Annotated in this window: 126 protein-coding genes (1 of these 126 running past the window's edge); 95 read left to right on the top strand and 31 right to left on the bottom strand. The window is 48.5% G+C overall.

Annotation, left to right across the window (positions count from 1 at the left end; all coding sequences use genetic code 11):
- Together LGV68_RS12480 and LGV68_RS12475 are read right to left on the bottom strand one after the other, a co-directional pair.
- On the bottom strand, window positions 1-665 hold the 5' portion of the coding sequence (locus LGV68_RS12480; RefSeq protein WP_222738517.1) for an FTR1 family protein. Its footprint begins 163 nt before the window's first position; the window shows 665 of its 828 coding nt (coding positions 1-665); the start codon lies at window positions 663-665; the stop codon falls past the left edge of the window.
- Window positions 666-678: 13 nt separating this feature from the next.
- Complete coding sequence (locus tag LGV68_RS12475; protein WP_020328377.1) at window positions 679-1,002, bottom strand: cupredoxin domain-containing protein; 324 nt, start codon at window positions 1,000-1,002, stop codon at window positions 679-681.
- A 228-nt stretch (window positions 1,003-1,230) separates the two neighbouring features.
- Between LGV68_RS12475 and LGV68_RS12470 the strand changes: the two genes are divergently transcribed.
- The 13 genes from LGV68_RS12470 to LGV68_RS12410 all read left to right on the top strand — a co-directional run bounded on the left by LGV68_RS12470 (window position 1,231) and on the right by LGV68_RS12410 (window position 7,771).
- On the top strand, window positions 1,231-1,797 hold the full coding sequence (locus LGV68_RS12470) for a pyridoxamine 5'-phosphate oxidase family protein (protein WP_252535316.1): 567 nt from the start codon (window positions 1,231-1,233) through the stop codon (window positions 1,795-1,797).
- A gap of 200 nt (window positions 1,798-1,997) precedes the next feature.
- Window positions 1,998-2,234, top strand: coding sequence for a hypothetical protein (locus LGV68_RS12465; protein WP_024374536.1), 237 nt, complete (start codon window positions 1,998-2,000; stop codon window positions 2,232-2,234).
- Window positions 2,235-2,407: 173 nt separating this feature from the next.
- Window positions 2,408-2,626, top strand: a complete 219-nt coding sequence (locus LGV68_RS12460; protein ID WP_081094705.1) for a VF530 family protein — start codon at window positions 2,408-2,410, stop codon at window positions 2,624-2,626.
- Window positions 2,627-2,777: 151 nt separating this feature from the next.
- Window positions 2,778-3,170 (top strand): DUF4260 domain-containing protein, encoded by a 393-nt coding sequence (locus LGV68_RS12455; protein ID WP_222795353.1) that lies wholly within the window; start codon window positions 2,778-2,780, stop codon window positions 3,168-3,170.
- Between the two features lie 38 nt (window positions 3,171-3,208).
- Window positions 3,209-3,946: an SDR family oxidoreductase gene (locus LGV68_RS12450; RefSeq protein ID WP_024374538.1), complete on the top strand. Its 738-nt coding sequence runs from the start codon at window positions 3,209-3,211 to the stop codon at window positions 3,944-3,946.
- A gap of 58 nt (window positions 3,947-4,004) precedes the next feature.
- Entirely contained in the window at window positions 4,005-4,715 is a 711-nt protein-coding gene (locus LGV68_RS12445) for a hypothetical protein (RefSeq protein WP_252535314.1), read from the top strand.
- A 234-nt stretch (window positions 4,716-4,949) separates the two neighbouring features.
- Window positions 4,950-5,276 carry a hypothetical protein gene (locus LGV68_RS12440; protein WP_354668670.1) on the top strand — a complete coding sequence of 109 codons (327 nt, stop codon included), beginning with the start codon at window positions 4,950-4,952 and terminating at the stop codon, window positions 5,274-5,276.
- A gap of 87 nt (window positions 5,277-5,363) precedes the next feature.
- Complete coding sequence (locus LGV68_RS12435) at window positions 5,364-5,834, top strand: ASCH domain-containing protein (protein ID WP_024374541.1); 471 nt, start codon at window positions 5,364-5,366, stop codon at window positions 5,832-5,834.
- Between the two features lie 40 nt (window positions 5,835-5,874).
- Window positions 5,875-6,411 (top strand): DNA topology modulation protein, encoded by a 537-nt coding sequence (locus LGV68_RS12430; RefSeq protein WP_020328386.1) that lies wholly within the window; start codon window positions 5,875-5,877, stop codon window positions 6,409-6,411.
- 76 nt (window positions 6,412-6,487) lie between these two features.
- On the top strand, window positions 6,488-6,661 hold the full coding sequence (locus LGV68_RS12425) for a hypothetical protein (protein ID WP_233921026.1): 174 nt from the start codon (window positions 6,488-6,490) through the stop codon (window positions 6,659-6,661).
- A 114-nt stretch (window positions 6,662-6,775) separates the two neighbouring features.
- Window positions 6,776-7,192 carry a GNAT family N-acetyltransferase gene (locus LGV68_RS12420; RefSeq protein WP_222747392.1) on the top strand — a complete coding sequence of 139 codons (417 nt, stop codon included), beginning with the start codon at window positions 6,776-6,778 and terminating at the stop codon, window positions 7,190-7,192.
- 5 nt (window positions 7,193-7,197) lie between these two features.
- Window positions 7,198-7,395 carry a DUF1289 domain-containing protein gene (locus tag LGV68_RS12415; RefSeq protein WP_020328389.1) on the top strand — a complete coding sequence of 66 codons (198 nt, stop codon included), beginning with the start codon at window positions 7,198-7,200 and terminating at the stop codon, window positions 7,393-7,395.
- A 100-nt stretch (window positions 7,396-7,495) separates the two neighbouring features.
- Window positions 7,496-7,771, top strand: coding sequence for a DUF4242 domain-containing protein (locus tag LGV68_RS12410; protein WP_202642734.1), 276 nt, complete (start codon window positions 7,496-7,498; stop codon window positions 7,769-7,771).
- Between the two features lie 198 nt (window positions 7,772-7,969).
- On the opposite strand, the gene LGV68_RS12405 is transcribed toward LGV68_RS12410, so the two are convergent.
- A complete protein-coding gene (locus LGV68_RS12405) occupies window positions 7,970-8,152 on the bottom strand; it encodes a hypothetical protein (RefSeq protein ID WP_020328392.1) in 183 nt (60 codons plus the stop codon).
- A gap of 75 nt (window positions 8,153-8,227) precedes the next feature.
- Between LGV68_RS12405 and LGV68_RS21460 the strand changes: the two genes are divergently transcribed.
- Genes LGV68_RS21460 through LGV68_RS12375 form a run of 7 tightly spaced genes read left to right on the top strand, consistent with a single transcriptional unit; the run spans window position 8,228 to window position 11,582 of the window.
- Window positions 8,228-8,359 (top strand): hypothetical protein, encoded by a 132-nt coding sequence (locus tag LGV68_RS21460; RefSeq protein ID WP_257937916.1) that lies wholly within the window; start codon window positions 8,228-8,230, stop codon window positions 8,357-8,359.
- Window positions 8,360-8,368: 9 nt separating this feature from the next.
- Window positions 8,369-8,782: a GFA family protein gene (locus tag LGV68_RS12400; RefSeq protein ID WP_032080380.1), complete on the top strand. Its 414-nt coding sequence runs from the start codon at window positions 8,369-8,371 to the stop codon at window positions 8,780-8,782.
- 3 nt (window positions 8,783-8,785) lie between these two features.
- On the top strand, window positions 8,786-9,373 hold the full coding sequence (locus LGV68_RS12395; protein WP_252535311.1) for a GNAT family N-acetyltransferase: 588 nt from the start codon (window positions 8,786-8,788) through the stop codon (window positions 9,371-9,373).
- A gap of 20 nt (window positions 9,374-9,393) precedes the next feature.
- A complete protein-coding gene (locus LGV68_RS12390; RefSeq protein WP_020328396.1) occupies window positions 9,394-9,750 on the top strand; it encodes a MerR family transcriptional regulator in 357 nt (118 codons plus the stop codon).
- A gap of 56 nt (window positions 9,751-9,806) precedes the next feature.
- Window positions 9,807-10,178 (top strand): carboxymuconolactone decarboxylase family protein, encoded by a 372-nt coding sequence (locus LGV68_RS12385; RefSeq protein WP_252535309.1) that lies wholly within the window; start codon window positions 9,807-9,809, stop codon window positions 10,176-10,178.
- A 46-nt stretch (window positions 10,179-10,224) separates the two neighbouring features.
- Entirely contained in the window at window positions 10,225-10,620 is a 396-nt protein-coding gene (locus LGV68_RS12380) for a GFA family protein (RefSeq protein ID WP_172571362.1), read from the top strand.
- A gap of 56 nt (window positions 10,621-10,676) precedes the next feature.
- Complete coding sequence (locus LGV68_RS12375) at window positions 10,677-11,582, top strand: EamA family transporter (protein WP_252535307.1); 906 nt, start codon at window positions 10,677-10,679, stop codon at window positions 11,580-11,582.
- A 52-nt stretch (window positions 11,583-11,634) separates the two neighbouring features.
- Here the strand turns inward: LGV68_RS12375 and LGV68_RS12370 are convergent, their stop codons facing one another.
- Window positions 11,635-12,108 (bottom strand): peroxiredoxin, encoded by a 474-nt coding sequence (locus tag LGV68_RS12370; protein ID WP_020328400.1) that lies wholly within the window; start codon window positions 12,106-12,108, stop codon window positions 11,635-11,637.
- Between the two features lie 192 nt (window positions 12,109-12,300).
- Between LGV68_RS12370 and LGV68_RS12365 the strand changes: the two genes are divergently transcribed.
- The 11 genes from LGV68_RS12365 (at window position 12,301) to LGV68_RS12315 (ending at window position 18,646) form a co-directional block, all read left to right on the top strand.
- The gene (locus tag LGV68_RS12365) at window positions 12,301-12,714 is read left to right on the top strand and encodes a GNAT family N-acetyltransferase (protein ID WP_252535305.1); all 414 of its coding nucleotides are present in this window, start codon (window positions 12,301-12,303) and stop codon (window positions 12,712-12,714) included.
- A 12-nt stretch (window positions 12,715-12,726) separates the two neighbouring features.
- Window positions 12,727-13,341, top strand: a complete 615-nt coding sequence (locus tag LGV68_RS12360; protein WP_222734153.1) for a class I SAM-dependent methyltransferase — start codon at window positions 12,727-12,729, stop codon at window positions 13,339-13,341.
- Between the two features lie 158 nt (window positions 13,342-13,499).
- A complete protein-coding gene (locus LGV68_RS12355; RefSeq protein ID WP_020328403.1) occupies window positions 13,500-13,874 on the top strand; it encodes a hypothetical protein in 375 nt (124 codons plus the stop codon).
- A 108-nt stretch (window positions 13,875-13,982) separates the two neighbouring features.
- Window positions 13,983-14,453 (top strand): GNAT family N-acetyltransferase, encoded by a 471-nt coding sequence (locus LGV68_RS12350; RefSeq protein WP_252535303.1) that lies wholly within the window; start codon window positions 13,983-13,985, stop codon window positions 14,451-14,453.
- Between the two features lie 80 nt (window positions 14,454-14,533).
- Window positions 14,534-15,070: a DUF924 family protein gene (locus tag LGV68_RS12345; protein WP_252535301.1), complete on the top strand. Its 537-nt coding sequence runs from the start codon at window positions 14,534-14,536 to the stop codon at window positions 15,068-15,070.
- 49 nt (window positions 15,071-15,119) lie between these two features.
- On the top strand, window positions 15,120-15,569 hold the full coding sequence (locus LGV68_RS12340; protein ID WP_230857661.1) for a hypothetical protein: 450 nt from the start codon (window positions 15,120-15,122) through the stop codon (window positions 15,567-15,569).
- A 42-nt stretch (window positions 15,570-15,611) separates the two neighbouring features.
- Window positions 15,612-16,088 (top strand): HAD family hydrolase, encoded by a 477-nt coding sequence (locus LGV68_RS12335; RefSeq protein WP_020328407.1) that lies wholly within the window; start codon window positions 15,612-15,614, stop codon window positions 16,086-16,088.
- A gap of 9 nt (window positions 16,089-16,097) precedes the next feature.
- Window positions 16,098-16,640, top strand: coding sequence for an isochorismatase family protein (locus tag LGV68_RS12330; RefSeq protein ID WP_047462337.1), 543 nt, complete (start codon window positions 16,098-16,100; stop codon window positions 16,638-16,640).
- Window positions 16,641-16,720: 80 nt separating this feature from the next.
- Entirely contained in the window at window positions 16,721-17,185 is a 465-nt protein-coding gene (locus tag LGV68_RS12325) for a GNAT family N-acetyltransferase (RefSeq protein ID WP_047462340.1), read from the top strand.
- A 132-nt stretch (window positions 17,186-17,317) separates the two neighbouring features.
- Entirely contained in the window at window positions 17,318-17,881 is a 564-nt protein-coding gene (cyaB, locus tag LGV68_RS12320; protein ID WP_252535298.1) for a class IV adenylate cyclase, read from the top strand.
- A 33-nt stretch (window positions 17,882-17,914) separates the two neighbouring features.
- Window positions 17,915-18,646: a glucose 1-dehydrogenase gene (locus LGV68_RS12315; protein WP_172571357.1), complete on the top strand. Its 732-nt coding sequence runs from the start codon at window positions 17,915-17,917 to the stop codon at window positions 18,644-18,646.
- Here the strand turns inward: LGV68_RS12315 and LGV68_RS12310 are convergent.
- Window positions 18,643-19,329: a tRNA (adenine(22)-N(1))-methyltransferase TrmK gene (locus LGV68_RS12310; RefSeq protein WP_158146283.1), complete on the bottom strand. Its 687-nt coding sequence runs from the start codon at window positions 19,327-19,329 to the stop codon at window positions 18,643-18,645. The genes LGV68_RS12315 and LGV68_RS12310 overlap by 4 nt on opposite strands.
- Before the next feature lie 126 nt (window positions 19,330-19,455).
- Between LGV68_RS12310 and LGV68_RS12305 the strand changes: the two genes are divergently transcribed.
- The 22 genes from LGV68_RS12305 (at window position 19,456) to LGV68_RS12200 (ending at window position 32,003) form a co-directional block, all read left to right on the top strand.
- Entirely contained in the window at window positions 19,456-19,935 is a 480-nt protein-coding gene (locus LGV68_RS12305; RefSeq protein WP_143683310.1) for a GNAT family N-acetyltransferase, read from the top strand.
- Window positions 19,936-19,964: 29 nt separating this feature from the next.
- On the top strand, window positions 19,965-20,369 hold the full coding sequence (locus tag LGV68_RS12300; RefSeq protein WP_020328415.1) for a VOC family protein: 405 nt from the start codon (window positions 19,965-19,967) through the stop codon (window positions 20,367-20,369).
- A 23-nt stretch (window positions 20,370-20,392) separates the two neighbouring features.
- The gene (locus LGV68_RS12295; RefSeq protein WP_252535296.1) at window positions 20,393-21,046 is read left to right on the top strand and encodes an HAD family phosphatase; all 654 of its coding nucleotides are present in this window, start codon (window positions 20,393-20,395) and stop codon (window positions 21,044-21,046) included.
- Between the two features lie 83 nt (window positions 21,047-21,129).
- Window positions 21,130-21,612 carry a YbaK/EbsC family protein gene (locus tag LGV68_RS12290; RefSeq protein WP_032080393.1) on the top strand — a complete coding sequence of 161 codons (483 nt, stop codon included), beginning with the start codon at window positions 21,130-21,132 and terminating at the stop codon, window positions 21,610-21,612.
- A gap of 26 nt (window positions 21,613-21,638) precedes the next feature.
- Window positions 21,639-22,016 carry an STAS/SEC14 domain-containing protein gene (locus tag LGV68_RS12285; RefSeq protein WP_020328418.1) on the top strand — a complete coding sequence of 126 codons (378 nt, stop codon included), beginning with the start codon at window positions 21,639-21,641 and terminating at the stop codon, window positions 22,014-22,016.
- A 3-nt stretch (window positions 22,017-22,019) separates the two neighbouring features.
- Window positions 22,020-22,415: a VOC family protein gene (locus tag LGV68_RS12280; RefSeq protein ID WP_202642719.1), complete on the top strand. Its 396-nt coding sequence runs from the start codon at window positions 22,020-22,022 to the stop codon at window positions 22,413-22,415.
- Window positions 22,416-22,422: 7 nt separating this feature from the next.
- Window positions 22,423-22,779, top strand: a complete 357-nt coding sequence (locus LGV68_RS12275; protein WP_038127503.1) for a hypothetical protein — start codon at window positions 22,423-22,425, stop codon at window positions 22,777-22,779.
- A complete protein-coding gene (locus LGV68_RS12270) occupies window positions 22,767-23,195 on the top strand; it encodes a MazG nucleotide pyrophosphohydrolase domain-containing protein (protein WP_047462363.1) in 429 nt (142 codons plus the stop codon). Before LGV68_RS12275 ends, LGV68_RS12270 begins: the two co-directional genes overlap by 13 nt.
- Before the next feature lie 36 nt (window positions 23,196-23,231).
- Complete coding sequence (locus LGV68_RS12265) at window positions 23,232-23,870, top strand: alanyl-tRNA editing protein (protein ID WP_047462366.1); 639 nt, start codon at window positions 23,232-23,234, stop codon at window positions 23,868-23,870.
- 175 nt (window positions 23,871-24,045) lie between these two features.
- A complete protein-coding gene (locus tag LGV68_RS12260; protein WP_020432717.1) occupies window positions 24,046-24,396 on the top strand; it encodes a GlpM family protein in 351 nt (116 codons plus the stop codon).
- Between the two features lie 35 nt (window positions 24,397-24,431).
- Window positions 24,432-24,833, top strand: a complete 402-nt coding sequence (locus LGV68_RS12255) for an NUDIX domain-containing protein (protein WP_020432716.1) — start codon at window positions 24,432-24,434, stop codon at window positions 24,831-24,833.
- Window positions 24,834-24,995: 162 nt separating this feature from the next.
- Window positions 24,996-25,625 (top strand): LysE family translocator, encoded by a 630-nt coding sequence (locus tag LGV68_RS12250; protein WP_143683317.1) that lies wholly within the window; start codon window positions 24,996-24,998, stop codon window positions 25,623-25,625.
- Window positions 25,626-25,641: 16 nt separating this feature from the next.
- Window positions 25,642-26,109, top strand: coding sequence for an OsmC family protein (locus LGV68_RS12245; RefSeq protein WP_024375194.1), 468 nt, complete (start codon window positions 25,642-25,644; stop codon window positions 26,107-26,109).
- 16 nt (window positions 26,110-26,125) lie between these two features.
- Window positions 26,126-26,569, top strand: coding sequence for a GNAT family N-acetyltransferase (locus tag LGV68_RS12240; protein ID WP_024375193.1), 444 nt, complete (start codon window positions 26,126-26,128; stop codon window positions 26,567-26,569).
- Between the two features lie 21 nt (window positions 26,570-26,590).
- Entirely contained in the window at window positions 26,591-27,172 is a 582-nt protein-coding gene (locus tag LGV68_RS12235; protein WP_020328429.1) for a DJ-1/PfpI family protein, read from the top strand.
- Window positions 27,173-27,267: 95 nt separating this feature from the next.
- Complete coding sequence (locus LGV68_RS12230) at window positions 27,268-27,816, top strand: cysteine hydrolase family protein (protein WP_020328431.1); 549 nt, start codon at window positions 27,268-27,270, stop codon at window positions 27,814-27,816.
- Between the two features lie 155 nt (window positions 27,817-27,971).
- Window positions 27,972-28,406, top strand: a complete 435-nt coding sequence (locus LGV68_RS12225) for a hypothetical protein (protein ID WP_024375191.1) — start codon at window positions 27,972-27,974, stop codon at window positions 28,404-28,406.
- Window positions 28,407-28,467: 61 nt separating this feature from the next.
- Window positions 28,468-28,998, top strand: a complete 531-nt coding sequence (locus LGV68_RS12220; RefSeq protein ID WP_252535294.1) for a GNAT family N-acetyltransferase — start codon at window positions 28,468-28,470, stop codon at window positions 28,996-28,998.
- A gap of 25 nt (window positions 28,999-29,023) precedes the next feature.
- Window positions 29,024-29,638 carry a LysE family translocator gene (locus tag LGV68_RS12215; RefSeq protein WP_222724248.1) on the top strand — a complete coding sequence of 205 codons (615 nt, stop codon included), beginning with the start codon at window positions 29,024-29,026 and terminating at the stop codon, window positions 29,636-29,638.
- Between the two features lie 22 nt (window positions 29,639-29,660).
- Complete coding sequence (locus LGV68_RS12210; RefSeq protein ID WP_208564436.1) at window positions 29,661-30,347, top strand: DUF4336 domain-containing protein; 687 nt, start codon at window positions 29,661-29,663, stop codon at window positions 30,345-30,347.
- A gap of 33 nt (window positions 30,348-30,380) precedes the next feature.
- On the top strand, window positions 30,381-30,974 hold the full coding sequence (locus tag LGV68_RS12205; RefSeq protein WP_222724243.1) for an O-methyltransferase: 594 nt from the start codon (window positions 30,381-30,383) through the stop codon (window positions 30,972-30,974).
- Window positions 30,975-31,034: 60 nt separating this feature from the next.
- Window positions 31,035-32,003: a D-2-hydroxyacid dehydrogenase family protein gene (locus LGV68_RS12200; protein WP_222724241.1), complete on the top strand. Its 969-nt coding sequence runs from the start codon at window positions 31,035-31,037 to the stop codon at window positions 32,001-32,003.
- Here the strand turns inward: LGV68_RS12200 and LGV68_RS12195 are convergent, their stop codons facing one another.
- Window positions 32,004-32,561 (bottom strand): TetR/AcrR family transcriptional regulator, encoded by a 558-nt coding sequence (locus LGV68_RS12195; protein WP_158129170.1) that lies wholly within the window; start codon window positions 32,559-32,561, stop codon window positions 32,004-32,006.
- 100 nt (window positions 32,562-32,661) lie between these two features.
- On the opposite strand from LGV68_RS12195, the gene LGV68_RS12190 reads away from it, so the two are divergent.
- Window positions 32,662-33,129 (top strand): HPP family protein, encoded by a 468-nt coding sequence (locus tag LGV68_RS12190; protein ID WP_199465977.1) that lies wholly within the window; start codon window positions 32,662-32,664, stop codon window positions 33,127-33,129.
- 47 nt (window positions 33,130-33,176) lie between these two features.
- Here the strand turns inward: LGV68_RS12190 and LGV68_RS12185 are convergent, their stop codons facing one another.
- Window positions 33,177-33,680 (bottom strand): lactoylglutathione lyase family protein, encoded by a 504-nt coding sequence (locus LGV68_RS12185; protein ID WP_020328440.1) that lies wholly within the window; start codon window positions 33,678-33,680, stop codon window positions 33,177-33,179.
- A 116-nt stretch (window positions 33,681-33,796) separates the two neighbouring features.
- On the opposite strand from LGV68_RS12185, the gene LGV68_RS12180 reads away from it, so the two are divergent.
- Both LGV68_RS12180 and LGV68_RS12175 read left to right on the top strand, forming a co-directional pair.
- A complete protein-coding gene (locus LGV68_RS12180) occupies window positions 33,797-34,705 on the top strand; it encodes a LysR family transcriptional regulator (protein WP_252535292.1) in 909 nt (302 codons plus the stop codon).
- A gap of 225 nt (window positions 34,706-34,930) precedes the next feature.
- Window positions 34,931-35,977 (top strand): AbrB family transcriptional regulator, encoded by a 1,047-nt coding sequence (locus LGV68_RS12175; RefSeq protein WP_024375183.1) that lies wholly within the window; start codon window positions 34,931-34,933, stop codon window positions 35,975-35,977.
- Between the two features lie 60 nt (window positions 35,978-36,037).
- On the opposite strand, the gene glpD is transcribed toward LGV68_RS12175, so the two are convergent.
- Window positions 36,038-37,588, bottom strand: coding sequence for a glycerol-3-phosphate dehydrogenase (gene glpD, locus LGV68_RS12170; protein WP_252535290.1), 1,551 nt, complete (start codon window positions 37,586-37,588; stop codon window positions 36,038-36,040).
- Window positions 37,589-37,891: 303 nt separating this feature from the next.
- The gene (locus tag LGV68_RS12165; RefSeq protein WP_020328445.1) at window positions 37,892-38,329 is read right to left on the bottom strand and encodes a DUF3069 domain-containing protein; all 438 of its coding nucleotides are present in this window, start codon (window positions 38,327-38,329) and stop codon (window positions 37,892-37,894) included.
- 138 nt (window positions 38,330-38,467) lie between these two features.
- On the opposite strand from LGV68_RS12165, the gene LGV68_RS12160 reads away from it, so the two are divergent.
- Window positions 38,468-39,436 (top strand): diguanylate cyclase, encoded by a 969-nt coding sequence (locus LGV68_RS12160; protein WP_020328447.1) that lies wholly within the window; start codon window positions 38,468-38,470, stop codon window positions 39,434-39,436.
- Window positions 39,437-39,440: 4 nt separating this feature from the next.
- Here the strand turns inward: LGV68_RS12160 and LGV68_RS12155 are convergent, their stop codons facing one another.
- Complete coding sequence (locus LGV68_RS12155) at window positions 39,441-40,052, bottom strand: LysE family translocator (protein WP_252535288.1); 612 nt, start codon at window positions 40,050-40,052, stop codon at window positions 39,441-39,443.
- A 101-nt stretch (window positions 40,053-40,153) separates the two neighbouring features.
- On the opposite strand from LGV68_RS12155, the gene LGV68_RS12150 reads away from it, so the two are divergent.
- Window positions 40,154-41,026 (top strand): LysR family transcriptional regulator, encoded by an 873-nt coding sequence (locus tag LGV68_RS12150; RefSeq protein WP_252535286.1) that lies wholly within the window; start codon window positions 40,154-40,156, stop codon window positions 41,024-41,026.
- Between the two features lie 55 nt (window positions 41,027-41,081).
- On the opposite strand, the gene LGV68_RS12145 is transcribed toward LGV68_RS12150, so the two are convergent.
- The 3 genes from LGV68_RS12145 to LGV68_RS12135 form a co-directional block, all read right to left on the bottom strand.
- Window positions 41,082-41,435, bottom strand: a complete 354-nt coding sequence (locus LGV68_RS12145) for a terminase (protein ID WP_252535284.1) — start codon at window positions 41,433-41,435, stop codon at window positions 41,082-41,084.
- Between the two features lie 577 nt (window positions 41,436-42,012).
- Entirely contained in the window at window positions 42,013-43,716 is a 1,704-nt protein-coding gene (locus LGV68_RS12140) for an FAD-dependent oxidoreductase (protein WP_252535282.1), read from the bottom strand.
- A gap of 56 nt (window positions 43,717-43,772) precedes the next feature.
- Window positions 43,773-43,958 carry a DUF2892 domain-containing protein gene (locus tag LGV68_RS12135; RefSeq protein WP_020328450.1) on the bottom strand — a complete coding sequence of 62 codons (186 nt, stop codon included), beginning with the start codon at window positions 43,956-43,958 and terminating at the stop codon, window positions 43,773-43,775.
- A gap of 154 nt (window positions 43,959-44,112) precedes the next feature.
- Here LGV68_RS12135 and LGV68_RS12130 point away from each other — a divergent pair, with 154 nt between their 5' ends.
- The 5 genes from LGV68_RS12130 (at window position 44,113) to LGV68_RS12110 (ending at window position 49,566) form a co-directional block, all read left to right on the top strand.
- Window positions 44,113-44,415, top strand: a complete 303-nt coding sequence (locus LGV68_RS12130) for a metalloregulator ArsR/SmtB family transcription factor (protein ID WP_020328451.1) — start codon at window positions 44,113-44,115, stop codon at window positions 44,413-44,415.
- 35 nt (window positions 44,416-44,450) lie between these two features.
- A complete protein-coding gene (locus tag LGV68_RS12125) occupies window positions 44,451-44,870 on the top strand; it encodes a YeeE/YedE family protein (protein ID WP_020432696.1) in 420 nt (139 codons plus the stop codon).
- Window positions 44,871-44,894: 24 nt separating this feature from the next.
- Window positions 44,895-45,353 carry a YeeE/YedE family protein gene (locus tag LGV68_RS12120; protein ID WP_047457010.1) on the top strand — a complete coding sequence of 153 codons (459 nt, stop codon included), beginning with the start codon at window positions 44,895-44,897 and terminating at the stop codon, window positions 45,351-45,353.
- 69 nt (window positions 45,354-45,422) lie between these two features.
- Window positions 45,423-46,403, top strand: coding sequence for an efflux RND transporter periplasmic adaptor subunit (locus LGV68_RS12115; protein WP_229601567.1), 981 nt, complete (start codon window positions 45,423-45,425; stop codon window positions 46,401-46,403).
- Window position 46,404: 1 nt separating this feature from the next.
- Complete coding sequence (locus LGV68_RS12110) at window positions 46,405-49,566, top strand: efflux RND transporter permease subunit (protein WP_252535281.1); 3,162 nt, start codon at window positions 46,405-46,407, stop codon at window positions 49,564-49,566.
- Between the two features lie 72 nt (window positions 49,567-49,638).
- On the opposite strand, the gene LGV68_RS12105 is transcribed toward LGV68_RS12110, so the two are convergent.
- The gene (locus LGV68_RS12105) at window positions 49,639-50,541 is read right to left on the bottom strand and encodes an endonuclease/exonuclease/phosphatase family protein (RefSeq protein ID WP_202660337.1); all 903 of its coding nucleotides are present in this window, start codon (window positions 50,539-50,541) and stop codon (window positions 49,639-49,641) included.
- A gap of 293 nt (window positions 50,542-50,834) precedes the next feature.
- On the opposite strand from LGV68_RS12105, the gene nrdD reads away from it, so the two are divergent.
- From nrdD to LGV68_RS12085, 4 genes are all read left to right on the top strand, one after another.
- Window positions 50,835-52,955, top strand: coding sequence for an anaerobic ribonucleoside-triphosphate reductase (gene nrdD / locus LGV68_RS12100; protein ID WP_252535279.1), 2,121 nt, complete (start codon window positions 50,835-50,837; stop codon window positions 52,953-52,955).
- A 4-nt stretch (window positions 52,956-52,959) separates the two neighbouring features.
- On the top strand, window positions 52,960-53,427 hold the full coding sequence (gene nrdG / locus LGV68_RS12095; RefSeq protein WP_024375454.1) for an anaerobic ribonucleoside-triphosphate reductase-activating protein: 468 nt from the start codon (window positions 52,960-52,962) through the stop codon (window positions 53,425-53,427).
- Window positions 53,428-53,500: 73 nt separating this feature from the next.
- Entirely contained in the window at window positions 53,501-54,682 is a 1,182-nt protein-coding gene (locus tag LGV68_RS12090) for an amino acid aminotransferase (protein ID WP_158126218.1), read from the top strand.
- Window positions 54,683-54,708: 26 nt separating this feature from the next.
- Entirely contained in the window at window positions 54,709-55,380 is a 672-nt protein-coding gene (locus LGV68_RS12085) for an ATP-dependent zinc protease (protein ID WP_020328460.1), read from the top strand.
- Window positions 55,381-55,533: 153 nt separating this feature from the next.
- On the opposite strand, the gene fruA is transcribed toward LGV68_RS12085, so the two are convergent.
- The 3 genes from fruA to fruB are packed head-to-tail and all read right to left on the bottom strand — an operon-like array spanning window position 55,534 to window position 59,392.
- Window positions 55,534-57,276, bottom strand: a complete 1,743-nt coding sequence (gene fruA, locus LGV68_RS12080) for a PTS fructose transporter subunit IIBC (protein ID WP_222737962.1) — start codon at window positions 57,274-57,276, stop codon at window positions 55,534-55,536.
- 18 nt (window positions 57,277-57,294) lie between these two features.
- A complete protein-coding gene (gene pfkB / locus LGV68_RS12075; RefSeq protein ID WP_024375458.1) occupies window positions 57,295-58,248 on the bottom strand; it encodes a 1-phosphofructokinase in 954 nt (317 codons plus the stop codon).
- Between the two features lie 10 nt (window positions 58,249-58,258).
- Entirely contained in the window at window positions 58,259-59,392 is a 1,134-nt protein-coding gene (fruB, locus tag LGV68_RS12070) for a fused PTS fructose transporter subunit IIA/HPr protein (RefSeq protein WP_020432690.1), read from the bottom strand.
- Between the two features lie 330 nt (window positions 59,393-59,722).
- Here fruB and cra point away from each other — a divergent pair, with 330 nt between their 5' ends.
- From cra to LGV68_RS12050, 4 genes are all read left to right on the top strand, one after another.
- Window positions 59,723-60,706, top strand: coding sequence for a catabolite repressor/activator (cra, locus tag LGV68_RS12065; RefSeq protein WP_024375459.1), 984 nt, complete (start codon window positions 59,723-59,725; stop codon window positions 60,704-60,706).
- A 181-nt stretch (window positions 60,707-60,887) separates the two neighbouring features.
- Window positions 60,888-62,030 (top strand): exonuclease SbcCD subunit D, encoded by a 1,143-nt coding sequence (locus LGV68_RS12060; protein WP_252535277.1) that lies wholly within the window; start codon window positions 60,888-60,890, stop codon window positions 62,028-62,030.
- A gap of 3 nt (window positions 62,031-62,033) precedes the next feature.
- Complete coding sequence (locus LGV68_RS12055) at window positions 62,034-65,075, top strand: SMC family ATPase (RefSeq protein ID WP_252535275.1); 3,042 nt, start codon at window positions 62,034-62,036, stop codon at window positions 65,073-65,075.
- A gap of 157 nt (window positions 65,076-65,232) precedes the next feature.
- Window positions 65,233-67,281 (top strand): hybrid sensor histidine kinase/response regulator, encoded by a 2,049-nt coding sequence (locus tag LGV68_RS12050; protein ID WP_252535273.1) that lies wholly within the window; start codon window positions 65,233-65,235, stop codon window positions 67,279-67,281.
- Window positions 67,282-67,316: 35 nt separating this feature from the next.
- Here the strand turns inward: LGV68_RS12050 and cqsA are convergent, their stop codons facing one another.
- The 3 genes from cqsA to clcA form a co-directional block, all read right to left on the bottom strand.
- Complete coding sequence (gene cqsA, locus LGV68_RS12045; RefSeq protein WP_233976640.1) at window positions 67,317-68,498, bottom strand: alpha-hydroxyketone-type quorum-sensing autoinducer synthase; 1,182 nt, start codon at window positions 68,496-68,498, stop codon at window positions 67,317-67,319.
- Between the two features lie 218 nt (window positions 68,499-68,716).
- Window positions 68,717-69,673: a TDT family transporter gene (locus LGV68_RS12040; RefSeq protein ID WP_038157684.1), complete on the bottom strand. Its 957-nt coding sequence runs from the start codon at window positions 69,671-69,673 to the stop codon at window positions 68,717-68,719.
- Between the two features lie 164 nt (window positions 69,674-69,837).
- Window positions 69,838-71,235 (bottom strand): H(+)/Cl(-) exchange transporter ClcA, encoded by a 1,398-nt coding sequence (gene clcA, locus LGV68_RS12035; RefSeq protein ID WP_020328471.1) that lies wholly within the window; start codon window positions 71,233-71,235, stop codon window positions 69,838-69,840.
- Between the two features lie 460 nt (window positions 71,236-71,695).
- Here clcA and LGV68_RS12030 point away from each other — a divergent pair, with 460 nt between their 5' ends.
- Entirely contained in the window at window positions 71,696-72,685 is a 990-nt protein-coding gene (locus tag LGV68_RS12030) for a GTP-binding protein (protein WP_172571334.1), read from the top strand.
- Window positions 72,686-72,742: 57 nt separating this feature from the next.
- Here the strand turns inward: LGV68_RS12030 and ylqF are convergent, their stop codons facing one another.
- Entirely contained in the window at window positions 72,743-73,687 is a 945-nt protein-coding gene (gene ylqF, locus LGV68_RS12025; protein WP_032081916.1) for a ribosome biogenesis GTPase YlqF, read from the bottom strand.
- 188 nt (window positions 73,688-73,875) lie between these two features.
- Window positions 73,876-74,679 carry a helix-turn-helix transcriptional regulator gene (locus tag LGV68_RS12020; protein WP_158129184.1) on the bottom strand — a complete coding sequence of 268 codons (804 nt, stop codon included), beginning with the start codon at window positions 74,677-74,679 and terminating at the stop codon, window positions 73,876-73,878.
- Between the two features lie 91 nt (window positions 74,680-74,770).
- On the opposite strand from LGV68_RS12020, the gene LGV68_RS12015 reads away from it, so the two are divergent.
- The 9 genes from LGV68_RS12015 to LGV68_RS11975 all read left to right on the top strand — a co-directional run bounded on the left by LGV68_RS12015 (window position 74,771) and on the right by LGV68_RS11975 (window position 86,568).
- Complete coding sequence (locus tag LGV68_RS12015) at window positions 74,771-76,168, top strand: SLC13 family permease (RefSeq protein ID WP_222782073.1); 1,398 nt, start codon at window positions 74,771-74,773, stop codon at window positions 76,166-76,168.
- Window positions 76,169-76,448: 280 nt separating this feature from the next.
- On the top strand, window positions 76,449-77,561 hold the full coding sequence (locus tag LGV68_RS12010) for a two-component system response regulator (RefSeq protein WP_252535270.1): 1,113 nt from the start codon (window positions 76,449-76,451) through the stop codon (window positions 77,559-77,561).
- 36 nt (window positions 77,562-77,597) lie between these two features.
- Window positions 77,598-80,018 carry a hybrid sensor histidine kinase/response regulator gene (locus LGV68_RS12005; RefSeq protein WP_252535268.1) on the top strand — a complete coding sequence of 807 codons (2,421 nt, stop codon included), beginning with the start codon at window positions 77,598-77,600 and terminating at the stop codon, window positions 80,016-80,018.
- Window positions 80,015-80,179 (top strand): hypothetical protein, encoded by a 165-nt coding sequence (locus LGV68_RS12000; RefSeq protein ID WP_238828547.1) that lies wholly within the window; start codon window positions 80,015-80,017, stop codon window positions 80,177-80,179. The genes LGV68_RS12005 and LGV68_RS12000 overlap by 4 nt, the downstream gene beginning before the upstream one ends.
- Window positions 80,137-80,451, top strand: coding sequence for a 2Fe-2S iron-sulfur cluster binding domain-containing protein (locus tag LGV68_RS11995; protein ID WP_289781523.1), 315 nt, complete (start codon window positions 80,137-80,139; stop codon window positions 80,449-80,451). The genes LGV68_RS12000 and LGV68_RS11995 overlap by 43 nt, the downstream gene beginning before the upstream one ends.
- 316 nt (window positions 80,452-80,767) lie before the next feature.
- The gene (locus LGV68_RS11990) at window positions 80,768-81,658 is read left to right on the top strand and encodes a formate dehydrogenase accessory sulfurtransferase FdhD (protein WP_252535266.1); all 891 of its coding nucleotides are present in this window, start codon (window positions 80,768-80,770) and stop codon (window positions 81,656-81,658) included.
- Between the two features lie 10 nt (window positions 81,659-81,668).
- A complete protein-coding gene (locus LGV68_RS11985; RefSeq protein ID WP_252535264.1) occupies window positions 81,669-83,978 on the top strand; it encodes an FdhF/YdeP family oxidoreductase in 2,310 nt (769 codons plus the stop codon).
- Window positions 83,979-84,068: 90 nt separating this feature from the next.
- The gene (locus LGV68_RS11980) at window positions 84,069-84,383 is read left to right on the top strand and encodes a cupin domain-containing protein (protein ID WP_252535262.1); all 315 of its coding nucleotides are present in this window, start codon (window positions 84,069-84,071) and stop codon (window positions 84,381-84,383) included.
- Window positions 84,384-84,759: 376 nt separating this feature from the next.
- Window positions 84,760-86,568, top strand: coding sequence for a GGDEF domain-containing protein (locus LGV68_RS11975; RefSeq protein WP_252535260.1), 1,809 nt, complete (start codon window positions 84,760-84,762; stop codon window positions 86,566-86,568).
- 39 nt (window positions 86,569-86,607) lie between these two features.
- Here the strand turns inward: LGV68_RS11975 and LGV68_RS11970 are convergent, their stop codons facing one another.
- From LGV68_RS11970 to LGV68_RS11960, 3 genes are all read right to left on the bottom strand, one after another.
- Window positions 86,608-87,417 (bottom strand): EAL domain-containing protein, encoded by an 810-nt coding sequence (locus tag LGV68_RS11970; protein WP_020328531.1) that lies wholly within the window; start codon window positions 87,415-87,417, stop codon window positions 86,608-86,610.
- 355 nt (window positions 87,418-87,772) lie between these two features.
- Window positions 87,773-88,561: a DUF2974 domain-containing protein gene (locus LGV68_RS11965; RefSeq protein ID WP_143682843.1), complete on the bottom strand. Its 789-nt coding sequence runs from the start codon at window positions 88,559-88,561 to the stop codon at window positions 87,773-87,775.
- Window positions 88,562-88,673: 112 nt separating this feature from the next.
- Window positions 88,674-89,309 carry a hypothetical protein gene (locus LGV68_RS11960; protein WP_222764269.1) on the bottom strand — a complete coding sequence of 212 codons (636 nt, stop codon included), beginning with the start codon at window positions 89,307-89,309 and terminating at the stop codon, window positions 88,674-88,676.
- A gap of 164 nt (window positions 89,310-89,473) precedes the next feature.
- On the opposite strand from LGV68_RS11960, the gene LGV68_RS11955 reads away from it, so the two are divergent.
- From LGV68_RS11955 to LGV68_RS11945, 3 genes are all read left to right on the top strand, one after another.
- The gene (locus tag LGV68_RS11955; RefSeq protein ID WP_020328534.1) at window positions 89,474-89,722 is read left to right on the top strand and encodes a DUF2164 domain-containing protein; all 249 of its coding nucleotides are present in this window, start codon (window positions 89,474-89,476) and stop codon (window positions 89,720-89,722) included.
- 162 nt (window positions 89,723-89,884) lie between these two features.
- Window positions 89,885-90,424: a cytochrome b gene (locus LGV68_RS11950; RefSeq protein WP_252535258.1), complete on the top strand. Its 540-nt coding sequence runs from the start codon at window positions 89,885-89,887 to the stop codon at window positions 90,422-90,424.
- A complete protein-coding gene (locus tag LGV68_RS11945; protein WP_020328536.1) occupies window positions 90,421-90,990 on the top strand; it encodes a YceI family protein in 570 nt (189 codons plus the stop codon). The genes LGV68_RS11950 and LGV68_RS11945 overlap by 4 nt, the downstream gene beginning before the upstream one ends.
- Window positions 90,991-91,082: 92 nt before the next feature.
- Here LGV68_RS11945 and focA read toward each other — a convergent pair whose 3' ends face one another.
- Entirely contained in the window at window positions 91,083-92,534 is a 1,452-nt protein-coding gene (focA, locus tag LGV68_RS11940; protein WP_020328537.1) for a formate transporter FocA, read from the bottom strand.
- A gap of 216 nt (window positions 92,535-92,750) precedes the next feature.
- On the opposite strand from focA, the gene LGV68_RS11935 reads away from it, so the two are divergent.
- Both LGV68_RS11935 and LGV68_RS11930 read left to right on the top strand, forming a co-directional pair.
- Window positions 92,751-93,656, top strand: a complete 906-nt coding sequence (locus LGV68_RS11935) for a LysR substrate-binding domain-containing protein (protein WP_222751345.1) — start codon at window positions 92,751-92,753, stop codon at window positions 93,654-93,656.
- Window positions 93,657-93,840: 184 nt separating this feature from the next.
- Window positions 93,841-94,335 (top strand): DUF1097 domain-containing protein, encoded by a 495-nt coding sequence (locus LGV68_RS11930; protein WP_032081888.1) that lies wholly within the window; start codon window positions 93,841-93,843, stop codon window positions 94,333-94,335.
- A 165-nt stretch (window positions 94,336-94,500) separates the two neighbouring features.
- Here the strand turns inward: LGV68_RS11930 and LGV68_RS11925 are convergent, their stop codons facing one another.
- On the bottom strand, window positions 94,501-96,132 hold the full coding sequence (locus LGV68_RS11925) for an ATP-dependent endonuclease (protein ID WP_020328540.1): 1,632 nt from the start codon (window positions 96,130-96,132) through the stop codon (window positions 94,501-94,503).
- A 267-nt stretch (window positions 96,133-96,399) separates the two neighbouring features.
- Between LGV68_RS11925 and LGV68_RS11920 the strand changes: the two genes are divergently transcribed.
- From LGV68_RS11920 to LGV68_RS11910, 3 genes are all read left to right on the top strand, one after another.
- Window positions 96,400-98,133, top strand: coding sequence for a bifunctional UDP-sugar hydrolase/5'-nucleotidase (locus tag LGV68_RS11920; protein ID WP_252535256.1), 1,734 nt, complete (start codon window positions 96,400-96,402; stop codon window positions 98,131-98,133).
- Between the two features lie 446 nt (window positions 98,134-98,579).
- Window positions 98,580-99,539 carry a TerC/Alx family metal homeostasis membrane protein gene (locus LGV68_RS11915; protein WP_252535254.1) on the top strand — a complete coding sequence of 320 codons (960 nt, stop codon included), beginning with the start codon at window positions 98,580-98,582 and terminating at the stop codon, window positions 99,537-99,539.
- Window positions 99,540-99,864: 325 nt separating this feature from the next.
- The gene (locus LGV68_RS11910; protein WP_202660653.1) at window positions 99,865-100,056 is read left to right on the top strand and encodes a hypothetical protein; all 192 of its coding nucleotides are present in this window, start codon (window positions 99,865-99,867) and stop codon (window positions 100,054-100,056) included.
- Between the two features lie 94 nt (window positions 100,057-100,150).
- On the opposite strand, the gene LGV68_RS11905 is transcribed toward LGV68_RS11910, so the two are convergent.
- A complete protein-coding gene (locus tag LGV68_RS11905; protein WP_020328544.1) occupies window positions 100,151-100,717 on the bottom strand; it encodes a PhnA domain-containing protein in 567 nt (188 codons plus the stop codon).
- A gap of 141 nt (window positions 100,718-100,858) precedes the next feature.
- Window positions 100,859-101,647 carry a M48 family metallopeptidase gene (locus LGV68_RS11900; RefSeq protein ID WP_252535252.1) on the bottom strand — a complete coding sequence of 263 codons (789 nt, stop codon included), beginning with the start codon at window positions 101,645-101,647 and terminating at the stop codon, window positions 100,859-100,861.
- Between the two features lie 171 nt (window positions 101,648-101,818).
- On the opposite strand from LGV68_RS11900, the gene LGV68_RS11895 reads away from it, so the two are divergent.
- The 4 genes from LGV68_RS11895 to LGV68_RS11880 all read left to right on the top strand — a co-directional run bounded on the left by LGV68_RS11895 (window position 101,819) and on the right by LGV68_RS11880 (window position 104,530).
- Window positions 101,819-102,271, top strand: a complete 453-nt coding sequence (locus LGV68_RS11895; RefSeq protein ID WP_252535251.1) for a hotdog fold thioesterase — start codon at window positions 101,819-101,821, stop codon at window positions 102,269-102,271.
- On the top strand, window positions 102,272-102,505 hold the full coding sequence (locus LGV68_RS11890; protein WP_020328547.1) for a DUF3389 domain-containing protein: 234 nt from the start codon (window positions 102,272-102,274) through the stop codon (window positions 102,503-102,505). It abuts the gene before it with no gap.
- A gap of 80 nt (window positions 102,506-102,585) precedes the next feature.
- Window positions 102,586-104,277, top strand: coding sequence for an SgrR family transcriptional regulator (locus LGV68_RS11885; protein WP_203344391.1), 1,692 nt, complete (start codon window positions 102,586-102,588; stop codon window positions 104,275-104,277).
- Between the two features lies 1 nt (window position 104,278).
- Window positions 104,279-104,530, top strand: a complete 252-nt coding sequence (locus LGV68_RS11880) for a hypothetical protein (RefSeq protein ID WP_024375092.1) — start codon at window positions 104,279-104,281, stop codon at window positions 104,528-104,530.
- Window positions 104,531-104,903: 373 nt separating this feature from the next.
- On the opposite strand, the gene LGV68_RS11875 is transcribed toward LGV68_RS11880, so the two are convergent.
- On the bottom strand, window positions 104,904-107,006 hold the full coding sequence (locus LGV68_RS11875; RefSeq protein WP_172571324.1) for a TonB-dependent hemoglobin/transferrin/lactoferrin family receptor: 2,103 nt from the start codon (window positions 107,004-107,006) through the stop codon (window positions 104,904-104,906).
- Window positions 107,007-107,261: 255 nt separating this feature from the next.
- On the opposite strand from LGV68_RS11875, the gene LGV68_RS11870 reads away from it, so the two are divergent.
- The gene (locus LGV68_RS11870) at window positions 107,262-108,149 is read left to right on the top strand and encodes a LysR family transcriptional regulator (RefSeq protein WP_020328550.1); all 888 of its coding nucleotides are present in this window, start codon (window positions 107,262-107,264) and stop codon (window positions 108,147-108,149) included.
- A 52-nt stretch (window positions 108,150-108,201) separates the two neighbouring features.
- On the opposite strand, the gene LGV68_RS11865 is transcribed toward LGV68_RS11870, so the two are convergent.
- Window positions 108,202-110,895, bottom strand: a complete 2,694-nt coding sequence (locus LGV68_RS11865; RefSeq protein ID WP_252535249.1) for a bifunctional acetate--CoA ligase family protein/GNAT family N-acetyltransferase — start codon at window positions 110,893-110,895, stop codon at window positions 108,202-108,204.
- A 216-nt stretch (window positions 110,896-111,111) separates the two neighbouring features.
- Here LGV68_RS11865 and LGV68_RS11860 point away from each other — a divergent pair, with 216 nt between their 5' ends.
- Window positions 111,112-111,696 carry an SPOR domain-containing protein gene (locus tag LGV68_RS11860; protein WP_032081879.1) on the top strand — a complete coding sequence of 195 codons (585 nt, stop codon included), beginning with the start codon at window positions 111,112-111,114 and terminating at the stop codon, window positions 111,694-111,696.
- Window positions 111,697-111,779: the final 83 nt, after the last annotated feature.

The raw sequence follows: 111,779 nt of genomic DNA, 5'->3' as shown, positions 1-111,779 counted from the left end.
TCAGACAAGATAGAACTGGAGTTCCATAATGGTGCCTGAGCGGTCAGAATGCCCGCTTGCATCAGATAACCAGCCGCTGACGCCGCGAGGCCTGCAGCTAAGAACAGAATCATCCAGCCCGTCACTTTGAACAGCAGATGAGTCGGAATGCGTAATAGGCCGAAGTAGAGCAGAGCACCTGCAATGATGCCCGAAACGACGCCAAAGATTCCGCCTGTCAGCAGCGATATACCCGAATCACCGCCAGCCGCGACACCATACAGGAACAGAACCACTTCCGAACCTTCGCGCAGTACCGCAAGGCCAGTGGCGACAGATAGGAAGTAAAGTGGCAATGAGCCTTCGTTCACTTTGGAGCTGACCTGCTTTAAGTGAGCGACTAGTTCGCGGGCATGCTTTGACATCCAGATGTTGTGCCATGCAAGCATCAATACTGCCGTCAACAAGATACCAGCATTAAGCAGTTCTTGCCCCATACCTTCAAAAGTTGACGCAATGGCACCGGCGGAGAAGGCGACGGCTAAAGCGCCAAAGAGACCAGCGGTGACACCTCCGAAAATCCAGCGAGTTCGGCCAGGTAAGCCTTTAGTGGCGGCCATCAGAATCGTGACAATCAGCGCGGCTTCCAGCACCTCTCGAAAGACAATAATTGCGGAACTCAGCATGAGTCTTCCTCACTTACTTAACGATCAAAGCACCTTTAGCGGTGTCTTCATGGAATTCACCGATAAACTCAAATTCGCCCGGGCCGAAAGGACCAACCAAAATGGTTGCTTCACCGTGGCCTGCGATCACTTTTTCAGCATGGAAATCTTCACCTTCAAATTCTTCAGCCGTGTCATCAAGGTTTTTCACAATCAGTTTTACCTGTTGATGTGCCGGAATCTCGAGTTGTGCTGGGTGGAATTGGTGATCCTTAATTTCAATCTCGAAAGTAGGAGTGTCAGCCAGTGCCGGCAGGCTCGCGCTCAGAAGGAGTGGCAGCAGAAGGAATTTTTTCATCTATGAATATCTCAGTTAAACCAAATAAGAATGGTTATTATATTTATTGTTAGTAAATGTAACAAACTATTTAATTTAATGAGTGGACCGACAAGTCGGGTTCTGACCCAACCGATACCGAAAAAATGACTCAATAATGCTATCCAATGCATAACAAGAGCCGTTAGTATGGCTTGGTCGTCAACTTCTTCTTCATGGAAATCAATATCACGTCAGGGAGGCATCCGCATGGGTAAGCAATTTTCTTCATTATCGGATCAACATATCGAGTTTATCGCACAGCAGAAGATCTACTTTGTGGGAACGGCGGCAGAGAGTGGGCGGGTCAATATCTCTCCTAAAGGCGGTGATTCACTAAGAGTGATCAGTCCAACGCAAATTGCTTGGTTGAATTTGACCGGGAGTGGAAACGAGTCCGCGGCACACGTGCTTAGAAATACGCGAATGACGGTGATGTTCTGTGCATTCGATGGTGCTCCTTTGATTCTGCGTGCTTACGGTGAAGCTAAAGTACTGCACACCAAGGATAGTGAATGGCCTCAGTATGTCGGGCTCTTTCCGGCCAGTGTCGCATCGCGCCAAATCTTTCTTTTGGATATTGATATGGTGCAGTCATTGTGCGGAATGTCAGTACCTTATTTCAATTATGAGGGCGACCGCGATGACTTGGCTAAATGGTCAGATCGCCAAGGCGTGGAAGGTATTGAGCAATACTGGCTGAAGAAAAACCAAAACAGTATTGATGGTTTTGATACGGAGATCGCGCATCGCGCGGACATTAAACTAACTTCTTGATTGTCGTTTAATTTATAGAAAACTCGTTATGCAGGAGAATAACTGTAGCTGATCGCTTGTTTCAGTGTTCACTCTCTCCACTCCTGATGTCGTCTATGTTAGCGTATGTCTACATCGATAATGTGTATGAATCCATAGCTCTCAACGTGGCGTGAACAGTCTGAATGCGTCGTTTTATGTGTCACGGAAAAGGAGCCTTGATGGTCACCGTACAATTTTTGCAAAAAGAAACCACACTCACCTATATTGATGTTCATGCTGCGACATATCGTGAAGAGCTGGTACAACTTACCGAGCAAGGATTCGTTGTCAGCGGTAAACCAGTGACGGCAGAAACGATCAAAGAGTGCTTGGCTGAGTATAAAAACAGAGATGAGGTAACAGTTAAAGAGTATGCAATACTGTCAGTAGTCTGCGCGCTTTTCAGTGTTGCTTAACGTCAATCGTTCAATCTAATACCCAATGAATGGTTCGTTGCCTTTACAGGCAAATGATTAAGGCTCGCCAACCTTGAACAAAGGAATAGGGTGGAATGCTTCGAATCTGTTAGACTGCCCGCTTGCGCCGCTGGTATTCAGCGGCGAATTACTTCGATATTGGAATAGAATTGATGAGCCAACCACAACCTAATAATCCGTTGCATGGATTAACCCTTGAGAAAATCCTGACTCGTTTAGTTGAATACTATGGTTGGAATGGTTTGTATCGCGAAGTCCGAGTGAACTGTTTTGAGAATGATCCGTCGATCAAATCGTCACTCAAGTTTTTAAGAAAGACACAGTGGGCAAGAGATAAGGTTGAAGCGCTGTATATCAATACGTTTACCTGATAATCCTTTCTTTGGCCTGCAATATTGAGCAGGCCAAGCCCCTTCAAATCTCTCACTATCGCCGTTTTCTATGGCGTTTCACGGGTATCGTGGTACTAATTAAAAGTCGTTCCGGTGCTCTTTCAGGCATCGAGGGTTGCAAGGAATCAACATGTCATTTGTTACTGGTCAGCCTAAAATTTTACTGCGTTCGGAAGGGCTTTGTATCCTTCTGATTTCTTTGCTTTTCTACTCTACCTCCGGATTTAGCTGGAGCTTGTTTGGCTGGCTGTTTCTTGTGCCTGATATCGCGCTGCTAGGTTATCTGTTCAACCCTAGAGTAGGCGCAGTCGCTTATAACATCACGCATTCTCTACTTATCCCACTTGGATTGGCCGCTGTTGGCTTGATTCTTGGGGTATCTCTAGCTTTGTCGTTAGCCACAATCTGGATCGCGCATATCGGGTTTGATAGAGCACTGGGCTATGGGTTGAAATACGGCAGTGGTTTTACCCACACGCATCTTGGCCGAATCGGCAGGGATCGCTACAGCGAAGAGATGTAATTCGCTCAGACATGAAAAGGAATATATAGGAGAAGTCGATGAAAGCTGCGCTAGTGACTGGAGGCTCGAAAGGCATCGGCCTTGAAATGGTTTTGCGTTTGTTGGCCCTTGGCTATCAGGTTATCACTTGCTCGCGAAACCCAACGACCTGGCAACAGGCTGTGGCGCATTATCCCCAATTGGAATCCGTCGATTACCACGCCTTGGATATTGCTGATGAACAGGCGGTCATTTGCTTCTTCGGCACTATCGACGCGCGGTATGGGAAACTGGATGTCGCGGTGAATAATGCTTCACCAGCATTGGCATCGCGCGGTGCGTATGAGACTGTCGCCGACTACCTGCTCAAAGATACGCTCAATCAGGATTTTTGGGCACAAGCGTTATGCCTGAAGTATGAACTTGGCTTGATGTCGTCTGGTGCCTCGATTGTGAATATCAGCTCAGTCAATGGCCTGAGGCCAACGCCAAATGCAGCAATGTACAGTGCCGCCAAGCATGCTCTGGAAGGGCTTACTCGTTCGTTGGCTCTGGAAAATATTGCCCAAGGCATCCGTATCAACGCCGTTGCACCAGGTGTTACCTGGACGCCAAGATGGGATGAACGCCAGTTAGAAGTCCCCTCAATACGTGACGATGTATCTGCCGTGGTACCGATGGAACGTTTTGCCCGACCTGATGAAATCGTCGACGCCGTTGAGTTTTTAATTTCAGCAAAAGCGAGTTATATCGTCGGGCATACGTTGGTGGTCGATGGTGGTTTGTCGCTCGCTTAACAAAGGCCATCGTGTTGCTGGGTATCATAGTGGCCTATAGATCAGCCAATTGCTTGCAATGATAGAATCCATTTACCAAAACATGTGGGATAACTTCAGTGAAGCCGTTCGTGATGAGCGGTATGTGCAGGATCCTTATCTCAAAGATAAAGCCGATACACGTCGGGGTATTACTGCGCTCGCCTATTTGCAACCCAACAGCCCGTTAGTGACGGCAAATATCGACGAGTTTTTGCATCAGGTCCGAAAGCTGGAACCAGAGCAATATTTCTATCCGCAAAACGAACTTCATTTAACCCTGTTGTCGGTTATCTCTTGTGAAGCGGGTTTTCAGTTGTCGGATATCGACATTGACCACTATGCGGATGTGTTTCTGCAAGCTTTAAGTCACGTTGAGCCGATAGAAATTGAATTTCGCGGAGTCAGTGCTTCGCCGGAATGTATCGTGATTCAGGGGTACCCCATCGGAAATGGGTTGAGTCAATTGCGCGATCAATTGAGGAGTGGTTTTAAAAAATCAGGACTAAGAACGAGCGTCGATAGCCGCTATAAGTTGGTCACCGCACATGCCAGCGCAGTACGCCTCCGTTCGCCTATGAATGATGCTAAAGCGCTGCGTAAACTGTGTCAGCAGTTTCGCCAACATTCATTTGGCAGATTGAACGTATCGGCCTGTGAGCTGGTGTTTAATAATTGGTATCAACAGCGGGCCGTCACCCAATTATTGGCGCAATGTTCGCTGTCTTATCCAGTTAGTGTCGAAAAATAGCTCAATCAACCTATTTGATCGATCCTGCGCGCCACTTTTGCGTAAGAAGAAGGTTTATGGAAATCGCAGCGTGGGAGTTGGGGCGTGAATATTTTTATTCTGGATGACGATATTAAGTTATGTGCGCAATATCATTGCGATCAACACGTCGTCAAAATGATTCTGGAGAGCGTACAATTGCTATGTACAGCTTTGAATAAAAAGGGTTTTGAGACACCTTACAAGTCAACTCACGTGAAACATCCTTGTGTTTTGTGGGTTGAAGAATCTTACGATAATTTTCTCTGGTTGACCGAGCTAGTACGTGAATTGAATACAGAGTATAAGTTTCGTTACGATAAATCGGTAGACCACAAATCTATGGCAGTATTGGAGCTGATTCAGCAGCACACGTATCCATCGATTGGACTGACCGAGTTTGCTCAAGCGATGCCGGATGAATACAAAATCCGTGGCGATGCGGTCAGTGCCTACCGACGTTTTTATCTCGCTGAGAAAATGGGTTTTGCCCGCTGGACAAAACGCGAGTTACCAGCGTGGTTGACGGCTCAAACGGTTTAATCTGCCTCTAGCGCGACCTAAGCGGCCATGTTGGCCGTTTTTTGTTCATGGAAAGGTAAACGCATTTAACACAATGAAGGAGCATTTATGACCCCCGATCAACAGGCATTGCTGGATGAATACTTTGCGACATTGTCGTCATCACAAAAAGAAGCCATTCCACAGGTCTCGGCGGAATATTTCTGCGCGGATGAATACAACGCGAACGAGTGCGCTCGCCTAATAAATGACGATGTTAAACGCGCTTCATGTAGCCTGAAAGCGGGCTATGATGCCGACAGTGAACCATTGCCAGAAGTTGGACGCATAACGGTTGTTCTCAATTGGCAGCAGGAGCCCGTGTGTATTATTCGCCTCAACAAAGTCGAAGTGATGCCCTTCAATCAAATCAGTGCGGAATTCGCTGCGCTTGAAGGTGAGGGAGATGGTACGTACGCGTGGTGGCGTGCTGCTCACATCGATTTCTTTACGCAGTACGCTCAGGAAGTTGGCGTGGCGTTCAACGAAGAGTCTGATATCGTTCTCGAGTACTTTGAGAAAGTGTTTCCACTTAAATAGTCTGAATCAAGGTTTTCATCAGTGATGGGAGAGATCCAGCATGAAACGAATTAATGTCGTTGGGACCAGCGGAAGCGGCAAATCGACCTTTGGCCGTCAACTTAGCCAGCAGATCTGCGCGCCTTACATCGAGATGGATGCCTTATTCTGGCAACCCAACTGGGAAGAAACACCGGATGCAGAGTTCTTCGTTCGCGTTGAACAGGCGTTAAGTGGCGATGCATGGGTGCTGGATGGTAATTACAATCGCACTGTACCAGTCAAGTGGCAGCGGGTGGATACCGTCATCTGGCTGGATTACTCATTTACGCGCACCACTTGCCAGGCGATAAAGCGGGCCGTATCACGTAGCTTGTCTGGCCGTGAGTTGTGGCCCGGGACAGGGAACCGGGAGTCGCTGCGTAAAAGTTTCTTCAGCCGTGATTCCATCGTGTGGTGGACGCTAAAGACTTACTACAAAAATCGTCAGCGTTATTTGACGATGATGCAAGACGCTGACTTTAGTCACATACGCTTTATTCATCTACGTAATCCCCGTCAAGCGGCGCAATTATTGAAAAGCTCTGACGTACGCTGAACATTCATCGGACTTTGGTTGGTTAAAGTTTTCAATATCAAATATCGATATAAAACTCACTAATGAGTAAGGTCCGATGAAAAACTATCTTTTAATTGTCGCAGTGTCGTTTACCTTGTTTGGCTGCCAGCTTACCCGTGTGGAAGGTCGTGTTGATGATGTTGACGTGAAAGTCAGATCAAGCGATTCTCACGATGGTGATTATGGCCGTTTCTGTCCTCCGGGGCAGGCCAAAAAGGGCAACTGCTAACATGCCCGGTTAAACTGAAAAAGCCAGCGTTTATCGTCTGGCTTTTTTTCTATTCTGGTGGCATGGTGTAGGCATTATAACGAAACGTTAATGCTGGATTATCAGGAAGTTAATATGTCAGTGACCATCACCACCACACCAACGGAAGCCGAAATAGAGATCATCCGAAATGGCTTACGCGAACACAATTTTCCGCATTTAGGCGATGTGTACCGTACCGATATCGCCTGTTTCACAGAAGATGAACACGGTGTCAAAACGGGAGGGCTTTATGGTGAAATTTTTGGCCATTGGCTGATGGTGAAGTTTCTTTGGGTCGACAAAAACGGCAAAGGTCGCGGACTGGGTAGCCAATTGTTGTTGCAAGCAGAAGCGTTTGCCCGTGAGAAAGGGTGCCACGCTTGTCTGCTTGATACGTTCAGTTTTCAAGCCAAACCGTTTTATGAAAAACTGGGTTACGAAGTGCAGATGATCCTGCACGATCATCCGGTGTCCACAGAACGCTATTATCTGACCAAATCGCTGGTTTAATCGCTATGGCAAGCACTGAATCCGAATCGGCTGTTCCGTCTCCCTGTATCCGTAACTGCTGCCTGGACGACAACGATGTGTGTCTGGGCTGTTTTCGTACGCTAGAAGAAATTCTTGCCTGGACACGATCAAGCGAGCCTGAAAAGGCGGAGATTCTATTGCGCTGTGCTGCCAGAAAACGAGCCAAATTCAACCGCCGTTGAAATATGCCACTATGCGCTCAAGCCTTGCAGTGACTGGTCTGTCAACTTATGAACGGGGGATCGCTGGTCTATACTTACCGGGTACAAACAGGAGGTAAGTATGCCTAAATATGTTATTGAACGGGATCTTGCGGGGGCGGGTGGCCTGACGCAGGACGATCTCAGAGCGATTTCACAGAAATCATGTAACGTGTTGGAAGTTTTAGGCCCGAAAATTCAGTGGGTTGAGAGCTACGTGACGCCGGATAAAGTGTATTGTGTGTACATTGCGCCTGATGAAGCGCTGATTCGCAAGCATGCGGAGATGGGAGAGTTTCCGGTCAGTGCAATCTACCCGGTGAATGCGGTGATTGACCCTACCAGTGCGGAAGCCTGAAAAACAGCGACTCATGTAGTGTAATGAGTCGCTGCTATTGAATCATCCATGAAAACCTTACTCCTGTTGGTGTGTTCCGGTTTAGCGCCGATACCATGGATTTACTGAGAGAGTACCAAGCTCGTTGAGCGTAGAACTGTGTACTCTGTTAATCGTTATTTACAATCATTCCCCAAAGGCAACAAACCCACTTCATCATTATGAGTTGATGACGAGATTGTTGTTCTCATCCGTGTACAGGCACGCCTGATTACGTTGGATAAGCTGAACGGCATACGAAGGCGACACAGCGTGCAGCTGGCCTTTAATATGAAGTGCTGGTGATTCCCAGGCTTCATCTTTGTACATGCCGGTTTGAGTATACTGAATCATTACTTTCATGGAACTTCCTCACATAATTATCATTATTTGCTTTTTTAAAATATGGCGAGAAATTGAGTTGTGCATCTGTTAAAAATGAAACATTATTTTTACCAATTAGCCGTCGCTCATTTATCCGGACTGGGTGATGATGACGTGCTACTCACTTTCTTTGGTGCTTGGGCGGCATGCCCGATGACCGATACCGCGCTTTACTCTTACCGATAGGAAATATGTATGGACTACCCAATAGAAGCGTCATGTCAGTGTGGCCAAGTGAGCTACAAACTTCACGCCGCGCCGAAAAAAGTGATTGCCTGCCATTGTCAGGAGTGCCAGAAGCTTTCGACGGCACCGTTTAGTGTGACTGCTATGATTCCCGCCGATGCGATTGAATTCAGCGGCGAAATGATCAAATGGGGGCGCATTGCCGCCAGCGGTAATTTGAATGACGGTTATTCCTGCAGCACCTGTGGCAACCGTATTTACCAGTTCAACCCTGCGCAACCAGAGATCATCAAGCTCAAACTTAAACCTGTAGGCTTAAAAGACGACACGCTGTTTGAACCTTCAGCGCACGTCTGGGTAAGTGAAAAACTGAGTTGGGTGGTGTTACCGGAAGGTGTGCCAACGTTTGACAAACAAGCTTGAGTCATGCCTCCTGAGCCCCAGTTAACATACGAGGCGGGCCGAATAGCCTGCCTCGAAACGGAACGCCTTATTCTTCGTCAATGGCGTGACAGTGATTTCCCTGCCTTCGCTAAGATCAACGCTGATGTCTTGGTAATGAAACATTTCCCTGCCGTTTTGAGTCAGACTGAGAGTGATGCTCTGGCGAAGCGAATTCAATCTTTGATTGCCAAAAACGGTTGGGGATTCTGGGCAGTCGAGCACAAAGAAACGGGCGGCTTTGTCGGTTTGCATCGGCAAGCAGAAACCAGTGCTCTGCCATTTGCGCCTTGTGTCGAAATTGGCTGGCGTCTGGCGTCACCTTGCTGGGGGCAGGGCATCGCAACCGAAGCCGCGAGGGCTGCACTCCACTTTGCCTTTGCTGTGCTTGACCTGAGGCAAGTGTTGGCGTTCACTGCTTTAACTAATCAGCCATCGCAACGAGTGATGAGCAAATTGGGTATGCAAAACTGTCACGCAGATTTCCTTCATCCCGCCTTACCCGAAGGCCATCCGCTACAGTGCCATTGCCTTTACCACATTACCCGCGAACAGTGGCACACGGCCAGTTAGATCGATTCAGCGAGGTTTCAATGAATATCAAAGCATTTTCCGAACTCACCGGGTTGAGTACCTATACACTGCGCTATTACGAAAAAATAGGCCTGCTGAAAAATGTCCAGCGGACACCGAGCGGACGCCGTGTTTACACCAGTAAAGAAGTCGACTGGGTACGGTTTATTGTCCGTTTAAAAGAGACCGGAATGCCACTGGGTGACATTTTGCAGTATGCAGAGCTACGAGCTTGTGGCACAGTAAGTCATTCGGAACGTCAGCAACTGCTTGAAGAACATCGAAAACAACTCAAAGCCCATCTGGACACTCAACTGAGCCATCTCCAAGCGCTGGACAGAAAAATCGAATGGTATAAAGCGCAGGAAATCCATTGACTTAGAGTGCACTCTAACTTGTAAGGTTCTTTTGTTCATTTAACAGGAGAATCGAAATGACACACGCTCGTTTTACGGCCGGCCTGGCCAAACTCAATGAAATCGATGGTGACGCGGGTCAGAAAGTGATGGAAAGCCTGCAGGATATCTGTCCTGATTTGGCGCGCTTTACGGTGGAATACCCGTTTGGCGACATCTACAGCCGGGAAGGGCTGGATCTTAAGTCGCGTGAAATTGCCACCGTCGCGGCGCTGACTGCTTTGGGCAATTGCACACCACAGTTAAAAGTGCATCTTAACGCCGCACTCAATGTCGGTTGCACTGAAGATGAACTTAAGGAAGTGATACTGCAAATGTCGGTTTATGCCGGGTTTCCCACAGCATTGAACGGGATGTTTGCCTTTAAAGAGGTGCTGGCGGAACGGTAACCCATGTACACGCGAGCAGCACAGTCATCATTCAAAGGAAGGAAATATGATAAAACAAGTCGGCCCAACGGTTATTCGGGAAAAACATCGTGCAACCTGCCATTGCGGCGCTGTCGAGTTGGAACTCAGCTTGCCTGATGGCATTGTGGATCCACGCCGTTGCGATTGTTCTATTTGTCGCCGTAAAGGGGCCATTGTGGCATCGGTGACACTGGATGCGATACACATTGTGAAAGGGCAGGAAGCGCTGCGTCTCTATCAGTTCAATACTCAAACCGCGAAGCACTATTTTTGTTCGGTTTGTGGTATTTACACGCATCATCAGCGTCGCTCCAATCCCCATCAGTATGGTTACAACGTTGGTTGTCTGGAAGGGGTTAATCCTTTTGATTTGGGTGACGTTGTCACGAATGATGGTGTCAATCATCCTGCCGATCGTTAAAATATTTGTCAGCAAAACAGTAATCGCCATCGTCAGTGGCAAAGGAACAGACAGAAATGGATATTCGAAGTGTATTGGGATCATTGCTGGTGGTGTTGATTTGGGGACTGAATTTCTCGGTCATCAAATTTGGCCTTGAAGAATTACCGCCCATCATGTTTTCAGGATTGCGATTCTTGATTGTCGCGATTCCGGCCGTGTTTTTTATTCCCTTCCCGAAAACGTCGATATGGAATGTCATTGGTGTAGGGGTGTTCCTCGGCGTGTTGAAATTCAGCTTCCTGTTTGTCGCGATGAAAAGTGATGCCTCAGCGGGTATCTCATCGCTACTGCTTCAAGCGCAGGTGATTTTCACTGTGCTTCTCAGTGTGCTGTTACTTAAAGAAAAGATCACCAAAGCGCAGTTTTTCGGGATTGCGATCGCGGCGCTCGGTTTTAGCCTGTTTTTCTTTAGCGCTAACGGCAACGTAACACTGACTGGCGTGACACTGATTTTATGCGCGGCCTTGTTCTGGTCGATTTCCAACCTGATCATGAAACGGATTAAAAACGTCAATCTGCTGCATTTCATGGTTTGGGCGAGTTTGGTTCCGCCACTACCGCTGTTTGCTATCTCGTATCTGGTCGAAACTCGTGACCCGCTGGCAGTACTGGCTGCGACCAGTGCGCAGGCCTGGTGGTCAGTGATTTACGTTGGTTACATTTCTACTTTGGTGGCGTTTGCCATCTGGGGTTGGCTGTTAAATCATTACCCGTCCGCATCGGTGACACCTTTTGCGCTGTTGATCCCGGTGGTGGGGATGGTTAGTTCCAGTTTGTTGCTGGATGAAACCATGAGTCATTTGGAAGTAATGGGAGCGGTTCTGATTTTATGCGGATTATCGGTATCGGTACTCGGCGGTATAGTGATAAAAATGCTTGCCCGGCGTACTCCGCTGGCTGCGCTCAGTAAGTCGGAATAACACAAACAAAAAAACGGAAGGCCAAGCCTTCCGTTTTTCTTATCGGCAATGATTATAGTGCTTCTAGAATCGCTTCAACTTTGCTCACTTCAAACGATTTTGGCGCTTCTACGTTCAGAGTCGTCACAACGCCGTCTTCAATGATCATCGCGTAACGTTGTGAGCGTACGCCGCCAAAGCCAGCGGTGTCCATTTCCAGACCCAGTGCTTTCGTGAAACTTGCGTCGCCGTCTGCCAGCATCATCAGTTCAGATGCGTTTTGCGCTTCGCCCCAAGCTTTCATGACGAATGCATCGTTTACCGCTACACAGGCGATGATGTCGACGCCTTTTTCTTTCAGTTTGTCTGCTTGAACGACGTAACCTGGCAGGTGTGCTTCTGAACAGGTTGGCGTGAAGGCACCTGGTACAGCAAACAGTACCACTTTTTTGCCGGCAAACAGTTCTTTAACGTTGTGGTTAACCATACCGTCTTTCGTTAGCTGGCTCAGTGTACCTTCTGGCAGGTGTTGTCCTTGTTCGATCATGATGATTCCTTAATTTGGATAGGAGTGAATGGGATAAGACTCTATCCACAGTCTAGTCCCAAATGGGCGATCTAAAAACAGAGAAACCTTGGGGATATTGAGATATTTCTGCTTTCGCAGGTTGTACGCTGCTTAAAGCAGCGTTATGTTGGTAACCGTCTGACATTAAACAGTTATCACAGGGAGTGACGCATGCAGGTGGAATACTTTTCCGAACGTCAAATCAGCGCTGATCAATTCATCACGCTGCTGAATGAAACATCGTTGGGCCCTCGCCGGCCAACGGAAGATCGCGAGTGTATTGAAGGTATGCTGAACCACGGTGATTTACTCGTGACCGCCTGGATGGGTGACAGGTTGGTGGGCGTTGCTCGTTCGGTAACAGATTTCTGTTATTGCTGCTATCTGTCTGATCTGGCCGTTTCTGAACAGGTTCAGGCTCAGGGTATTGGCAAAGGGCTCATTCGACACACTTTCGCTGCGCTTAAACCTGGTTGCCGAGTCATTCTGCTGGCTGCGCCGCAAGCGGTGGATTATTACCCGAAGATTGGCTTCACCCAACATGGCAGCGCGTGGACGATGCTGTCGGCCGAGGAACTCAAATAATCCGGAGGAGCCATGAAAACGGACTATGATGCCATTGCCGAGGATTGGAATCGGCTTCGCACGCATTTACCTGCGCCTGACCTTGCGCTGTTTGAACTGTTTCGCTGTTACATCCCGCCCCAAGGCCGAGTATTAGACTTGGGGTGTGGTCATGGTATTCCCATTGCGGCAATGATGACTGAGCGCGGCTTTACCCTGACGGGCGTTGATCGTTCTGAGCGGCTGTTAAGCCTTGCTCGAAGAGCTATGCCACAACAGGAATGGATTCAGAGTGAACTCGAATCGTTTGAGCCCGTAGGTCATTATCACGGCGTCATTATCTGGGACAGTATGTTCCACCTGCCACGCCATGAACATCTGACCTTGCTGGGTAAAGTCTTTGAAGCCTTGGAACCCGAAGGTGTGGTGATTTTGTCGAGCGGTGGTAGCGATACGGATCTGCCGCCTTTTACCGATATCATGTTAGGGCATGAATTCTTCTATGATGCTTTCCCGGTTCCGGTGTTGCTGCGCCATTGCCGGGAAATGGGTTTTCGGATTCTGCGCCATGAACTGGTCAACGAACCGGATGGCGGCAGAGACAAAGGAAGATTGGGTGTTGTGTTGCAAAAATCGGCAACTCGCTGATTTTTAAATATGCACATCACTGCTTAAAGCGTATGCAGTTTGGTAATCTGACGGTGTAAGGTCTAGTGTTATCGAGGTGGGTGCGAACCGAAAAACAAAATCATCGTCGTCATGCGAGCTTCGCACCTGAGTCTTTTGTCTCGGTGGGGAGATCGAGCATGGATAAGAAATTCGTTACAAGCAGTTTGGGTTACGCGATTTTGGGGATGCTGTTGGGTATTTACATGGCTGCTTCGCACAATCACGGTCAGTTAGTCACTCATGCTCACATTATGCTGGCAGGGTTTGTGGTGTCGTTCATTTATGGTTTATGCCACAAGTTGTGGCTAACCAACGGCGACACTTCGCTGGCGAAAGTGCAGTTTTGGATCCATCAAGTGGGCGTTTTGATCATGGTTGTCGGTTTGTTCCTGCTCTACGGCCAGTTTATTGCTATGGAAGTGTTGGACCCGATTCTGGCACTTTCTTCCATTCTGGTGCTGGTGGGAATGGTTCTGATGAAAGTCCTGTTTATTCGTTCAAAATCAGCCTGATGTGGATTTCTCCCCGGTCACTTGCGTGAACCGTGAGCCACCGGGGTTATTTTAACTTTCTGTTTACGTTAGAGTATTCATTGTGATTCATAGTGAAAGGACTCTAACGTGCTGACTCTTCAACCGATGCAACCGCAACATCTCACTCAGGTTGCAGAACTTCATGTGGCCGATGAACAAGTGAAGTTTGTCGGTACCATTGGCGAAATTCTGGTCAACATCGATGACAAAATTCATCCGCACCTGATGTTGGCGGATGGCCAAGTGGTGGGCTTTTTTCTCATCGATACCCTCTATAGTCAACAATACGATTTTGCTGGTAGCCATCATCTCGGTTTGCGAGCTTTCTTTGTCTCTCAACAAGCGCAGGGAAATGGATATGGTAAACAGGCGGCCCGGTTACTGAAAGAGTATTTGCAGCGCCTTTATCCTCAGTTTCATCGCATCTATCTCACGGTGAATTGTCAAAACCCCGGTGCGCGCCACTGCTATCTTGGCGGCGGATTCGAAGACACTGGTGAGTTATATCTCGGTGGTGCAGCAGGGCCGCAACACATTATGCAGCTTGACCTGTCGTGACAACGGCAGGTCACTCTCTTTCTTCAGTAGCAATAAGTTTTCAGCGTATATACTTTTAATTCAACCTTGAGGAGCGTGGCATGTATCAAAGTGTTCTGACTTTCTGGTTCAACGAGCTGACCCCTGAGATGTGGTGGAAAAAGGATGTTTCGCTCGACGATCAAATTCGTGACCGTTTTACACCGCTGCATGAGCAAGCGGTAAAAGGCGAGCTGTTTCATTGGCGACAATGCCCGAAAGGCGCGTTGGCTGAAGTCATCGTGCTCGATCAGTTCTCGCGCAATATTTTTCGCGATACGCCCAAAGCGTTTGCACAGGATCCGCAGGCGCTGACGCTTGCGCAGTTTGCGATTGAAAAGGGCTTTCACAAGCAACTGACTAAAAGTGAGCAGGTGTTCCTTTACCTGCCATTCATGCACAGCGAATCGCGTTTGATTCATGCCGCCGCCATGGATCTCTATAGCGAGCTTGGCGAGCAAGTGAATCTTGATTTTGAAATGCAACATAAAGCGATCATTGAACGCTTTGGTCGCTATCCGCATCGCAATGCGATATTAGGCCGACAATCGACCGCAGAGGAGCTGGAGTTTCTCAAGCTGCCAAACTCTGCGTTCTAGTCTGCCAGTTCACAACGGACAAGTTTCTTAAATAGGTAAGGTCAGGATGATGAAAAAGTCAGTAACGCTAGGTTTGATTACGTTAATGAGCATGAATGCGCTGCCTGCATTCGCTCAGGAGAACAATTCGGTGGGTAAGCTACAAAGCTGTTTGACCGATTCAATGAATGGGCGTGAGCGTAAAGAATTGGCGAAATGGGTGTTCTTCGCCATGGCATCTCATTATGAGATCAAATCCTACGCTAATGTCACTGCGGGCGATAAAGATCAGTCGAGCCAGTATATGGGCAAACTGGTGACCCGTTTGCTGGCACAAGATTGCTATGAACAGACTAAGCTTGCCTACAGCGAATATGGTCCGGCAGCGATTCAACAGGCATTCAGTGTGGTTGGCGAGGTCGCTTTCTCTGAACTGATGGGCGATCAGAACGTACAAAGCTACATGGGTGCGTTCGAGAAATATCTCGATCAGGAAAAACTGCACACGCTGAGTGAGTAAAAACATGAGCGTGATGAATGCTCGAGTGAGGAGGGTGGAATCATGACGTCTATTTACTTGTTCGACTGGGGAGATACCCTCATGGTCGATAATCCATCTCAGACGGGAAAAATGTGTGACTGGCCAAGTGTCGAAGCTACTCCTCAAGCGCTGGAAGCGCTGCGAATGCTCAGCCTGCATGCCGAAATTTACATTGCTACCAATGCGGATGATTCAAGTGAAGAAGACATTCAACGAGCGTTTGCGCGTGTCGGGCTGGATGAATTCATTCAGGGCTATTTTTGCAAACAGACGCTCGGCATTGCCAAAGGTACGCCAGAATTTTTTGAACGGATTTTGGACCGCTTGGATGCCATTGCAGCTGACGTCACCATGGTGGGTGATACCCTAGATAAAGATGTATTCCCCGCACTCGATGCTGGCATGCAGGCCATCTGGTATAACCCTTCTCATCAGATGGCGGACAAGCCGTACTCTGGTGCGATGATCCATTCGTTGGCAGAACTGATAGAAGAATAGGAACTCGCTATGCTCGGTAAACACAATACTGGCCTTATCGTGGTCGACATTCAGGGCCGATTAGCGCAAATCGTTCAACACAGTGATGCTCTGATTCACAACGTGAAAGCGCTGATACAGGGCGCACAGATTCTGGAATTACCAATCATCTGGCTGGAGCAAAATCCGCACAAGCTCGGAGAAACGCATCCGGAATTGTGTGAACTGTTGTCGCGTAGTTCACAACCCATTGAAAAATTTCACTTTGGTGCAGGAAAAGAAACGGCTTTTGTGGACGCGATTAACCGCACCGGGGCCACAAACTGGCTGGTGTGTGGTATCGAAGCGCACATTTGTGTTTACCAGACCGTTTGCGGATTGCTCGCGGATGGCTTGCACGTTGAAGTGGTGCAGGACTGCGTCTCCTCACGTGCTGAAGCCAACTTAGCGCTGGGGCTGCACAAAATGGCCCAACTCGGTGCGCACCTTACTTCAGTGGAAATGTGTCTTTATGAGCTGGTGGAAGATTGTCGCGCTGCGGAGTTTAAACCTATATTGCAGCTGATTAAGTAAACCGAGATTCGCATTGACGTCATGTGGATTGCCATGAAGAATGTGGCCTTCATATCGTAAAAGCAAGGACACATCAGGCAATGGAGATTGCAGTCGATAATTTACAAGGTTCAGGCGTTGTTCGTCTGTTGGAAGAACATCTGGCTGACATGTACGCCACATCACCACCAGAGAGTGTACACGCTCTGGATGTCGAAGCGCTCAAACACCCTTCGATCACGTTTTGGGCAGCGAAAGATGACGGTGAAGTGCTCGGCTGTGTTGCGCTGAAAGAGTTGGACGCGCAACATGGGGAAATCAAATCGATGCGAACCTCATCGGCGGCCCGTAATCGCGGTGTGGCATCGCAGCTTTTATCACATTTGATCAACGAAGCTAAGGTTCGTGGTTATCAAAAATTGAGCCTGGAAACCGGATCTGAAACGTTTTTTATTCCGGCGCGTACGCTGTATGAGAAAAACGGCTTTCGCTACTGCGAGCCTTTTGCCAATTATCAACCAGACCCAAACAGCAAGTTCATGACGCGTGATCTGGTCGATAAATAAGGGTGAGAAGGCTGCAACTACTGCAGCCTTTTTGTTAAGGTGCCTTATTGCTAGGAAGCGCGTTTCCTGAACTATCCCGTTGTACACACTGAGCAGCGTTTGATCGCCTTGGTGTGATAGGAGCCTTCATTCATGAGTCAATCTCATTTTTCGGGTCGTTATGAAGTGGAGTTGAAATATCGCATCGCTTCTAAAGCCCAGTTTCTTAAACGGTTAAGCCAGATCCCGCATGACATCATGCTGGAAGACAATTACGAGCGTGATGACTATTTCGATACGCCGCAACGTACTTTGCGTGAGCAGAGTAAAGCGCTGTGCATTCGTGACATGCAGCCATCCGATAACCGCTTGTGGATTGTAAAAGGGCCGGGTGATGACCGCTGTCAGGCAACCAATATTACTGATGTCGAAGCCGCGAAAAGCATGCTCGTCACCTTGGGTTATGAATGTGTGTTAACGATGCAAAAGACTCGCAATATCTATTTTGTCGGCGATTTTCACATTACGGTCGATGTCCTGCCGGGAATCGGAGAATTTGCCGAGTTCGCCATTATGACGGATGACGACAGCGCGCTTGAACAATACCGTGCGCAGCTCCTCGAACTGGCGGCGAAGTTTGGATTAACGGAGCAGCAGCGCGAGCATCGTTCCTACCGCACGCTGTTTGAGCTCCATCATAATACCAAGGCATCCTAATTCAGTTGGAAGGATGCCGTATCAGGGAAGAGTATGAATAAAGTTGTGATTGTGACTGGCGGAAGCCGGGGTATTGGAGCGGCAACGTCTAAGTTGCTCGCAAAACAAGGGTATGCGGTGTGTGTCAACTACCGTGCGAATCAGGCCAGTGCCGATCAAGTGGTGGGTGCCATTACCGACATGGGCGGTCGCGCGTTTGCCATGCAGGCCGATGTAGCCAATGAGCAGGAGGTCGAAGCGCTTTTCGCTGCTACTGAGCAACGTTTCGGCGTGGTGACGCATCTGGTCAATAATGCGGGCATATTGGATAAGCAGAGCCGATTGGCAGACATGAGCCTCGAACGATTTAACCATGTGATGAACACGAATGTGACCAGCTGCTTTTTATGTTGCCGGGAAGCACTTAAACAGATGCCTGCTGGTGGCGCGATTGTGAACGTCTCTTCTGCGGCTTCACGCAGCGGCGCACCATTCGAATATGTTGACTATGCTGCATCGAAAGGCGCGATGGACTCATTGACCAAAGGGTTGTCGCTGGAAGTGGCCGAACAGGGCATCCGCGTGAATGCTGTCCGTCCGGGCTTTATCTATACGGAGATGCATGCCGACGGAGGCGAACCGGGACGCGTGGACCGACTGGCACCTAACATTCCATTGAAACGGGGCGGTACTCCGGAAGAAGTCGCGAATGCTATCGCGTGGTTGCTGTCAGAGGAAGCCTCGTATGTGACCGGATCGTTTATTGATCTTGCCGGTGGGCGTTAATCGTCAAATCTGATTGCCTGATAGGCCGTCAGAATGGGCGCGACTTTGTCGGGCGTACTCTGTTGCATGCGGGCATAGTGTGCCAGCAACTTGGCATGATAGCGTTTGGCTAGCTCGCGCTGCTGATCGGATTGCTGCCAGATCTGCTCTCCGACTTTGCTCAAGCTACGATGTTGATGCGTTTGAGAACGGGTCACTACGTGCAGCACTTCGTAATAACGGCCGTTCTCTTCCAGCAAGGTTTCGCTGATGCACTGCGCGCCTAATTCCTGTAACAGAGAGCGCAAGGTGTATGTGTGATGGACCGGACACAGCAGAAACTCGATCGTCGTATTCGGATGAGCATGAATAATCGCTTTAACCAACTCTGACATTAAATCTCCGCCAACGCCGGCGATGATTACCAGATGCTTTCCCTCATGTTGAGCAAGAGGCAAAGTGCCGACATCCTGGCAATGTATCTGCCAGTCAAACCCGGCTTGACGCGGAAAATAGCGCTCCAGACGCTGGTGCAGTAAATCCATCAAGTCCGGCACTATATCGACGAAATGCACTTGCGTGGCCGCCTGACGTTTTAGCAACGTCATGCCCAAAAATCCGTGGTCACAACAGCAGTCCCAGATGTGGTCATAGTGTTGTGTGACGAGGCTATCAAGGGTTTGCAGGCGTTTACTCAGTTTCATTCGTTTACAGCAAAGTCGTTAAAGAGGCGCTATTGTAGAGACTAAGCGCAGCTTGGCGAAGCATTTTCAGCAAAAAGGCCATTCTCAAGTACGGATACATGGCCGAAGAAAAGGACGATTTATCACGTGAACATTCTCCCGATCACTACGCATCAAGCTCACTTGCTGGTGCCCATTTTTTCAGAGCTCGAACGTTACTATTTTGGTCAGGATGCGGCGAGCGAATGCGATATTCTTGATTATCTGCAACACGGTCTGTTCGCTGATCATTCCGGAGTCCGCTTGATTGCGGCCAGTGTAAATGATCAGATAGTTGGTTTTGCAACGTACACCATTATGTATCCCGCGCCGCGTTTGTCCGGGCAGATGTATATGAAAGATTTGTTTGTATCGCAGCAGGCGCGAGGGCTAGGTGTGGGCGAGAAGTTGATGAAATACCTTGCCAGAGAAGCGCTGGATAAACAGTGTTTGCGCCTCGACTGGACCGCGGAAACCACCAACCCGGGTGCGGCGGCGTTTTATCAGAAAATTCATGCCGCCCAAGTGGCGGAAAAACAGTATTTTCGCTTTGAAGGTGATGCGCTCAAGGCGTTTGCCAAGGCATAAACACGCGGGGTGAGTTAAGGAGAACAACCATGATCAAGATACACGGGCTGGACCACATAGTGCTGCGCACTACCAAACTGGATCAGATGCTGCATTTTTATCAAACCATACTGGGCTGTCAGCTTGAACGGGAATTGCCGCAGGGGCTCACACAGCTTCGTGCGGGCAATGCGCTGATCGATATCGTGACCGTAGATAGCGAGCTCGGGCAACTGGGCGGTAAAGCGCCTGAGCAGGACGGACGCAATGTCGATCATTTTTGCTTGCAGATTACGCCAGTCGATGAAGGGGAACTGACGGCCTTTCTCGATGGTCACAATATTCCGCATTCGGATTTCGCCAAGCGTTATGGCGCGCAAGGTTTTGGGCGCTCAGTATACCTTGATGATCCCGAAGGCAATGTCGTGGAGCTGAAGCCCTACGTAGACAATTAAACAAAAACCCAAAGGAGTTCCCATTGAAGGATTATCAGGCTTATCTGTTCGATATGGATGGCACATTAGTGAATTCAGAACCGTTGAAAGGTCAGGCGCTAGCACTGGCTTGCCAGGAGTACGGACAGACTGTCGACCACAATATTTACAAGCAGGTAATGGGAGAAAACTGGCCAACGGTGACCGGACACTTTTTTCGCCATACCGGTATTTCTCCCGATTTAGCCGAATTCAACCGTCATTTTCGAACTCACTACGAGCGCCTGCTTAATGAAGCGTTAACCCTGACTCCGGGCGCGAAGAACTACATAACCGAACTGAAACGACAGCATAAACGATGCGCAGTGGTCAGTTCTGCGGCGACATGGATGGTGGAGCGTATTCTGTCATCGCTGGATTTAGCCGATGCGTTTGATTTGGTCATTACTCAGGAGCATGTCACCCAACACAAGCCGCATCCTGAAGCTTACCTGCTGGCATTAAAAAGGCTCAATGTTGCAACAAAAGACGCGCTGGTATTCGAAGATTCTACAGCAGGCATTGAGGCTGGCTGCGCAAGCGGCTGCGACGTGATTGCAATTCAACACGAGTTTAACCGCCACAACGATCTGAGTCGTGCGCTCATGTCTATCCGCGATTTTGCTGCTTTGTTACCACAACCCGCGGAGCAGAGATAAGCCGAGCGCTGGTCAAACGGGTTGCGGCCACATAGGTGGCGCGTTATGTTTGTAGTCAAATCATCAACAAGGAAGTCAACGTCATGAGCCAGGATCTCAAAGCCTCATCGCAACGCGTGCAGGATTTTCTCTCCCGCCATGGGCAGCAATTTGTGGTCAGGCAAATGCCTGCCTCAACCCGTACGGCGGCGGAAGCAGCAGAAGCGGTCGGTTGCACGATTGGTCAAATCGCAAAGTCGCTGATCTTCAAAAATAAAGCAACAGGTGAACCGGTACTGATCGTTGCGTCTGGCGCGAACATGGTGTGTACGCGCAAAGTGGAGCAAGCCACGGGCATTAAGTTGAGCAAAGCGGACGCTGATTTTGTGCGTGAGAAAGTCGGCTATGCGATCGGTGGCGTTCCGCCAGTTGCCCATCATGCGCAAGTGACCACCATACTTGACCCGGCGCTTAAGCTTTATGACGCCATTTGGGCGGCGGCTGGCACGCCGAACTCCTTGTTTGAACTACACTCAAGCGATCTGGAACAGTTAACTCAGGGCACCTGGGTTGAACTGGCAAAGTAATCCAATACACAGTGTAAGGAGGTGTTATGAGTTTTCAACGACATGGTATTTCCATCGGATTAGATAGGGTAGATGAGCAGTTCTTCGTGGTCATCAAGGCCGTAGGAACCCTGACTCATCAAGACTATGAAATTATGACACCCATGCTTGATGCGGCGCTGGTAAAAGTCAATGAGCCGAAAGTCAAAGTGCTGTTTGATGCTACTGAGCTGGAAGGCTGGGAGCTGCGTGCCGCGTGGGACGATTTTAAGCTGGGTCTCAAGCACGGCTCTGACTTCGATAAGATCGCGCTGTATGGTAAGCCCGGTTGGCAAGAGTTAGCGGCCAAGATTGGCAGTTGGTTTATCTCCGGTGAAATTCGCTTTTTTGATGATTATGCTCAAGCGTTGGAATGGCTGGAATAATATATGCAGATCAGCCATTTAGATCATTGGGTGCTGACGGTCGCGGATATTGATGCGACCGTTGCATTCTACAGTGAGATTCTGGGTATGACGCCGGTCACTTTTGGTGAAGGACGTCGCGCACTCAGTTTTGGTAATCAGAAAATTAATCTCCATCTGTTGGGGGCGGAATTTGAACCCAAAGCTCGCACAGTTCAGGCCGGAAGCGCAGACCTGTGCTTTATCACTCACACGCCACTTGATATGGTTATTGTCACCTTGCAAGAGCATGGTATTGAGATTGAAGAAGGTCCGGTCATCCGTACTGGTGCTGTCGGGCCTATTCGCTCGGTGTATGTGCGCGATCCGGATGGAAACCTGATTGAGCTGTCTAATTATCCGTTTGTCACTAGTGAGTAAAAGTGTTTTGAAATTTCAACCTCATCTGTGGTGTTTAGTCTTGGCTGTCATGGCGATGCCAGTGCTGAGTGCCACGTTAGAAACGCCGCATTATGTGGTGGAAGTGACTTCGCAGTGTGAAGAAGGCAATGTCTCCTGTGACAATGTCACGTATGTAGGCCACGCCAAAGAAAGCGGAAAGCTAATCGCGCTTAAAGGCGAAACGCTGCACATGATGTGTAAGGATGGTAAAACACCTTGTCGCTTTCTGGGGTATCACTTCTTCAACGGTAATACCGAATACCAAGTACTGGAAAATGGCATCTTGCGCGTCGTGCAGGATTCAAAAGTTATTCTCGAAGAGAGAGGTCAATGGAAACACTAACTCAGGCGCTGGGCTCAAACGTAGAAGCGTTGCTGGCGATTGCGCAGCGCAAAAGCGATATCGACCAATCCAGTGATTGGTTTCAGGGCGCTCAGACCTATCTGCATGAAATTCAATCCGAGCTGCAGGAAGTTGAAGAAGAGATCCCTCACGAGCGACGCTGCTATCTGGAAGAAGAGCTCGGAGATGTTCTTTGGGATTACCTCAATTTGCTGCTGGCGCTGGAAAAAGAGAGTGAGATCAAACTGGAAAGTGTGATTGCCCGTGCATGCAAAAAATATGAGCAGCGCATCAGCGCGATTGAACAGGGCATCGGTTGGGACGAAGTCAAAGCACAGCAGAAAGTGGCGTTGCAGACAGAGCAGCAGGCGTGGAATGCACATAAAGCCCGCGTGTTAGACGAACAAAACAGTTAAGCGTCAGCACTGCATATTATGAGAGAGACACAAGGAATGTGTAAAAAGCAATTTTGGGCTAATCCCTATCAAACCGAACATTTAACCAGAGTTAGCTGGGTCGAAGGCTCACAGGTTGAACTGGAAGAAACCATTTTCTATGCAGAATCTGGTGGTCAGGAAAGCGACAGCGGCACCATTGCTGGCATTGCGGTGACAAAAGCTGAAAAACAAGGGCGAACCATTCGTTATACCCTGGATCAAGATGCCGCGTTTGGTGTGGGCGAAGAGGTGTGGGTTCAAATCGACTGGCCGCGTCGTTATCAATTGATGAAGTTACATTTTGCCGCTGAAGTAGTGTTGGAATTGTTCTACCAGAAATTTTCAGAAGTTGAGAAAATCGGTGCGCACATCTCGCAGGATAAGAGTCGCATCGATTTCTATTGGCCAGAGAGCATCGCGCCTTTGCTGCCAGAACTTACAGAGCAAGCGAACAAGATCATCGCGCAAGATTCACCGATCATCAGTGCGTTTTCCGATGAAACCGAAGAGCGCCGTTACTGGCAAGTTGAGGGGTTTGCTAAAGTACCGTGCGGCGGTACCCATCTGAAAAGCACGGGCGAAGTCGGCGCCATTCGTCTCAAGCGGAAGAATATTGGCGGAGGTAAAGAGCGAGTGGAAATTTACCTTGCATAGCCTTTGAATTCTCACAGAGTGATAATTTGGTTTTCACATCCGGTTGCATAACCCTATATTGACCCCTTGTACATGCGATACGCGTTTTCTGTGTCACCGTGTTGTCGGGCTTGCCCCGCTGGCATGATAGAAAACAACGCGTATGGGATGAAAGATCAGTTGTAAGGGATTATCCATGGTCGCTCTGTTTTTCAAATGCTTACTTGGCGCGTTTGCGGTTTTGCTGATTGCGCTGCTGTCTAAAAGTAAAAGCTTTTTCATTTCCGGTTTAGTGCCACTGTTTCCTACTTTTGCGTTGATTGCGCATTATATTGTCGGCAGCGAACGGACGATGGAGGAGCTGCGCGTCACGGCACTGTTTGGCCTTTATTCGCTGATTCCATATGCTGCCTATCTGCTCTCCGTGTACTATTTCAGTTACAAATATAATCTGGTGTGGACGCTGAGTTTGGCGACACTGGTTTGGGTGGCATTCGCCGCTGTGCTCTTGTTGAGCTGGAGTCGTTTTCATCCGAGTATGGCGTAAAGTCAGCCCAGGCATCATCGAAGAAGGAAGTCAAAATGGAAGTGTTTGAATGTGTGTCGTTTTTGCTGGTTAAGAATGGTCAGATGCTGCTGGAAAAGCGCTCTGCCGCGAAAACGCATGATCCAAACATCGTCGCGATTCCGGGCGGGCATATTGAACTGGGGGAAAACCAGACCGATGCGCTGCTTCGCGAGCTTGATGAAGAACTGGCCGTTTCCCCACAAAAATCGGTATACCTCTGTTCTCTGTATCACCCGACCGGAGAGTTACAGCTTCTGCATTATTACGTGATTCCGCAATGGAGCGGCGATATAGCCTGTCATGAGGCGGATGAAGTCTTCTGGGCGAATATTGATCCAAATGCGGTGGAAACTGACGCCGACAAGCTGGCGGTTATGGAATATCAGCGCTTGTATGCCAGTGGCGTGCTTGGCTAAGCCTAGTGCACGGCATAGCATAAAAATTGGTTAACATTTCATCGTTTTATGCGTATGGTTGAATTTCTGCGCGGTCAGGATAAACCGCATAAGATGGCATCGTTAGTTGTACTGGCATGATGCAGCAACCCTAATTTATTAACTCAGGAAAAGGAGTTTCCTATGTCGATTGAAACCTGGATGGTTTACGCCCTGGCTGTGCTGATTTTAACTGCATCTCCTGGGCCGAGTTCTCTGTTGTGCATGACTAAAGGTGTGGTCTCTGGTTGGCGTCGTGCATTCGCGACCGCGTTAGGCAGCCTGACGGCCATTACGGGAATCATGACTCTGTCGTTTACTGGTCTTGGCGTCCTTATCGCTTCATCAGAAATCATCTTTAATGTGGTGAAATGGCTGGGCGCGGCTTATCTGGCATACCTTGGTTTAAAAGCACTGACCTCAAAACAAGATCACTATGAAATGACCAATGGCGAGAGCAGTCAGGTTGCGGGCTATCGTTCCCATTACGTGAGTGGTTTTATCGTCGGAGCCAGCAACCCCAAAGCCATTCTGTTTTTCACCGCCTTGTTCCCTCAATTTATTGACCCGCAAGCAGAGCTGTTTTCCCAGTATGCCATTTTTGCCTCGACTTTCATGATCATGGAGCTGTCGTGGTTGTGCTTTTATGCCTATCTGGGCGCGAAATCTTCCACTTGGATTCTGGCCAAAGGACGCGCCAAGCTGTTTAACCGCCTGACTGGCGGCGTATTTGTAGGCGCTGGCGCGTGGCTATCTACCGTATCGAGAACTTAAGCAACAGGAGAAATGCATGTCGCAGTATGGCGCAACCGTCAAATGGCAACGTCAGCCGGACGAAGTGTTCAGTGATAATCAGTACAGTCGTGGTCACGAATGGCAATTTGATGGTGGCGTTACCGTCCCGGCTTCGGCATCTCCTCACATTGTGCCGCTACCACTCTCAGTGGAAGCCAACGTCGATCCGGAAGAAGCGATGGTTGCGGCATTGTCGAGTTGCCATATGTTGGTGTTTTTGTCGATTGCAGCCAAGAAACGTTATGTGATCGAATCCTACGAAGATAATGCAGTCGGAACACTTGAACCGAATGAACAGGGTAAAGTGGCATTGACCAAAGTGGTGTTAAAGCCAAAAGTGGTCTTCTCTGGCGACAAGCAACCTAATCTTGAAATGCTGGAAAAAATGCATCATCAGTCGCATGAAAACTGCTTTATTGCGAATTCTGTCAAAACTGAAGTCACGACGCAAATCGTACTGTAACTGCAAGGAAGTAAGGATGCAGGTTGTACAAGCTACATCTTCGGATTTAAGCGCGGTGGCGGAACTGTTTGATGCTTACCGCCAGTTCTACAATCAACCCGCCAACCTCAGCGCCGCGCGCGATTTTATCGCGCAGCGGTTAGATGCGCGGGACTCGGTGATTTTCGTGGTGCAACACGACAGCAAGCTGCTCGGATTTGCCCAGTTGTATCCATCCTTTTCATCGGTGGCGATGAAAAGGATGTGGTATCTGAACGATCTGTTTGTTTCCTCTGCGGCGCGTCGTCAGGGTGTTGCTGGATTATTGCTCACACATATTCGTCACTATGCCAAAGAGACGCAGGCGCTCACAGTAAAACTGGCGACTGCGGTCGATAATGAACAGGCGAAAGCGCTGTATGAATCCCACGGCTATGTGAAGGTGACAGCATTCGACCACTACACACAACGTGTCGAATAGATAACAAATAAGGGTTCAGGGATGAATATCGCGATTTATATTTATGATGACGCTGAAGTGCTCGATTTTTCCGGGCCGTTTGAGGTGCTCAGTACAGCAAAACGTTTAGCAGGCAATGATTGGAATGTCTTTTTCGTGGCGCAACATGACACCTTGGTCAAGGCGCGCGGTGGGTATTTGGTGAATCCCCATTATTGCTTCCAGAATCATCCACCGATTGATGTTTTGATTGTGGTTGGTGGTGTACACACCGCAGAACTGGAAAAGACTGAGGTGCTCGATTGGATTCGCGGCGCTGCAAGAGAGACCAAAGAAGTGGCTTCTGTGTGCACCGGAGCCTTTTTGCTCGCGCAGGCTGGTGTTTTAACTGACCAGCCGGTGACCACGCACTGGGAAGACATTGCTGATTTGAGAGCGATGTTTCCGGCGCTTGATGTGCAGGAAAAGGTGCGTTGGGTTCGCAGCGGCAATATCACGACGTCGGCCGGGATTTCTGCCGGCATTGATATGAGTTTGTATCTGGTGTCAGTACTTGACTCAATGTCTTTGGCAGAACGTACCGCAAGACAAATGGAATACGATTGGAATAAAACTCAACAATGAAGGATCGCCTAAGGTGAATTATGCTTGTTGAGAGAAGGTTAAGGTCATTTGAAAGTATATTCAGATGATTGCACAAAGATTCAGAGAGATGTGGTATGAAAAATAAAGCGTTACTGATTATCGATGTTCAGGAATCCCTTTTCGAACCTGTCCCCAAGCCTTACGCGGCTAAAGATGTGATTCGCAATATCAATACCCTGAGCAAATGGGCCCGAGAGCAAGGCTATCCCGTTATCTTTATTCAGCATGAAGAGCCGGAATACCCTGAACTCAAGTATGAGAGTGAAGGCTGGCAACTGCAGCACGATTTGAATACCGAAGAAGGTGATCTGTTCGTTCGCAAAACCACGCCGGATTCGTTCCATCACACGGATCTGCGTTCGTTGTTGGAAGAGCAGGATATCGATGAGCTGATCATTTGCGGGTATGCCTCGGATTTCTGCGTTGATACTACCACTCGTCGTGCGGCAGCATTGGGGTACGCCATCAAACTGGCAACCGATGCCCATACTACGCACGATAAACCGCATGCTTCAGCGGAACTGATTCGTCATCACCACTCTTTTGTGTTGTCACATATCTCCAGTTTTCGAGTCCCGATTAAAGCCATGACCACCACCGAAATCTGCCAATGTGCGGATTAGGTGACTCTTTCCGGTTGCGAAACTGAGAACTACAGCCTGTAAATGATTTGCTGCATCAATAAGTTGTTTACAGGCGGCTTGGTAAACCGATATGGTATGAGTTTCTTAACAAGGCAAATCAATTGCCGTAGTTCCACCATTTTCAGGATAAAACAATGAAAAAGATCCTTCCTGCGATCCTTTCCGCTTTAGTGCTTTGCTCTGCTTCGGCTTATGCCCGTGATGATATTGGTAATTACTCGATTAAAGATGCGTTAAGCCAAGAAGCCGCCAAGGCTAAATTGGGCGACGACATTCGCTTTTTCTTTGGTGATCAAAAGCACCCAAAAGTGGTGAAAGCGATGGGTGAGTTTAAAACCAACAAAAAAACCAACTCGTTCAACAAAACGGATGAAGAAGCGTGCCAGTGGGTATTTCTTTCTGCGATGTTGGCTCTGAAAGATCGCGCCGTTAAGGAAGGCGGAAACGCGGTGATCAATATCAAATCGAACTACAAAAACAACCTGACTTCGAATAAAGAGACATTCCAATGCGGCGCCGGTGCGGTAATCGCGGGTGTTGCGCTGACGGGTGAAGTCGTTAAGCTTTAATGGATCGTTTGATGTTTAAAGAGCCCGAAATCGGGCTCTTTTTGTCTGAAGGGAATAAGTATTGAAACTAGTCTCTCCTCATCTCAATTATCAGCGTGCATTTGCGAATTTTTATCAGGATTTTGTTACCCATGATCCTGACAATGCCGCTTATTACGAACCCAGCCTGCATGATTTCGGACAATATGTGCTGCAACTTAATGATCAAGATCGGGGCATTGGTTTACCACCGGGCTATGTGCCTTGCAACCATTTCTGGCTGGTGGATGATGAAGAGCGAGTGATTGGCGCCATCCGTATCAGGCACCATATTGAGAATGACTTTTTGCGTCTGGAATGTGGTCATATCGGTTACGACGTTGCGCCATCACATCGTAGAAAAGGGGCCGGGTGCCAGATGCTGTCTCTCGCTCTGCAACACGCACACGATTTAGGCATTGAACGTGCACTGCTGGTCGCGGACTCGAACAACTGGGCGTCGAGAGGGGTAATCGAACGCAATGGTGGCGTGTTTGAAAGCCTGATCTGGGGAGATGTATTTGGGTGTGAACTGGCGCGTTACTGGATTGAAACGGACCGCTCGGTGAGCTGATCCCTTAAACTAAGGAGAGCGGAATATGGAATATTTGTGGGCGACGATTCTGTTTGCGATCTCCTCATCGGTTACGCCCGGTCCTAATAACATTATGGTGATGACGTCGGGGCTTAACTTTGGCGTAAAGAAGAGTTTGCCTCTGCTGACCGGGATTTGTGTCGGTTTTACGGTGATGCTGCTACTGGTCGGCCTTGGATTTGGCCAGCTGTTTGATCTCTTTCCTATGTTACACCTGCTCATTAAATGCATCGGTACGGCCTATTTACTTTATCTTGCCTGGTTGATTGCCCGCTCATCGGATGCCATTCAGACGGCGGCACAAACTCAACCGTTTGGTTTTATGAAAGGGGCGCTTTTCCAGTGGGTGAATGCCAAAGCCTGGGTGGTGGCAACCGGAGCGATTGCGGCTTTCACCACGGTAGGAGCAAACTTTGTCACTCAGAATCTGACTATCGCGGCGACCTTTTTTATTGTCTCTTTTCCTTGTGTCGGCGTATGGCTGATGTTTGGGTCGTTACTCAAAAAATGGCTTCAGTCTCCAAAGCAAAGACAATGGTTTAACTGGGTGATGGCGGCCTTATTAGTGGTATCGGTCATTCCTGTCGTACGAGAAATTGTGTATCAACTGAACGTGTGAAACTCCAACCAAGAGGTGCAACATGCATGCAATTGGCGAAAATATCTGGATTGTAGATGGAGAGGCGGTGCCTTTCTTTACTTTGCCTTATACCACTCGAATGACGGTGGTCAGGCGAGCTAACTATAAACTCTGGATTCATAGTCCGATTCGTCTGACACCTGAACTGCAACAAGAGATTGATGCGTTGGGGGAGGTGGAATACTTGATCGCGCCCAATCATCTGCACCATCTGTTCGTCCATGACTGGCAACAAGCCTATCCTAATGCTCGTACCTACGGTACACAGCAGGTGATCGATAAACGGCCGGATCTCCGCTTTGATGGCGTGTTGAATGCAGAGTTCGTTAGCCCTTGGCATGAAGAGATCGCATATCTGCTCTTTACCGGTTCTAAGGTGATGCAGGAGGCGGTCTTTTTTCACCGCGCCAGTGCAACGCTGATTGTGACTGATCTGATTGAAAACTTCTCACCCAAAGCGTTTGGCGGCTGGAAAATGTCCCTAGCCAAAGCAGCCGGTGTGGTGGCACCTCACGGAAAAATGCCACTGGATTGGCGTCTCAGCTTTACCTTCCATAAACGCGAGGCGAAGCAGCATCTCGATACTATGCTGACCTGGCAACCCCATCAAATCGTGATGGCGCATGGTGAACGCATTACCGAAAACGGCACCGCGTTTTTGCGACGCTCATTTAGCTGGTTGCAATAAAGCGGTAAACGGTGTGGCAGAAGGAGGAGCAACATGCAAAACAAACTCAGCCCTGAGATGCAGACTCAGTTGAATGCACTGGAACAGCAGGGAATCAACAATGACGCTCAGCAGCAGGATAGAAATTTCAAGTACCTTAACATCACCCGTGATACCGGAGAGTTTCTCTATTGGTTAGTCAAAAGCTGTCAGGTAGAACGCATACTGGAACTGGGTACATCAAATGGCTATTCGACGCTATGGTTCGCGGCTGCACTGCCTGAAGGCGGCAAAATCTTCACGATCGAGCGCAGCGAACATAAAGTGGCAGAGGCCATGGCCAACTTTAAGCGGGTTGGGGTTGAACATTCGATCGATATATTAGTCGGCGATGTGCTTGAACAGATACACCATGCACCCCAAGAGATTGATTTGGTGTTTATGGATACTCAGCGCAGTGTATATCCTCAATTGATTGAACCTGTGTTAGCGCGCTTAAAACCTGGTGGCGTGATTGTGGTCGACAACGCCATTTCACACGCAAACGAGATACAAACTTTTGTCGACTACTTTGAACAGCGTGACGAATTTACCACCAGTCTGCTCACGGTCGGCAAAGGGGAATACCTGATCTATAAGTCTGTGTGACGCATCAGACAATAAAATCAAAAATCCAATTAACTACGTGAAACAAACGGACTAATGACAATGAAGATCGCAATTCTGGATGACTATCAGGATGTAGTACGCGGGTTGAAAGTCTTTCAACTGTTGGATGGCCATGACGTGACGGTGTTTAACCACACGTTCGAGACGGAAGAAGCGTTGGCGCTTGCTTTAGCACCTTTTGATGCCTTGGTGCTGATCCGCGAGCGCACCGTGATCACCGAATCATTGCTGGCCCGCTGTCCCAACCTGAAGCTCATCAGCCAAACGGGTAAAGTCAGTAATCATATTGATGTCGATCTGTGTCATCGCTACGACGTTGAGATCGCAGAGGGGATTGGCTCACCGACTGCTCCTGCAGAGTTGAGTTGGGCACTGATTATGTCCGCCTCTCGCCATATTCCGCAGTATATAACGCAGTTTCAACAAGGGTATTGGCAGCAAAATGACGGACTAGGGCTAGGGCGAGTGCTCGCCGGACAAACTCTCGGTATCTGGGGTTACGGAAAAATTGGCCAGAAAATCGCGCAGTATGCCAAGGTGTTTGGTATGCCAGTGTTAGTGTGGGGCAGTGAGGCATCACGCCAACTTGCTGATGAGCACGGTTTCAGCGCTGCCGAAAGTCAGGCCGAATTCTTCGCCAGCGCAGATATTATCTCGTTGCACCTGAGACTGAATGAGGCCACGCGCGGCATTGTGACGTATCAGGATCTTGCCGCGATGAAATCGGATGCGTTGTTTGTGAACACCAGTCGTGCAGAGCTGGTGGAACCTAACGCGTTGTATCGTGCAATGACAGAATGCCCAACCCGCCTTGCCGCGGTTGATGTGTATGAGCAAGAACCTTGTGAATCAGGTACGCAGCCGCTACTAAACCTTACCAATGTGCTGTGCACGCCGCATCTGGGCTACGTCGAGCGGCAAAGCTACGAGCTCTATTTCAAGCATGCCTTTGACAACGTTGTCGCGTTTGCCAAAGGGCAACCAACTAATCTGGTTGCGCGCAAATAATTAAGCCAACAAACGTGGCAGCAAACTCAGAATGGGCCGGGCGGCATTCATGTCGCCGTTGACCTGCGCTGTCACAATGGCTCCTTCTTTCAGCACACATAACGTGTCCAGTAACTCTGCCTGCTGGGCTTGTTCGTCGGTCAGGCATTGACGCACTAAGTCGCGGACTTTGGCTTTGTGCGCTCGACAGTACTCGACCAACTGCGGATTATCTTCCCGATACTCAACGGCGGTGTTGATAAAAAAGCAGCCGCGAAACGGATTCAGTTCTGGTACGCCGTTGTGAAACCAGCGATCCAGCGCGGTAAATAATCCTTGCATGGCCTCTAAGCCTGGATGAAAGGATTTAACCTCTCCGCGTAACCAATCAAGAAAGATGGCATCACGATATTGCAATGCTGCCAGCACCAAATCTTCTTTGCTGCTGAAGTGGTGATAGAGCGTTTTCTTAGCAATGCCCGATTGTTTGAGCACTTCGTTAATCCCAATCGCCCGAATACCATATTGATAAAACAGCAGCAGTGCGGTTTGGATCAACTGCTCGCGCTTGTCACTCATACGTTTCTCCCGTGTCGATAAAATTGATGTTGACATAGGTAGACAGACTTGTCTATTTTAAATTGGTAGACAAGTTGGTCTACTTGCAAGGAGAAACAGAATGAATCATTTGAAGTCCGCTTTGCTCGCCGGATTCGCGGCAACCTGTGCGATTGGTTTACTTTCTTACGCAGATGCCTGGAGCAGTGCGGGGCTATGGTTAATGGCGCCATTTGGGGCTACGGCAGTTTTGGTATTTGGTGTGCCGGACAGTCCCTTGGCGCAACCAAAGAACGTGATTTTCGGTCACCTGATTACGGCGTCGGTGGGGCTTGTATTTGTGCATTGGCTGCCCGTGGAGCCATGGAGCTTGGCGATTGCCACAGGGTTTGCGATCAGTTTGATGTTAGTGACCAAAACTACGCATCCGCCGGCAGGCGCTAATCCGTTGCTGATCATGTTAACCGGGCAAAGTTGGTCATTTCTGGTAACACCGGTTTTGATTGGTGCGTTGGTGATTGTATTGTGTGGCCAGCTAAATCAGCTCTGGAGCAGAAAGTGGCTGTCTGCTCGTCAAAGCAGAGCTTGAACAACATCAGCCACCTGCGTTAATCAAGCAGGCGGCTGACACTTTGATCAGTTGTAGGCGCCAGCAGAGTAGTGAAGTTCGTAGCTGTGGCTATAAAGCTCAAGAATGTTACCGAATGGGTCTTCCATGTAAATCATGCGATAAGGCTTTTCACCCGGGTAATAGAATCGTGGTGCGGCCATGCGTTTTTTACCGCCAGCGGCGACGATTTTTTCAGCAAGCGCTTCAATGTCTGGATCTTGCACCGCAAAGTGGAAGATACCTGTTTTCCAGTATTCGAAGTTGTCTTCCGGATTTTGTTGGTTCTTGAATTCAAACAGCTCAATACCAATCCGATCGCCAGTTGACAGATGAGCGATACGAAAACGTTCCCAGCCTGAGCCAAACACGTCGGTACACATTTCGCCGATCGCTGAATCATCTTCAATAATTTCAGTAGGCTGCATAATGACGTACCAGCCCAGCACTTCAGTATAAAATTTTACGGCCGCATCCAGATCGGGCACTGAGATGCCAATGTGAGAGAAAACGCGTGGATAAGTATTAGACATAATGACCTCGTTTGTTTTGATTTGTGTTTTGGAACAGGCACAGATTAAGCAAAACGTAGATGCGATAAAAATTATCATATATTCTTATTTTGATAATTTATTATTATGGTGAAGCTATGTTGAATCCGAACTGGTTGGCAACCTTCAAAACTCTGATTGAAACGGGTCACTTTACCCAGACCGCCGAGAAGCTGTTTATGACCCAGCCAGGGGTGAGTCAGCATGTCAGGAAACTTGAAGAAGCGTGTGGTCATACCCTGATTAAGCGCATCAATAAAACATTTGAGATCACTGAGCAGGGCAAAATGGTGTATGACTACGCCTGCCAACAAGAACAAAATGAACGTAACCTACTGATTAAACTCGGTGAGGATGATCCTTTTTCTGGCCGCTATAAGTTGGCGTGTTCAGGAGCGATGGCGTTGACGTTATATCCGCAGCTTTTGGATATTCAGCATCAGCATTCTGGGTTATCGATTGAAGTGGAAGCAGCACCTAATCTGCGCATCATGCGTCAAATCGAGGATGGAGACGCGGATGTGGGCATTGTGACTTACGTGCCTAATCAAAGCATGTTGCAAGTAGAAGAAATCGGGCAGGAGCCGTTGTTTATTGTGGTGCCCAAAGGGTATGAGCAGCGCTGCCATCGAGCAGAAACGCTGTTGGAACTGGGATTAGTCAGTCACCCTGATGCGGAGCATTACTTGTCACTTTACTTGTCACGCTGTGGTGATGAAGCGCTTCGCAATCTGGATACCGCCCGTCTCAAAGTGAAAAGTTATGTAAATCAAATCAATCAGATACTGATACCTGTTGCGAAAGGGTTGGGGTTTACTTTGTTACCGAAGTCGGCGATCAGTAGCTTTGTTGATCAGAGCAGCATTGCGGTATGGCAGAGCGAAACCCAAGTGTATGAAACCTTATATCTGATACACAAACGTCACCGCGTATTACCTCAGCGCATGGCGTATCTTAATCAGGCATTAAAAACGATGCTATCCCCCTGTTTACGCGCAGTGACCTGAGTGTGTCGATACAATTGATCTTGGGTAGAGGTAGAATGGCACGACGCTGCTATCTGTTCGTTCTCTGCCCGTTTTTCTTCGCCTTTTTGTGCAGATGGCTGCGCATTGAGAGCGTTTAGGACTCAGGTGACGGCTTTCATTGTATTCAGCACAAAAATTTCAACTTGCATCTTCTTATGAATGGCGACCTTGATGGTTGTCCTTGTGGTATTAAAAGAGCGAAACATGTTCGAACGAGCTTCTATCACTAATCTGGCGCAAATTCTGGCGATTGCGGCGGTCGGTTCTCTGGCTGCACAGATTGTTACCTTGCCGCTGACCGGACTGTTTTTGTCGGCATTTGCGGTGATCCTTCTGCGTAAGCGCTTTCACCATGCGTTGCGTATCCCTAAAACGTTACTGATGTTTATTCAGGTCGTGCTGGGTATCAGCGTTGGCGCGACGATATCAATCGCTGAATTGGCGCATACCATCAGTGTGCCCGTGATTGTTGGCTTGGTGATTTGCTTGATGTTGCAAACGGGATGCAGCTTCTGGTGGCTGCATAAACGTGAAGGCTGGAATCCGTTCGAATCGTTATTGGCAGCAGTGCCGGGCGCGATGGCTGCGATACTGGTGATCAGTGAATCAGAAAGCAAGCCGTCACCGAAAGTCGTTTATGCCCACTCAGTGCGCTTAATCATCCTGATTATTCTGGCTGGTATTGTCTCCAGTAATGCTGCGGAAGTGGTGAAAGAGAGTATCACGCTGGATCTAGAGCAGTGGAGTGTGCTGGCTGGAATCGTCGCCATCAGTATGGTGAGCGGCAAGTTATCGGTACGATTCGGTATCCCGGCGCCTTACATGATCGCTTCGTTAGTCATTGCCGCTGCGTGTAACGGGATTATGGCGCCAGTTTCCATTGCGGTGCCCGTATGGTTGGTGCTCTTTTCCACCTCTTTATTGGGCGTATTGATTGGTGCCAGATTGGCCGAGACTACACTGCGTGAAGCCGTTTCCTATTCAAAAGCGGGGGTGATGGTCACCATCATTGGGATGTCGGTTGCGATTGTAACTTCCTATATCGCCTCTCTTTTACTCGGAATGCCTTGGATGGTCATGCTGCTGTCTTGGGTTCCGGGCAGTGTCGAAGCGATGACCGCGGTAGCCCTACTGCTGGGTTTAGAACCCGCGTTTGTGATGGTTAACCACGCTATTCGCTTGCTGTTGCTTTATACGTTGCCCGCATTGTTGAAAAACAAACTGGAAGCGCTGCGTCACAGTGAAAGCTGAGAGAAAAGCAAAAGCCACCCGAAGGTGGCTTTTTTAATCAAGACTTGAACAGAGCGAAAGTTAAATCACGGCTTTGAGGGCAGGCTCAACGTGTGAGGAGTGACACTTTGCAAGGTATTGAGCAACCTGTTCAATCGTGGCACTGTCGTGATCGATACCCAATTTGCTGCGACGCCAGAAAATATCATCCACTTTGTAGGCATATTCGTTTTCAATCAGGTAGTCCACTTCTCGTTGGAACAGCGTATCGCTGAACTGGGTACCCAGATCTTCAATGGATGCGACATCGGCCAGCAGTTTTCGGGTACGGCTGCCGTAACAAGTTAGCCAGCGATCCAGCGTGGCATCGTTGACGAACGGGTACTGACGTTTCAGTTCGTTACGGATGTTACCGTACACATAATCTTCGCCGCCTGGCAGTGTAGATTCGTTGGTCCAGTTTGTTTTCATGTTTGGGAAGAATGGCGACAAATGCTTCATCGCGGACTCAGCCAGTTTACGGTATGTGGTCAGTTTACCGCCAAAGATAGACAGTAGTGGTGCTTCTTCACCTTGTTGATCCAACGACAGCGTGTAGTCACGCGTGATCGCTTGTGGTGAGTTGGATTCATCATCACACAAAGGACGCACACCGCTGAATTCAGATACGATGTCTGATGTGCTGATTTCGCGTACAAAGTGTTTATTGACGATATCGACCAGATACTGGCGCTCCTCCTGCGAAATTGCCACCTTGCGCGGGTCGCCTTTGTATTCCACGTCAGTGGTACCGATCATCGAGTATTTGCCCAGGTACGGAATCACGAACACGATACGCTGGTCTTCATTCTGCAGAATGTACGCCTGTTCTTCGTTGTGAATCTTCGGCACGATAATGTGGGAGCCTTTGATCAGGCGAATGCCGTAAGGGGAGCGAACATGGATGCTTTCGTCCAAAAACTGCTTAACCCAAGGCCCCGTTGCGTTAACCAGAGCGTGACTCTTACGCACGAAACGTTGTTGTGTACGCTCATCAAACAGTGTCACTGTCCAGATATCGCCGTCGCGGCTTGCGTGTTCGACGCGGCAGTAGTTCATCACTTCTGAACCCAGCTCTTGAGCTTGAATCGCGTTCAGAATCACCAAACGAGCGTCATCGACCCAGCAATCTGAATATTCAAAGCCAATTTTCATTTCCGGTTTCATTACTTCGCCTGCCTTTAGCGCGACTTTCTTACTCGCTGGCAAAGAAGTACGTTTACCCAAGTTGTCGTACAGGAACAGACCAATACGAATCATCCAGGCTGGACGCAGGAACGGGCGATGCGGCAAACGAAAACGCATCGGCTTTACAATGTGAGGCGCTTTTTTCAACAGAACTTCACGCTCGGCAAGTGCTTCACTCACTAAACGAAACTCATAATGCTCAAGATAGCGCAGACCACCATGGATAAGCTTAGAGCTGGCAGAAGAGGTTGCGCCGGCAAAATCTTGTGATTCATACATACCCACTTTCAGTCCACGACCCGCAGCGTCGGCTGCGATACCTGCGCCATTGATACCACCACCAACAATGATGATGTCGAGCACTTCATTTTCAGTAAAACGTGTTGAGCTTAAGTTCTGTTTCATTTTATTGGCCTTGATTTTCGTTTTTGTATCTTAATGCTCGTATGAAAACACTAAACCGCACAAAAGCGGAGTTTTCCCTGAAGCAATTTTGATCTTGATCATAATAAATGAGCGTTCGAGCGTCAAGGTGTGCTTTTATTGTGCAAAAAGTCCAAAATGGAGCGCAATTTTGCACTCGAAAGGTGACAACTTGATGAATAGGGAGTGAGAAGGAACGAAAACGCAGGCAGGGAATGGTATGTATCCAACAACAAAAAAGCCCGTCACCAAAGGCAACGGGCTTTCATTCATCGGAAGTGTTGATTACTTCTGAAACACTTCTTTGAAATCACGCTTAAGAATCGCATCACGACGCGCTTTCTTAATTTGCTTAACCATGTCTTTCACACAGCTGTGCAGTACCTGATCCAGCAACTGAGCACGGTATTCTTCTTTATCTTGCTCAGTCATCTCTTTTGGAAGATTCAGGGTTGGGAACTCTTCCATCACGTTTAGGCCAGCAAATGCTTGGCTTACTGAAATCAGCGCGTGGAACTGTTCAAAGTTGTCCAGTACGTTTTGTGCGCTAGCTGGCAGGCTATCCCAAGCTTCACGGACCGCTTCTTCAGAGACTTCGTGAATAGAGGTGACCATCAGGAACATCTCTTCGGGTACCTGATCGAATTCAAGCACCTGGCGTAGTTCTGGAGAAATGGCTTCTAAGTCCACTTTCGGAGCTTCAGTTTGTGTAGTTTCTGACATGAAAAAGTTTCCATTAATGAAAAAGGCAATGCTAAAAACTTCCGCTGAAAAGTCAATACAACAGGCCAAATAAAGCAGTGAAAGCGTGAGAAAGTTATGCTATAGGTAAGCATATGATTGTATTGCAAAGAGGTGTCGATGTTAGGTTCCGGCTCATCCATGAGGATATTACTGGTTGATGACATTCAACTGGAGCGGATGCAACTCGCGATTCGCCTCAAGCAATTAGGCCATTCTGTCGAGGTCGCGTCGAGTGGACGGGATGCATTGGATATTTATCCGCGTTTTGAACCTGAACTGATCCTGCTCGATGTTTCGATGCCGGATATGGACGGTTTTGAAGTCTCTCAGGAAATTCGTCGTCGTTATGATGAGGAGTGGATTCCCATCATTTTTCTCAGCAGTCATGACGAGCCTTCGATGATCGCCCGTGCGATTGAATCGGGTGGCGATGACTACCTGATTAAACCCGTTGATAAAATGGTGCTCAACTCTAAGTTGCTGGCGATGCAACGCATTGCCAACATGCGTCGAGAACTGAAGCGCACCAGTGCGAAGCTCGAAGAACTCAACCGTATTTTGCAACATCAGGCCAACGAAGATGGTCTGACTCAGGTCTTTAACCGCCGCTTTATGGATGAGAAACTGCGCGAAATGATTTCGTGGCATGGTCGTCACGAAATGTCCTTGAGCGTCATTCTGTTTGACGTCGATCACTTCAAACCCTTCAACGATAATTACGGCCACATCGAAGGGGACCGCTGCCTGCACACTATTGCGCAAGCGGCGAATAAACTGTTTTGTCGTAGTGGTGAATTTGTTGGTCGCTACGGTGGCGAAGAGTTCTTGATTCTGCTGACAAATACCGATGTTGAAGGCGCCCGCGCAGCGGCGGAGCGCATTCAGGATTCAATCGAACACATTCATTATCCGCATGCATTCAGTGCGATTGCGGACCACGTAACCATATCGCAAGGTGTGGTGACGGTAACACCAGATGGCCATGAAACGCTGGCGCAGGTGTATGAAAAAGCCGACAGCGCACTCTATCAGGCTAAAACGAATGGCCGCAATTGCTACGTTATTTCAGAAAGCAGTTTTGCTTAAAGCTTCAGGCTTTGAGTGCTAATGCAGCGCCGAACGACACTAATCCCACTCCACATGCTTTGTTGATCAGCGGTTTGATGCGTCGCAACTTTTGTTGCAGCGCGGCTGATGTCATCAACGTCGCCACCAATGCAAACCACAGTCCGTGCAGAATAATCATGTAAGCGCCATAAGTCAGCGCATACACAGACGATGAATCGTCAGCAGAAATCACTTGGCTGAAAATGCTGAGGAAAAAAAGCATGGTTTTCGGATTGAGCACATTGCACAAAAAGCCCTGAGCGAAATAACGATAGCCGGGTAAATGGCAGTCCTGCTCTGCGGTGATGACCGTATTGGTGTTCGCCGAGAATATGCCTTTGATTCCCAAGTAAACCAGGTAGACGGCACCTGAATATTTGATGAGATTAAAAAGTGTCTCATTGTGTGAAATTAGGTAACTGATTCCAAGCAGTGAATAACCAATGTGAACAGTAATCGCAAGGCTGATGCCCAGAGCGCTGAACATGCCTGCACGGCGACCATGTGATAGGCTGTTCTTCAATACTAAGACGAAGTCAGCACCAGGGCTGATAACAATAAGCAGACCAACAATAGCGAGTGTGAAAATATCCATCACAAATTTCCTTTGAGTTGAAGTGATGCGCCGATTGTACGTCGTGCGTTGGCCGCCTATAATCGAAAAAAATGACATCAATAAGTGAGAATAATTCACAGATGCGGCATCTCAAGGCTTTTCACGTTTTCCATGTGGCAGCGCAAAGCGCGAGCTTTACTCAGGCGGCAGATACCCTGCACATTACTCACGGAGCGGTGAGTAAACAGATCAAAACTCTGGAAACCTATTTGGGTGTCCCCTTGTTTATCAAGCAGGGGCGCCATGTCGTGCTCACGCAAGAGGGCATGGAACTCAGAGCATTCACCAGCCAGGCATTCAGCTCTTTAGAGAAGGGTGTGGAACAGTTGCGCACAACACGTTTGCCGCATTTGGAAGTGTCTTGCGAACCGACTTTAACCATGCGCTGGCTGATGCCGCGTATGAACCAATTCCATCAGCAAACGAGTGGCGATGTCAGGCTTTCGACCGCTGGCGGACCGGTGAATCTCGGCTCTCAAGGATATCATTTGGCGATTCGTCGCGATGATTTTGAGCTGACTCAGCCTTATCAGAAACAAACGCTGGTAGCCGAGTGGGTGGGGCCAGTGATGTCACCACAATATTGGCAAAGCGTTCAAACAAAACAGCAGGCGATGACTTTATTGCATAGTCAGACCCGCCCCTTAGCTTGGCAAGAGTGGTTAGAAGATCAGTCTTGTGAGTTTACCGACGCCGCAGAGCAAACCTTCGAACACTTCTACTTTTGTTTGCAAGCCGCACAAGATGGACTGGGCGCCGCCATCGGTTCCTATCCGTTGGTGATGGATGAAATTGAACGCGGCCGGTTAGTTGCACCGTTTGGTTTTCGCCTCTCTGGACACGACTATGTGTTGCTGCGTCAGCAGCGCGATGAAACGGCATTGGAACGGCAGTTTATCGAATGGCTCAAACAGACGATGGCGTTATCAGTGCCAAGGGATGAAAACGTTTAGACAAGAGGTGCTCCGCATTTTTCCAAAGGCTTTTTGTTTTATTGGTAACGAATTTTCAAGAATCTGAATCTCGCAGTGCTTGATACCATTTACCCGTCAATACGAATCGGGGAAAGGCATAAAACTGTTCAAGCAAGATACGAACGACGGCATTTTTGAACCCTGTAAATGGCACTGCCGGATTGACTTCTTGACTGTGTCCTAAACCTTGTAGACCAAACGATAAGGCCATGATGAACAAAGAACTCAACGCAGAAACGAGTTCCAATCCAAGTAGTGAGCGGGTGAAAGAGATAAAGCTGATGATAAACATCGGCACAAATACGATGTGAATGATCAGGTTTTTCCGAGACTGATGGAACGACGCGTAACCGCTCCATTGCCATTCAATCATATCGTTCAGTTTCATGTTCTATCCTTGAATCTTAATGATGCGTTAAAGTGAGATTAAAATCGAGCTTAGCAAAACTGACATGTATTATGTCATTGTTCTGAACGATATTACTCTGCGAACTTTCCGAAGTTATCTGGTACCAAATATGATGATTATTGACACGATGAAGTTGAGCTACTAATCCTTAAGTTGGTCATTTTTCCAATAAAATCAGTTAGCTAAGGATAGAAATAATATGTCAGTAAAACATACTCCTACAGGTGTAGTTCACCGTGGGGATAAAGGAGGAAAAACTGGGTGTGGAACAGATACGAAGAAAAATGCCCATCATTGGGTTAATTCACATGAAAAGATCACGTGTGATAAAAATGGCTGTAAAAACTAGCGTATCAACAAACTAAAATAAGGGCACTAAGTTGTCCTTTCTTATCAGAATAACATCCGTTACGCGCGCCCTAATCTAATCGATTTTGAACATATCACTCACATTAATAAATAGTTTGTATGAAGCATTTCATAGGGCAGGTTGTTTTGAGTACAAAACAGCCAGCACGAGGTGCTGGCTGTTTATTAACAAGAAAATGCGACAACGTTAGGCTTTTGCAAACAGGTAGGTACGGTAACCACCGAGCAAGTTGCGAGCTTTGTAGCCGTTGTTGACGAGTTGGCGATAAGCGACATTGCCGCGCAAACCAACCTGACAGTAGATGATGATTTCTTTGTCTTTTGGCAGTTCGTTCATGCGCTGACGCAGTTGGTCAACCGGAATGTTGATGGCGCCTGGCAGATAACCGACATTTTGCAGTTCGCCCGGATTACGCACATCGAGCAACACTTGTTCATCGGTGAGGCTGTCGATTTCATCAAAGTGAATCGCTTTTGCATCACCTTTCATGATGTTGGTGGCGACAAATGCGGCTTGGTTGATCACGTCTTTTGCACTGCCGTAAGGCGGCGCGTAAGTCAGCTCAAGATGTTGCAGCTGCTCAACAGTCATACCAGCGCGCTGCGCAACCGCCATGACGTCGATGCGTTTGTCGATGCCATCTTTACCCACGGCCTGAGCGCCGAAAATCTTGCCTGATTTCGGATCGAACAGCATTTTGAATGACACAATTTCAGCACCAGGATAGTAGCTCGCGTGGCTCGCGGTATGAACGTAGACTTTCTCGTATTCGATACCCGCACGCTTGAGTTGCTTCTCGTTTTTACCTGTTGAAGCAACAGCCAAGTCGAAGATCTTACAGATCGCGGTACCTTGAGTGCCTTGATAGGTTTCGCTGCGACCAAGCATGTTGTCTGCGGCCATACGACCTTGACGGTTGGCAGGGCCAGCCAGTGGCACTAAGGTCGATTGACCCGTCACAAAGTCCTTTTCTTCAATTGCGTCGCCAACGGCATAAATGTTTGGATCGCTGGTTTGCATGTGTTCGTTGGTATAAATACCCCCCAGCTCGCCAATTTGCAGGCCTGCTTCAGCGGCGAGTTTGGTTTCTGGGCGCACACCAATCGCCATGATCAGGATATCGGTGGTCAGTGTTTCTCCATTGCTCAATGTCAGGTCGAGCTCACCGTTCATGTGTTGATGTTCGATATTTTCACCGGAATCAATGCTTGGCATTGAGGTGGCTGGTTTGAACTCTACCGCTTGCAGCGCTACACCCAGACGCAAGTCGATGCCTTTCGCGCGAATTGCTGCGTGGGCAAAACCAGCCATTTCGCGGTCAACCGGTGTCATCACCTGATCGGCCATTTCAATCAACGTGGTTTTGATACCCAATTGGTGGAACGCTTCCATCATCTCCAAACCGATAAAGCCACCACCAATGACCGTGGCGTGATCAGGCTGGTTCATCTGAATGGTTTCCAGAATACGGTCCATATCCGGAATGTTACGCAGAGAGTGGGTGAGTGGGTTATCCAAACCCGGGATCGGCGGCACGATAGGGCCGGCTCCTGGGCTCAGCAACAGAAAGTCGTAGCTTTCTTCGTACTCGGATTGATCGAGCAGGTTACGTACGGTGATGGTTTTATCTGCACGATTAATACGAACCACTTCATTCATGACTCGCACGTCAACATTAAAACGAGCCAGAAAACTTTCTGGGGTTTGCAGCAGTAGATTCGCGCGTTCTTTAATGTCACCACCGATGTGATAAGGCAAGCCACAGTTGGCAAACGAAACGAAGGGACCACGTTCAAACATGATAATTTGTGCATCTTCGCTTAAACGACGCGCACGCGCAGCCGCGGAGGCACCACCGGCGACACCACCGATAATCACAATCTTAGTCATAAATTACTCCAAATATTTTCTAGTCCAACTGACATTACAAACATAGTGTGGACTGATTATTTAAACCCAAGTTTTTTCAAAAAGTAGGCCGCTGGACAAATCCCTGTAAACGCACTTTGGATAAGGTTCACCCCGACAAACACGGTGAGCCAGATAAAGTTCGGGTGAACATAAAACGTCAAAATCAAAGAAAGCAGTACCATGCTGCCCGCGATTACTCGTACGCCATTATCAATCGTCATGTGAATACCCTCCGTTGGATGATGGATTTACTATAGTTATATAAATTAGAAAAGTCTAATGTTAATTTGTCTAAATTTTAAAAATCTAAATAAGGTTTGACTAATTTATGTTTATTAGTATCATCTAAACAACAAGTTCACTAAGGGGATAATGATGGAAGCCGTCAATATTGATCAAATGAAGTCCAATGCGGTGGAAGTGTCTGAGCTATTGAAAATCATGGCTCACCCTGAACGTTTGATGGTGCTGTGCCAACTCACCAAAGGTGAAGTGGGGGTCGGGCAGTTGCAGCAGAGTTCGTCACTCAGTCAATCGGCATTTTCTCAGCATTTAACGGTGCTTAGAAAGCACGAGCTGATCAAAGCGCGGAAAGAATCACAACAAGTGTTCTATTCACTCGCCGATTCGCGGGTTGCGCAACTGATTCAAAGCCTTCAAACCGTATTCTGTGGCTAAGTATTTTAAATTCAGAGAGATAATAAGAGGACACTATGACGTTTACCATGCCTTGGGAATCCCTGCTAGGAGGCGTGCTATTGGGTATTTCAGCGACAGTGATGTTGCTCATGAACGGAAAAATCGCGGGTATCAGCGGTATTCTAACCGGACTCTTGACGCCCAAGTCGCGTGATTTTGCGTGGCGCTTGTTGTTTGCGGTTGGCATGGTGTCCGGCGGCGTTTTAGGTGTATTGGCATTTGGCAGCCACATTCCGACGGAATTTAACGCCAGTTCTTTGCTATTGGCTGTTGCGGGTCTGTTGGTTGGTATTGGCACCCGTTTAGGAAATGGCTGTACGAGTGGCCATGGCATCTGTGGCATTGGCCGTTTGTCTAAGCGTTCGATAGTCGCGACGTGTGTCTTTATGGTTGTTGCCGCGGTTACAGTCTTTGTACGTCTGCACCTTGTTTAAAAACGTCAGTAGTAGGTCATCACAATGAATAATGTTTTGTTTCGATTAACGTCTCTGTTTGCTGGGCTGTTGTTTGGTTTGGGTATGGTGATTTCAGGCATGGCAGATCCTGCGAAAGTGGTGGGCTTTCTTGATGTCGCCGGTGATTGGGATCCGAGTTTAATGTTTGTCATGGGCGGCGCATTGATGGTGTTTATGCCAGCTTATTTCTTCCTGATCAAACCGAAAAGTAAACCTGTTAATGCCGAAAAGTTTTGTCTGGCGACCAATCAGTCTCTGGATTCACGCCTGATAAGTGGGGCAGCGATTTTCGGTATTGGTTGGGGGTTAGCTGGTATCTGCCCGGGGCCGGCCTTATCAAGCCTTGCGCTGGGTAACCCGGGAGTTTGGATCTTCTTCGCATCAATGATGGTTGGCTTAGGTACGACCAACTTATTGATCTGCGTTAAAAATAACCGAGAGAGTCAAACACAGACCGCTTAACATCACTATGCTTTAAGCAGCTGAATGTCAAAGGAGATTGGCACGATGAAATGGTTAACTTTGAGTATCATGGCAGCACTGAGCCAATCGGGTCTGGTGCATGCTGAAACCGTAAACAATGTCTTTACCGTCAAATCGGAGCCAATGCCGCAGGTGATTCAGCTGGATGGGGTCGTGGAGCCTGTTAATCAGGGCACGGTGGCCGCACAAACTTCCGGTCGGGTGATTGGTGTGTTTGTTGATGTGAATGATCACGTTACGCAAGGTCAGGTGTTGCTGGAAATCAGTGATGTTCAGCAATCGGCATCGTTAGACGCCGCGCAGGCACAACTGGCAAGTGCGCTGGCACAAAATCGCGAAGCGCAGGCTCAGGTCAACCGCTATCGCCAGTTGTTTCCCAAAGGCGCGATCTCGCGTGATCAAATGGATTCCGCCGAAGCGCGCGCGCGCAGCGCAGCAGCGTCGGTGAAATCGGCCCAGGCAGCGGTCGCGCAGGCTAAAGAGTCGCTCGGTTACACCAACATTACGGCGCCGTATGCCGGCGTGGTGACACAGCGCCATGTTGAACTGGGCGAAACGGTGGCACCGGGAACGCCGCTGATCAGCGGTTTTTCACTGGAAAAACTCAGAGTTGAAACCGACATTCCCCAGCGCTATCAGGATAAAGTGAAACAGGAGGCCCAGTTCCATGTTCTCGCGCCATCCGGTGACGCGGTGATGCCGACCGATTACAGCCTGTTCAGTTATGCCGACCCCCAATCCCACAATTTCAAAATTCGCTTATCGTTGCCGGACAACACGCCGCTGTTGGTACCAGGTATGTGGGTCAAAACCGATTTTCAATACAGCAGCCGGGACGTACTGTTGGTGCCGAGCTCTGCGGTCATTCGCCGCGCGGAACTGAGCGCTGTTTATCGCGTCGTCAACGATGCGCGAATACTGAATCCGATTCGCCTTGGTCAAACATACGGAGACTACGTTGAAGTTCTGTCGGGCTTAGAACCCGGGGATGTAATTGCAACCACGGTATTAGCAGCAGAAGGGCAATGATATGGACAAACGACTCGGTATTTCGGGTCGCATCGCTGCGGCCTTTCAAAATTCGGCCATGACGCCTTTGTTGGCGTTGGTTGGCCTGCTCATGGGATTGTTTGCGGTCATCATCACGCCAAAAGAGGAAGAACCTCAAATCGATGTGACGTTCGCCGATGTCTATATTCCGTTTCCCGGAGCAACACCTGCAGAAGTGGAGAGTCTGGTTACAACTCCAGCAGAGCAAATAGTCTCTGAAATTCAGGGTATCGATAAAATCTATTCCTTTTCCCAGCCCGATGGCGCCATGATCGTCGCCATCTTTAAGGTTGGCGTATCGCGCAACGATGCGGTGGTGCGCATCTATAACAAGCTCTATTCAAACAAAGACTGGATGCCGCAAGGTGTGGGCGTCGGTGAACCCATTATCAAACCCAAAGGCATTGAAGATGTCCCGATCGTAAATATCACATTGTCTGACCAATCTGGTCACTATGACCAGCAACAACTCACTCAGGTCGCGCATGGGTTGGAAACGGAACTCAAGCGCATTCAAGGCACGCGCGACATTTACACCGTGGGCGGGCACAACACCATTGTCGATGTGCGTCTGGATCCTGCGAAAATGAACAGTTTTGGTATCACTATCGATCAGCTCAATCAGAGTATTCCGTCTGCGAATGCTCGTTCAACGGTGTTGGAACTGACCAGTGATAATCAGACCTTGCCGCTGCAAATCGGTCAGTTTTTGACGCATGTTGAGGACGTCAAACAGTTGGTGGTTGGCGTGCACAATGGTCTGCCTGTTTACTTGGAAGATATCGCGGCCGTTGGGCTGGGCGTAAACACCGCAACCCAGAATGTCTGGACCAGTGATAAGAGTGGGATCTATCCAGCCGTAACTCTGGCGATTGCTAAGAAGAGCGGTGAAAACGCGGTAGACGTCGCCAAAGCGGTGGAAACTCGTGTGGTTGAGCTGCAAAACCAGCTGATTCCGCATGGTATCAAGGTTGAAATCACCCGTGATTACGGTAAAACCGCCGCAGATAAAAGTAACACCTTGATTGGTAAGCTGGCATTTGCCACCACCGCTGTCGTGATTCTGGTCTTGCTGACCATGGGGTGGCGCGAAGCGATTGTGGTGGGGCTGGCAGTGATCGTGACGTTGATGATCACCCTGTTTGCTTCATGGGCCTGGGGCTTTACCCTCAACCGCGTGTCGCTGTTCGCATTGATCTTTTCCATCGGGATATTGGTTGATGATGCGATCGTGGTGGTGGAGAACATTCACCGTCATATGTCGATGGGCAAACGCAAACTGGCGGAGTTGATTCCGCCTGCGGTTGATGAAGTGGGCGGCCCGACCATTCTGGCAACGCTAACGGTGATCGCCGCTCTGTTGCCGATGGCGTTTGTCAGCGGCTTGATGGGGCCGTACATGAGCCCGATTCCGATCAACGCGTCGATGGGGATGCTCATTTCTCTGGCGGTGGCTTTTGTGGTGTCTCCATGGCTCGCCGGACATCTGTTGAAACCCGCCCAACACGACAGCGAAGGGAAAGCCGCGAATTCCGTATTCCATCGCATTATGACGCCGTTTGTCACCGCCAAACACCAAACCCGTAACCGCTTTATGCTGCTGCTTGCTGTATTGGCACTGATCGCAGGTTCGGTCTTGTTGCCTGTGTTCGAAGCCGTAGTGCTGAAAATGCTGCCGTTTGATAACAAGTCAGAGTTTCAGGTGGTGTTGGATATGCCGGAAGGCACATCACTCGAGCGTACCCAACGCGTACTGTTTGATATGGGACAGGAACTGAATAAGGTGCCTGAAGTGACTGGCTACCAGATTTATGCAGGTACGGCGGCGCCGATCAACTTCAACGGACTGGTTCGTCACTACTTTATGCGCGAACAAGCCAATCAGGGTGACATTCAAGTCAATTTGGTTGGACGTAAGGAGCGTGATCGCGACAGCCATGAGATTGCCAGTTCGATTCGCCCCGTGCTGAACAAAGTTGCTTTGAAGTTTGGCGGTAAGGTGAAAGTGGTCGAAGTCCCGCCGGGTCCGCCTGTATGGTCACCAATTCTGGCGGAAGTGTATGGTCCGACACCGGAAATTCGTAATCAGGCGGCGCGCCAGGTGCGTCAAATCTTCCGTGAGACTCAGGATATTGTCGATGTCGATATGTATCTGCCGGAATCGCATCAGAAGTGGCAGGTGAATATTGACCGCAGCAAAGCGGCGCGTCTGGCTGTCCCATACTCAGCCATTGTGGACGCGTTAGCGACGGCTGTGGGTGGTAAGCCTGTCACCTATCTGCACAGTGAACACAATAAGTACCCGATTCCGGTGCAGATCCAGGCAAGTGAAACAGCGAAAGTGCGTCTTGAACAAGTGCTGAACATGAATGTATCCAGCCAGAGCGGACAGGCTTATGCGCTGTCAGAACTGGTCAGTGTCAAACAGACCCGAATGGAAGATTACATTGTGCACAAAAACATGGTGCCGATGGTGATGGTGGTGGGCGATATGACGGGTGACATTGATAGCCCGCTGTACGGCATGTTCACTATTGGTTCTACGCTTGATCAGCAGATGAATCTGGAACAGTACTATATTCATCAACCGGATGGTCTGAGCGGCGTGGCGGTATTATGGGATGGGGAATGGACCATTACCTACGAAACATTCCGTGACATGGGGATTGCCTATGCGGTAGGTATGATTTTGATCTATCTGCTCGTCGTCGCACAGTTTAAATCCTATTTGGTACCGCTCATCATCATGGCGCCGATTCCGCTCACCATTATTGGTGTGATGCCCGGTCATGCCATGCTTGGCGCGCAGTTCACCGCGACATCGATGATCGGCATGATTGCTTTGGCCGGCATCATTGTACGTAACTCGATTCTGCTGGTGGATTTCATTAATCAGCAGGTCGAGCAGGGTGTGGCGTTTTCAGAAGCTGTGATTCAATCCGCAGCGGTGCGGGCAAAACCCATCATGTTGACCGCTCTGGCGGCGATGATTGGCGCGATGTTCATTCTGGACGATCCGATCTTCAACGGTTTGGCTATCAGTCTGATTTTCGGGATTTTTGTTTCGACAATATTAACCTTGTTGGTTATTCCCGTCCTATACTATGTGGTGATGAAAAAACGCTTTGAACTTCAGCAATGATGCATAAGCGATAACGATAGATTTGAGTAACTTGTGTCTTGCCCCGCCAGAGATGGCGGGGCTTTTTTATGCCTACCAGCTCACTTGACTGCTCATCGGACAATGATCGCTCAGTTGGTAGCTCAGTACCTGTTGGCTATCAAAGTTAACCTGCCGGGTTTCGTCCGCTTTGAGGTTAGGGCTGATGATGACGTGATCAATCAACGAACGGAACTGATGCAACTTATTGGCTTGCTGGCGGGAGCGCACTTTGCAGGTCGCTTGGGTTTGCTGGCTGGCAAGTGTCGGTTCAGCTTTCGTGCCCTGCGTCATGGCTTGCCACAACCAGTCACCACGATACGCAAGGTTGTGATTGAAGTCGCCCATGATCAGATACGCTTCCTGCTTCGACTCGCGTTGCTTTATCCAAGCATTCAGCGCTTTACCTTGCTTGAGCAGTGTCTGGCAGCTCGACTGGTTTGATTGAAACTTGCCGGAGCAACCCGCTTTTAAATGTACCGACAACGTATGCAGCGCGTTTGGTGTATCCGGATAGAGCACGATATAAGCCGCAAACCGCAGCTTGTGATTACGTTTGTCGTACAAGTCGATGTCCGGTGGATCGCGAAACGGAATTCCGTTTCGTACGGCAAATCCGGTGTATTGGTTTATGTCACCGAACTGGTGCCCGGCATGATTCGGCTGCGAGCGATCAGACAGCACGACGTGATAGCCTGGCCCCACCACATTTTCCACTGCGTCGATGCTATCCACTTCCTGAAAAGCCAGAACATCACTATTGAGCTTCGCAAAGTGCTGCCTGAGCGCGGTGAAGTCCTGCTCGGAGCGTTTACCTTTATCTTTCGGTGCAGACGGATTCAGCGTCAGCCATTCGATATTCCAACTGCTCACGGTCAGGGTATTGGCCGATACCCATGGAGAAAGTGTGAGCAGTATGACTGACGTTAAAATCGCGGTGATTTTATTTCGTTTCATCGCATTTCTTCTTATTGATTCGGTTCAGAGCACGTGCTGTCAGTGTTCCACAAAAAGCAATTATTTTTATCACAAAATAAAGTGTTTCTAGGGTTTCTTTCAGCTTTGAGATCTCAAGCTATAAGATCGATTTGTTCTTGTCCATAGGCCCTGATCGCTTGATCTAAATCAATACTTTTTCCTATGTCATCTCGTCTAATACGACACAACATATAGTGTCAGTTGGATAAAGGTAAGCCCTATATAGTGTATTTGTGGATAATCCTGTGAATATGCTGGGGTAAGGAGACAAGGTGAAACCTATCGTAATCAAACGCGACGGCTCAAAAGCCCCGTTTAACCGAGATCGTATCCAGGCTGCGGTCGAAAGTGCCGCAGACGAAGTCAGCAGTGAAATCGCCATATACGCGCTAAATGTTGCGCTCGCGGTCGAACTCAAACTCAAAGAATACGATGAAGTTCATATCGCAGAAATTCAGACACTGGTAGAGAACGAGCTAATGCAAGGGCCTTGCAAAGCATTAGCTCGTTCATACATTGAATACCGACATGATCGCGACATCGCGCGTGAGAAGCAGAGCAAACTGACCCAGGAGATTGAAGGCCTGATTCAGGAAAGCAATGCGGATCTGCTGAACGAAAACGCCAACAAAGATGGCAAAGTGATCCCGACTCAACGTGATTTGTTGGCGGGTATTGTGGCAAAACACTATGCGAAGACCCGCATTTTGCCGCGCGATATTGTTCAGGCGCACGAAGAGGGCGACCTGCACTATCACGATCTCGATTACGCACCATTCTTCCCTATGTTTAACTGCATGCTGATCGACTTGAAAGGCATGCTGACCCATGGTTTTAAAATGGGTAACGCGGAAATAGATACGCCAAAATCCATTTCAACCGCGACGGCAGTGACTGCACAGATCATTGCTCAGGTCGCGAGTCACATTTACGGCGGTACGACCATCAACCGTATCGATGAAGTGCTGGCACCTTATGTCACCGCCAGCTATCAGAAACATCTGGAGATCGCGAAAGAGTGGGATATTCATAGTCCGGAAGAGTTTGCCAGCGCCCGTACAGAGAAAGAGTGTTATGACGCGTTCCAGTCATTGGAATACGAAGTAAACACGCTGCATACCGCCAATGGCCAGACTCCGTTTGTGACCTTCGGCTTTGGTCTGGGTACCAGCTGGGAATCGCGTTTGATCCAAAAATCGATTCTGAAAAATCGCATTGCAGGCTTGGGTAAAAACCGTAAAACGGCTGTGTTCCCTAAACTGGTGTTTGCCATCAAAGATGGTCTTAACCACAAAGCAGGTGATCCCAACTACGACATCAAACAGTTGGCGCTTGACTGTGCCTCGAAACGCATGTATCCGGATATTCTGAACTACGACAAAGTGGTGGAAGTGACCGGTTCATTCAAAACGCCGATGGGTTGCCGCAGTTTCCTCAATACCTATGAAGAGAATGGTGAGTTGGTCCATGAGGGGCGCAACAACCTTGGCGTTGTCAGCCTGAACCTGCCTCGCATTGCAATTAAAGCGAAAGGTGATCTCGACAAGTTCTACGAGCTGCTGGATGACAAACTGAAACTGGCTCGCCGTGCACTGGAAACTCGCATCAGCCGCCTGGAAAATGTGAAAGCGCGCGTTGCGCCGATTCTGTACATGGAAGGCGCATGTGGTGTGCGTTTGAATGCCAATGATTCGATTGCGCAGATCTTCAAAAACGGTCGCGCTTCAATTTCACTGGGTTACATCGGTGTGCACGAAACGATTAATGCCCTGTTTGGTCAGGACAAGCACGTATACGATGACAGCGAACTGCGTGAACATGCGGTCAATATCATCCGTAAACTGCGTGACGCAGTAGACAGCTGGAAAGAAGAAACAGGCTATGCATTCAGCCTGTATGGCACCCCGAGTGAAAACTTGTGCAGCCGTTTCTGCCGCATCGATACCAAAGAGTTTGGCGTGATTGCAGGGGTTACCGACAAAGGCTACTACACCAACAGTTTCCATCTGGATGTTGAGAAGAAAGTGAACCCGTACGACAAGATCGACTTTGAATTGCCGTATCCGCATATCTCAAGCGGTGGCTTCATCTGCTACGGTGAGTTCCCGAATATGCAACGTAATATCGAAGCTCTGGAAAACGTTTGGGACTATAGCTACACCCGCGTGCCTTACTACGGGACCAATACGCCAATTGATGAGTGTTACGAGTGTGGTTACACCGGTGAGTTTGACTGTACCAGTAAGGGCTTCGTGTGTCCTAAGTGCGGCAACCATGACTCAAGCAAAGTTTCCGTTACCCGCCGTGTGTGTGGTTATCTCGGCAGCCCGGATGCACGGCCGTTCAACTTCGGTAAACAGGAAGAAGTGAAACGCCGAGTCAAACACCTTTAACACTATGAATTATCATCAATACTATCCGATTGATGTGGTCAACGGGCCGGGAACGCGCTGTACGCTGTTCGTTTCCGGCTGCGTTCATCAGTGTCGTGGTTGCTATAACCAAAGCACCTGGCCACTCGACTCTGGTCATCCGTTTACTCCGGACATGGAAGACCAAATCATTCGCGATCTCAACGATAGCCGGATTTTCCGCCGCGGTTTGTCTCTGTCTGGTGGCGATCCGTTACATCCGCAAAACGTCACATCGGTGCTTAAACTCGTGCAGCGGGTGAGGGCGGAGTGCCCGGGCAAAGATATCTGGCTCTGGACGGGCTATTTGCTGGCTGAACTCAATGATGCGCAGCGTGACGTGGTCGAACTGATTGATGTGTTAATCGACGGGAAGTTCGAGAAAGAGCACGCTGACCCGAGCCTTGACTGGCGGGGCAGCAGCAATCAAGTCATCCATTGCTTCAAATTGTAAAAATCGCTTTAGGTTTTCGCGTATCTGGTGTTTACTGAAAGTCATACTTGAATTTCAAAGGGTTGTGACTTTCATGTTTTCCCACTTACCAACACCAGCTTTAGATCCAATTCTCTCTTTGTCCGTTGCTTACCGAAATGATCCTCGTTCTGAAAAAGTGGATCTTGGCATCGGCGTGTACAAAAACAGCCAAGGCGAAACGCCAATCATGCGCGCTGTGCAACAGGCACAGGATATCGTCGTATCCACACAGAAAACCAAATCTTACGTTGGCCTTGCTGGCTGCGAAGAGTTTAACCGCAGCATGCTGAACCTGGTGCTGGGCGAGTCACTGGTCAATGAACGTGTGACGGCTATTCAAACTCCGGGCGCCAGCGGCGCGCTGCGTATGCTGGGCGACCTGATGCGTGTCGCTCAGCCTGAGACAACCGTCTGGATCACGGATCCGAGCTATGTGAACCACAAACCCGTGATGGAAGCAGCAGGCCTGAAGGTCAAGTACTATGCTTACTTCAGTCGCGATACCAAAATGGTGGATACCGACCGCATGCTGAGCGATTTGGCGCATGCCGGTCCGAAAGATGTGGTTCTGCTGCACGGTTGTTGTCATAACCCAACGGGAGCTGACATCGATTTTGCAGCTTGGCAGGCAATTACCGAACTATCACAGAAAAATGGTTTTATTCCGTTTGTCGACATTGCCTATCAAGGCTTTGGGGATGGTTTGGAAGAAGACGCGAAAGGGCTGCGCCACATGGCAAGCAATGTTGAAGAGATGTTGGTGACATCGTCTTGTTCGAAGAATTTCGGTCTGTATCGAGAGCGCACTGGCGTCGCTATTGTGTTGGGCAAAAATGCCAATGATGTCGCGAATGCGCGAGGCAAAATGCTGACGCTCGCACGTTCCACCTACACCATGCCGCCGGATCATGGCGCTGCGCTTGTCAAAACCGTGTTACAAAACGAACAGCTTACGGCTATTTGGAAGCAAGAGCTGAGTGAAATGCAACAACGTTTGTTAAGCCTTCGTCAAACCTTGTGTAAAGAGTTGAGAAATCAACATAATACGGCACAATTCGACTTTATCGAAAGCCACAAGGGCATGTTTACGGTCCTGGGGTTTGCGCCAGAGCAAATGGCTCGTTTGCGAGAAGAGTTCGGTATTTATGGTGTGGCTGATGGCCGTATCAATATCGCAGGCCTGACGGAGAAAGATATTCCTTACGTTGCGGATGCGATAGTTAAAGTCTCATAACGTTAGTAGTTTGATTAGGTGAATGAATGAAACAACAATGGAAACTCCTGGTTCCTCTGATGCTCAGTGGTGGTCTGGTTGCTTGTGCAACGACGTCGACTGAACCATCGGCCAATGTGGATCAAAAGGAACAAACCACTCAAGTTGAACAACCTAAGCAGGAAGCAACCGAAAGCGCCAAGGATGTGGCTGATACCAAGTCTGAACCCAAAGTCGAAGAGCCGAAAAAAGAGGTGAAGAAAGAAGTGGTCGTGCTCAAAGCGACGAAAACTTCTGACGGCAAGCTCATTCTGGGCGAAAAGGAATGGGTTTATGTTCCGGGTTTGAAAGAAAACTTCCTGGCTCGTATTGATACCGGGGCAACCACTTCGTCTATCAGTGCTGTCGATGTGGTGCCGTTTGAACGCGATGGCAAGGACTGGGTGAAATTCCGTATTGAGCACGAAGGCATCAAGAGCGAGGAAACCAGTCTTCCGGTTGAACGTTGGGTTCATATTCGCCAGTCAAGCACTGATGACACGCAGCGCCGCGCGGTCGTGGTGGCCTGGATTCAGATCGGTGATCTGAAAGAGAAAACCGAGTTTACACTCGCTGACCGAACCCATCTGACTTACCCGCTTCTGTTGGGGCGCAGCTTCTTTAAAGACGTTGCTGTCGTGGATGTTAGCCGCAAATTTGTTCAGCCTAAGCACAAATAAGCGGGTTGAACTGATAAATGAAAAGCCAACAAATGTTGGCTTTTTTTATGCGTGCTGAATGGAAAAAAGCCAGTGAGTAAAGCACTCACTGGCAAAAGTCGAGGGGACTTTTAAGGGGAGCCAAGATCGGTAGTTGGCTCCAATACGGGAACATTAAGCGGTAACGGCGTCTTTCGCTTGAGCGCGAGACTTCAGGAATGCGTAGCCCGCACCTGTTACAACGGTACCCACAGCAATCGCAACCAAGTACATCAGTACAGGAGTGATTGCGTTTGGAATCAGCAGTACAAACAAACCGCCGTGTGGAGCCATCAGTTTTGCACCGAACAGCATAGAAAGTGCGCCAGTAATCGCGCCGCCTACCATACATGATGGGATTACGCGCATTGGATCTTTCGCAGCGAATGGGATAGCACCTTCTGAGATAAAGCACAGACCCAGAACAAACGAGGCTTTACCCGCTTCGCGCTCACTTGGTTCAAACTTGTCGCGAGCCAGGAATGTAGCCAGCCCCATACCCAGAGCCGGAACCATACCGGCGGCCATGATGGCAGCCATTGGTGCGTAAGTTTGTGAAGCCAACAGGCCAACACCAAAGGTGTATGCCGCTTTGTTTACCGGACCACCCAGGTCGAAACACATCATTGCGCCAAGGATAATACCCAGTAGAACAGCGTTTGCTGAGCCCATGTTGTTCAGGAATTCAGTCATTGCTGACATGATGCCCGCAACCGGACCGCCCACCACGTAGATCATCACCAGACCAGTTACTAAGCTAGCCACAAAAGGAATGATCAGAATCGGTTTCAGTGCTTCCATGGATTGTGGCAACTGAACTTTATCGGCAATGAACTTGGCTGAGTAACCCGCGATGAAACCCGCAGCGATACCACCCAAGAAACCTGAGCCGATAGAGCTTGCCAACATACCGCCGATCAAACCCGGTGCAAGCCCCGGACGGTCAGCGATGGAGAACGCGATGTAACCTGCAAGAACCGGAATCATCAGTGCGAAGGCCGACCCACCGCCGATAGACATCAGCGCAGCGGCCAGTGTGCCTTCTTCTTTAAACGCTTCGATACCGAACACGAATGACAATGCGATGATCAAACCACCGGCAACCACTACTGGCAGCATGTGTGATACGCCTGTCATCAGGTGTTTGTAGACGCCTTTTTTCTCTTCCGTTGCTGCTGAAGAGTTCGCGGAACCAGAGTGTTGATAAACAGTTGCCTGGGCGAACGCTTTATCCATCTCTTCTGAGGTTTTCTTCAGCGCAGGACCTGTCTTGGTACGGTACATTTTCTTACCGTTGAAACGGTCCAGTGGTACTTCGATGTCTGCCGCAATGATCACCAGATCCGCTTCAGCAATTTCTTGATCAGTCAGTTGGTTTTTGGCGCCAACAGAACCGCGTGTTTCCACCTTGATTTGGTGGCCACGACGCTTACCTTCTTCTTCCAGAGCTTCTGCCGCCATGAAAGTGTGCGCCACGCCTGTTGGGCATGCGGTGATCGCGACAATTTTCTTAAAGCCTTCCGAAACTGCAGCAACCGGCGCTTGGTACGTAGTCGCAGCCGACGCGGAAAGTTCAGAGGCTTGCTCTGCAGCGGCTTTCAGGTAGGCAACCGGATCGCTTGTGCATGCTGAGATTTCGCTTTGATATACTTTTTTACCGACGAAACGAGTTGTGTCGATGGGCGTATTTGCCGCGACAATCACCAGCTCTGCAGCTGCGATTTCAGCGTCGGTAAGTGTGTGTCCTTCCAGCACGGATGAATGGCATTCAACAGCTGCTGTCCAGTTGAGGGATTTTGCTGCCTGTTCAAGCAGACCAGCAGCGATAATGCTATTTGCAACGCCGCTAGGGCACGCAGTAATAATGGCAATATTCATAGATGCGACCTTCTGTCCTTAGTTGTTAGTGGCAACACTAACTGGTTGTAATTGGATTTCTTTTTGTAGGGTGACTAATTGCTCAACGCTTGGTACACCAACACCTACCTGCGTAACTGCAAGAGCAGACAGGGCAGTGGCAAACGTGATCAGTTCTTCTTTATTCATGGCTTGCATATGACCCCAGCACAAACCAGCCACCAGGGTATCGCCCGCACCAACGGTACTGACAACACTCATGCGTGGCGGCTTAGCGTGAAGCCATTTACCTTGGTTTAACCACATGGTGCCGTCGGCACCCATGGAAACCACAATATTCTCGATACCTTTGTCTGCCAGATGTTCAGCAGCGCTGCGGCACTCTTGCGGAGAGTGAAGTTCACGTCCCACAAATTGAGAAAGTTCTTCATCGTTTGGCTTAATCAGCCAAGGTTGTGCGTTCAGCCCTGCGGCCAAGGCGTCGCGGCTGCTATCAAACAGAACCTTCTTGCCCAGCGCGTGCAGCTTTTCAATCCACGAAGCGCACAGCTCAGGTGACACTCCGGATGGCAGACTGCCCGCCATGACGAAGTATTCGTGTTCCTCAGCCAGAGCCATCAGAGTGTGCTCAAATACCGCGATGTCTTCAGGAAGCACCTGAATACCCGGGAAATTGATGTCGCTGACTTCACCGTTCGCTTCAACCAGTTTGACGTTGATGCGGGTCGCGCCGTCGATGCGCACGAATTGGTCGTTGGCCCCCATTTCAGCAAACAGCTGGCAGAACATTTCCTGATTGTCTCGGCCAAGGAAACCTGTAACCGTAACCTCTGCGCCAAGATCGCTCAGTACTTTGGCAACGTTGACACCTTTACCTGCCGCGTGAAGATTGCTCTCTTTCACCAAGCTCACTGAGCCCACGTTCAGCGTGCTCAGGCTACCAGTGAGATCCAGCGCAGGGTTGAGTGTGATGGTGACGACTTTTTTAGTCATGTCGCGCTCCTTAACCTTCACCCAGACCAGCGTTGATCGCTGCACCGATGGATTCCAGCGCTTGCGCGGCATCTGGGCCTTCTGCGGTGAATTGCAGTTGGTGACCGTGTTTTACGCCGAGCGCAATCACTTTCATCAGGCTCTTCGCGTTTACGATTTTGCCGTCGCCATCAAGGTTCGCCACTTTGATGTTGGACTCGAATTTCTTCGCTTCCGCAACCAACATCGCGCCAGGACGGGCGTGCAGGCCGTGCGAGTTTTTGATCTTGAAGATTGCAACATTACCTTCGCCAGCAGCAGGAGCTTCTTGTTCTTCTTGAGTAAACAGGGCAACCAGAGCTTCCGCAGAGGTGTTCAGCAGTTTTTCTTGCTGTTGGTTAAAGACGATGTCTGAGATTTTGCTCAGGAAGGCTTGATGAGCACTGTTGCATGCAGCAAACGCAATCAGCGCTTTAACAGCCACACCTTCGTATTCACACGCATTGGCTGTCGAAACAAATGACATGCCAGTGCGTTTTACCGCTTTGTCGCTGCTCACTAGCCACAAACCTTTACCTAGGTGCGTTGGCTTTTTAGTGACCAAATCCGCGACGAATTCCGCTTCTGCGCAGCCAGTGTTTTTCAGCAGGCCGCCAGCCACTGCGCTCATCTGTACCATGTCGCTTGCCGGGAACAGCAGTTGAATCAGAGAGGCGTCGAAGTCGGCTTCAAACTGAACGTCGCCGTTCAGTAACGCGATGATGTCGTTTGCGGTTTTCGCTTGTTTCAGTTTCTCTTCTACACCGTCAGCAGACAGCACTTTAGTCAGTTGTTTCAGGATGCCTAAGTGTTCGTCAGATTTTGCAGCGATACCGATAGCCACGTAAACGGTGTTACCGTCGCCCCAGTCAACGCCAGCAGGGAAGTGGTGAACCGCAACGCCGGTTTCTTTTACCAGATCACGGGTATCAGTGGTGCCGTGAGGAATGGCAATACCGTTGCCCAGAAACGTTGAGTTCTGTGCTTCGCGGTTCAGCATACCTTCCACGTAGCCCTGATCGACTAACCCTTTGTTAGCAAGATCAGCGGCGATAGAACGGATTGCATCCAACTTGTTTGACTGCGCTTGCGCCAGTTGAATGTCTTTAGTAGTGAGTTGCAGCATGTTTGGCCCCTTTCCGCCATCGATATGGCGTTTTGTTGTCACCGCATGGCAATTGCGGCGTCAGGTGTTACCCTGCTTTATAATTTTAGCTGAATCGTTTCAGCATTTAGTTCAAAAAATTCAGCAAAACCACCAATTGGCGAAATCATTTGCTGTTATATGTTTAGTTTAAAAAAGCGCTAAGCTCCAAAAACTCGACATCGCTATCAATTTGAGATTTTGCTGAATCCTTTCAGCTTCAATACTGAATCGATTCAGCGTATAATTCAACATCATCAAGGATCGAAAGGTTATTTCTATGATCCGACGCACAGAACACGAGTAGTGGATATGACACTAGATGAAATCGCCAAATTGGCGGGTGTTTCCAAGACAACCGCAAGTTATGTGATCAATGGAAAGGCACATAAGTATCGGATCAGTGAGAAGACACAACAAAAAGTGATGGCGGTAGTCGAAGCTCACAACTACCGACCAGACCACGCCGCATCGGCGTTGCGGGCTGGTAACAGTCGTTCATTCGGCCTGATTATTCCTGATCTGGAAAACACCAGTTATGCCAGGCTCGCAAAACTGTTGGAGCAAAATTCAAGGCAGGCTGGATATCAGATTCTGATTGCCTGCTCAGACGATGATCCGGAAACCGAAATGAGTGTGGCGGATGCGCTGGTTTCGCGCCGCATTGACGCACTGTTTGTCGCCAGCACCATGCCAAATGCCAGCGAGTTTTACCTCAAAATGCAAAACTCTGGTACGCCAGTAATCGCGATTGACCGTCCGTTGGACGACGAATACTTTGCCTGTGTAATCAGCGAAGATTTTGGCGCGGCCTTTGAACTCACCAGTTCAGTATTGGGCAACGCAGTTAAAACGGTGGGTTTGGTTGGCGCGCTGCCTGAACTGAACATTTCGCAGGAGCGTCAACAAGGTTTCGAATCTGCGCTCAAACTCAATCACATCCAAGCCAAAGTGGGTTATGGCGAACACTTTAACCGCCATGAAGGCCGCCGGGTGTTTGAACAATGGGTCGCTGCCGGAGACGTCCCGGATGCCGTTGTCGCAACGTCATATACGCTGCTGGAAGGGATTTTGGATGTGCTCTTGGCGCACCCGGATTTAATGCAAACCATTCGTCTGGCAACGTTCGGTGATAATCGTTTGCTGGATTTCTTGCCGATAAAAGTGAATTCTTTGCCACAGCAATTTGAAGTGATCGCCGATAGTGCGCTGGCTCTCGCGCTCAATGCTTCTGCGAAACGTTATCAGGCCGGGGTCGAATTGGTTCCGCGTCGTTTGAAAGTACGAACTCGTTAAATCGACAATATTCGAAGGAGAATGAATAATCATTCATTCTGTCTTAGCGTCGATCTCTGTCGCACCTAGTGCCGCAGGGATCGATCTATGTTCAATCTTTTCCTTTCATTCATCGCAATTCCATTTAAAACGAGTATCATAAGCACAAATTACTCATAGATATTCGTTCAACAGGCTAGGAATGAAGTTTCTGCACACCTCTGATTGGCACTTAGGTCGCCAGTTTCACAATGTGTCCCTTCTGGAAGATCAACGTTACGTCCTTAAACAACTGATTGATTATTTGAAAAATAACGCTGTCGATGCCGTTATCGTCGCTGGGGATGTTTACGATCGTTCCGTTCCGCCAACCGTGGCGATTGAGTTGCTTGATGAAGTGGTAAGCTCGATTTGCACGGACCTCAATATCTCGATGATTATGATTCCCGGTAATCATGATGGCGCCAGGCGTCTCGGTTTTGCCGCGAAACAAATGAAAGGCGCAGGATTACATATCATCAGCGATTTTGAGCAGATGATGACACCTGTGGTACTGAAATCTGAGCTGGCTGGCGACGTTGCTTTCTATGGGATGCCTTACAACGACCCGGAACAAGTTCGCCATCACTACCAAAACAGCGTCACTACTCACGATGAAGCGCACCAGTTTCTGTGTGAATGTATTAAAGCGCAACGTGATACGTCACAACGTCACGTATTGATCAGTCATTGCTTTGTCGATGGAGCGATGGAATCGGATTCAGAGCGTCCTCTGTCGATTGGTGGTTCAGATCGTGTTAACCACGAACACTTTGCTGATTTCGATTATGTGGCACTGGGCCATCTTCATCAGCCGCAAAAAAAGGGTGAAGAACACATTCGTTACTCCGGCTCACTGATGAAATACAGTTTCTCAGAGCAGCATCAGAAAAAAGGAATGACGCTGGTCGAGCTGAATGATGCAGGCTTTGTTGCCGCAGAGCACATTCCACTGAGCGCACCTCATGACATGCGTATTATTGAAGGTGAGTTGGATCAACTGCTTGAACAAGGCAAAACCGATCCGAGTGCTCACGACTATCTTTTGGTGCGCCTGCATGACAAACACGCCATTCTCGATCCAATGGAAAAGTTACGTAAGGTCTATCCGAACGTTTTGCACCTCGAAAAGCCCGGCATGCTGATTGGCGTCGACCAGGATATGGGGCGCGCGCGTCTGGCCCGTGGTGAAATGGATATGTTCCGTGACTTTTTCCTTGAGGCGAAGCAAGAGCCGCTGTCCGAACAACAAGAGTCGGCGATGGCCGAAGTCATCCAGTCACTCAAACAAGCGGAGCAACACTGATTTATGCGTCCGATTAAACTGACTCTACAAGCCTTTGGTCCATTTGCGTCCCAAGAAGTGGTGGATTTTACCGAACTCGGTCATGCGCCACTGTTCTTAATTAATGGTCCGACGGGAGCGGGGAAAAGCTCGATTCTTGATGCGATCTGTTATGCGATGTATGGCGAAACGACGGGCAGTGAACGCACGGGCGATCAGATGCGCTGTGATTACGCCGAAGAAGGTTTGCTGACTGAAATCCAGTTCATGTTTGAACTGAATGGCCGGGTGTTCAACGTGACCCGCAGCCCGGATCAGGAAGTACCGAAAAAACGGGGTGAAGGCACGACCAAGAAATCGCATAGCGCGACACTGTGTGAAATCGTCGAAGGCGAGGAAAAACTGCTGGCGAACCGCCCAAGTCCGGTCGCCAAAGCGATGGTTGACTTGATTGGCTTGGATGTAAAACAGTTCCGCCAAGTGATGGTGATACCGCAGGGGAAATTCCGTGAGCTGTTGATCGCCAGCTCGAAGGAGCGTGAACAGATTTTCGGCCAGCTATTTCAAACGCATATCTATACCCAGATTGAACGTACGCTGTTTGAACGCGCTGCAGGGATTCGTAAAGAAAAAGACGAATTTGATAACCAGATTAAAGGTGCGCTGGATGTGGTGTCGGTGAGCTCTGAAGAGGAGTTGAAAGACGAGAAAAGCAAGCTGGCGCCCGTTTTGAAAGAGGCGGAAATATCGTATCAAGCGGCACAAACGTCGCTGGATACGGTGAAACAGCAACACGGCGCAGCGATAGAGCTGCAACAGAAGTTTGCGCAAAAAGAAGCATTGGACAAAGAGTTGCAGCTTGAGGTGGCCAAGCAGAGTGAAATGGACGTTGTCCGCGCTCGCAAGCAGCAAGCATTGCAGGCCGCTCGTCTGGACTCTCCGTTCAACGAAATGAACGCGGCGGAAAAGCAACTTAACCAAGCTCAAAGTGCGGTGGTTGCCAGAACAGATGCCGTGGCGCTTGCAACAAAGCAAGTCACGGAAGCGGATACGGTGTATCAGGCGGCGATAAGCAATTGTAGCCAGCTTGAGTCTTTAACCGCCCAACTTCATCAGTTGGAAGCAACAGGTAAGAAGTTTGCGGCACTGGATGAACAGCAAAAACAACTGGCGGCGGCGTCACAATTGTTTACCAGCGCTAAACACGCTTTTCAGCAAGCTGAGTCGGCACTGCAAACACTGGACCAACAAATTCAGGTGAAACGCAAAGAGAAAGAGGCGGCTCAGCTGCAACTGGCTACTTTGGATAGCCAACGTTCGAGCCTGAATATCATCAGTGAACATATTGAGCGACGCACACGTCTGCAACAACTGACACAACAGCTGCACGACAAGGCGCAACTGCATCAGCAAGCGGAGCAGGCTTATAAGGAAGCGCAAGAAAAGACGCGTCTGGCGAAGCAAAGGGCTGATCAACTCGAATACGTCTGGCATACCAACCAAGCGGCGGAGTTGGCCAAGCTGTTACAGGAAGGTGATGCCTGCCCGGTGTGCGGGAGTCATTCGCACCCTCAATTAGCGCAGTTCTCTGGTGACGTTGTCACGAAAGAACAAGTTCAGCAGGCGCGTGATCACCAGCAAACAGCGGCGAACACTGAGACACAAGCACTCAAGCGTCATGAAGCTCTAACAGCAGAGCATCAGCATCTCAAGCAGGATGTTGAGTTGCTTGAAACCGCGATTAAAGAAAAACGCATTCCCGAGTTAGCTGAATTACATGCGAAGCAAACACAACTGACCACTGAAATTGCCCGCTTACAGGCGCTCAATCCGGCTCAGCTTGAACAGCAATTGCAGCAATTGGAATTTAGCTTCAACGCCGCCAAGCAAACGCTGGACAATCAACTGGCCGCGCGTCAAACCGCAGAAATCGCTGTGGCGGAAGCGCAAACACGCGTCAATGATCTGCAACGCGATATTACCTCTGAATTTACTCATGTGGACGAAGTGCGTCAGCGTTACAGTCAGGTACAGAAACAGATTAAAGCGCTGACGGAAGCGGAGCAGCAAGCAAGGGCTGCTCTGAACGCTGCTCAAAATCAGCTGTCGTCCGCGCAAGCTGCACTGGCCAGTGCTCAGGAGCAACATACGTCATGGAGTCGTGAAGTGAAACGCGCACAGCAGCAGTGGCAACAGGCGTTGGCGGAAACGCCGTTTGCTGATCGCGAAGCGTATCTGGCCGCCAAGCTGGATGATCAGGCATTAGCTGCGTTAGATGAACAACTTCGTCGTTTTGATGAAGGACTGGCTACGCTTAAAGGTAAGTTGGAAAGCCTGGTTCAATCTCTGGCGGATAAAACTCTGCCACAGATGGAAAACTTAGAATCGGCACTGGCGGAACGTCAGTCTGCTGTCACCGCGGCCTTCAACGTACTTGCCGTGCACCGTTCACGCATGGACAGCTTGGTTCAGGTGGAACAAAAACTGGCTCGTCTGTACGAAAAAAATGCGGAACTGGATAAAGCGTATCAGGTCTATGGAACATTAAGCGACATCGCCAACGGTCGTACCGGGGCTAAAGTGAGCTTACACCGCTTTGTGTTGGGCGTGCTGCTGGATGATGTTCTGATTCAGGCATCACAACGCCTGCAAATGATGAGTAAAGGGCGTTACTTACTCAAACGTAAAGAAGAGCGGGCGAAGGGTAACGCGGGATCTGGTTTGGATCTGATGGTTGAAGATGGCTACACCGGCAAGTGGCGCGATGTCGCGACGCTATCGGGTGGTGAGTCGTTTATGGCAGCGCTGTCTCTCGCGCTGGGCTTATCGGATGTCGTTCAGTCATACAGCGGGGGTATTAGGCTAGATACCCTGTTTATTGATGAAGGTTTTGGCAGTTTGGATCCTGAATCGTTAGATTTGGCGATTCAAACCCTCATCGACTTGCAACAAGGGGGAAGAACCATCGGGATCATCTCTCACGTTACAGAACTGAAAGAACAAATTTCATTGCGGTTGGACGTTGAAACCAGCGGCCGTGGCAGTTCGATTAAGTTAGTCGCATAACTGGTTGTAGTAGGCATCCGGTTTCATTTGTGCTACGTGTTATTAGTAGTGCATTATGGAAGCCGTCGCTGCTTGTTGAACAGGTCGCTGCTTGTTGAACAGCAGATAAAATAGTAACTCGTCTAATAATGATTAAATCAGAGTTTGGTAAGAGCACATGGAAGTAGTAAAGAAAATTTACCAGTATGCTGAGCCTAACCTCACCCTCGTGGGGTGGATGGGCTTTATTGGTTTTCCACTCTACTACTATATTTGGCAGTACGTCTTTCCACAGCCATACGAATCGTTGCTGCTACGCAGCTTTTGTTCGTGTTTGTTCGGTGGCATCGCGTTTCGTAATTCCGTGCCCAAATTGTGGCAGCGGTATCTGCCGTATTATTACCTGTTTATGATAGGTTTCTGCCTGCCATTCTTCTTCGCTTATATGATGCTGATGAATGACTGGTCGACCGTATGGGCGATGTCTTTTATGGCATCAATATTCCTGCACATTCTGCTGGTGCATGAGACCAAAGTTATGCTGCTCCAGGCCGCGATATCCATATTGGCAGCCTACGGTGCGGTGTATTGGATTCAGCACTATGAGCCGCAACAGTATATTTTGTGGCCGTACGTACCGATTTTCCTATTCACCTATGTGTTTGGTAACCTGTTTTATTTCAGGAACCAGAGCTCTCACGAATCAAAAGTCTCCATTGCCAAATCGTTCGGTGCGGGCATCGCGCATGAAATGCGTAACCCGCTGAGTGCATTGAAGTCATCGGTTGATGTATTGCGCTCCATTCTTCCGGCTCAAAACAACATCTCACGTGGCGCGCATATTGATGAGCAAGATCTGACGTTGCTGCATGAGATTCTCGATAATGCCGACGACGTTATTCACACCGGTAATGAAACCATCGATCTGTTACTGACCTCAATCGATGAGAACCGAGTATCGCGTTCCACGTTCAGGAAGCAGTCGGCGCGCGAAGTCGTTGACTACGCGTTACATTCGTTCTCCTATAAGCGTGCGATTGATCGTCAATCGGTGACTTTAGTGGTCGAGGACGACTTCGACTATTTCGGTAGTGATACGCTGTTGAAATTCGCACTGTATAACTTGCTGAAAAACGCCTTCTATTATCAGAACAGCGAGCAGTTCCATATTGATGTCACCCTGAAAACCCAGGGCAATCAGAACCTCATCGTGGTCAAAGATAATGGCGTAGGCATTGCGCCGGATCGCATCGACGATATTTTTAAAGATTTTTATACCTTCGGTAAAAATGGCAGCTACGGACTTGGATTACCCTTCTGCCGCAAAGTGATGAAATCTTTTGGCGGTAACATTGCGTGTGCGTCGGTGCTGGGGGAATGGACCGAATTTACTCTGAGTTTCCCTCTGTATGAGTCTCAGGAAGTCTCACACATCAAACTGGATCTGATGAAAAATAAATCCGTTCTGTATATTGGAACACAAGGATTAATGAGTCGCCATTTAAGTGAGACATCGTTTTATCAGGGATTCCGTCTGCACCTTGTGACGTTGCAGGAAGCTCTGGTACGCGAAGAGTATGAATTCGAATATGATGCCATTGTGCTGGATATCGAACAGGTTGAAGATCACTGGCAATCGGTGGTCGAACTGGAAAGTAAACTACACTTTACTGAAGCGCAAATTGTCTACCTGTTTGATAAACAGCGGGAATATCCGATCAATATTGAGCGCCATTTACGCGTAACGCCGCTGGACATTCGTCAGATGTTACGGGATACGGACAAAGAACTGGACAAGCTGTTCTTTGATGTCGCGGAACTGGTGCAGGATCGCAACGTGATTCCGCAGAAGAAACAGACGTATGAACGCCGTATTCTGGTAGTGGATGATAACCAGTCGTTGCGTACCTTCACCGCGTTGATGCTAGAAAAGCAGGGTTATGAAGTGGTACAGGCAAATGATGGTCAACAGGCGTTGGATGCGGTCGAGAGCAGCGATTTCGATTTGATCCTGATGGATATCGAAATGCCGTTTATCGATGGCATAGAAGCAACACGGGTTATTCGTGATTCGGACAAGCCGTACCGCCACATTCCTATTGTCGGGCATACGGGCGATAACAGCCCGATGACGATCGAAAAAATTCATAAATCGGGCATGAACGACTACATCGTTAAACCCGCTGATAAAGACAAACTACTTGGTAAACTGGCAAACTGGATCTAGCTCTGAACGGAGGTCCAGAGCTAGGTCTCCCGTGGTTATTTAAAGTAAAGGTCGCTTCTGTTTACCGCATTTTGGCAGACCGATAAAATACGGTCGATCTGTTCAGCAGTGACAGAACTGGTTAATGACAAGCGAATAATATTCTTAGTTTTCGCTGTGGCTGGTCGGCAAAATACTGCGCCAAAAATACCGTTATCTTCTAAATAATCGCGGACTTTTTCTGTATTTCTTTCATCTCCAGTTTCTAACGCTATTATTTGCGATTGACTGCGAATATTAATACCAAGTCTATTTAATCCCGTAGACAATATATGTGTATTATGAAATAAACGCTCACGTCGTTCATCGGCGGATTTAATCACATCCAGCGTTGCTTCGAGAGCTGCAATTTCATAAGGCAAAATTGTTGAGCTGAATATCGCCGGATAACCCACGAATGGAACGCACTGATTGACGTTATTATTTGCCCAGATAACTCCCGCCCGATAAGCAAACGTTTTCGCCAGGCTCGCAGTCATAAAATCCACTTGATCAGATAAACCTAACTCTGCCAGTAAACCTGCGCCATTCTTACCGTGGGTGCCAAGAGAGTGCGATTCATCAACGAGAATAGCGCTGCCGGTCTCTTTAGCGATCGCGACTAATTCAGCTAACGGCGCAATGGTGCCAATGGTGCTGTAGATTGAATCGACGACGATAATTCCCGGGCCATGGCGTTTTATCTGCTTAAGTAAATGGTCGCAGTTGTTGTGCATAAACGGATGAATAGTGGCATTCGCGTAACGAGCGCCTTCCCACATAGACATATGAGCAAAGAAGTCGATATAGACATTACTTCCTGGCGCGCAGATGGTTTGCAGCAAAGCGGTATTGGCATTCCAGCCCGATTGCGACAGCAGGCAGGAATCAAAGTGAGCGAACTCTGCCAGTTGATGTTCCAGGCTTGGTTTCGACTCATCATCCTGTAGGAAAATCGCCGACATAAAGACGCTGTCATGAGTATCGTCGATGGCCTTTTTCAAACGCGCACGAATCAACGGATGGTTAGCCAGACTGAGGTAATCGTTGCTTTGTAAAACAATATCGCCTTGTGAAGGGCGTTTACCTAATACCAGATGTTTACCGTTGTTATTACTTTGAATTAAATCGCGAACGAAGAAATTTAAACGGTCCTGAATAAACTCAGGTAACCGATTATTTTTGGCATCAGTTTTCATGGTGAAAATATCCTTCTAATTAAAATTTAATGCCAGCTGACAAAGGATATATGGATGATGTTGAGTAAAAATGCATTCGCCAAATTTGAATATTTTGGAAGCAACAGCAAACTGAGTTATATTGAGTTTGCTATTCCGCCATAAACATTACACTCGGCGAGTGCGATACAAATAAACGCGTGCAACGCGTAATATTAAATAAATCTAAAGATTCAATATTATTGAGCTTTTGGGAATATCTCAGGCCAGTACATTTTGACGTACCCGTAAGACACCCAGATGACTAATCCGGTTGCGACACTTAATTCGAACAAACCGAAACTGTGCAGCCAGTGCCAATGTGGGAACTGATCCTGAAAGAAGCTGGTCAGGCGATGCATGGCAATTGCACTGATTACGGAAGGGAACGTCACCGCTGCAATAGATGGCTGGAACTTTAATCGCAGCAGGCGGATATAGCAGAGATAAATCAGCAGCGTCATGGTAATGGCAATGCCAGCCAGCGCGCCGGTCAGGATTGGGTCAGGGTGTGGGAAATTCACCAGATAGCTGGCAAGGGTGAGGTTAATCGGGGCGGCCATAATGGCCAAGGTCGGTCGGGCTCGTCTTGGTAGCATACCTTCAAAGACCAAGCGGTACAGCACCAGCGGTAACATGAAGAAATAGATACCGATGCATACGGTAACCAAGGTTTCTGAAAACAGCGTGTGGCCAAACTGAGTGCCAGCCAGTGAACTACTGATCAAACCGACGGGGTAGAGAAACCAGCTCGGTACAATGTTCGACATTTTAAAATCGAGCAATTGAAAGCTGAAGAACAGCATCATCATGGTGAAGTGCAGCAAAAGGGCTATGGCCCAAATCGGATACGCAATGGTGGGGGAGATGACAGCCAGATAGTCACACAGGATGAGCAACGCCATACTCATCGGCGCCATCAGGCTTCCCGACAACGGATGACGGATATCGTTGATAAAGGTGGAATAACTGGTGAGGTAACGTGCGAGTACCGGAAGCAGCAAAATAGCGCCAGCGATGACTAAGTAAGGACGAAGGGCTAAACCGATTTCCGGAACATAGAGTGCCCAAGCCTGACCAAGGCCAATCACACCCAATGCCAGTGCTGCCTGCGAAGGCGGAACACTTTGTACCTGAATCAGTCTTTTCCAGTTCAACACCAAACTCCCTTTTATCGACGTTTAACGGCACCGAACAGGGCGAGAATGTGTTAAAAAACAATCGCCGCGTACTCAATGTTAAGTGCGCGGCGATTCTATCAAGAATTGGATAAATTTGTGTAACAATTCTGCGTGTTACAGTCACAAAATGGTAAACAAAACTACTCCTGCTGCGGCAGATCCTGTTGACGAAGTTTTTCGTTTTTCAGCGTTCGATGCAGCAACTGACTGTAGATCGGCTGACCGCCAAACATCTGCGCAAACACCACGGCGCCGAGGCTGGTGATGATCAGTGGCAGAATGAGGTAATAGTTGTTGGTCATTTCAATGACCAGCAGAATGCCTGTAATTGGAGCCCGTACCGTGGCCGCAAATAATGCCCCCATGCCTGCAATCGCAAACATGCCAGGTTCGATATCCATTTCTGGCAGCAGGCTTTTCGCGATGAGGCCAAATGCGTAACCAAACAGAGTACCCAGTGCCAGCATCGGTGCAAAAATACCGCCAGGGGCTCCCGAGCCAAAACAGAGCAGCGTGGTCAGCACGCGGCCGACAAACAGCAACAGCAAAATGTTAGCGCTGTATCCACCATTGGTGATGGTTGGAATTAACGAAATACCGCCACCAGTCAGCTCAGGAATGTAGAGCAGGGTTAAACCAAAACAGCCACCCAGCAAAGAACCAGTGATCAGATAACGTTTACGATCATTGCGATGGATCTTAACGAAAATATCTTGGGCTACGGTGACCAAATGATTGAACAGGACGCCGAACACGCCAAACAGCATACCCAGCAATAAGAACAGTCCCAGTGTTGGCAGGCTTGGTGCCTGATACTGCGGCATCGTAATCACCGCTTCCTGGCTGTTAACCATACGGAAAACAATATTGGCAGCAACCGATGAGATAATAACAGCGCGCACAGAAATTAGGGTGTAGCGAAATTGGGGGCGCATCTCCTCGATCACAAACATGATTCCGGCTAACGGAGCGTTAAAGGCCGCGGACAAACCGCCTGCAGCACCGGAGGCAAGAAGTGAATGTCGGGTGTCATCATTTTTGATGCGGAAGATGTCCGTCACCATTCGGCCGATGGCACCGCCCATTTGAACGGTGGGGCCTTCACGACCAAGCACCATACCCGAACCCAGCGCGCCCATACCACCGAAGAATTTTACTGGCAGCACTCGCCACCAACGAACCGGGCGCATGCCATCCATCGCGCCTTCAATCTCAGGAATACCTGAACCGGCTGCTTCAGGGGCAAACCGATGGACAAGAAAATAGCCGATAAAGGCGAGGGCTGCACTGATAATAAATGCCGCTAACCACAAAGGTAACATGCTGCCGATTTCACTTTTCAGCCACTCAGTGCGGGTTTCTGAAACCAGACGCACCGCGTGTTCGAAATAAGTGCCCACAAGGCCGGCCAGAATGCCAACAATAAGGGACAGAAGCAGAACGGAAACCGGGGTTTTATCTTTGGAGAGAAATTGGTTGATGGCGTCTTTGGGAACTTTGGCAAGTAAACTGTGTTTAAATTTCTCTCTCTTAGACATTTAAAAAGGGCCTCAAGTGTTGATATACGGGGGATGGCCTAGAATTATACCCTGCACATCATCCAACTATAGCTTCAAAGTTGCAATATTGAATTTCACATATGATTGATTTATGGAATGTTCTGGCGAATTCGGGATCGGCGTTAAAAACTTACTATCAAAACTTGTTTTCTGAGCAAAATGAACCATAGTTAAGTTGTAAGGCAGATTTGAACATTTCTTATGGAGGATATGAGGGCCTTACAGACAATTTGGATGGATTCAAACATATTTCAAATCAAATACCCTCGTACATGGTCGGATTGCATCTATAGACATTCCGACTCGCAGACTCACGATTGAGTTACGAGGAACGAGGCGCGCTCTGGGTAGTGCGCCTTTTGCTGTTAATGCCCCTTGAAATTCCGGGGTGTACTCTAGTACGTTTTCCTCGGTATACTCCTGCAAAAGGAGTGACTCAATGACAACTAAAGTTCCTACCAATATCATTACGGGCTTCCTCGGCGTGGGTAAAACCACAACGATTCTCAATCTTCTCAAGAATAAACCGCAGCATGAAAAATGGGCGGTACTGGTCAATGAATTCGGCGAAATCGGTATCGATGGCGCGATGATGTCGGAGCAAGGTGCGTTGATTAAAGAAGTACCTGGCGGCTGCATGTGTTGTACCGCTGGTGTACCAATGTCGGTTGGCATCAATGCATTGTTGCGTCAAAAGCCGGATCGTTTAGTCATTGAACCGACCGGCCTTGGTCATCCAAAGCAGGTCATTGCTACACTGACTTCTGTTCAGTATCAAGATCACGTCGATTTAAAAGCCACCATCGCGCTGGTTGACCCACGTAATCTGCGTGATGAGAAATACACCACCAATCAGAACTTCAATGACCAATTAGCCAGTGCTGATGTGATCATCGGGAATAAAGTGGATGAGTGTACTGCTGACGATATCGATGCATTTAACGACTGGGTGACGGATCAAACGCCTGCCAAAGTGTTTCACAAGTTGGTGTCTCAAGGTCATCTGCCGTTGGAAGTGCTGGATATTGAACGTTTGGAAAACGGCGCATCACATCATGTTGAAGAACATCACCATCATCATGCGGCCATGGAACCCCAATTCCAGCTCGATCCAAAACAACCGTTCCTGCGTCGTGAAAACAAAGGTCAGGGCTACTTCAGTTGTGGTTGGTTGTTTGGTGCGGAATACCGATTCCCATTTGATGGTTTGTTCTCACTATTCAGCGAATTAACGGCAGAACGCGTCAAAGCTGTGGTGAATACGGAACGCGGCTGTTATGCCTTTAATGTGGCCAATGGCGTAGTTTCCGTGAATGAAATGAGCCTGGAAGGTTTTGAATCCCGCATCGAAGTCATTGATTCGCAACTGATGCCGTGGGCTCAGTTGGAAGATATTCTGCTGCAGCTTGCTGGTATCGAAAAGCCGTAAATAAAAATCAGGTAACAAAAAGGGCGATATCACATCGCCCTTTTTCTATTCAACAAGTCAGCGTTTGTTGCGTAGGTAACGCTTGCGACGCTCTTCTTTGATTTTGGCTTTCTCTTCAGCTTTACGCGCTTCTGCGATTTCCACTTCGATCAGCTCTTGAGTGATCATCTCAGGCAATTCCAGAGTGATTTGACCGATAATACCCTGACGAAGTTCGTGCAGCAGAATTTCAGACGCTTTGTGTAAGTCAACACGCGCACCAGCGCGCAGGGCGCCACGTTTACGGCCAATCGCTTCCATCCATTCAACATCGGATTCTGGCGTCTCTTCGATTTGGTAACGCTCTTTCAGCTTCTCTGGGTAGTGTGCTGCCAGATACTCCACCGTATAGAACGCCACTTCATCGTATTCCATCGCTGTATCTTTCACTGCGCCCGTCGCGGCTAAGCGAAAACCACTGTGCGGGTTTTCAACTTTTGGCCACAGGATTCCCGGAGTGTCTGACAACACAATTCCGTTTTGCAGATTGATGCGCTGCTGACGACGAGTGACCGCCGGTTGGTTGCCCGTTTGCGCTATGACGCGGCCAGCGAGCGTATTGATGATGGTCGATTTACCCACGTTAGGAATGCCCATGATCATGGTGCGAATGTTTTTACCAATCTCTTCACGGTGCGGAGCCAATTTACGGCACAGCTCAAGAATCTTGTGTACTTCTTGAGTGTTCGATGTGGTGATGGCCATCGCTTTTACACCCTTTTCTTTTTCCAGATGCTCAATCCAAAGCTGGGTCAATTCCGGATCGGCAAGGTCGCGCTTGTTCAGCACTTTTACCACGGGTTTTTCACCACGCAGTTGAGAAATCATGGGGTTTTCGCTGCTGAAAGGGATACGCGCATCGAGCACTTCGATGATCACATCAACCTGAGGAATCGCTTCTTCGATCTCCTTGCGCGCTTTGTGCATGTGGCCTGGAAACCATTGAATTGAGTTGTTAACCATTTGAAATGTAAACCTTTATATCTAGTGGGTGCTGTTAATTATTTCTTAGGTTCGTTGAGCCTGAACCTGTCAGCACTGATCATTGCGGCGATCTTACCATTATTAGCTGCCGTTTACCTAACTGGGGTTGGGTAAATCACGCTCATTTGACAGGGTATACACCAACATATTCATGCTTAGCGTCTATTTCAGACCTTGCGGCTTGCGTATTCCTGTGGTGTACACCCAAACAAAGACTTAAATGCCGAGATAAAACTGCTGACGCTTTGATAGCCTAGCTGGTGGGCGACGGTGGTCGTATTGGCACCATTGACGATATGCTCTAGAGAATTCATCAGTCGAAAGCGACTGCGCCACTGACGGTAAGTCAGACCGGTTTCAGCTTTGAACAGTCGCTCAATGGTTCGCACACTGGCCCCCACTCTGCGTGACAGTACGTCCAAAGGTTCGTTCTGCGCGGCATGGTTAACTATGTGGCTGATGAGCTTTTTCAAGCGCGGATCGTCACCGGAGGAGATGAAAAGTTGCAATGGCTCCAGAGCATCAAGTTCATCCAAGGCGACCAACCCCAGACGCTGAATCCGTTCTTTAGAAAGGTGATTTTCACTTTCCGTCAACTTCAATACGATTTCTCGCATCAACGGACTCATTTTCAACATGATGACCGCTTTTTCATTCTCTCGAATCGCAAATGACGGGTCGATATAGATGTTGCGTGTCTGCGCCGCAGTTTCACTGCTGACCTGATGCAGTAATCCACCCGGAATCCAGACTGCGTGTGTTGAAGGCACGACCCACACTGCGTGCTCACTGGTGACGCGCAGAATGCCTTTGGCTGCCCATAATAACTGACCACGGGGATGTGAGTGAGGAACGATGCCTGATTCAGCCTGCATGCTGCGGGTATGAGTCAGTACTGGCTGAGAAGCATCCAAAGTGAATGCCACTTCGCTGGGCGTTTGCATTGTCGTTTCAGGAATATGGTTTGGCATATGAGGTTCTTAAAGCGTCACGGAAAGTCGGGTATCTTAAAGCTCTGTTCACGTTGTATGCAATCTTTCTTTGACTGTGGAGTCAGTCGCTATGATGAATAAATTAAGAGCCAAACCGGTTATTGTTGTTGCCGCGATGATGCTCGCGGCCGTATTGGCGGTGTATCCGTTTGCCGGGCAATCGGCCAACTTTTCGCAAAGCGCCGCGGTGGTGTTGATTACTCTGGTGTTCTGGAGCACGGGATTATTTCCGCCATTTCTGACCGGGCTGCTGTTTTTTGCTCTGGCTACGGTGTTTCATCTGATTGAGCCATCTGCGTTATTTGCCGGATTCGGCTCAACGGCGGTATGGCTGATTATTTCTGGTTTTGTAATTGGGTCAGCGATATCCGTCTCTGGGCTAGGCAAGCGTCTGGCATCATTCATTGCGCCACATTTGACGACCAGTTATCCGCGCTTAATCGGTGGTTTGGTATTCACTTCCGCCTTGCTGGGGTTTGTGATGCCCTCGTCGGTCGGCCGCGCGGTGGTGTTGATTCCGATCGGCATGGCACTGGCCGATGCGGTTGGGTTTGCCAAAGGCAGCAATGGGCGATTGGGGATCGCGACGTCTCTGGCTATCGCCTGTAACATGCCGAGTTTTGCGGTGCTGCCAGCCAATATTCCCAACATGATTCTTGCTGGGGCCAGTGAAACACTGTTCGATATTCATTTTGGTTACACTGAATATTTGTTGCTGCATTTTCCTGTGCTTGGGATTGTGAAGTCTATTTTGTTGGTTTGGTTGGTGGTGCGAATTTTCCCTGCGCAGATTGATCCATCCTTTCTGCTGGCAGCGGCGCAGACGGAGGAATTCCCCTCAAATCATGCGATGCAAAAGAAAGTCTCAGTTCTTCTCGCGATCACGTTGTTGTTCTGGATGACAGACACGATTCATGGCGTGAACCCGGCTTGGGTTGGGCTGGTCACTGCCATTTTATTACTACTGCCAAAATGGGGCGTGGTAGAACCAAAGGCGTTCAATAGCTCGGTAGACTTTGGCACCGTAGTATTTGTTGCATCCGCACTTGGCCTTGGTGCGCTGGTCAATGGTTCCGGCTTGGGGGCAGAGATGGGGCAGATGTTCAGCCATATGTTGCCTTCTGATCCAAATACGCCGTTTCTCAGCTATATGGCGCTGTCGATGATTTCAACCTTAACCGGATTAGTCGCAACGATTCCTGGTGTACCGACGGTGTTGACCCCAATGGCCGCTGATTTCGCTAATGCGACAGGCTTTTCAATACCTGCGGTACTGATGACTCAGGTGATCGGCTTCTCGACGGTAATCTTCCCTTATCAGGTTGGGCCATTAATTGTCGCTATGCAGCTTTCTCAAGAACCTTTATCTAAACTGGTGAAAGTGACACTTCCGCTCGCTGCGGTCACCATTATTGTACTGATGCCACTGGATTACCTGTGGTGGAATCTGTTGGGTTGGATCCAATAATTTCGCCGACTATGGCGGTATGTGTGACGGTTTATGGCATGGAATTCCGTGCCAGAGGCGACAATACCGCCGATCCTTGCTTATGTTTGATAAATTGACACTAATCACTCCTAATCCTCTGTATAGCGACTAAATTAGTAATGACTAAATTTAACGTCGCGTTTAAACAGCGCCGCCATTAAGAAGCATCGGCCCTCCGTAGAGGGGAATGCAGTTCGTACCAACAAGGGACGGGTTGGTATTGCGGCAGGGATAGCTCGTATTTGATAGGAGTTTCAGGATGTTTGATGTGTCGTCATCCAAACCGACGCTGTTAGTAATCGATGATATCCCAGAGAATCTGACGCTGATGTATCAGTTACTCAAAGAGGATTACAAGGTCAAAGGGGCGAACAGTGGTTTACGCGGTATCAGTATTGCGGAAGCGGCAAGCCCGGATCTGATTCTGCTCGATATTATGATGCCTGAAATGGATGGGTTCGAGGTGTGTGAGCGTCTGAAATCGAACCCGGCGACTGCGCATATTCCGGTGATTTTCCTCACCGCCAAATCTGAAAAATTCGATGAGTGTCGAGGCTTGCAACTGGGCGCGGTCGATTACATCACCAAACCAATCAACCCCGATATAGTGAAAGCTCGCGTTAATGCGCATGTTTCGCTCAAATTGGCTAAAGATCTGCTTCACGGTGAAAAGCAGGCGCTGGAGAAAGAAGTCGAACGTCGCACGTTTGAGCTGGTGCGCCAGCGTGAAGAGCTGCATGCGATTCAGGACGTTGCGTTCTACGCTATGGTGTCGCTGGCCGAGACCCGCGACAATGAAACTGGTAACCATATTCGCCGCACACAAACATACATCAAACTGCTCGCCGAGAATCTGCGCAAAAATCCGCGCTATGCGTTGCAACTCGACGATCGCACCATCGATTTACTCTACAAATCGGCCCCTTTACACGACATCGGTAAAATTGGTATTTCCGACACTATCTTGCTTAAAGAGGGCAAATTGACGGAAGAAGAGTTTGAAATCATGAAAACTCACACCACGATCGGTTATGAAGCGATCCAGAAAGCCGAAGTCGTCACCGGAAAATCGATTGAGTTTCTGCGCTACGCCAAGGAAATAGCCTATTCGCATCATGAACACTGGGATGGCCGGGGTTATCCGCGCGGCTTGTCCGGCACCGATATTCCTCTGGCGGCACGTCTGATGGCGGTTGCCGATGTGTATGACGCGCTGATCAGCAAACGTGTCTATAAACCTGCTTTCACCCATCAGGATGCGGTGCAGTTGGTCCTGGATGGTAAAGGAACACATTTTGATCCGGATATTGTCGATGTTTTTGTCGACATTGCCGATGAGCTCTATGAAGTCGCGCTTCGTTACGCGAATTAATCTTTGTCGTATTGCTGCCAATAACGTGGAATAACAATGAAATCAAACACGATCAGTACACAAGCCTGGGTATGGCGTTCTATGGTCAAGACCGGGATCATTCCGCTGATTCTGGTGGAGTCGGTGCTTATAGCTGTCTATCTGTTGAGTAACCATTTCATCAGTGCCGACAACATGAGCTACATCAATCGGCAGGTCAATACCGAGCTGGAGAGGTCTTCAAAGCGAGAGACTGAAATCATCGGTGAAAAGCTGAAAAACATCGCCAGCCTGACGGCGTTATACAGCCACGAAACTGAGCGCGCTTTTGCATCTCCTGTCAGCGAAATCGACACTGAAAAAGCCAATATTCAACTCAGCGACAATGGGGTGCTGTATTCATTGCGCGATGAGGGTGGGGCCGCGTCGTATTATTCCGGTTTGACGAAAAACAAACAGATGGAAAAGGTCTATCAACTGGCGACCTTGGATCCGCTGATGAAACAGATTAAAGAGAACAACGATCTGGTGGCGGCGGTTTATTTCAACAGCTGGGACTCATACAACCGCATTTATCCTTGGTTCTCGACGTTAGAGCAGTATCCGCCGGACATGAATATTCCGGATTACAACTTCTACTATTTGGCGACCTACCCACACAACCCGCAGAAAAAAGTGGTGTGGACGGATGTTTATATTGATCCCGCAGGTCAGGGTTGGATGGCGTCGTCGATCGCACCTGTTTATTTCCGCGGCTTTCTTGAAGGTGTGGTAGGTCTGGATATTACTGTCAGCGCCATTGTTGAGAGTATTCAGAATCTGGCGGTGCCGTGGAATGGCTACGCAGTATTGGCGAGCAACACCGGGAATATCATGGCACTGCCGCCACAAGGCGAGCGGGACTTCGGTGTTAAAGAATTAACCGATCACAACTATCAGCAAGCGATTTCGGAAGAAGTGTTCAAGCCGGAGCAGTTTAACCTTCACAAACGGCCGGATACGGCGGTACTCAGCCAGCAACTCAGTCATCAGGAGCACGGGATTACCCAAATGACGCTGGGCGGAGAGAACAAGTTGGTTGCCTGGGCCACGATTCCCGAAACCAAGTGGCAATTGCTGATGATCGTTGATGAAAGCAAGATGTTTGCGGAATCTCGCCTGCTGGAGACCAAGTACCAGAATATCGGTTATGTGCTGATTCTGGGGTTGATTGGCTTCTATTCGCTGTTCCTGATCTTCATCTGGCTGTCGTCGAAGAAGATGAGTCAGGCTATCGCTCAGCCATTGGCACAGATTCAGGATATGGTGCACAAGGTCAGTATCGGTGACTTCAATGTGTCTCACGGTGGCTACAGGCTGAAAGAGCTGGATGAAACCGCCAACTCGGTCATGCTGATGGGGGACAAACTCGACAAGTTGACGGGTGCGTTGAAAGACGCCAAGTTGCAGGCGGAAAATGCCAACCTGGCGAAAAGCCAGTTTATCTCCAATGTCAGTCATGAAATTCGCACGCCGATGAACTCCATTCTGGGCATGTCACATCTGCTGATGAGTTCCAGCCTCACCGACGAGCAGCGTAACCATCTGATCACGATTGATAAATCAGGCAAACACCTGCTGTCACTGATCAACGATATTCTCGACATGTCGAAAATTGATGCGGGTAAAGTAGAGATTGAGCAAATCCCGTTTGATATCAAATCGGTAGTTTACGATGTGCATGACATTTTCGATTACAAAGCGAAAAAACATGGCGTAAAACTGCATGTGGATATGAACGGAACATTGCCGCCATTGGTGGGGGATCCACTCAGGATCAAACAGATCATGCTTAACTTTGTCAGCAATGCGATTAAGCTCTCCGAACAGGGCGAGGTGACCATGCGCCTGCGAGGTGAAGCAAGTTCGGAATCGGTCATGGCGCTCCACTTCAGTGTACAAGACAACGGAATTGGCCTGAGCGAGGAAGAGCAACTTAAAGTGTTTGATAACTTCCAACAAGCGGATTCTTCGACAACGCGCAAGTATGGAGGGACAGGGCTTGGTCTGGCAATTTGCAAACGTATAGCACACCTGATGGGGGGAGAAGTCGGTGTGGAAAGTCGTCCGGGCGAAGGCAGCACCTTCTGGCTGGCGTTAGAGCTGAGTATCGATACCACGCAGAGTGTTACGCTCACCCAACGTGAAGAAGCACAGGACTCGCACGATATGTTGGTCGAGCCGAGTCAGGAGAGTTGCGAAGAACTGGATTTTTCCGTCCTAGAGTTCAAGTTACAGCATTTGTATGAACTGCTCGAAGAGAATGATCTCGAAGCAGAGTATTACTATACCCAACATAAGTCCTGTTTTGATAAGGCTAACTCTGCGCTCAGTTCACAATTGGAGATCTGTGTTTCTGCCTATGACTTTGAAGGCGCATTGCTGGTAGCGAAAGAATTTCGCGAGTTTCTGCTTGAGCGGATAAAAGAGACCACATGATACCTGCAGTGATGTCCTCGCGTATCAGTAACTTCCATCTGCACTTGATCTGTGAACGTCTGGAATCGGGTCAGAATTGGTCGGTTTATCGTGGTTATCTGGATGAAGCGACGCAGAAATGGCCGCTGAAGAAGCGGATGCCATTGTGCCGAGCAGATTGATTGAAGTGGCGTTTACCAACAGCGACAAATCGGTACATATTGCACAGGGCGAAACGGTGCACGCTGCCGCGGCCAGAGCGGGGTTGACCATTCCTAAAGCGTGTAGCATGGGGATTTGTGGTGCTTGCAAAGTCAATAAAGTCAGCGGCAACGTGGAGATGCTGCACAACGGCGGCATTACCGATGAAGACGTGGCGGAGGGTTATATCCTTTCCTGCTGTAGTATTCCAACCGACAACGTGATTGCTGAATACGGAGCTAGCGGCCATTGATTCCACCCGGTTATTGAACGATGACCGGATGTTTCATTAATGGAATGTTAGTTTAATCTTATGGTTAGTGGTGCATATAATGCATGAACAGACTGTAAAGGACGTTAATGTGCGTGCATCAGCTGCGAATAGACGTCAAAAATAAACCTTTGATAAAATATGGTTTTCTTGACCGAACGCAAAGTGAGGAGTAGTTTGCTGCCAACTGTGTTTTAACACAGCTCCCACTTTACACGTTAAGCCATTGCTCTGGGTTTCAACAACGTTGCCACTTGCCATGCTTATCGTGAAAGTCAGTCAGCCAATAATAAGAATCATGTTAGAAAAAACCGCCACTACGACCACTCAGAGTGCTCAATCTGAGGGGGTGGGTCACGTTTATCGTCTGCGTTTCGATTGCGAAATGGGGCTGACGCTTGAGCACGATCCTCTCGCCATCGAAGAACCATTGCAGATCAGTGTGCAATGGCAAGACACTGCGACTCAAATTCTCCATACGCAAGAATGGAGCATGACGATGCGCACGCCCGGAGATGATGTGCATTTGATTCGCGGCTTGTTGTTGTCACAACAAATCGTGGATTCACTGGATCAGATACTCAACATCGAAATTGCCGATGAGGAAGCGTGTAATGCCGACAACCATTGGCTCGTCACGCTGAATCATCAACAAGCCATGCGCATTCAAGGTCAGGAACGCCGTTATGTGAGTCACTCCAGCTGCGGAATTTGCGGACTAACCTCGATTAAGGCATTGGCGCTGCATCGGGAAATTCGCGTAGATAGTGAAACGGATTGGCTAACTTCAGACACAGTGATGCACCTGCCAGCTATGCTTGCTTCGCGTCAGCCTCTGTTTACCGAAACCGGGGCTGTGCATGGCGCAGGTTACTTTGCGGGCGGAGAGTTTATTGCGGCGGCGGAAGATGTGGGGCGCCACAACGCCGTCGATAAGCTGATTGGGAGAGTAGTCAGTGAACAACGCTGGCATCCACAAGGGGTATTGATCCTCAGCGGACGTGTCAGCTTTGAACTTATGCAAAAGGCGGCGATCGCGCATATTCCGGTGGTCGTTGCTGTTGGCGCACCATCAAAACTGGCGGTTGATATGGCGCGCCAGTTTGACATTACGCTTATCGGTTTTACCAAACGTCAGCAGTTCAATATTTACCACGGTCGTTCGCGTTTGCAGTCAGTGAGAAAGTGAGAAGAATAAAATGAGTATTAAAGAATATACCGGGTCAGCGGGTGGCTGGGGCGCACTGAAAAGCACCGCGCATCATCTGTTCAAAAGTAATAACGTTGCCAAAAACATTTCAAACCTATTGAGAACCAACCAGGATCACGGTTTTGACTGTCCGGGCTGTGCCTGGGGTGAAAAACATGTCCCGGGACGCTTCCGTTTCTGCGAAAACGGCGCAAAAGCGGTGAACTGGGAAGCGACAGCCCGTCGCGTTGGTGGTGAGTTTTTCCAACAGTATTCGGTCAGTTGGCTGAACAAGCAAAGCGACTATTTTCTCGAATACCAGGGCCGTTTAGCCGAGCCCGTATGCTATAACGCAGAGACGGACCATTACGAGCCGATCAGCTGGGATGACGCCTTTGCACTGATTGCCAAACACCTGAACCAACTGGACAATCCGAATCAGGCCGAATTTTACACCTCCGGCCGAGCCAGTAACGAAGCGGCATTTCTCTATCAGTTGTTTGCCCGCCGTTTTGGCACCAATAACTTTCCAGATTGCTCTAACATGTGTCACGAAGCCACCAGTGTTGCGTTATCACGCACAATCGGGATTGGTAAAGGCACCGTGACGATTGACGATTTTGAAGAAGCTGATGCGATTTTCCTGTTTGGTCAGAACCCGGGCACCAACCACCCACGTATGCTGGAAACCTTGGCGTCGGCTTACAAACGTGGCGCGCGCGTGGTGGCGTTCAACAACCTGAAAGAGCGTGGATTGGAACGCTTTACCAATCCGCAGAACCCATTTGAAATGCTCAGCAATGGTTCAACGCCAACCACCAGTGACTATTTTATGCCCAAACTTGGTGGTGACATGGCGGCGGTGCGTGGTCTGGTCAAAATTTTGCTGGGTCGTCACGAGGAAGCTCAAGCGCGCGGCGAGTCAGTGTTTGATTTGGCGTTTATCGAACAACACACTGAAGGACTGGATGCGTATTTGGAGTTAGTGCGTGTAACGCCTTGGGAACACATCGAACAACAATCGGGCCTCAGCCAGGCTGAACTGACGCAAGCGGCGGATATTTATCAAAACGCCAATCGCGTTATCGTCACTTGGGCGATGGGCGTGACGCAGCATAAACACTCGGTAGCAACTATTCAGGAACTGGTGAACTTACAGCTACTGTTTGGCCAGGTGGGTAAAGATGGTGCTGGTTTGTGTCCGGTACGTGGTCATTCCAACGTGCAGGGTGACCGCACGGTGGGCATCAATGAAAAACCGCCAGCCGCGCTGCTGGAAAATATTGAAAGAGCACTTGGCTTTATTCCTCCAAAAGAACACGGACACAACGTCGTCAATGCACTGCAGGCAATGAGTCGCGGTGAAAGCAAAGTGTTTATCGGCCTGGGTGGCAACTTGGTTGCTGCCGCGCCGGATACTGAGCTGGTGGCTAAAGCGATGCGCAATTGCGAGCTCACCGTAAACATCGCAACCAAGCTAAACCGCAGTCATGTAAATCCGGGTAAAGATTCGCTGATCCTCCCGTGTTTGGGTCGTACTGATGTCGATATGCAAGCGTCGGGACCACAGAAAGTGACTGTGGAAGATTCATTTTCCATGGTGCACGCATCATCAGGCCGCGTCGACATGACCGGTGAACAGATGCGCTCGGAACCAGCCATCATTGCCGGCATGGCAAAAGCAACACTGGGCGAAAACAACCCGGTTAACTGGCAGTCGATGGCAGATAACTACGACAACATTCGCGATTTGATTGAAAAGATCATTCCGGGATTCACAAACTTTAACCACCGAATTGAAGGTCCGGGAGGCTTTTACTTAGGTAACTCAGCGCGTGATTTGAACTGGAAAACGGCGAGCGGCAAAGCACAGATCAGCTGCAACGCACTGCCTCAGTCAATCATTCCGGTAGAAACGGAGCAGATGACTAAAAAGCCAGTATTTGTGCTGCAAACCATGCGTTCTCACGACCAGTACAACACCACGGTTTACGGTTTTGATGATCGCTATCGCGGCGTATTTGGTGAACGAAACGTAATTTTCATGAACGCCAAAGATATTGATAAACAAGGTCTGCAAGCGGGCGATCTGGTGGACATCGAAACATTGTGGACTGATGATGTTAAGCGTCAGATTATCGGATTTAAAATCGTGGCGTTCGACATTCCTAAAGGCAACGTCGCCGCGTATTTCCCGGAAGCCAACGCGCTGATTCCACTGGGCAGTAAAGGGGATTTGAGCGATACGCCAACGTCGAAGTCGATTGCGGTGGTCATCACCCCGACACAAGTCGCGCCGTTACTTGTAAAAGCCCAATAGTCACCAGGCCCACTGATTCAGTGGGCTTTATTTTAGGTGACAATGTCACAAATGAGTTAAGTTATACATTTCAAAAGGATAGGTGATTTCATGAATCTGTTTGAGACCATACCCGCTGAGTTGCTTAACGAGCAGTTTACTGACTTGCTACGCCATCACCATGTGCGTATAGAACGTATCTTGTCAAAAGGTCACACATCGCCGGAAAGCGGTTGGTACGATCAGGACGAACATGAATGGGTGTTGGTACTGCAGGGCTGTGGTACGGTCGAGTTTGACAATGGTGAGTCAACAACACTGAATGTGGGAGATTACCTCAATATTCCGGCACACACTCGACATAAAGTACGCTACACATCGCCCGATCAGGTCACACTCTGGCTGGCGGTATTTTATCAGGACTAGTGGTGTTACATCTGGTGACGCTGTCACTAATTATGAGTTATTGAACGTAATGACGCTCAAAAACTTGAGTGAGTTTAGCGTATGTCATTCTTAAAATGATCGACTTTTGCTGTGAACGTGTCGCTATTTTGCACTAAATATCAGATTGACTGAAAAACGTTTCGGCATGGTTTTGTAAGTTGGATATACTACCCACTTCATTTAAAAACCATCATCAGAGCGGAATATAAAAGTGGCACCGTTACCACATCAGAATATCGTTCACCATCATTCATGGTTGACGCTGGTTCGAGCTCATTCTACGTCAGTAAAGATCAGACTTATCACAGCAACATATCAGTTGCCTAAAGTCGTTTTGGGCATAATGGCTTTCTTTATGCTGTCTCTTTGTGTGGGGATGCCGCAGGCTCTTGCGCAGTCCAGACTGGTACTGAATGACCAAAGCGCCACAGTGATTCCTCTGAGTGGCAAAGCCGAATACCTGAGCGATACGTCGGCTCAGCTAACCATTCAAGATGTACTCAAGTTAAGTCATAAGTTCAAAACTACAATGCATACGCAGGAAATGAACTTTGGTTATACCGACAGTGCGATTTGGCTCAAGTTGGATTTGTCATCCGAATTTAAAACCAGTCAAAACTGGGTGTTAGAGTTTCAGTACGCTTACCTGGATGATGTGCGCTTTTATATTGTTTCCGACCAAGGGATTGAAACCTTCTATTCCGGACGGGATGTGCCAGTCAACCAATGGCCACTTGCCAGTCGTAAACCCGCATTTCCCGTTTCTTTCCAACCGGGAGAACAAGCCACTATCTATATTCGCGGAGCCAGTCATGCCGCTTTGGCGATGAGTGTGAACCTGATGACGCAGCAGGCCTATGCCAAGTCTGATACCCGCACACTGGTGGTGTTGTCTTTGTATTACGGCATGTTGATCGCGCTGGGTAGCTATAACTTGCTGCTGTTTATCGGTTTGCGACAACGTATTTTCCTGCTGTACGCCAGTTTTGTGTTCACCTTCGCTCTCGCGGCTTCCAGCATGAATGGTATTGGTCCGTTGCTGCTATGGCCGGACGTGACACATGCGTCAGATCGTGTGGTGCCAACTGGCTATAGCATCGCGGCAACCCTTGCATTAATGTTTGCCCGCCGTTTCCTCAATCTTGCGACTTTTGCGCCGCGCTGGGATAAGTTTGTACTTGCGGCGATTGGTGTCTGGGGCGTATGTGTCGTGGCGACCTGGTTTACCGAGATTCCTCTGGCGTTCAAAATTATGTCGATTCAGGCAGTCCTGACCACGGTGAGTTTACTGTCGGTGGGGATTGCAGCGGTGAGACTGAAGATCCCGGCCGCCAGAATATTTGTATTGGCTTGGGCTTTGTTGCTGGTGGGCACGTCGCTACTCGCAATCCGTAATGCCGGGTTACTGCCATCAAATTTCTTCACCGTATACAGCATGCAAATTGGTTCGGCAGTTGAGATGTTGCTACTCTCTTTCGCGTTGGTGGCAAAATTTAACGATCTCAAGCGTCAGAAAGAGAGAGCACAGGCCGATTTGGTCAACACTTTGATCGAACAAGAAAAAGTGCTGGAAACCCGTGTTGCTGCACGTACGGCGGAACTTGAGCAGGCGAAGAGTCAATTGGAAGTACACGTGACGGTGGACCCTCTGACCGGTATTCTCAATCGCCGTGGCCTCAATAAATATTTCGAGAAACTCAAACTGCAAACTCGTCATGAAGATGACACCGCAGTTGTGGTTCTAATCGACCTTGATGAATTTAAACCCGTCAACGATCTTTACGGCCATGAAGCGGGAGATATGTTGCTGCAAACACTGGCGCTGAGAATGAAAAAACAACTCAGTGATACTGCAGGTTTAGGTCGCTTGGGTGGGGATGAATTTGTTGTTCTTCTGGCCGGCCAAACGGTGAGTTCTATCGCCGAGCTTGAAGCGCTTGGGGAGACGTTATTGGCCGTAATCTCGGAACCTGTCACCATCAAACCTGGTGTGCTGGTGAATGTACGGGCAAGTATTGGTGTTTCATTATGTCAGGTTGAGCGTCACACACTGTCGACGGCTCTGCGAGCTGCCGATGCAGCGATGTACGACATCAAGCATAATGGGAAAAATGGCGTGGTGGTGGTATCGGAAAGCGACTTTCCTGAATCCGTTACGATGTGAATAAATAAAAGTGGTCGGTACAGATGGTCGGCCACTTTTTTATTGGCCGATGGCCATTTTGATTGATGCGCTGCCACCAATAGGAACAATCGCTTCTGGCATGCCCAGGTAATACCCCTGAAACATATCAATATCCAATGCCTGCATTGCACGCAGTTGCGATTCAGTTTCAATACCTTCCACAACCGTCATAGCGTTAGCTTGCTTGGCAACGTTCATCGCATTGAGCAACAGTGCGGTATTACCTTGCATATACTCCGCCAATAAGTGGCGGTCGAACTTGATAATGTCAGGACACAGTAAATCAACGCGGGCCTGATTAGAAGCCTGACAACCAAAATCATCGATTGCAATCCCATATCCGTGTGTCGACAACTGACGCGTAGCACGTTGCAACTGAACATCATCATCAGAAGCGAGCTCTACCAGCTCCATGACGACTTGATCATGAGATAAGCCCAGCTCATCTAAACGGTGGGACAATAAACTGTCGCTGATACTTTGATTGACGGCATTCCCACTAAGCGGAAGTACATTGAGAAAGAGTTTTAAGTGGCGGAAGCATGAAATGGAGAAATTACGCAGGTGGAGAATACGGCTCAAATATTCGACATTCAGTTTATCAATCAGGCCATATTGGTCGGAATGAAAGAAAATGTCTGGCCGAATTTGCGTATGGTAATGGGTATGAATGCGCACCAGAGCTTCAACGCCAACCATTCTCTGAGTCCTTGAGAAGATAGGTTGAAAAACGCTACGCAGTGTTAAGCCTTTGTAGTGAGCAATATATTGCCCATCCATATCAAATGTGACGTATTGCTGATACTGCTGTGGGTCAGTGAGAATCATACAATTTTCGATATCCTTGAGTAATCACGGTGCTGACGCGTCCATGCCGTGTTTATTTTGACATGGTCATAATATTGACGAAGAGCCGATCGTGTCAACCAGATAAAACACTTAAATTTGGAGCAGATCAAAGGCTAGTGGATCAAAACGTCTATTTTGATCGTTTTATGATCTAATGTATGCTGGCTTATGAAATAACACATTAGTTTACATAGAGTTAAATCATGTCGAGCCATATCACATAACGTCATGTTCACGATTTTTTAGCCTTACATCTGTGGCAGGGGGCGAGTGTTGCTGTGTAATCATTAGGTAAGTTGCGGATAAATAGGGACGAAGTTCAAATTTATACATTTCATCGTTCATCAAAAAAATCTTTGTTGCGTATGTAGCGGCTCATCAAATGATAGGAAAATGGCCGTATTAACCATGAAACCAAAGATCTTCCCAACCGAATAAACGTGGGTGTGTTTTCATAGATCTTGCCATTATGGAGCCAGAGCAGTTTTCCTACGTGCCAGTAATAAAGCGGAATCGGCGGTAAGAAGGTCACTATATCCAAATCGCAACACACACGATAAGTGCGGTGAGACAGGCGATAGTGTTTGTGAAATCGATAGCCGCCTATCGCTGGTTGGCCAAAAGTCACGACACGTTTTATGCGCTTTGGGTATCGTTGCTCCAGCATATCTGCGAGTACGCAACCAATTGCACCGCCTGATGAGTGTCCGGTGATCGTTATCTGTTTGCCTTGGGCGATCAGTGGCTCGACATAACTTAACAATCGCTCGTAAACCGCAAGACCCAACTTGTCACTGTTGTAACCCGGTAAGCTTTCCTGATGGATCAGATAGTGATAGCCCGCGTGTATCGGATAACTGAGTCCCAGTTCCCTGGTATTACGTTTCCACATACCCAAATTGAGCAACCAGTCGACCAGAGAGTGAGAGCCTTTGATGACGACGATCGCCTCGTCATCGCGTTTGCTCCACAGCACTCGCATCATGATTTTTCCAAAGCGGTTATAAACAATGCGCTGGCCGTTGGGATCAAACCCATAGTTGGTTTGTTTGAACACGCGCGGATAGGCCAAATTACATAAAACTGCATATCGTTCATATTGATAGCGCTTGAGGCTCTTCACATCAGTGTCATATCCAGTGGCTTTGGCTGACACTATGCGACATCAAGATGAAGCTTATGTGACGGATGAAAAAAAGCCGTGAAAGTCGGGGGCTTCACGGCTCTTTCAGGGATCAGGCCCATTGCAGGACGGCGTATAACTGAATGTATTTCCGTACCAACTGTTGATTTTTGGAGCGTTTCAGCGGATGACCAAACTTAATATAGCAGGGGCTGATATTGAAAAAGGTGTCCAAAGCTTGAGTCAGTTGCGATTCGCTTTCATACAGTGTGATGCCTTGTGCGTTGTAATCTTCGATTTCATCGGGAAGTTGTCCGGTCCACCAATGCAGCAGTTCGCGGCTTTTCTGGCTGCGGCTGATCCAGTGATCCGTCAACAACAGCAACAAATCATTGGGTTGAATGGCGTAGCCGTATTCCTGCTTCCATTGGGTAATGTCGCGCATAAGTTTGTCTCGGCATGTTTTGCCTGCGCTGACCATATGATGCGTAAGAACCCAAACTGTCCCGGCATCACTGCTGATTCGGTAATGGTGGGGTTGCTCTGTCTGATAAACCGATTCGATGGGCGCGTATTCGCAGCGATGGCCAAATTCTGTCAGCGTACGTGCCAGACGGCGGGCAAAGGCTAAGCCGAGATGATGTTCACTCATTCCCTGATTGTGAATCGTCGGGTAGTGCTTTTCACACAGCTTTAAGCAGTCTGCCTGGAATTCATTGACACTTTGAGTGAGGATGTCCAGTAACAACTCGTTGTTCTCCATTACGAAAGCTAGGTAAGATTATCACAGTTACTGTTTGCCACTAGCGGCAAATGACCACTTCTTGATCTTTTACACCTTTATTCTCTGTGCTGATGAATAATTGGCTGAAAAATGATCACGCTTATCAACAACGCCGAAGGAAACCTGCCATGAGTGACGTATCTTTTACTCAACAACAGCGTGAGGAACTGGCTTCTGCACTGCAAAAGTTTTGTGCCGATGAGCTCGATATTGAGCTGGAGCAGTTTGATGCCTGGTTCCTGTTAGATTTTGTTACAAATAAGATAGGGCCATTTTACTATAACCGAGGTGTCTCTGATGCCCAATCTGTGGTTGAGCGCAAAATGCTTGATATCGCTGATGAGCTCTATCAAATTGAAAAAGAAAGTGAATTTTAAAAACGCCTTTTTAACCTGCCACTTCAAATTATTCGAACGTCTTCATCAATCCAGTCGTCTATTCGCTGCGTAAATCTTGGTAAATACTCTGTTGCGAATATGTAGTAACCGATATGCTTGCCGTTGATTATTGTTGTACTGACTACCAATGAGAGAAATATCATGAGTACAGAAGTCACCCATTACAACCGAACTTCTCAGCTTATCCACTGGCTGTCAGCGGTGGTTGTTGTCGGTATGTTTGCTGCCGGTATCTGGATGGTCGATTTATCGTATTACAGTCAATGGTACCAAACGGCACCACACTGGCATAAATCGGTCGGCATCTTACTAATTGCCCTGACTATATTCCGCATTGTGTGGAAATTGGTGACGTTGTCACCTAGGATTGAAGGGGCAAGCTGGGAAAAAGCATCAGCAAAATTAGCTCATGGTTTTATCTACTTAGATTTGATTATTCTGTTTGTATCAGGCTATTTGATTTCAACAGAAGATGGCCGTGGTATCGACGTGTTTAACTGGTTTACCGTTCCTGGCGCGGGTGCGCTGTTCGAAGGGCAAGCCGACTTAGCAGGTTTGATCCACGAGTATGCAGCGTGGACATTGATTGCGATGGCGGCACTGCATGCTGCGGCTGCTTTGAAGCACCACTTTATAAACCAAGATAATACGCTACGCAAAATGATAGGAGCATCAAAATGAAAAAGACGTTATTGGCATCGGGCTTAGCATTGGCAATGGTAATGCCATTCGGCGCTAGCGCAGCGGACTATGTGATTGACACAAAAGGTGCTCACGCATCGGTAAACTTTAAAGTTAGCCATCTCGGCTACAGCTTTACAATGGGTCGTTTTAATACATTTAGCGGTGAATTCTCTTACGACCCAGCAAACGTTGCTGCATCTAAAGTAAGCGTAACGGTTGATACGACCAGCCTGGATTCAAACCATGCTGAGCGTGATAAGCACATTCGCAGTTCAGACTTCATTGACGCTGCAAAATACTCAACAGCGACCTTTACCAGCACCAAAGTGGTCGATAAAGGTGATGGCAAACTGGAAGTGATGGGCGATCTGACGTTACATGGTCACACCAAGCCAATTACTATTGATGCTGAATTCATCGGTGCAGGTAAAGATCCATGGGGCGGTGAGCGCGCTGGTTTTAGCGGCACAACTCGTCTTGAACTGAAAGATTTTGATATTGCGGTGATGGGCCCGACATCTTACGCGGACATGCAGCTGTACATCGAAGGTGTGAAGAAGTAATTCTTTCGCTCTGACAGAAGAAAGCCCCCGTTGTCTCTAGAGACAACGGGGGCTTTGTCTTACTTAGCCGTCTGACTTGTTAGTGTTGTAAATTAGGCGCGGGCCAGTTCTTGTTCTTCGACGACACTCAGACGCTCGCCGTAAATCGGTCTCAATGCTGCCAGTACATGATTGCGTTCCAACACACCGACAAACTTACCGTTTTCCAGAACAGGCAGCACATGCGGTTTGCTGACTTTCATACTTTTCGCGCGCTCTTCGAGTGAGAGAGAGTTAAAGCGGGTTGCTATGCCCATGTTAGTGGTTGGGAACAGCTGCTCTTTATCGATACAGAAGAATTCAGCCACATCGACCAGTTTGTCGTTGACGTCGATGGCAATCACGTCGCGTGTCATCAGGTCTACGACTTTTTGTTCGTCTGCCGGAATGTAATCCTGACACCACAAATCAACCATAATGTCGTGTGTGGACAGAATACCCACCAAACGACCTTCAACATCCACCACTGGCGCGGCATTTAAATGGTGTTCAACCAGCGTATCCACAGCCACTGCTGTTGGTTGTTCTACGCTCAGAGTGACAGGTTGAGCATTCATCATGTCTTTAACAGTTAGAGTATTTTTCATCATAGCGTCCTTCAGTGACTTGATATTGGTGGTTTCCGTAATGGTGGCAACACTGGCCACTTTCAGATGAGGGCGGCGGTAGATAGCCCAGTTGGCCAATCCCACCAGAACTGCACCACCAACAATGTTGCCGAGCGTAACGGGAATGAGGTTAGCGGTGATAAATTGTGTAACGTTTAAGTCGGCGTATTGAGCCGGATTCATCCCCACTTGCTGCCAAAAGCTTTCAGGCGCGAAGTAATGGATAACAATACCCAGTGGGACCATGAACATGTTGGCGACACAGTGTTCAAAGCCACTGGAGACAAACATCGCCACGGGCATAATGGTCATGGCTGCTTTGGTCATCGCATTCGCCGAGCTGAAGGTCAACCAGATAGCGAGACAAACGAGCAGGTTACACAGCACACCCAACGCAAAGGCCTGCAACATGGTGTGATGGAGTTTGTGCTGGGCGATGTTCAGTGCATTCAAGCCCCATTGGCCGTGATCGAGCTGGTATAAACCCGCTGCGCTCACTAATGCCAGCAAGAACATCGCACCAATAAAGTTACCCACGTAGACCTTGCCCCAGATGGACAGCATCTTGCCGAAGCTGATCTGTTTATTCGCCCAGGAAATACTGGACAGCACGGAGCTGGTGAAGAGCTCGCCACCACAAATGACAATCAGTATTAAGCCCATGCTGAATGCCAGGCCACCAGCCAAACGGCTCAGACCCCATCCGGCACTTCCACTGCCAGTGGTTACTGTTATGTAAAACAAGAAAGCCAGTCCTATGAATGCACCGGCCATGACAGCAAGGCTGAGTGTCATGCCACTGGTCTTTTTTGCTTTGCTCAATGCGAACTTCTCTGCTTCCGCCATCATTTCGTAGGGCGAAAAATAATTTTGATTTTCAGAGTAGGCTGCAGACATATTCGCTCCCCCAACTGATGTTCATGTATTACCTCCTTATTTAAAACAACACGTTATGTGCTGCGTTGAAATCAGATTAGGGACAGAAGCCCTACAGGTAAAATTGATAATTTTTCTTATCCACATCAATTGTATTGATATAAGAAACTTAACCAGTAAAATGAAACCGCTTGCGCATAGACAAGCTGTTCAATCACAGAACACATAGGAAAAGCAGTGCGATATTCATTGAAACAATTAGCCGTATTTGAAGCGGTCGCTGATTGTGGCAGTGTCAGTGCAGCAGCGGATAAGCTTGCTCTGACACAATCTGCGACTAGCATGTCTTTAGCTCAGTTGGAAAAAATGCTTGGCAGGCCTTTATTTGAAAGGCAGGGTAAGCAGATGGCTTTGACCCATTGGGGAATGTGGCTGCGCCCTAAAGCCAAGAAGCTGCTGCAGGACGCACAGCAAATCGAAATGGGTTTTTATGACCAGCATTTACTCAGTGGAGAAATCCGTTTGGGGGCAAGCCAAACTCCCGCTGAACACCTAGTTCCAGACCTTATCAGTATTATTGATAGTGACTTTCCAGAGATTCGAATTGAACTGGGTGTGAAAAGTACTCAGGGGGTTATCGAGGGGGTTCTCGATTACAAGTATGATCTTGGCATTATTGAAGGACGATGTGATGACAATCGAATTCATCAGGAAGTGTGGTGTCGTGACCATCTGACGGTTGTCGCGTCCGCCCATCATCCATTTGCCAAGCGTGATTTTGTCAGCCTGGCGCAGTTGGAGCAGGCTAAATGGGTTCTGCGCGAACATGGATCAGGGACTCGCAAAACGTTTGATAGCTCCATTCACAAATTAATCGCCGATCTCGACGTATGGCGTGAATACGAGCATGTACCGGTACTGCGCAGCTTGGTCGCAAACGGTTCTTATCTCACGTGTCTGCCTTATCTGGACGTCGAGCGATATATTCAGAGTGGACAACTTGTCGCTCTGAATGTGCCAGAATTGAATATGGAGCGGACGTTGTCGTTTGTGTGGCGTGCGGACATGTCTGAGAACCCGTTAGCAGAGTGCATAAAGCGGGAAGGGCTGCGAATGATGAAAGGAAGACCTTCAGTTCTATAGGTGTTTTATATTTCCTAAATCTGTTGATTTACCGTTTGCGTCACGATTTTTATGATATTCATTTATAGTTTGCATATTTAATGTGATCACTATCACTGGTAAAGGTGTGTTTTAGCTCTTAGTATTCTCGCTTGATTCACTGATGTGACCATCCTTATGGGGTGGAAACTTCGCAGAGGGTATTATGAGCACACTGTTCGCTATTTCACTGACTACAGGAATTCTGTCGGGTATTTGGGGCTGGGTAGCCGTTTCACTTGGACTACTATCATGGGCTGGCTTTCTTGGATGTACCAGCTACTTTGCCTCGCCGAAAGACGGATTGAGAGGTTTAGGTGAAAGCCTGCTGACCAATCTTAGCGGCGTATTTTGGGCGATGGTGATTATTGAAGCTTCTGACTACGTTGGCATTGAAATCCTGGGGTATGTCATTACTGCGGTTGTTGCATTTTTCATGTGCATTCAGGCCAGTAAACAGTGGCTCGCGTACATTCCTGGAACCTTCATCGGTTCATGTGCGACGTTTGCCGCCAGTGGCGACTGGAAGCTCGTCATTCCTTCACTATTCTTGGGTGGGCTGTTTGGCTACCTGATGAAATCGAGCGGCGTTTGGCTGCATCAGCGATCAAAACAGTCCGATCTTAAAAAAGAGTTAAACAAAGCGGAGCACGTTGCCTAACGGCGCTCGGCTTACCTCTTGCTTCTGAGAAAAGACACCCCCGATTAATTTGTATCGAATTATCAGTTTATTTGATATTGGCGTTCAGTTGACTGTCCCTTTGTTCTGAACTGCATTGATACCAGGCACACAGGAATGTGTGCCTTTTTTTATGCGGTGGCGATATCAGGTGTTGCCATTGGCCATGGTAATGACCCGCTTCAGTGTCCAGCGCAGAAGTACCGGAATACAATCAACGCCATTCTCTTCGCAGTGTGAAACAATAGCTAATGCCAAATCCGGTTTAGCATGCTTCTTCAGTACCTTCGTCACGACTTTTTTGGCCGGGATCGGATGATCATGTGGGATCTTTACCATGTCTTTGAAAAAGAACTCAAAGCCGTGTGAATAAAGGAAGTGTTCAATATCGCGGTCAGGCAGTTCTGTTAAGCGGTGACGCTCCTGATCATGGCCAAGCATACCTTGAACTGTCGCGGCGTACTTCTTACCCGCCGCATCACCGTCGGTCACTACGTGCCATTCAATACCAAACGCTTTGGCGACTTTGATCAACGATTTCAAACCTGATTGCGCAAACTCAATAATTTGTACACCTTCGGCTGCCAGGTTGTAGCCGCATTGACGCGCCAACTCGCTGAACAGCCAGACTTCCGTTTCGCCTTCCACTAATAGCCAGCAGCGCGCATAGAGCGCGCCCGAACGATGAAAGCGAATGTGGAAACCAATGCGTCTGAGTTCGTCACGGCTCAAACCTTTCAGCGGCATGCTGGTCGCGACTGTTTTATCGGATTTTCTCACTAAGCGTCGTATGGAATGCAGTGGCACAGAGCCAAGCAAATCTCCGCTGTTGGTGGTCAGAATCTTCTGCATTGGCAGCAGTTCGAGCAGGCTCCAGGCGCGGGCAAGGTGAGTGGGGTGCAGACGACCTTCAGGGTCTTCAACGATGAGAATCGGACGCGCAAAGCGTCGCAGCTCATGTGGGCCTTTTGCCTGCAGATAGGCATTCAATAATCCTAATAGCAGCAATCGAGTTTGCCGATTCTTCGTTTCATCAACAATTTGCGTCAGGCTTTTTTCGTTGGCCGGGGAGCCATACACCAGACTTTCGCGCTCGCGCCGAGGATTCTTTCGACTCTGGCTTTTAAACGAAAAGTAGTGTTCTACCAGAGCGTGCATGGCATTTAAGCTGCTGCGCATTTCGCCTTTGTTGACGTGACCAGGAATGGCCATCAAACGCCTAGCCGTATTATTGATGCGTTTTTCGACCCGAGAGCTGACGCCATTTTTGCTGTCGAACGGGCGATCAAACTGGCGTGAGTCACGCAGACGAATGACCGGATGCAGACTCATCAGCTCTTTGGCCAGTACTTCAGTATGATGAATCGGAATCGGATTTCCGTCGAGATCGAGGAATGCGTAATCGGTGGTGATATTGTATTGCACTCGCGAGCCGCTCACGCGATAAATAATGCGGTGCTGGCCGTTGTCGTCTTCACGCCAAACTGGTTTGAGATTGCGGTAACGCCCGGCACGATGCTCTTTCGCATCGGACGCGACGAAACTGAGGATGATCTGAATATCCTGAGTTTGTGGGTGCGAGATGGAGTAGTCGACGTGAAAGTCTTGCAACTCAAACTGATACGGCTGGCCATTGGCCGGTAACATCACTGAAAGCGCATCCAGCAGGGAAGATTTACCCCAGGTATTTTCGCCTATTAACGTTGTGAGTTCATCCAGAGTGAGCGATAAACGACGAATGCCACGAAAACCAGATACTTCTATTCGCTCTAAATGCATAGGCTCAACTTCCTTTTGGTTATCTGCGTTGAGTTTTCTTTAAGAATAAAGGAAAAAGAAGCCTAAGGCAGAACCTTAACTCACAGAATAGTATGTATGTATCACAAATTCAGTGTCTTACAGCGATCAATACCGAATCTTTACCGATGCGTAAAGGGTGACAAACATCAAATACGTTAAGTTTCTTTTCAAAGCCATTTCATAAAAGTCACGATTCTGTCATGATCGGTGCGCTAGGATGAGAGTGAAAGAAAAGAGAAAGAAAGTATGAAAAGAACAAAAGAGATTACATCCGTCACTCTGGCACACATCAACGATACCCACTCCTATTTCGAACCGACTTCCCTGCAACTGACACTGGACATCAACGGCCAAACGCTGACCCCTTTCGTGAGTGCAGGTGGATTCGCACGCATCGCAACACGCATTCAACAGCTCAAAGACGATGCAGCACGTATGAAGCGGGGCTTCGTGTTTGTTCATGCCGGTGACTGTTTCCAGGGCACCTTGTACTTTTCCCTGTTTAAAGGGAAAGCCAATGCCGACATGCTCAATGCGTTGGGTATTGATGCGATGACGCTGGGCAATCATGAACTGGACATGGGCAACGAGCCGGTGGCTCAATTTGCCAAACGAATCAATTTCCCGTTGCTGGCGGGCAACTGGGACTTATCTGCTGAACGCACCAACAAAACTTATCGTTTATCGGACAACAACAACGTCAAAGCGTTTGATGCTGCGCGCCGTTGTGCTAATTGGGTGACAAAATCTGTCGATGACAGTGAAGTGGCCATATTCGGGTTATCACTGGATAAAATGGCCGATATCGCCAACCCGGACATCGACACTCCGTTTGTCGATTCGTTGCAGACCGCTCGCAATACCGTGGCGGAGATTCAGCGTGCAGGTATCAACAAAATTATTTTAGTCAGCCACTTAGGTTACGATGTCGACAAAGAGATCGCAGAGCAAGTGGATGGCATCAGTGTGATTGTGGGCGGACACAGTCATGTGCTGCAGGGCGACTTTAGCGCGCTTGGGCTCTCGAAAGAAGACGAATACGGTCAGTTTATCAACGGGGCTTACGTTGTTCAGGCCGGGCTATATGCGTTGGCGCTTGGACACTGTCATATTGACTTTGACCAGAACGGCAAAGTCGTGCACTTCGAAGGTCGTAACGAGCTGCTGCTGGGCCGACGTCTGTTCCTGGATGCCAGCATGAATGAAGCGGGCAGCGATTCAGCGCATTTGCAGGCGTGTGAGTATGTTAACAATCACCCGAATGTGGTGGTGTGTAAGAAAGATCCGCAAGTGCAGGGGATTTTGATCAATAAATACATCCCTCGCGTACGTGAGCTGCAGAGCCAGGTGATTGCGAAAGCGCCGGAGAAACTGCGTCACGTGCGTATTCCTGATGAAGATGGCCCGAGTGAACTGGCACCGCTGGTGGCAAAATCATTTGTCTATGCAATGCGCCAACGGGGTCATCAGGTTCAGTTTGCGATTCACAACGCAGGCGGTGTTCGCACCTCGATTCTTCCGGGGGAAGTGACGGTTGCCGATATTGCCGGAAAACTGCTTCCGTTTGCCGTTCCGATCGGTGTGTATAAAGTCTCGGGGCAAACCATTGCCAGTACGCTGGAAGGGGCAATCAATAACGCGACGAATAATGGCGTTTCTGGTACTGGTTCGGGCAGTTACCCGTACACCAGCAACCTGTCGTTCCAGTATGATGCGGAAAAACCGATGGGGCAGCGTATCAGCCGACTGCATATTTTCATAGAAAATCAGTGGCAACCCGTTGACCCTAATGGCATTTATTGCGGTACGTCGTCGGCCTACACCATGAAAGGCAAAGAGGGTTACGACGCGTTGGTGAACATGCAGGGCGAGGGGATTGTCACGACGGTTTCGATGGCGGATGCGTTTATTGAGACGTTGTCTGAGCAGCCGGATTTGTTGCAACCGGGTAAATCACTGGCGGTAAACGGGCTAAACTAGCTTGGCATACTCTTTGCTGACTCTTTTTTGTCTCAGTTTCTCAACTCGGAAATTGAAGGGGGAAAAGATGTGGAGTAAAGACTGGCTGGACACGTTAGTTGTCGTAGCATGGGTCGGGGTATGGTCAGCATTAGTTTATATACTGCCATTTGCCGGAATCTGACAAAAAGGAGCGGGAATCGCTCCTTTTTTGATCTTGGTCTGGACCTGATGAAACTGAGAGCATAGAATTGCCCTGTTTGGGGAGTAGTCGCCACCGGTTTACTTGTCGTCATCACGTTAAGCTTAGGCTTATCCGGCAAGTATGAGTGCCTGAACTGTTGAACAACAGATCAGCCGCTTCGACGAGACCAACGCATTCAACGCTGCTTTAGAGCAGTGGTCGTTGCTATGCGGAAGGTGTCGTGGTGTGTCTGTTTTCGATCCTTCCGCTTATGGAGGATTGTATGACCCCGATAACCTATGCAGGATTCGCTATCCTGACCCTTTCTTTAGTCTCTCTCGATATTTGGCAAACCCGAGGCGGATCGGTGACGTTAAAGCGCGCAGTCGTCTGGAGTCTGTTTTGGTTCGTGCTTGCTTTTGCTTTCGCCGTCAGTATTTATTTCTGCTGGGAATTTTATGCGCCTGCCAGTGATTACAGTGCAGAAAAAGCCACTGTTGCGTTTCTGACGGGCTATCTGCTGGAAAAATCACTTAGCGTCGATAACTTGTTCGTGTTTGCCATCATTTTTCACCAGTATGCGGTACCGGAGCATTTACGGCCTCGCGCGCTGTTGTGGGGGGTGATCGGTGCTCTGATTCTGCGGGCCGTCATGATCATGGTAGGGGCTGAACTGTTGGCCAAATATCATTGGTTACTGTATGTCTTTGCTCTGTTCTTGATTTGGACGGGTATCCAGTTGGCGCGCGATAACGGTGACGAAGAGATCAACCCGCTTCCTGAACGCTTGATTCGCCGTATTTTCCCTGTGTCGGACAGTTATGCCGGCAATGCATTGTGGATTCGCCACAACCATCGCTGGTGGGCGACTCCGATGTTGATTGTCGTTGGTGTGATTGCCTTCATGGATGTAATGTTTGCACTGGATTCTATCCCGGCCATCTTTGCGGTGACGCAGGAACCGTTTTTAGTGTTGGCTGCCAACGTGTTCGCATTACTTGGATTACGGTCTCTTTACTTTGTTCTTCAGGGAATGATGGATAAGTTTATTTACCTCAAACCTGCGTTATCTTTCATCCTGATGTTTATTGGGGTGAAAATGTTACTTGTAGGATCTGCCTGGGAGATCCCAACGCCTGTCTCCTTGTTGGTTTTGTTATTCACCATGGTGACTGCGGTGATTGCGTCGATGATAAGAGGTCACGCCGAGACTAGATTGAGACAAGTAAAATCAGAGGATTAGAGACGCATTTACTGCCAGTGATGTATCAACTTGGCGGTGAACACCGTTTTATCTCCGGATCAAATTTTTTCAGATATTTAGATGTAAAATAATTGTATGTGGTTGTGACCATTTAAAATGCTCATGCGTTAATTATGCTGATGGTAGCAGTTTAATTGACTAAAAATGCGTCATTTCTGAATGGGTATTTTTGCGATTGTTATCACCTTGTTTCATAAGTTTAACTAATCCGAATGGCCAATTTTTGTCATTTTTTTATTCGAACAAACTTGCCTAATATTCGAGCCAACACAGTAAGTTACCGATTTATTTAAGAGAGGCTCACATGGCACAAGCAATGCATTTGGGTACTGTTACAGCACCAACCTCTATGGATAAAAAAACCTACCCGGTTAACTTCAAAGGATTGATGAAACATTTGGTTGATATTCTGTTTGTTGATACCCAGCAAACTCGCAGCTACTACAGTGCAGAACTATCTAGCCACATGCAACGTGATATTGGTTTATCACGCTAAGCTAAACACAAAAAAGCCGACAGTGATGTCGGCTTTTTTATTGGCACTTTATGACAGATAAAGAAAACGCGGCCGGAGCCGCGCTTTTTCTGAATTACTTCTTGCGGCAGTATTCCGCAATAATGTACATCGTTTGACCGTTCACTTTACCCTGAATGTGTTTAGGATCATCGGTCAGTGCGATACCGCGTACCGCAGTACCTTGTTTGATCACCATGCTGGAACCTTTTACTGGCAGATCTTTAATCACGGTTACGTCATCGCCTTTTTTCAGCTCAACGCCGTTCACGTCCAGTGGTTTCTCTGCGTCATCGTCCATGCCGATTTCTGCCCATTTCTGAGTTTCCTCGTCCATGTACATCATTTCGACCAGATCCTGAGCCCAGCCTTCAGAAGTCGCCAGGCGCTTCAGTTGACGCCAAGCCAACACCTGAACAGGCGTAACCTGACTCCACATGCTGTCATTCAGGCAGCGCCAGTGGTTTGCATCTACTGTGTCTGGGTCTTCGATTTGACCTTTACAGGTATCGCAAAGCATCACTGCGTGATCCACAGTAATTTGCGTGTGTGGTGCAACCACAAAAGGAGTTAGCGGTGACTCTGCAGAACAGAGTTCACATTTAGATTCGCAGCGTTCAAGTAGCGTTGCTTCAGTAGACATAATACCCACCTTGTAAAATTTCGTAAGCGCGTATTATCCACTTTACGCACAAGATTTAAAGGGGTATTGCATCAAACGCGGCAAATCAATGGGTTATTTGTATTGATTTGATGCAAATAACCCCAATTGACTTAAGTTATCTCAGCCACACTGCGGATGTGGTACAGAATAAGACGGCAATTTTTTAATCATCGCAGTCAGATCCTGAATGCGGGTGCTGTGCGAAGGGTGGGTTGAAAGCAGTTCTGGTGGCTGGTTGCCTCTTGACGCTTTTGCCATGTTTTTCCAAAGTTCGATGCTTTGGCGTGGATCGAACCCCGCTTTAGCCATGATCTCCAGTCCAACGATATCAGCTTCAGACTCCTGAGATCGGCCGTAAGGAAGGATCACTCCGTATTGAACGCCCACGCCCAACGCGGCCATCGTGATGTCTTTGTATTGAGCATAGGCTGAAGAGCCGATAGCCATATCCGTTACCTGCAAACCGACACTTGCCAACTGAGTTTGTGATAAGCGCTCGTTACTGTGATTGGCAAGTACGTGTGCAACTTCATGGCCAAGCACCGTTGCCAATTGGTCTTGATTGACCGCGACTTTGAGTAGTCCGGTGTAAACGCCAATCTTGCCTCCGGGCAGGGCGAAAGCATTCACTTGCTCACTGTTGAACACCACGACTTCCCATTGTTCGAACCCCGCTTGCTTGGGGACTTGAGCGGTGATGGCGTTGGCTACACACTGCACGTAAGCATTAGTTTTTGCGTCTTGATTAATCGGTGTGTCTTGCTTCATTTGTGTGAAAGACTGAGCGCCTAAATTGCTCATGTCGTTGCTCGAAAACAGCAGAATCTGGTTTCGTCCGGTAGGGGATGCGGCACATGCGGTCAGACCGATCGCTGTCAGAATACAAGAAGCTTTAAACCATGAACGCATTGCTGGCTCCATAATTTTCAGAGGTTAATATTAAACGTGCAAATAATATCATGGCTTAAGCTGAATTGAAGGTGAATGTGGTTTTGTCATTGGCATTCAGAGCGTTACAATAGAACCCACTCACATTTCTTTGCTGCGCACCTGTCTGCGTCTCATCTCAAGGAATTACCTATGGAAATTTGGAAAAAACCGATCAGTCTGGAGATTCTTAATGCAACTTCAAAAAATACGCTGATTGATCATCTCAATATTGTTTATACCGAGATCGGGGATAATTCTGTATCGGCTACTATGCCTGTTTGTCATTTTACTCATCAACCTTTGGGTATGCTGCACGGCGGCGCTTCAGTTGTTCTGGCTGAAACATTGGGCTCTGTGGCGGCAAATTTCTGTGTGGATGATGATTCTTACTGCGTTGGTCTGGATATTAATGCTAATCATATTCGCTCAATGCGTGACGGTCATGTGATTGGGACGACAACGCCAATTCATTTGGGCGTATCGACTCAGGTTTGGCAAATCACGATTACCGACGATCGCGGTCGTTTGGTGTGCACCAGCCGCCTGACCATGGCGGTTAAGAAAGCAAAAAACAATAAGCAGAAACTGAACACCGAGGCGTAAATGGTTATTGAGTTTAAAAGCGGAAAAATCATTGTCACGGCGCATGAGCTGGTGATCCGTTTACAAGGTGACCATCATGTGACGCTTCAGGCGCAAAGTGATGCGGTCGAACTGATTGGTCGCGGAGCGAATGTGGTGGCCGTGAATGGCTCTGAAGCAAAGTGGTCATTGAAGTTGGACAACGAAGAGCAACTGCGCCAACTAGCGGCTGAATTGGGTTGTGATATCGCTTAAAGAATCCTGTCTCTGACTTGAAAAAATACCATAAAATAGGGAAACTCATTTCGTAGCTGTTTAAATGAGATTTCCCCTTTATGAGTAGCCCCCGCTTACGTGTCCAGTTCGAAACCCTATTCGAACACTTCAATGGTCAGGATGCTGAAACCCAACTCGAAGATGTCACTGAAATTTTGTTCTGTACCCGTCGTAATGCACGTATTGTGCTGAACAAAATGGAAGAAGAGGGCTGGATAGAATGGCATCCGGCCGCGGGGCGCGGCAAATTGTCTCAGTTGCTGTTTAAACGCAGCCGAGCCGATGTCAGTGAAAATCTCGCCCGGCGTTATCTTGAAGAAGGAAAGATCGGCCAAGCGTTATCGGTTTTGGATCAGGATGCTGCCAAGCTGACTCAAGTGATTCAGAGCTACCTCGGGGTTCAGCATCAAGAAGGTCTGCAAGTTGTCCGGCTGCCATACTACCGACCACTGTCGATGCTCAATCCGTCCAAGCCAATGCGTCGCTCAGAGCAACACATTGCACGCCAGATCTACAGCGGCCTGACTCGGCTTGATGAAGACGAGCAATTACAGCCAGATCTTGCTCATACCTGGCAAGCAATTACACCTACTCATTGGCGGTTCTATATTCGCCCGGGTGTGCGCTTCCATAATGGTGAACTGTTGACGACGGATATTGTCATTCAAAGCCTGTGGGAATTGCGCTTTGTGAATCTGTTTTCTCACATTGATCAGGTGGACTCTCCGGGAGATTGTGTGGTGGATATCCACCTGCAAAAACCGGATCACCGTTTACCGTTGCTGCTGTCGGAAGCGTGCGCGAAGATCCTGTTACCGGAATCTCAGCGCAGTGAAGATTTTGACCTGATGCCAGTCGGGAGCGGTCCATACAAGGTGATCGTCAATGACGAAAAACGTTTGGTTCTGCAGGCATTTGATGGCTATTTTGGTTTTCGCCCGTTGTTGGATCGGGTTGAAGTGTGGGTGATTGACGAAGTGCATTCATCGATGGTCTTCCCGAGTTTGTCTCACCCCATTAAAACGCAGCGAGGCTCCTCTACAGAAGATGTGGATCTCGATCCGGGATGTACCTATTTGTTGCTGAATAAGAAAAATGGTCTTGCCAAAGAGGATGAGTGGGCAACCTATTTTCATAACAAACTGAGTACTCTCAACTTGTTCCGCCGATTACCCGAGGAAAAAGTAGTTGAGCTCGGCGTGCTGCCTGCCTATGGTTTGAAGCCGGGTTGGTACCATCAGGCGCCAAGTAATTTTGCCATCACACCACCTGCGCAACGTACTGTCACGGTTGCCTATCATGCGCAGCATCCCATGTTTCCAACGCTTGCGAAGGTGATACAACAAGTTCTCAATGAGGATGGCATCAACGTTGAATTCATCAAATATGAGCTTTCCCTAACCGAAGTGGGTGAGGTGGATATCTGGATTAAAGCCATGGGGATTGCCAATCATCGTGATGACGCATTAGCAGGCTGGCTGTTGAACTATTCGGATGTTGAACACCTGAGTTTGGCTGATGATTTCAATTACTGGTGTGGATTAGTCGATCAATGGCGTGCGGACAAATACGCGACCTTCCCCGCAAGAGAACTGGGTAAGTCGCTTGTGGAGCAACACCAAATTATCCCAATGTTCCATTGCTGGCTGGGAGTCTCAAAAGATCAGTGTGGCTCGCTACAGAATGCCAAGTGCAATGCTTTGGGATGGTTTGATTTCAGCCAGGTATGGGTTAAACCCGAGCTCGATTGAGATGGCAAAACCAAGAAAAAAACTACCGGAAAAGGTAGTTGATATCTACTGTGCCAAGTGCCGGACACTATTGCTTAAGTACCATAAAGGTGGAAAAGGAGCTTTAGTGAAGTGCTTTAAAGAACGTATTGCTCAGGATTTCACGTCCGGTGATGGTCGCTGCCCAAATTGTGGTAGCGAGTTTGCCAGGGACGCAATGGTCAGGGGCACGCCTGCTTTAAAAATGGTGGGTGGCAAAGTGATGATGAAATAAACAACTCTCAAGTTATCTTTTGAAAAAATCGAAAATTCGGTTCAGAAAACTTAAAATTTCATGTGGTTGATACCGATATTGATCTCGGTCGATAAAAAAGGGAATTCTTAGGCTAAAAGCTACAAATATGTTTTAGACGTGTTAAACTTCAATTGTTCCAAATTTGGACCAGAAGTAGCTCTAAAATAGGGGGGGAGTCAATGGAACTCGCGCTAATCATCACTTTTATCGTAGCGGCAGTTGTTATGGTGAAAAAAGAGATGGCAGAAAACAAATAATTTAGTTCATTCTCATTTTTTCTTTTCCTTTTGAATGCATTAAATGTAAAAAAGCCAGCTTTCGCTGGCTTTTTTGATCCTTCAAATGTGCGTCATCAGAATTCGTACTTAGCGGTAATGGCAAAGTTACGTTTTGGCTGAGACTTATCCAGATCCAGTTCGCTTGATCCGCGTACATCGTTCCACTTGTAATACTCTTTGTCGGTCAGGTTGAAAATACCTGCTGTCAGAGTTACGTCTTTGATTGGCTTATAGTATGCGGTGATATCAATGATGGTTGCACTTGGTAGTTCAGTTTGTGCGGAATCCTCACTGTTGATATCACTGGACGATTTCTTCGCCGTGTAGTTTACCTTTAGGCTTGAACCCCATTGAGTGCTCGGTGCGTCATAGTTCAGGGCAACGACTGCATTCCATGGGTTAACACTGTTCAACGGGTTGCCTTCGCCATCTTCGCCTTCTGTGTATGCTGCCACCAGCTTGGTGCTCATACCTTGTGGGGCATTCACAAGTTTATCCAGTAATAGGGTATTGCTCAGCTCCACACCTTTGATGGTCGCCTTATCAATGTTGGTGTAGTAGTACGAAGTCATTGAGCCATCGTTGGTACTGGTTTGATCAATAAAGTTGTCGTAATCACTGTAGAACACTGAAATCTCTGATCGCGAGGCATCGGTTTTGTGGCGGTAACCCAGCTCGTAGGAAACGCTTTCTTCTGACTTCAGATCTGGGTTAGGAATGTTTTCATAACAGAAGCCATAGTAACAGCCACCAGCGTAAACATAGTAAAGCTCACTAAACGTCGGTGCTCGGAAGCCTTGGCTGACTTGGGAGAAAACGCTGTTTTCGGTATTGAGATGGTAAACAGCGCCGACTCGACCAGTCACTGCGGAATCTTTGTAGGTTTCGTAACTTGTGCCTTCTACATCACCAGGATTGGTGTTGAACCAGTCGTAACGCAAACCCGGTGTGACGATCAGATCACCGTTCAAAAATGCCATTTCGTCTTGCAGGAAGACGCCAACTTTACGCTCTTTCGCATCCGGTGTGTACACGATTTGAGAGCTGCTGTTGGTCGATGAATCATACTGGATATTGGTGTTTTCGATATCAGCAGCGGTCAGGCTGATACCATAAATGAAGTTATGTTCTACACTGCCAGTGGTTAACAGTTTGTCGAATTGAGTTTCCACATCCCAACGATTGTCTTTATATACGTAGTCTTTGGTCTGGTTGTTTGACGAGGTTGAACGGTGAGTGACACCGTTGTCGTCCTTTTTCTGCCAGGTGACTTTACTGGTAATGGTGTCTGCCATGCCAATGTCTGCGTTCCAGATGTGCTTCAATCCCAAACGTGTTTTCTTGGTCGTATCGTCACCAGTGTAATTGGTGTAAGTCGAATGATAGATATCCGAGTTCGACTCGTTGTGCGTGATTTCGCCCAGCAGCTCAATACGATGAGCAGGGTTTAGCTGATATTGCAGCTTGAGAAGCAGATCGTTTTTCTCTGTGTCTTGATCTGTAACGGAATAGTTTTCATGTTCGCCATTGGCGAAGTTATTGACGTTCTGGCCGTCACGACGGGTGAATGCGACCAGAGTTTCCAGATCGCCGATACGGTTTGCCAGTGCGACGTGCTCACTGAATGATTTGTCTTCTGAAAAGTAAGAGAGCTTCACCTGGCCGCCAAAGGATTCACCATCTTTGAGAAAATCGCGCGGATCTTTAGTTTCGAATGCGACAACCCCGCCGACCGCATCGCTGCCGTGAAGACTTGAAGCCGCGCCTTTCACGACTTCTACGCTTTTGACCATGTCTGGTTCAATGTACACTGCACTGGAGTTCACGAATTCGGTGTTGCCGCCGTCGAAAGATTGACCTTGAGCCACGCCATCGACAAGAATTTTGACTCGGTTCCCTTCAACCCCACGAATGTTGACGGTTTGAATGCCTTGACGATTAGAACCGTTCACGGTTACACCCGGTGTGTACTCAAACACTTCCGCAACATCTTTTGACATGTTTTTTTCAATGTCTTTGTCACTGACAACGTCGACTTTCGCGGCGGTATTGCCTAACGTTTGATTTGTGCGGGTTGCCGATACCACCACTTCGTCGAATGAGGCATAATCATCGGCATAGGCGGAAGGAGAAAGGGCAAGAACAATCGCAATCGATAGTAAAGATTTGTTATACATCTGCTTTTACCTTATTAAATCCATGTAACGTAAGTTCGCCGCAGAGTCTATTTGATCTAAATAATAATTACTATCATTTGCATTTGTGTTTATTGTTGGTTTTTGCTGCGAAAGTGGGTACTCTGTTCATAGTTATTTACAATATATCAATAAGTTAATTAATAATTGCACTAGAAATAAAGTTTTTGCTTTATTAAATAAGTGTGATTTAGATCACCAATAACTGGGTGTTCTATCAATATAAGGATGTTGGTTTTGCAAAGTCCAATTACGTTAGAAGCGTTACATATTCTCGATGCAATTGACCGACGAGGCAGTTTTGCAGCGGCGGCGAATGAACTAAATCGTGCTCCGAGTTCGCTCAGCTATCAGATTCAAAAACTGGAGCAAGATCTGGATATCATGATTTTCGACCGCTCCGGTCACAAAGCGAATTTCACCGATGCGGGTAAGCTCATTCTGGAACGGGGGCGGGCCATTTTGTCTGCGACCGAGAAGCTCGTTAATGACGCAACGCTTCTGGCTAACGGCTGGGAGCTGGATATCACCGTAGCGTTTGATGGCATCATACCGATTGCGAACTTCTTCCCATTAGTTGAAGCGCTGGGCAATGTGAGCAAAACCCGTATTCGCTTACAGGAAGAAATTCTTGCGGGTAGCTGGGAATCTCTGGCGACTGATCGCGCAGACTTACTGATTTGTCCTCGTATCGAAACGCTTCCTCAGGACGTTAAGGCCGAGACATTGGGTGAGATGGAAATGGTCTGGGTAGCGGCAAGTAACCATTATGTGCATAAGCGGACGGGTGAATTTGACGAAGAAGCACGCCAGAAGTATCGTGCGATTGCTATTGCCGATACAGCTCGCGACCAGCCAGCGATGAGTGTGAATATCCTTCAGAAGCAGCCACGTTTAACGGTGACCAATTTTAATGCGAAGTGCCAGGCTTTGGTGAATGGTTTAGGTATCGGTACGCTACCAAAGCATGTTGCCGAACCGTTGATTGCTGAAGGTAAGTTAAAGAAAATTGAAGGTAGCCAAGGGTCGAAAATGGAAATCATTATGGCTTGGCGCCGAAACAAAATCGGTGAGGCGAAATCCTGGTGTATTCAATACCTTAAGAAGCACTGGAATCTAGTTTAAGATCAAAAATAGAAAGGCGGATCAATAAGATCCGCCTTTCTGCTTATCGCTGCTAAGGATTGAGTGGCAGTACCATATCTGCCGTACCATCCTCAAAATGGATATCGACTTCAAATCCGAGTCGCTGAGCCAAAGTTAGCATGCCTCGGTTGGTTGGCATGGTCATTCCCGACATCTGGGTTGTGCCTTTGTGACGGCAGTAATCTATGATCTTGCCCATCAAAATTTTACCTAACCCTTTTCCTTTGAGATCGGATCGAATCAGAATCGCAAATTCGGCATCGGTGTTCTCTGGATTAATCAAAGCGCGCGAAACGCCAATGATCTCATCTTTATCGCCCTGATGGCTTACCGCAACAAACGCCATCTCCCGGTCGTAGTCAATCTGAGTCAGGTTGGCTAGCGCTTCGTGATGAAATTCACCGACATCAGAGAAAAAGCGTTTATAAAGGTCTTCTTTACTGACTTTCTTAATAAATGCGGCGTGATCGGGTTCATCTTCAGGAAGAATTGGCCGAATGGTCACCAGCTCGCCGTCTTTGGCCTGAACGTCTTCCGCCATCTCTGACGGGTAAGGGCGGATCGCCAGTCTGCTTTGTGCGTCGCCTTCAAAACGTTTGAGCGTTAAGTCTGCATCGAGGATGGTAAATTGACTGCCATTTACCAATACTGGATGGATATCCAGTTCGTGAACTTGTGGGCATTCCACCACCATTTGGGAAATTCGGACCAGGAATTCAGACAAACCCTCAATGTCTATCGGCACAGGCAATTTCTGCAGACGAATCTTCCCGCTGCGAATAGCTCGCACAATCAAGTAACGCGCCAGCGTCATATTGAGAGGCGGTAAGGCCGCGGCGGCATCGATCGATTCATTCCACTCTGAGCCTCCCTGGCCAAGCAGGATCACTGGGCCGAATGTGGTGTCGTGTTTCACTTTAATTCGCAGCTCTTCACCGCCAGCGAGTTTAGCCATGGCTTGGACAAGTAAGCCGTGAATGTTGGCTGATGGGTAGGAGATCTGTGTTCGGTCTAAGATCGCCTGCGCTGCGCTGGCGACTTCAGTGCTGTTGCGCAGATTGAGCATGACGCCCTGAACATCGGATTTATGGGCAATGTCCGGTGAGCGCAGCTTTACCGCAACCGGATAACCAATCGTTTCAGCAATATGCACGGCTTCGCTGGCATCAGATGCTATCCAGGTAGGTAGCACATTGAAGTTAAAACATCTCAGCAAAGTGCCAATCTGGTGGGTATCAAGGTGAACCAGATTATTCAGATTATTAGTCTCCAGATGTTCTTCTATCCATTGTTTGGCACTGTTCACTTCTGAGACATGGACCGCTTCCGCCGTGGTTGGGGTCTCCATCAGTTGTTTTTGGTTGCGGCGGTACTCGACCAAGTGCATGAAGGCCACGACTGCGCTCTCGGGAGTACGATAAGTCGGAATACCAGCTTGATTAAAAATCTGCCGCGCTGGCTTGGCCGTCATTTCGCCAGACCAGTTGGTCAGAATATTAAATCGTGGTGAACGAGGATGCGCTTTAATTACATCGACAATAGCTTGAGCCGTCTGTTCAGAATGAGCAATTGCTGAGGGGCTATGCATGATAAGAATGGCATCAATAGTCTCGCTATCCAGTACGGCTTTAAGTGCATTCACATAACGGGTATGGTCGCCGTCGCCAACAATGTCGATAGGATTACCGTGCGACCAACTCTGCGGTAAGCACTGATTCAACTTTTCGTACACACTTTCTTCAAGCTCGGCCAGTTTCCCTCCTCGCTCTAACAATGTATCAATCGCCATAATTGCCGGCCCGCCACCGTTGGTGATGATCGCCAAGCGCTCGCCACGGAGAGGGACTGAATGAGTCAAGGTTTCTACGGCAGCGAACAACTCATGCGTGTTGTTTACTCTCAACATACCTGTGCGTCGAATTGCTGAATCGTAAATGATGTCCAGTGTATCATCGCCGCCGGTATGCATTTGCGCAGCCTTGCGTCCGGCGCTAGTGCGTCCGCCTTTCAGAACCAATATCCGCCGGTTGCGTGATGCTGCACGCGCTGCTGACATAAAGCGTCTCGCGTCTTTAATCGTATCAACGTATAGCAGAATGGCATCGGTATATTTGTCGGTGCTGAGACAGTCGAGCAGGTCGGAAAAGTCGATGTCACTGGCGTTACCTAAGGAAACAAAAGCAGAGAACCCGATCTCTTTATCGTTTGCCCAATCTAGAATCGTGGTGCATACAGCCGCTGATTGTGAAATGAAAGCAATGTTGCCTTTAAGCGCAGTCACGGGAGAGAAAGATCCATTGAAATTGATCCAGGGCAGAATCAGTCCCAAGCTGTTCGGCCCAAGGACACGCATTCCTGCCTCTTTGGCGATGGCGCTACATTGTTCTTGGATTTCTCGTCCCTGAGCATCCAGTGAATACATATCGGAAGAGAGGACAACGACGTTGGATACGCCTTTTTCGGCCAACTGACGAAAAATGGAGATATTACGTGACGCGTGAGTGCATAAAATTGCGATATCCGGAACTAACGGCAGCGCATCAATGGTTTTGTACGCAAGGACGCCACAAACGGAGGGATAATAGGGAGTCACTGGCATAATGGCGCCATCAAATCCTCCTTGCAGCAAATTCTTCATCACAATATTGCCGGCACGGAATGGGCGGATAGAGGCACCAATCACCGCAACGGATTTAGGCTTCAGTAACTGACTTAAATTATTCATAATTATTGCGCCACAAGTTGACCTGTCTATATCCTAACCAATTCTCGTATTGGCTGTTCGTCTATTTGGTCTGGTTGTGATCCTGTCAGCACCGGAGTGAGTCGACTTTGTGTCACAAATCACAGGATATCCTTGATAAATCGGCCGCTAAGCTTGATTCTCAGCGCCGCTATCGGCATGATTTAATTACTTTCTACTTAGAGTGTTTATGAATCCATGAAAAAAGTTGCAATTGTTGGCTTGTCAGCGCTACTCGCTGCTTGTTCCTCGGGAAGCTACATCACAGATGTGACCACGGAAAGTCATACGGAAGAATATGCGGTAGCTGAAGTGCCTCAACCAGTTGTTTCAGACGAAGGAACAGCAGTAGGTGTGACAGAACAAAACGTTGAAATGAACGTCATCAAGATGGCGCCAGCTGAAAACGATAAGAAAGTGGTTAAAATGAGCCCGCAAACTCAGGCGAAACCTGCAGTTGCCATCACGCCTCCGACAGCTAAGCAAGTTGCGATGAATCCTCGCTACGGTTTTACGATTCAGGTCGTTGCTGTAGGCACTCAGAACAAAGTGGATCACTTTGCCAACAATCTGCCAAAAGATGGCCAGCCAATTTGGGAAAACTACAAAGTTGTAAACGGAACAAAATGGTACACCGTGCTTTATGGTGACTACGCGACGCGCAAAGAAGCAGCGGAAGCGATTACAACGCTACCAAGTGAGTTCCAGTCTCTGAAACCTTTTGTGAAGAGCATTGACTCGATTAAAAACTCTGAGTTCCCGACGCTGAATAAGCTTAACTAACTCTGACTGAAACGATAAAAGGGGCGATTTGGCCCCTTTATTGTTTGTTCTCTGACCACTTAAACCATGATTGTGTGAGAAAT

Source organism: Vibrio sp. LQ2 (genome assembly GCF_023920125.1).
GTDB lineage: Bacteria > Pseudomonadota > Gammaproteobacteria > Enterobacterales > Vibrionaceae > Vibrio > Vibrio fluvialis.
The sequence above is the reverse complement of the archived record's forward strand: the minus strand, read 5'-3'. Positions and strand labels throughout refer to the sequence as shown.

What these genes read in the sequence shown, in the direction of transcription:
- LGV68_RS12475 (WP_020328377.1), bottom strand. Translation starts at nt 1,002, where the DNA reads ATGAAAAAATTCCTTCTGCTGCCACTCCTTCTGAGCGCGAGCCTGCCG.
- LGV68_RS12470 (WP_252535316.1), top strand. Translation starts at nt 1,231, where the DNA reads ATGGGTAAGCAATTTTCTTCATTATCGGATCAACATATCGAGTTTATC.
- LGV68_RS12465 (WP_024374536.1), top strand. Translation starts at nt 1,998, where the DNA reads ATGGTCACCGTACAATTTTTGCAAAAAGAAACCACACTCACCTATATT.
- LGV68_RS12460 (WP_081094705.1), top strand. Translation starts at nt 2,408, where the DNA reads ATGAGCCAACCACAACCTAATAATCCGTTGCATGGATTAACCCTTGAG.
- LGV68_RS12455 (WP_222795353.1), top strand. Translation starts at nt 2,778, where the DNA reads ATGTCATTTGTTACTGGTCAGCCTAAAATTTTACTGCGTTCGGAAGGG.
- LGV68_RS12450 (WP_024374538.1), top strand. Translation starts at nt 3,209, where the DNA reads ATGAAAGCTGCGCTAGTGACTGGAGGCTCGAAAGGCATCGGCCTTGAA.
- LGV68_RS12445 (WP_252535314.1), top strand. Translation starts at nt 4,005, where the DNA reads ATGATAGAATCCATTTACCAAAACATGTGGGATAACTTCAGTGAAGCC.
- LGV68_RS12435 (WP_024374541.1), top strand. Translation starts at nt 5,364, where the DNA reads ATGACCCCCGATCAACAGGCATTGCTGGATGAATACTTTGCGACATTG.
- LGV68_RS12430 (WP_020328386.1), top strand. Translation starts at nt 5,875, where the DNA reads ATGAAACGAATTAATGTCGTTGGGACCAGCGGAAGCGGCAAATCGACC.
- LGV68_RS12425 (WP_233921026.1), top strand. Translation starts at nt 6,488, where the DNA reads ATGAAAAACTATCTTTTAATTGTCGCAGTGTCGTTTACCTTGTTTGGC.
- LGV68_RS12420 (WP_222747392.1), top strand. Translation starts at nt 6,776, where the DNA reads ATGTCAGTGACCATCACCACCACACCAACGGAAGCCGAAATAGAGATC.
- LGV68_RS12415 (WP_020328389.1), top strand. Translation starts at nt 7,198, where the DNA reads ATGGCAAGCACTGAATCCGAATCGGCTGTTCCGTCTCCCTGTATCCGT.
- LGV68_RS12410 (WP_202642734.1), top strand. Translation starts at nt 7,496, where the DNA reads ATGCCTAAATATGTTATTGAACGGGATCTTGCGGGGGCGGGTGGCCTG.
- LGV68_RS12405 (WP_020328392.1), bottom strand. Translation starts at nt 8,152, where the DNA reads ATGAAAGTAATGATTCAGTATACTCAAACCGGCATGTACAAAGATGAA.
- LGV68_RS21460 (WP_257937916.1), top strand. Translation starts at nt 8,228, where the DNA reads ATGAAACATTATTTTTACCAATTAGCCGTCGCTCATTTATCCGGACTG.
- LGV68_RS12400 (WP_032080380.1), top strand. Translation starts at nt 8,369, where the DNA reads ATGGACTACCCAATAGAAGCGTCATGTCAGTGTGGCCAAGTGAGCTAC.
- LGV68_RS12395 (WP_252535311.1), top strand. Translation starts at nt 8,786, where the DNA reads ATGCCTCCTGAGCCCCAGTTAACATACGAGGCGGGCCGAATAGCCTGC.
- LGV68_RS12390 (WP_020328396.1), top strand. Translation starts at nt 9,394, where the DNA reads ATGAATATCAAAGCATTTTCCGAACTCACCGGGTTGAGTACCTATACA.
- LGV68_RS12385 (WP_252535309.1), top strand. Translation starts at nt 9,807, where the DNA reads ATGACACACGCTCGTTTTACGGCCGGCCTGGCCAAACTCAATGAAATC.
- LGV68_RS12380 (WP_172571362.1), top strand. Translation starts at nt 10,225, where the DNA reads ATGATAAAACAAGTCGGCCCAACGGTTATTCGGGAAAAACATCGTGCA.
- LGV68_RS12375 (WP_252535307.1), top strand. Translation starts at nt 10,677, where the DNA reads ATGGATATTCGAAGTGTATTGGGATCATTGCTGGTGGTGTTGATTTGG.
- LGV68_RS12370 (WP_020328400.1), bottom strand. Translation starts at nt 12,108, where the DNA reads ATGATCGAACAAGGACAACACCTGCCAGAAGGTACACTGAGCCAGCTA.
- LGV68_RS12365 (WP_252535305.1), top strand. Translation starts at nt 12,301, where the DNA reads ATGCAGGTGGAATACTTTTCCGAACGTCAAATCAGCGCTGATCAATTC.
- LGV68_RS12360 (WP_222734153.1), top strand. Translation starts at nt 12,727, where the DNA reads ATGAAAACGGACTATGATGCCATTGCCGAGGATTGGAATCGGCTTCGC.
- LGV68_RS12355 (WP_020328403.1), top strand. Translation starts at nt 13,500, where the DNA reads ATGGATAAGAAATTCGTTACAAGCAGTTTGGGTTACGCGATTTTGGGG.
- LGV68_RS12345 (WP_252535301.1), top strand. Translation starts at nt 14,534, where the DNA reads ATGTATCAAAGTGTTCTGACTTTCTGGTTCAACGAGCTGACCCCTGAG.
- LGV68_RS12340 (WP_230857661.1), top strand. Translation starts at nt 15,120, where the DNA reads ATGAAAAAGTCAGTAACGCTAGGTTTGATTACGTTAATGAGCATGAAT.
- LGV68_RS12335 (WP_020328407.1), top strand. Translation starts at nt 15,612, where the DNA reads ATGACGTCTATTTACTTGTTCGACTGGGGAGATACCCTCATGGTCGAT.
- LGV68_RS12330 (WP_047462337.1), top strand. Translation starts at nt 16,098, where the DNA reads ATGCTCGGTAAACACAATACTGGCCTTATCGTGGTCGACATTCAGGGC.
- LGV68_RS12325 (WP_047462340.1), top strand. Translation starts at nt 16,721, where the DNA reads ATGGAGATTGCAGTCGATAATTTACAAGGTTCAGGCGTTGTTCGTCTG.
- cyaB (WP_252535298.1), top strand. Translation starts at nt 17,318, where the DNA reads ATGAGTCAATCTCATTTTTCGGGTCGTTATGAAGTGGAGTTGAAATAT.
- LGV68_RS12315 (WP_172571357.1), top strand. Translation starts at nt 17,915, where the DNA reads ATGAATAAAGTTGTGATTGTGACTGGCGGAAGCCGGGGTATTGGAGCG.
- LGV68_RS12310 (WP_158146283.1), bottom strand. Translation starts at nt 19,329, where the DNA reads ATGAAACTGAGTAAACGCCTGCAAACCCTTGATAGCCTCGTCACACAA.
- LGV68_RS12300 (WP_020328415.1), top strand. Translation starts at nt 19,965, where the DNA reads ATGATCAAGATACACGGGCTGGACCACATAGTGCTGCGCACTACCAAA.
- LGV68_RS12290 (WP_032080393.1), top strand. Translation starts at nt 21,130, where the DNA reads ATGAGCCAGGATCTCAAAGCCTCATCGCAACGCGTGCAGGATTTTCTC.
- LGV68_RS12285 (WP_020328418.1), top strand. Translation starts at nt 21,639, where the DNA reads ATGAGTTTTCAACGACATGGTATTTCCATCGGATTAGATAGGGTAGAT.
- LGV68_RS12280 (WP_202642719.1), top strand. Translation starts at nt 22,020, where the DNA reads ATGCAGATCAGCCATTTAGATCATTGGGTGCTGACGGTCGCGGATATT.
- LGV68_RS12270 (WP_047462363.1), top strand. Translation starts at nt 22,767, where the DNA reads ATGGAAACACTAACTCAGGCGCTGGGCTCAAACGTAGAAGCGTTGCTG.
- LGV68_RS12265 (WP_047462366.1), top strand. Translation starts at nt 23,232, where the DNA reads ATGTGTAAAAAGCAATTTTGGGCTAATCCCTATCAAACCGAACATTTA.
- LGV68_RS12260 (WP_020432717.1), top strand. Translation starts at nt 24,046, where the DNA reads ATGGTCGCTCTGTTTTTCAAATGCTTACTTGGCGCGTTTGCGGTTTTG.
- LGV68_RS12255 (WP_020432716.1), top strand. Translation starts at nt 24,432, where the DNA reads ATGGAAGTGTTTGAATGTGTGTCGTTTTTGCTGGTTAAGAATGGTCAG.
- LGV68_RS12250 (WP_143683317.1), top strand. Translation starts at nt 24,996, where the DNA reads ATGTCGATTGAAACCTGGATGGTTTACGCCCTGGCTGTGCTGATTTTA.
- LGV68_RS12245 (WP_024375194.1), top strand. Translation starts at nt 25,642, where the DNA reads ATGTCGCAGTATGGCGCAACCGTCAAATGGCAACGTCAGCCGGACGAA.
- LGV68_RS12240 (WP_024375193.1), top strand. Translation starts at nt 26,126, where the DNA reads ATGCAGGTTGTACAAGCTACATCTTCGGATTTAAGCGCGGTGGCGGAA.
- LGV68_RS12235 (WP_020328429.1), top strand. Translation starts at nt 26,591, where the DNA reads ATGAATATCGCGATTTATATTTATGATGACGCTGAAGTGCTCGATTTT.
- LGV68_RS12230 (WP_020328431.1), top strand. Translation starts at nt 27,268, where the DNA reads ATGAAAAATAAAGCGTTACTGATTATCGATGTTCAGGAATCCCTTTTC.
- LGV68_RS12225 (WP_024375191.1), top strand. Translation starts at nt 27,972, where the DNA reads ATGAAAAAGATCCTTCCTGCGATCCTTTCCGCTTTAGTGCTTTGCTCT.
- LGV68_RS12215 (WP_222724248.1), top strand. Translation starts at nt 29,024, where the DNA reads ATGGAATATTTGTGGGCGACGATTCTGTTTGCGATCTCCTCATCGGTT.
- LGV68_RS12210 (WP_208564436.1), top strand. Translation starts at nt 29,661, where the DNA reads ATGCATGCAATTGGCGAAAATATCTGGATTGTAGATGGAGAGGCGGTG.
- LGV68_RS12205 (WP_222724243.1), top strand. Translation starts at nt 30,381, where the DNA reads ATGCAAAACAAACTCAGCCCTGAGATGCAGACTCAGTTGAATGCACTG.
- LGV68_RS12200 (WP_222724241.1), top strand. Translation starts at nt 31,035, where the DNA reads ATGAAGATCGCAATTCTGGATGACTATCAGGATGTAGTACGCGGGTTG.
- LGV68_RS12195 (WP_158129170.1), bottom strand. Translation starts at nt 32,561, where the DNA reads ATGAGTGACAAGCGCGAGCAGTTGATCCAAACCGCACTGCTGCTGTTT.
- LGV68_RS12190 (WP_199465977.1), top strand. Translation starts at nt 32,662, where the DNA reads ATGAATCATTTGAAGTCCGCTTTGCTCGCCGGATTCGCGGCAACCTGT.
- LGV68_RS12185 (WP_020328440.1), bottom strand. Translation starts at nt 33,680, where the DNA reads ATGTCTAATACTTATCCACGCGTTTTCTCTCACATTGGCATCTCAGTG.
- LGV68_RS12180 (WP_252535292.1), top strand. Translation starts at nt 33,797, where the DNA reads ATGTTGAATCCGAACTGGTTGGCAACCTTCAAAACTCTGATTGAAACG.
- LGV68_RS12175 (WP_024375183.1), top strand. Translation starts at nt 34,931, where the DNA reads ATGTTCGAACGAGCTTCTATCACTAATCTGGCGCAAATTCTGGCGATT.
- glpD (WP_252535290.1), bottom strand. Translation starts at nt 37,588, where the DNA reads ATGAAACAGAACTTAAGCTCAACACGTTTTACTGAAAATGAAGTGCTC.
- LGV68_RS12165 (WP_020328445.1), bottom strand. Translation starts at nt 38,329, where the DNA reads ATGTCAGAAACTACACAAACTGAAGCTCCGAAAGTGGACTTAGAAGCC.
- LGV68_RS12160 (WP_020328447.1), top strand. Translation starts at nt 38,468, where the DNA reads ATGTTAGGTTCCGGCTCATCCATGAGGATATTACTGGTTGATGACATT.
- LGV68_RS12155 (WP_252535288.1), bottom strand. Translation starts at nt 40,052, where the DNA reads ATGGATATTTTCACACTCGCTATTGTTGGTCTGCTTATTGTTATCAGC.
- LGV68_RS12150 (WP_252535286.1), top strand. Translation starts at nt 40,154, where the DNA reads ATGCGGCATCTCAAGGCTTTTCACGTTTTCCATGTGGCAGCGCAAAGC.
- LGV68_RS12145 (WP_252535284.1), bottom strand. Translation starts at nt 41,435, where the DNA reads ATGAAACTGAACGATATGATTGAATGGCAATGGAGCGGTTACGCGTCG.
- LGV68_RS12140 (WP_252535282.1), bottom strand. Translation starts at nt 43,716, where the DNA reads ATGACTAAGATTGTGATTATCGGTGGTGTCGCCGGTGGTGCCTCCGCG.
- LGV68_RS12135 (WP_020328450.1), bottom strand. Translation starts at nt 43,958, where the DNA reads ATGACGATTGATAATGGCGTACGAGTAATCGCGGGCAGCATGGTACTG.
- LGV68_RS12130 (WP_020328451.1), top strand. Translation starts at nt 44,113, where the DNA reads ATGGAAGCCGTCAATATTGATCAAATGAAGTCCAATGCGGTGGAAGTG.
- LGV68_RS12125 (WP_020432696.1), top strand. Translation starts at nt 44,451, where the DNA reads ATGACGTTTACCATGCCTTGGGAATCCCTGCTAGGAGGCGTGCTATTG.
- LGV68_RS12120 (WP_047457010.1), top strand. Translation starts at nt 44,895, where the DNA reads ATGAATAATGTTTTGTTTCGATTAACGTCTCTGTTTGCTGGGCTGTTG.
- LGV68_RS12115 (WP_229601567.1), top strand. Translation starts at nt 45,423, where the DNA reads ATGGCAGCACTGAGCCAATCGGGTCTGGTGCATGCTGAAACCGTAAAC.
- LGV68_RS12110 (WP_252535281.1), top strand. Translation starts at nt 46,405, where the DNA reads ATGGACAAACGACTCGGTATTTCGGGTCGCATCGCTGCGGCCTTTCAA.
- LGV68_RS12105 (WP_202660337.1), bottom strand. Translation starts at nt 50,541, where the DNA reads ATGAAACGAAATAAAATCACCGCGATTTTAACGTCAGTCATACTGCTC.
- nrdG (WP_024375454.1), top strand. Translation starts at nt 52,960, where the DNA reads ATGAATTATCATCAATACTATCCGATTGATGTGGTCAACGGGCCGGGA.
- LGV68_RS12090 (WP_158126218.1), top strand. Translation starts at nt 53,501, where the DNA reads ATGTTTTCCCACTTACCAACACCAGCTTTAGATCCAATTCTCTCTTTG.
- LGV68_RS12085 (WP_020328460.1), top strand. Translation starts at nt 54,709, where the DNA reads ATGAAACAACAATGGAAACTCCTGGTTCCTCTGATGCTCAGTGGTGGT.
- fruA (WP_222737962.1), bottom strand. Translation starts at nt 57,276, where the DNA reads ATGAATATTGCCATTATTACTGCGTGCCCTAGCGGCGTTGCAAATAGC.
- pfkB (WP_024375458.1), bottom strand. Translation starts at nt 58,248, where the DNA reads ATGACTAAAAAAGTCGTCACCATCACACTCAACCCTGCGCTGGATCTC.
- fruB (WP_020432690.1), bottom strand. Translation starts at nt 59,392, where the DNA reads ATGCTGCAACTCACTACTAAAGACATTCAACTGGCGCAAGCGCAGTCA.
- cra (WP_024375459.1), top strand. Translation starts at nt 59,723, where the DNA reads ATGACACTAGATGAAATCGCCAAATTGGCGGGTGTTTCCAAGACAACC.
- LGV68_RS12060 (WP_252535277.1), top strand. Translation starts at nt 60,888, where the DNA reads ATGAAGTTTCTGCACACCTCTGATTGGCACTTAGGTCGCCAGTTTCAC.
- LGV68_RS12055 (WP_252535275.1), top strand. Translation starts at nt 62,034, where the DNA reads ATGCGTCCGATTAAACTGACTCTACAAGCCTTTGGTCCATTTGCGTCC.
- LGV68_RS12050 (WP_252535273.1), top strand. Translation starts at nt 65,233, where the DNA reads ATGGAAGTAGTAAAGAAAATTTACCAGTATGCTGAGCCTAACCTCACC.
- cqsA (WP_233976640.1), bottom strand. Translation starts at nt 68,498, where the DNA reads ATGAAAACTGATGCCAAAAATAATCGGTTACCTGAGTTTATTCAGGAC.
- clcA (WP_020328471.1), bottom strand. Translation starts at nt 71,235, where the DNA reads ATGTCTAAGAGAGAGAAATTTAAACACAGTTTACTTGCCAAAGTTCCC.
- LGV68_RS12030 (WP_172571334.1), top strand. Translation starts at nt 71,696, where the DNA reads ATGACAACTAAAGTTCCTACCAATATCATTACGGGCTTCCTCGGCGTG.
- ylqF (WP_032081916.1), bottom strand. Translation starts at nt 73,687, where the DNA reads ATGGTTAACAACTCAATTCAATGGTTTCCAGGCCACATGCACAAAGCG.
- LGV68_RS12020 (WP_158129184.1), bottom strand. Translation starts at nt 74,679, where the DNA reads ATGCCAAACCATATTCCTGAAACGACAATGCAAACGCCCAGCGAAGTG.
- LGV68_RS12015 (WP_222782073.1), top strand. Translation starts at nt 74,771, where the DNA reads ATGATGAATAAATTAAGAGCCAAACCGGTTATTGTTGTTGCCGCGATG.
- LGV68_RS12010 (WP_252535270.1), top strand. Translation starts at nt 76,449, where the DNA reads ATGTTTGATGTGTCGTCATCCAAACCGACGCTGTTAGTAATCGATGAT.
- LGV68_RS12005 (WP_252535268.1), top strand. Translation starts at nt 77,598, where the DNA reads ATGAAATCAAACACGATCAGTACACAAGCCTGGGTATGGCGTTCTATG.
- LGV68_RS12000 (WP_238828547.1), top strand. Translation starts at nt 80,015, where the DNA reads ATGATACCTGCAGTGATGTCCTCGCGTATCAGTAACTTCCATCTGCAC.
- LGV68_RS11995 (WP_289781523.1), top strand. Translation starts at nt 80,137, where the DNA reads ATGGCCGCTGAAGAAGCGGATGCCATTGTGCCGAGCAGATTGATTGAA.
- LGV68_RS11990 (WP_252535266.1), top strand. Translation starts at nt 80,768, where the DNA reads ATGTTAGAAAAAACCGCCACTACGACCACTCAGAGTGCTCAATCTGAG.
- LGV68_RS11985 (WP_252535264.1), top strand. Translation starts at nt 81,669, where the DNA reads ATGAGTATTAAAGAATATACCGGGTCAGCGGGTGGCTGGGGCGCACTG.
- LGV68_RS11980 (WP_252535262.1), top strand. Translation starts at nt 84,069, where the DNA reads ATGAATCTGTTTGAGACCATACCCGCTGAGTTGCTTAACGAGCAGTTT.
- LGV68_RS11975 (WP_252535260.1), top strand. Translation starts at nt 84,760, where the DNA reads ATGCTGTCTCTTTGTGTGGGGATGCCGCAGGCTCTTGCGCAGTCCAGA.
- LGV68_RS11970 (WP_020328531.1), bottom strand. Translation starts at nt 87,417, where the DNA reads ATGATTCTCACTGACCCACAGCAGTATCAGCAATACGTCACATTTGAT.
- LGV68_RS11955 (WP_020328534.1), top strand. Translation starts at nt 89,474, where the DNA reads ATGAGTGACGTATCTTTTACTCAACAACAGCGTGAGGAACTGGCTTCT.
- LGV68_RS11950 (WP_252535258.1), top strand. Translation starts at nt 89,885, where the DNA reads ATGAGTACAGAAGTCACCCATTACAACCGAACTTCTCAGCTTATCCAC.
- LGV68_RS11945 (WP_020328536.1), top strand. Translation starts at nt 90,421, where the DNA reads ATGAAAAAGACGTTATTGGCATCGGGCTTAGCATTGGCAATGGTAATG.
- focA (WP_020328537.1), bottom strand. Translation starts at nt 92,534, where the DNA reads ATGTCTGCAGCCTACTCTGAAAATCAAAATTATTTTTCGCCCTACGAA.
- LGV68_RS11930 (WP_032081888.1), top strand. Translation starts at nt 93,841, where the DNA reads ATGAGCACACTGTTCGCTATTTCACTGACTACAGGAATTCTGTCGGGT.
- LGV68_RS11925 (WP_020328540.1), bottom strand. Translation starts at nt 96,132, where the DNA reads ATGCATTTAGAGCGAATAGAAGTATCTGGTTTTCGTGGCATTCGTCGT.
- LGV68_RS11920 (WP_252535256.1), top strand. Translation starts at nt 96,400, where the DNA reads ATGAAAAGAACAAAAGAGATTACATCCGTCACTCTGGCACACATCAAC.
- LGV68_RS11915 (WP_252535254.1), top strand. Translation starts at nt 98,580, where the DNA reads ATGACCCCGATAACCTATGCAGGATTCGCTATCCTGACCCTTTCTTTA.
- LGV68_RS11910 (WP_202660653.1), top strand. Translation starts at nt 99,865, where the DNA reads ATGGCACAAGCAATGCATTTGGGTACTGTTACAGCACCAACCTCTATG.
- LGV68_RS11905 (WP_020328544.1), bottom strand. Translation starts at nt 100,717, where the DNA reads ATGTCTACTGAAGCAACGCTACTTGAACGCTGCGAATCTAAATGTGAA.
- LGV68_RS11900 (WP_252535252.1), bottom strand. Translation starts at nt 101,647, where the DNA reads ATGCGTTCATGGTTTAAAGCTTCTTGTATTCTGACAGCGATCGGTCTG.
- LGV68_RS11895 (WP_252535251.1), top strand. Translation starts at nt 101,819, where the DNA reads ATGGAAATTTGGAAAAAACCGATCAGTCTGGAGATTCTTAATGCAACT.
- LGV68_RS11890 (WP_020328547.1), top strand. Translation starts at nt 102,272, where the DNA reads ATGGTTATTGAGTTTAAAAGCGGAAAAATCATTGTCACGGCGCATGAG.
- LGV68_RS11885 (WP_203344391.1), top strand. Translation starts at nt 102,586, where the DNA reads ATGAGTAGCCCCCGCTTACGTGTCCAGTTCGAAACCCTATTCGAACAC.
- LGV68_RS11880 (WP_024375092.1), top strand. Translation starts at nt 104,279, where the DNA reads ATGGCAAAACCAAGAAAAAAACTACCGGAAAAGGTAGTTGATATCTAC.
- LGV68_RS11875 (WP_172571324.1), bottom strand. Translation starts at nt 107,006, where the DNA reads ATGTATAACAAATCTTTACTATCGATTGCGATTGTTCTTGCCCTTTCT.
- LGV68_RS11865 (WP_252535249.1), bottom strand. Translation starts at nt 110,895, where the DNA reads ATGAATAATTTAAGTCAGTTACTGAAGCCTAAATCCGTTGCGGTGATT.
- LGV68_RS11860 (WP_032081879.1), top strand. Translation starts at nt 111,112, where the DNA reads ATGAAAAAAGTTGCAATTGTTGGCTTGTCAGCGCTACTCGCTGCTTGT.